Annotated in this window: 122 protein-coding genes, 2 tRNA genes and 1 pseudogene (1 of these 125 cut by a window edge); 60 read left to right on the top strand and 65 right to left on the bottom strand. The window is 72.0% G+C overall.

The window, feature by feature from the left end:
• Positions 1–24, bottom strand: partial view of a hypothetical protein gene (locus V6U79_RS20450; RefSeq protein ID WP_334529791.1) — the 5' end (the start) only. 306 nt of this gene lie to the left of the window's left edge; only the first 24 of its 330 coding nucleotides appear in the window; it begins with the start codon at positions 22–24; its stop codon lies off the left edge, out of view.
• 325 nt (positions 25–349) lie between these two features.
• Positions 350–663, bottom strand: a pseudogene (locus tag V6U79_RS20445) (IS110 family transposase); the annotation flags it as partial.
• Between the two features lie 170 nt (positions 664–833).
• On the opposite strand from V6U79_RS20445, the gene V6U79_RS20440 reads away from it, so the two are divergent.
• Positions 834–906 (top strand) — tRNA-Arg (locus V6U79_RS20440).
• A gap of 186 nt (positions 907–1,092) precedes the next feature.
• Here V6U79_RS20440 and V6U79_RS20435 read toward each other — a convergent pair.
• The 13 genes from V6U79_RS20435 to V6U79_RS20375 all read right to left on the bottom strand — a co-directional run bounded on the left by V6U79_RS20435 (position 1,093) and on the right by V6U79_RS20375 (position 9,469).
• Entirely contained in the window at positions 1,093–2,505 is a 1,413-nt protein-coding gene (locus tag V6U79_RS20435) for a tyrosine-type recombinase/integrase (RefSeq protein WP_334615494.1), read from the bottom strand.
• Positions 2,502–2,690: a helix-turn-helix transcriptional regulator gene (locus tag V6U79_RS20430; protein ID WP_334615493.1), complete on the bottom strand. Its 189-nt coding sequence runs from the start codon at positions 2,688–2,690 to the stop codon at positions 2,502–2,504. The genes V6U79_RS20435 and V6U79_RS20430 overlap by 4 nt, the downstream gene beginning before the upstream one ends.
• Positions 2,691–2,716: 26 nt before the next feature.
• Positions 2,717–4,516, bottom strand: a complete 1,800-nt coding sequence (locus tag V6U79_RS20425; RefSeq protein WP_334615491.1) for a replication initiator — start codon at positions 4,514–4,516, stop codon at positions 2,717–2,719.
• A complete protein-coding gene (locus V6U79_RS20420; RefSeq protein ID WP_334615490.1) occupies positions 4,516–4,782 on the bottom strand; it encodes a hypothetical protein in 267 nt (88 codons plus the stop codon). The genes V6U79_RS20425 and V6U79_RS20420 overlap by 1 nt, the downstream gene beginning before the upstream one ends.
• Positions 4,779–5,513, bottom strand: a complete 735-nt coding sequence (locus tag V6U79_RS20415) for a hypothetical protein (protein WP_334615489.1) — start codon at positions 5,511–5,513, stop codon at positions 4,779–4,781. Before V6U79_RS20415 ends, V6U79_RS20420 begins: the two co-directional genes overlap by 4 nt.
• Positions 5,513–5,833, bottom strand: coding sequence for an RRQRL motif-containing zinc-binding protein (locus tag V6U79_RS20410; protein ID WP_334615488.1), 321 nt, complete (start codon positions 5,831–5,833; stop codon positions 5,513–5,515). The genes V6U79_RS20415 and V6U79_RS20410 overlap by 1 nt, the downstream gene beginning before the upstream one ends.
• Positions 5,830–6,129 carry a hypothetical protein gene (locus V6U79_RS20405; RefSeq protein ID WP_334615487.1) on the bottom strand — a complete coding sequence of 100 codons (300 nt, stop codon included), beginning with the start codon at positions 6,127–6,129 and terminating at the stop codon, positions 5,830–5,832. The genes V6U79_RS20410 and V6U79_RS20405 overlap by 4 nt, the downstream gene beginning before the upstream one ends.
• Positions 6,129–6,572 carry a DUF6197 family protein gene (locus tag V6U79_RS20400; RefSeq protein WP_334615486.1) on the bottom strand — a complete coding sequence of 148 codons (444 nt, stop codon included), beginning with the start codon at positions 6,570–6,572 and terminating at the stop codon, positions 6,129–6,131. The genes V6U79_RS20405 and V6U79_RS20400 overlap by 1 nt, the downstream gene beginning before the upstream one ends.
• An 84-nt stretch (positions 6,573–6,656) precedes the next feature.
• Complete coding sequence (locus V6U79_RS20395) at positions 6,657–6,866, bottom strand: hypothetical protein (protein WP_334615485.1); 210 nt, start codon at positions 6,864–6,866, stop codon at positions 6,657–6,659.
• Positions 6,863–7,732, bottom strand: a complete 870-nt coding sequence (locus V6U79_RS20390) for an FtsK/SpoIIIE domain-containing protein (RefSeq protein ID WP_334615484.1) — start codon at positions 7,730–7,732, stop codon at positions 6,863–6,865. The genes V6U79_RS20395 and V6U79_RS20390 overlap by 4 nt, the downstream gene beginning before the upstream one ends.
• A gap of 84 nt (positions 7,733–7,816) precedes the next feature.
• Positions 7,817–7,966: a hypothetical protein gene (locus V6U79_RS20385; protein ID WP_334615483.1), complete on the bottom strand. Its 150-nt coding sequence runs from the start codon at positions 7,964–7,966 to the stop codon at positions 7,817–7,819.
• Positions 7,967–7,968: 2 nt separating this feature from the next.
• Complete coding sequence (locus tag V6U79_RS20380; RefSeq protein WP_334615482.1) at positions 7,969–8,856, bottom strand: hypothetical protein; 888 nt, start codon at positions 8,854–8,856, stop codon at positions 7,969–7,971.
• Positions 8,857–9,148: 292 nt separating this feature from the next.
• The gene (locus tag V6U79_RS20375; RefSeq protein WP_089021118.1) at positions 9,149–9,469 is read right to left on the bottom strand and encodes a hypothetical protein; all 321 of its coding nucleotides are present in this window, start codon (positions 9,467–9,469) and stop codon (positions 9,149–9,151) included.
• A 135-nt stretch (positions 9,470–9,604) separates the two neighbouring features.
• Here V6U79_RS20375 and V6U79_RS20370 point away from each other — a divergent pair, with 135 nt between their 5' ends.
• Both V6U79_RS20370 and V6U79_RS20365 read left to right on the top strand, forming a co-directional pair.
• Entirely contained in the window at positions 9,605–11,020 is a 1,416-nt protein-coding gene (locus V6U79_RS20370) for a helix-turn-helix domain-containing protein (RefSeq protein ID WP_503629761.1), read from the top strand.
• Between the two features lie 11 nt (positions 11,021–11,031).
• The gene (locus tag V6U79_RS20365) at positions 11,032–11,583 is read left to right on the top strand and encodes an NUDIX domain-containing protein (RefSeq protein WP_334615479.1); all 552 of its coding nucleotides are present in this window, start codon (positions 11,032–11,034) and stop codon (positions 11,581–11,583) included.
• Positions 11,584–12,153: 570 nt separating this feature from the next.
• Here V6U79_RS20365 and V6U79_RS20360 read toward each other — a convergent pair.
• The 5 genes from V6U79_RS20360 to V6U79_RS20340 form a co-directional block, all read right to left on the bottom strand.
• Positions 12,154–12,699 (bottom strand): PIN domain-containing protein, encoded by a 546-nt coding sequence (locus V6U79_RS20360; RefSeq protein WP_334615478.1) that lies wholly within the window; start codon positions 12,697–12,699, stop codon positions 12,154–12,156.
• On the bottom strand, positions 12,696–13,835 hold the full coding sequence (locus V6U79_RS20355; protein WP_334615477.1) for a helix-turn-helix domain-containing protein: 1,140 nt from the start codon (positions 13,833–13,835) through the stop codon (positions 12,696–12,698). The genes V6U79_RS20360 and V6U79_RS20355 overlap by 4 nt, the downstream gene beginning before the upstream one ends.
• A gap of 266 nt (positions 13,836–14,101) precedes the next feature.
• The gene (locus tag V6U79_RS20350) at positions 14,102–15,598 is read right to left on the bottom strand and encodes a class I SAM-dependent DNA methyltransferase (RefSeq protein ID WP_334615476.1); all 1,497 of its coding nucleotides are present in this window, start codon (positions 15,596–15,598) and stop codon (positions 14,102–14,104) included.
• A gap of 10 nt (positions 15,599–15,608) precedes the next feature.
• Positions 15,609–16,868, bottom strand: a complete 1,260-nt coding sequence (locus V6U79_RS20345; protein WP_334615475.1) for a restriction endonuclease subunit S — start codon at positions 16,866–16,868, stop codon at positions 15,609–15,611.
• Complete coding sequence (locus V6U79_RS20340; RefSeq protein WP_334615474.1) at positions 16,865–19,627, bottom strand: type I restriction endonuclease subunit R; 2,763 nt, start codon at positions 19,625–19,627, stop codon at positions 16,865–16,867. Before V6U79_RS20340 ends, V6U79_RS20345 begins: the two co-directional genes overlap by 4 nt.
• A 481-nt stretch (positions 19,628–20,108) precedes the next feature.
• Here V6U79_RS20340 and V6U79_RS20335 point away from each other — a divergent pair, with 481 nt between their 5' ends.
• The 4 genes from V6U79_RS20335 to V6U79_RS20320 all read left to right on the top strand — a co-directional run bounded on the left by V6U79_RS20335 (position 20,109) and on the right by V6U79_RS20320 (position 22,519).
• A complete protein-coding gene (locus V6U79_RS20335; protein WP_334529780.1) occupies positions 20,109–20,621 on the top strand; it encodes a hypothetical protein in 513 nt (170 codons plus the stop codon).
• A gap of 539 nt (positions 20,622–21,160) precedes the next feature.
• The gene (locus V6U79_RS20330; protein ID WP_334615473.1) at positions 21,161–21,490 is read left to right on the top strand and encodes a DUF4265 domain-containing protein; all 330 of its coding nucleotides are present in this window, start codon (positions 21,161–21,163) and stop codon (positions 21,488–21,490) included.
• Positions 21,483–21,671 (top strand): DUF4265 domain-containing protein, encoded by a 189-nt coding sequence (locus tag V6U79_RS20325; RefSeq protein ID WP_334615472.1) that lies wholly within the window; start codon positions 21,483–21,485, stop codon positions 21,669–21,671. The genes V6U79_RS20330 and V6U79_RS20325 overlap by 8 nt, the downstream gene beginning before the upstream one ends.
• 239 nt (positions 21,672–21,910) lie before the next feature.
• Positions 21,911–22,519 carry a class I SAM-dependent methyltransferase gene (locus V6U79_RS20320; protein WP_334615471.1) on the top strand — a complete coding sequence of 203 codons (609 nt, stop codon included), beginning with the start codon at positions 21,911–21,913 and terminating at the stop codon, positions 22,517–22,519.
• A 257-nt stretch (positions 22,520–22,776) separates the two neighbouring features.
• On the opposite strand, the gene V6U79_RS20315 is transcribed toward V6U79_RS20320, so the two are convergent.
• The 3 genes from V6U79_RS20315 to V6U79_RS20305 all read right to left on the bottom strand — a co-directional run bounded on the left by V6U79_RS20315 (position 22,777) and on the right by V6U79_RS20305 (position 25,111).
• Positions 22,777–23,481, bottom strand: a complete 705-nt coding sequence (locus V6U79_RS20315; RefSeq protein ID WP_334615470.1) for a VOC family protein — start codon at positions 23,479–23,481, stop codon at positions 22,777–22,779.
• Positions 23,482–23,778: 297 nt separating this feature from the next.
• Positions 23,779–24,549 carry a hypothetical protein gene (locus V6U79_RS20310; protein WP_334615469.1) on the bottom strand — a complete coding sequence of 257 codons (771 nt, stop codon included), beginning with the start codon at positions 24,547–24,549 and terminating at the stop codon, positions 23,779–23,781.
• 148 nt (positions 24,550–24,697) lie between these two features.
• On the bottom strand, positions 24,698–25,111 hold the full coding sequence (locus V6U79_RS20305; RefSeq protein WP_334615468.1) for a contact-dependent growth inhibition system immunity protein: 414 nt from the start codon (positions 25,109–25,111) through the stop codon (positions 24,698–24,700).
• A 295-nt stretch (positions 25,112–25,406) separates the two neighbouring features.
• Here V6U79_RS20305 and V6U79_RS20300 point away from each other — a divergent pair, with 295 nt between their 5' ends.
• From V6U79_RS20300 to V6U79_RS20265, 8 genes are all read left to right on the top strand, one after another.
• Positions 25,407–25,586, top strand: coding sequence for a hypothetical protein (locus tag V6U79_RS20300; RefSeq protein WP_334615467.1), 180 nt, complete (start codon positions 25,407–25,409; stop codon positions 25,584–25,586).
• A gap of 45 nt (positions 25,587–25,631) precedes the next feature.
• Positions 25,632–25,982, top strand: a complete 351-nt coding sequence (locus tag V6U79_RS20295) for a barstar family protein (RefSeq protein WP_334615466.1) — start codon at positions 25,632–25,634, stop codon at positions 25,980–25,982.
• Positions 25,983–26,198: 216 nt separating this feature from the next.
• Positions 26,199–26,594: a nitroreductase family deazaflavin-dependent oxidoreductase gene (locus V6U79_RS20290; protein WP_334529757.1), complete on the top strand. Its 396-nt coding sequence runs from the start codon at positions 26,199–26,201 to the stop codon at positions 26,592–26,594.
• 49 nt (positions 26,595–26,643) lie between these two features.
• Positions 26,644–26,931 (top strand): DUF1905 domain-containing protein, encoded by a 288-nt coding sequence (locus tag V6U79_RS20285; RefSeq protein WP_334615465.1) that lies wholly within the window; start codon positions 26,644–26,646, stop codon positions 26,929–26,931.
• Between the two features lie 72 nt (positions 26,932–27,003).
• Positions 27,004–27,336: an ArsR/SmtB family transcription factor gene (locus V6U79_RS20280; protein WP_334615464.1), complete on the top strand. Its 333-nt coding sequence runs from the start codon at positions 27,004–27,006 to the stop codon at positions 27,334–27,336.
• Positions 27,337–27,350: 14 nt separating this feature from the next.
• Positions 27,351–27,845: an SRPBCC family protein gene (locus V6U79_RS20275; RefSeq protein ID WP_334529748.1), complete on the top strand. Its 495-nt coding sequence runs from the start codon at positions 27,351–27,353 to the stop codon at positions 27,843–27,845.
• A 49-nt stretch (positions 27,846–27,894) separates the two neighbouring features.
• On the top strand, positions 27,895–28,506 hold the full coding sequence (locus V6U79_RS20270; protein WP_334529745.1) for a dihydrofolate reductase family protein: 612 nt from the start codon (positions 27,895–27,897) through the stop codon (positions 28,504–28,506).
• A gap of 64 nt (positions 28,507–28,570) precedes the next feature.
• A complete protein-coding gene (locus tag V6U79_RS20265) occupies positions 28,571–29,545 on the top strand; it encodes a zinc-binding dehydrogenase (protein ID WP_334615463.1) in 975 nt (324 codons plus the stop codon).
• 291 nt (positions 29,546–29,836) lie between these two features.
• Here V6U79_RS20265 and V6U79_RS20260 read toward each other — a convergent pair whose 3' ends face one another.
• Both V6U79_RS20260 and V6U79_RS20255 read right to left on the bottom strand, forming a co-directional pair.
• Positions 29,837–30,433: an ATP-dependent Clp protease proteolytic subunit gene (locus V6U79_RS20260; protein WP_334615518.1), complete on the bottom strand. Its 597-nt coding sequence runs from the start codon at positions 30,431–30,433 to the stop codon at positions 29,837–29,839.
• Positions 30,434–30,566: 133 nt separating this feature from the next.
• Entirely contained in the window at positions 30,567–31,217 is a 651-nt protein-coding gene (locus V6U79_RS20255; protein ID WP_334615462.1) for a helix-turn-helix domain-containing protein, read from the bottom strand.
• Between the two features lie 146 nt (positions 31,218–31,363).
• Between V6U79_RS20255 and V6U79_RS20250 the strand changes: the two genes are divergently transcribed.
• Entirely contained in the window at positions 31,364–32,377 is a 1,014-nt protein-coding gene (locus V6U79_RS20250; RefSeq protein WP_334615461.1) for a potassium channel family protein, read from the top strand.
• A gap of 45 nt (positions 32,378–32,422) precedes the next feature.
• Here the strand turns inward: V6U79_RS20250 and V6U79_RS20245 are convergent, their stop codons facing one another.
• Positions 32,423–32,914 (bottom strand): MarR family winged helix-turn-helix transcriptional regulator, encoded by a 492-nt coding sequence (locus V6U79_RS20245; RefSeq protein WP_334529737.1) that lies wholly within the window; start codon positions 32,912–32,914, stop codon positions 32,423–32,425.
• An 82-nt stretch (positions 32,915–32,996) separates the two neighbouring features.
• Here V6U79_RS20245 and V6U79_RS20240 point away from each other — a divergent pair, with 82 nt between their 5' ends.
• On the top strand, positions 32,997–33,641 hold the full coding sequence (locus V6U79_RS20240; RefSeq protein WP_334615460.1) for an FMN-dependent NADH-azoreductase: 645 nt from the start codon (positions 32,997–32,999) through the stop codon (positions 33,639–33,641).
• An 87-nt stretch (positions 33,642–33,728) separates the two neighbouring features.
• Here V6U79_RS20240 and V6U79_RS20235 read toward each other — a convergent pair whose 3' ends face one another.
• The 3 genes from V6U79_RS20235 to V6U79_RS20225 form a co-directional block, all read right to left on the bottom strand.
• Positions 33,729–34,763: a 2-oxoacid:ferredoxin oxidoreductase subunit beta gene (locus V6U79_RS20235; protein WP_334529732.1), complete on the bottom strand. Its 1,035-nt coding sequence runs from the start codon at positions 34,761–34,763 to the stop codon at positions 33,729–33,731.
• A complete protein-coding gene (locus V6U79_RS20230; protein ID WP_334615459.1) occupies positions 34,756–36,603 on the bottom strand; it encodes a 2-oxoacid:acceptor oxidoreductase subunit alpha in 1,848 nt (615 codons plus the stop codon). Before V6U79_RS20230 ends, V6U79_RS20235 begins: the two co-directional genes overlap by 8 nt.
• 318 nt (positions 36,604–36,921) lie before the next feature.
• Positions 36,922–38,268, bottom strand: a complete 1,347-nt coding sequence (locus tag V6U79_RS20225; protein WP_334529726.1) for a hypothetical protein — start codon at positions 38,266–38,268, stop codon at positions 36,922–36,924.
• 237 nt (positions 38,269–38,505) lie between these two features.
• Here V6U79_RS20225 and ndhC point away from each other — a divergent pair, with 237 nt between their 5' ends.
• A complete protein-coding gene (gene ndhC / locus V6U79_RS20220; protein ID WP_334529723.1) occupies positions 38,506–38,883 on the top strand; it encodes an NADH-quinone oxidoreductase subunit A in 378 nt (125 codons plus the stop codon).
• A gap of 80 nt (positions 38,884–38,963) precedes the next feature.
• Here ndhC and folP read toward each other — a convergent pair whose 3' ends face one another.
• Positions 38,964–39,833 carry a dihydropteroate synthase gene (gene folP, locus V6U79_RS20215; protein WP_334529720.1) on the bottom strand — a complete coding sequence of 290 codons (870 nt, stop codon included), beginning with the start codon at positions 39,831–39,833 and terminating at the stop codon, positions 38,964–38,966.
• 158 nt (positions 39,834–39,991) lie between these two features.
• On the opposite strand from folP, the gene V6U79_RS20210 reads away from it, so the two are divergent.
• From V6U79_RS20210 to V6U79_RS20195, 4 genes are read left to right on the top strand one after another with little or no spacing between them, the layout of a single operon-like run.
• Entirely contained in the window at positions 39,992–40,573 is a 582-nt protein-coding gene (locus V6U79_RS20210) for a DivIVA domain-containing protein (protein ID WP_334615457.1), read from the top strand.
• Positions 40,570–41,067, top strand: a complete 498-nt coding sequence (locus V6U79_RS20205) for an SRPBCC family protein (RefSeq protein WP_334615456.1) — start codon at positions 40,570–40,572, stop codon at positions 41,065–41,067. Before V6U79_RS20210 ends, V6U79_RS20205 begins: the two co-directional genes overlap by 4 nt.
• 40 nt (positions 41,068–41,107) lie before the next feature.
• A complete protein-coding gene (locus tag V6U79_RS20200; RefSeq protein WP_334615455.1) occupies positions 41,108–41,704 on the top strand; it encodes a DNA-3-methyladenine glycosylase I in 597 nt (198 codons plus the stop codon).
• On the top strand, positions 41,701–42,282 hold the full coding sequence (locus V6U79_RS20195) for a hypothetical protein (RefSeq protein WP_334529708.1): 582 nt from the start codon (positions 41,701–41,703) through the stop codon (positions 42,280–42,282). Before V6U79_RS20200 ends, V6U79_RS20195 begins: the two co-directional genes overlap by 4 nt.
• 99 nt (positions 42,283–42,381) lie before the next feature.
• On the opposite strand, the gene V6U79_RS20190 is transcribed toward V6U79_RS20195, so the two are convergent.
• Positions 42,382–43,173 (bottom strand): enoyl-CoA hydratase/isomerase family protein, encoded by a 792-nt coding sequence (locus tag V6U79_RS20190; protein WP_334529705.1) that lies wholly within the window; start codon positions 43,171–43,173, stop codon positions 42,382–42,384.
• A gap of 4 nt (positions 43,174–43,177) precedes the next feature.
• Complete coding sequence (locus V6U79_RS20185; protein WP_334615454.1) at positions 43,178–43,996, bottom strand: PaaX family transcriptional regulator; 819 nt, start codon at positions 43,994–43,996, stop codon at positions 43,178–43,180.
• Between the two features lie 190 nt (positions 43,997–44,186).
• Between V6U79_RS20185 and V6U79_RS20180 the strand changes: the two genes are divergently transcribed.
• Positions 44,187–44,354 (top strand): DUF3117 domain-containing protein, encoded by a 168-nt coding sequence (locus tag V6U79_RS20180; RefSeq protein ID WP_007455245.1) that lies wholly within the window; start codon positions 44,187–44,189, stop codon positions 44,352–44,354.
• Positions 44,355–44,498: 144 nt separating this feature from the next.
• A complete protein-coding gene (locus V6U79_RS20175; protein WP_334615453.1) occupies positions 44,499–45,974 on the top strand; it encodes a leucyl aminopeptidase family protein in 1,476 nt (491 codons plus the stop codon).
• 58 nt (positions 45,975–46,032) lie between these two features.
• Here V6U79_RS20175 and V6U79_RS20170 read toward each other — a convergent pair whose 3' ends face one another.
• Positions 46,033–46,641: an O-methyltransferase gene (locus tag V6U79_RS20170; protein ID WP_334529696.1), complete on the bottom strand. Its 609-nt coding sequence runs from the start codon at positions 46,639–46,641 to the stop codon at positions 46,033–46,035.
• A gap of 258 nt (positions 46,642–46,899) precedes the next feature.
• Here V6U79_RS20170 and V6U79_RS20165 point away from each other — a divergent pair, with 258 nt between their 5' ends.
• Together V6U79_RS20165 and V6U79_RS20160 are read left to right on the top strand one after the other, a co-directional pair.
• Complete coding sequence (locus tag V6U79_RS20165; protein ID WP_334529693.1) at positions 46,900–48,240, top strand: S1C family serine protease; 1,341 nt, start codon at positions 46,900–46,902, stop codon at positions 48,238–48,240.
• A 74-nt stretch (positions 48,241–48,314) separates the two neighbouring features.
• Positions 48,315–48,737: a twin-arginine translocase TatA/TatE family subunit gene (locus V6U79_RS20160; protein WP_334529690.1), complete on the top strand. Its 423-nt coding sequence runs from the start codon at positions 48,315–48,317 to the stop codon at positions 48,735–48,737.
• Between the two features lie 459 nt (positions 48,738–49,196).
• On the opposite strand, the gene V6U79_RS20155 is transcribed toward V6U79_RS20160, so the two are convergent.
• The 3 genes from V6U79_RS20155 to V6U79_RS20145 all read right to left on the bottom strand — a co-directional run bounded on the left by V6U79_RS20155 (position 49,197) and on the right by V6U79_RS20145 (position 52,331).
• Entirely contained in the window at positions 49,197–50,345 is a 1,149-nt protein-coding gene (locus V6U79_RS20155; RefSeq protein ID WP_334615452.1) for an Mrp/NBP35 family ATP-binding protein, read from the bottom strand.
• Positions 50,346–50,446: 101 nt separating this feature from the next.
• Positions 50,447–51,052 (bottom strand): DUF1003 domain-containing protein, encoded by a 606-nt coding sequence (locus V6U79_RS20150; RefSeq protein WP_334529684.1) that lies wholly within the window; start codon positions 51,050–51,052, stop codon positions 50,447–50,449.
• Positions 51,045–52,331: a magnesium transporter MgtE N-terminal domain-containing protein gene (locus V6U79_RS20145; protein WP_334529681.1), complete on the bottom strand. Its 1,287-nt coding sequence runs from the start codon at positions 52,329–52,331 to the stop codon at positions 51,045–51,047. The genes V6U79_RS20150 and V6U79_RS20145 overlap by 8 nt, the downstream gene beginning before the upstream one ends.
• A 33-nt stretch (positions 52,332–52,364) precedes the next feature.
• Between V6U79_RS20145 and V6U79_RS20140 the strand changes: the two genes are divergently transcribed.
• Entirely contained in the window at positions 52,365–53,234 is an 870-nt protein-coding gene (locus tag V6U79_RS20140) for a PhzF family phenazine biosynthesis protein (protein WP_334529678.1), read from the top strand.
• A gap of 78 nt (positions 53,235–53,312) precedes the next feature.
• Positions 53,313–53,846, top strand: a complete 534-nt coding sequence (locus V6U79_RS20135; protein ID WP_334529676.1) for a hypothetical protein — start codon at positions 53,313–53,315, stop codon at positions 53,844–53,846.
• Positions 53,847–53,893: 47 nt separating this feature from the next.
• On the opposite strand, the gene V6U79_RS20130 is transcribed toward V6U79_RS20135, so the two are convergent.
• Entirely contained in the window at positions 53,894–54,592 is a 699-nt protein-coding gene (locus tag V6U79_RS20130) for an HAD family hydrolase (protein WP_334615451.1), read from the bottom strand.
• A gap of 98 nt (positions 54,593–54,690) precedes the next feature.
• Here V6U79_RS20130 and V6U79_RS20125 point away from each other — a divergent pair, with 98 nt between their 5' ends.
• Together V6U79_RS20125 and V6U79_RS20120 are read left to right on the top strand one after the other, a co-directional pair.
• Positions 54,691–55,656, top strand: a complete 966-nt coding sequence (locus V6U79_RS20125) for a DMT family transporter (RefSeq protein WP_442933804.1) — start codon at positions 54,691–54,693, stop codon at positions 55,654–55,656.
• A gap of 127 nt (positions 55,657–55,783) precedes the next feature.
• Positions 55,784–57,934, top strand: a complete 2,151-nt coding sequence (locus V6U79_RS20120; RefSeq protein ID WP_334615449.1) for an APC family permease — start codon at positions 55,784–55,786, stop codon at positions 57,932–57,934.
• Positions 57,935–58,041: 107 nt separating this feature from the next.
• On the opposite strand, the gene V6U79_RS20115 is transcribed toward V6U79_RS20120, so the two are convergent.
• Positions 58,042–58,866, bottom strand: coding sequence for an SDR family NAD(P)-dependent oxidoreductase (locus V6U79_RS20115; RefSeq protein ID WP_334529666.1), 825 nt, complete (start codon positions 58,864–58,866; stop codon positions 58,042–58,044).
• Between the two features lie 125 nt (positions 58,867–58,991).
• On the opposite strand from V6U79_RS20115, the gene V6U79_RS20110 reads away from it, so the two are divergent.
• Positions 58,992–59,948, top strand: coding sequence for an HpcH/HpaI aldolase/citrate lyase family protein (locus tag V6U79_RS20110; protein ID WP_334529663.1), 957 nt, complete (start codon positions 58,992–58,994; stop codon positions 59,946–59,948).
• Positions 59,949–59,991: 43 nt separating this feature from the next.
• On the opposite strand, the gene V6U79_RS20105 is transcribed toward V6U79_RS20110, so the two are convergent.
• Complete coding sequence (locus tag V6U79_RS20105; protein WP_334615448.1) at positions 59,992–60,492, bottom strand: DUF4190 domain-containing protein; 501 nt, start codon at positions 60,490–60,492, stop codon at positions 59,992–59,994.
• Positions 60,493–60,609: 117 nt separating this feature from the next.
• Between V6U79_RS20105 and V6U79_RS20100 the strand changes: the two genes are divergently transcribed.
• Complete coding sequence (locus V6U79_RS20100; RefSeq protein ID WP_334615447.1) at positions 60,610–61,515, top strand: SDR family NAD(P)-dependent oxidoreductase; 906 nt, start codon at positions 60,610–60,612, stop codon at positions 61,513–61,515.
• Positions 61,516–61,524: 9 nt separating this feature from the next.
• Here V6U79_RS20100 and V6U79_RS20095 read toward each other — a convergent pair whose 3' ends face one another.
• Entirely contained in the window at positions 61,525–62,049 is a 525-nt protein-coding gene (locus V6U79_RS20095) for a DUF4190 domain-containing protein (protein WP_442933803.1), read from the bottom strand.
• Positions 62,050–62,200: 151 nt separating this feature from the next.
• On the opposite strand from V6U79_RS20095, the gene V6U79_RS20090 reads away from it, so the two are divergent.
• Positions 62,201–63,397, top strand: coding sequence for an acyl-CoA dehydrogenase family protein (locus V6U79_RS20090; RefSeq protein ID WP_334615446.1), 1,197 nt, complete (start codon positions 62,201–62,203; stop codon positions 63,395–63,397).
• A 40-nt stretch (positions 63,398–63,437) separates the two neighbouring features.
• Here the strand turns inward: V6U79_RS20090 and V6U79_RS20085 are convergent, their stop codons facing one another.
• The 5 genes from V6U79_RS20085 to V6U79_RS20065 form a co-directional block, all read right to left on the bottom strand.
• Positions 63,438–64,208, bottom strand: a complete 771-nt coding sequence (locus V6U79_RS20085; RefSeq protein WP_334615445.1) for a hypothetical protein — start codon at positions 64,206–64,208, stop codon at positions 63,438–63,440.
• A 40-nt stretch (positions 64,209–64,248) separates the two neighbouring features.
• Positions 64,249–64,911, bottom strand: coding sequence for a hypothetical protein (locus tag V6U79_RS20080; protein ID WP_334615444.1), 663 nt, complete (start codon positions 64,909–64,911; stop codon positions 64,249–64,251).
• Positions 64,912–65,025: 114 nt separating this feature from the next.
• Complete coding sequence (locus V6U79_RS20075; RefSeq protein ID WP_334529645.1) at positions 65,026–65,433, bottom strand: CoA-binding protein; 408 nt, start codon at positions 65,431–65,433, stop codon at positions 65,026–65,028.
• Positions 65,434–65,455: 22 nt separating this feature from the next.
• Positions 65,456–66,169 (bottom strand): hypothetical protein, encoded by a 714-nt coding sequence (locus V6U79_RS20070; RefSeq protein WP_334615443.1) that lies wholly within the window; start codon positions 66,167–66,169, stop codon positions 65,456–65,458.
• A 23-nt stretch (positions 66,170–66,192) separates the two neighbouring features.
• On the bottom strand, positions 66,193–67,242 hold the full coding sequence (locus V6U79_RS20065; protein ID WP_334615442.1) for an Rv2578c family radical SAM protein: 1,050 nt from the start codon (positions 67,240–67,242) through the stop codon (positions 66,193–66,195).
• 91 nt (positions 67,243–67,333) lie between these two features.
• On the opposite strand from V6U79_RS20065, the gene V6U79_RS20060 reads away from it, so the two are divergent.
• Entirely contained in the window at positions 67,334–67,753 is a 420-nt protein-coding gene (locus tag V6U79_RS20060) for a thiol-disulfide oxidoreductase DCC family protein (protein ID WP_334529636.1), read from the top strand.
• Positions 67,754–67,801: 48 nt separating this feature from the next.
• On the opposite strand, the gene V6U79_RS20055 is transcribed toward V6U79_RS20060, so the two are convergent.
• From V6U79_RS20055 to trxA, 3 genes are all read right to left on the bottom strand, one after another.
• Positions 67,802–68,734, bottom strand: a complete 933-nt coding sequence (locus V6U79_RS20055; protein ID WP_334615441.1) for an HTTM domain-containing protein — start codon at positions 68,732–68,734, stop codon at positions 67,802–67,804.
• A complete protein-coding gene (locus tag V6U79_RS20050) occupies positions 68,731–69,171 on the bottom strand; it encodes a hypothetical protein (RefSeq protein ID WP_334529630.1) in 441 nt (146 codons plus the stop codon). Before V6U79_RS20050 ends, V6U79_RS20055 begins: the two co-directional genes overlap by 4 nt.
• 133 nt (positions 69,172–69,304) lie before the next feature.
• Positions 69,305–69,667, bottom strand: coding sequence for a thioredoxin (gene trxA, locus V6U79_RS20045; RefSeq protein ID WP_334529627.1), 363 nt, complete (start codon positions 69,665–69,667; stop codon positions 69,305–69,307).
• A gap of 546 nt (positions 69,668–70,213) precedes the next feature.
• On the opposite strand from trxA, the gene V6U79_RS20040 reads away from it, so the two are divergent.
• The 11 genes from V6U79_RS20040 to V6U79_RS19990 all read left to right on the top strand — a co-directional run bounded on the left by V6U79_RS20040 (position 70,214) and on the right by V6U79_RS19990 (position 78,583).
• The gene (locus tag V6U79_RS20040) at positions 70,214–70,729 is read left to right on the top strand and encodes a MaoC family dehydratase (RefSeq protein WP_334615440.1); all 516 of its coding nucleotides are present in this window, start codon (positions 70,214–70,216) and stop codon (positions 70,727–70,729) included.
• Positions 70,730–70,805: 76 nt separating this feature from the next.
• Entirely contained in the window at positions 70,806–71,324 is a 519-nt protein-coding gene (locus V6U79_RS20035; RefSeq protein ID WP_334529621.1) for a hypothetical protein, read from the top strand.
• A 67-nt stretch (positions 71,325–71,391) separates the two neighbouring features.
• Positions 71,392–72,015 carry a TrmH family RNA methyltransferase gene (locus V6U79_RS20030; protein WP_334529618.1) on the top strand — a complete coding sequence of 208 codons (624 nt, stop codon included), beginning with the start codon at positions 71,392–71,394 and terminating at the stop codon, positions 72,013–72,015.
• A gap of 119 nt (positions 72,016–72,134) precedes the next feature.
• A complete protein-coding gene (locus V6U79_RS20025) occupies positions 72,135–72,833 on the top strand; it encodes a DUF6758 family protein (RefSeq protein ID WP_334529615.1) in 699 nt (232 codons plus the stop codon).
• A gap of 117 nt (positions 72,834–72,950) precedes the next feature.
• Positions 72,951–73,109: a hypothetical protein gene (locus V6U79_RS20020; RefSeq protein ID WP_007455302.1), complete on the top strand. Its 159-nt coding sequence runs from the start codon at positions 72,951–72,953 to the stop codon at positions 73,107–73,109.
• Positions 73,110–73,115: 6 nt separating this feature from the next.
• The gene (locus V6U79_RS20015) at positions 73,116–73,991 is read left to right on the top strand and encodes a PH domain-containing protein (RefSeq protein ID WP_334529612.1); all 876 of its coding nucleotides are present in this window, start codon (positions 73,116–73,118) and stop codon (positions 73,989–73,991) included.
• A gap of 103 nt (positions 73,992–74,094) precedes the next feature.
• Positions 74,095–74,805 (top strand): SigE family RNA polymerase sigma factor, encoded by a 711-nt coding sequence (locus V6U79_RS20010; RefSeq protein WP_334615439.1) that lies wholly within the window; start codon positions 74,095–74,097, stop codon positions 74,803–74,805.
• A 50-nt stretch (positions 74,806–74,855) separates the two neighbouring features.
• Positions 74,856–76,082, top strand: a complete 1,227-nt coding sequence (locus V6U79_RS20005; RefSeq protein WP_334615438.1) for a hypothetical protein — start codon at positions 74,856–74,858, stop codon at positions 76,080–76,082.
• A 10-nt stretch (positions 76,083–76,092) separates the two neighbouring features.
• Positions 76,093–76,959: a PHP domain-containing protein gene (locus tag V6U79_RS20000; protein ID WP_334615437.1), complete on the top strand. Its 867-nt coding sequence runs from the start codon at positions 76,093–76,095 to the stop codon at positions 76,957–76,959.
• Between the two features lie 40 nt (positions 76,960–76,999).
• Positions 77,000–77,614 (top strand): MarC family protein, encoded by a 615-nt coding sequence (locus V6U79_RS19995; RefSeq protein ID WP_334532975.1) that lies wholly within the window; start codon positions 77,000–77,002, stop codon positions 77,612–77,614.
• A gap of 132 nt (positions 77,615–77,746) precedes the next feature.
• Positions 77,747–78,583, top strand: coding sequence for a RecB family exonuclease (locus V6U79_RS19990; protein WP_442933389.1), 837 nt, complete (start codon positions 77,747–77,749; stop codon positions 78,581–78,583).
• A gap of 52 nt (positions 78,584–78,635) precedes the next feature.
• Here the strand turns inward: V6U79_RS19990 and V6U79_RS19985 are convergent, their stop codons facing one another.
• Together V6U79_RS19985 and V6U79_RS19980 are read right to left on the bottom strand one after the other, a co-directional pair.
• Positions 78,636–79,493: an oxygenase MpaB family protein gene (locus V6U79_RS19985; protein WP_334532969.1), complete on the bottom strand. Its 858-nt coding sequence runs from the start codon at positions 79,491–79,493 to the stop codon at positions 78,636–78,638.
• Positions 79,494–79,580: 87 nt separating this feature from the next.
• Positions 79,581–80,009, bottom strand: coding sequence for a Fur family transcriptional regulator (locus V6U79_RS19980; protein ID WP_334532965.1), 429 nt, complete (start codon positions 80,007–80,009; stop codon positions 79,581–79,583).
• Positions 80,010–80,204: 195 nt separating this feature from the next.
• Between V6U79_RS19980 and V6U79_RS19975 the strand changes: the two genes are divergently transcribed.
• Positions 80,205–80,687: a DUF2231 domain-containing protein gene (locus tag V6U79_RS19975; protein WP_334532962.1), complete on the top strand. Its 483-nt coding sequence runs from the start codon at positions 80,205–80,207 to the stop codon at positions 80,685–80,687.
• A 30-nt stretch (positions 80,688–80,717) separates the two neighbouring features.
• On the opposite strand, the gene V6U79_RS19970 is transcribed toward V6U79_RS19975, so the two are convergent.
• Positions 80,718–81,167, bottom strand: coding sequence for a hypothetical protein (locus V6U79_RS19970; protein ID WP_334615436.1), 450 nt, complete (start codon positions 81,165–81,167; stop codon positions 80,718–80,720).
• A gap of 146 nt (positions 81,168–81,313) precedes the next feature.
• Between V6U79_RS19970 and V6U79_RS19965 the strand changes: the two genes are divergently transcribed.
• Positions 81,314–81,502, top strand: a complete 189-nt coding sequence (locus tag V6U79_RS19965) for a hypothetical protein (RefSeq protein ID WP_442933802.1) — start codon at positions 81,314–81,316, stop codon at positions 81,500–81,502.
• Positions 81,503–81,868: 366 nt separating this feature from the next.
• On the opposite strand, the gene V6U79_RS19960 is transcribed toward V6U79_RS19965, so the two are convergent.
• From V6U79_RS19960 to V6U79_RS19950, 3 genes are all read right to left on the bottom strand, one after another.
• Positions 81,869–82,489 (bottom strand): flagellar biosynthesis protein FlgA, encoded by a 621-nt coding sequence (locus tag V6U79_RS19960; RefSeq protein WP_334615434.1) that lies wholly within the window; start codon positions 82,487–82,489, stop codon positions 81,869–81,871.
• 221 nt (positions 82,490–82,710) lie between these two features.
• The gene (locus V6U79_RS19955) at positions 82,711–83,070 is read right to left on the bottom strand and encodes an FmdB family zinc ribbon protein (protein ID WP_334532951.1); all 360 of its coding nucleotides are present in this window, start codon (positions 83,068–83,070) and stop codon (positions 82,711–82,713) included.
• Positions 83,071–83,132: 62 nt separating this feature from the next.
• Positions 83,133–83,798 carry a 5-formyltetrahydrofolate cyclo-ligase gene (locus V6U79_RS19950; protein ID WP_334615433.1) on the bottom strand — a complete coding sequence of 222 codons (666 nt, stop codon included), beginning with the start codon at positions 83,796–83,798 and terminating at the stop codon, positions 83,133–83,135.
• Positions 83,799–83,882: 84 nt separating this feature from the next.
• Here V6U79_RS19950 and V6U79_RS19945 point away from each other — a divergent pair, with 84 nt between their 5' ends.
• The 7 genes from V6U79_RS19945 to V6U79_RS19915 all read left to right on the top strand — a co-directional run bounded on the left by V6U79_RS19945 (position 83,883) and on the right by V6U79_RS19915 (position 90,998).
• A complete protein-coding gene (locus V6U79_RS19945; protein ID WP_334615432.1) occupies positions 83,883–86,078 on the top strand; it encodes a GGDEF domain-containing protein in 2,196 nt (731 codons plus the stop codon).
• Positions 86,079–86,087: 9 nt separating this feature from the next.
• Entirely contained in the window at positions 86,088–87,041 is a 954-nt protein-coding gene (locus tag V6U79_RS19940; RefSeq protein ID WP_334615431.1) for a UTP--glucose-1-phosphate uridylyltransferase, read from the top strand.
• Entirely contained in the window at positions 87,038–88,330 is a 1,293-nt protein-coding gene (locus V6U79_RS19935) for a molybdopterin molybdotransferase MoeA (RefSeq protein ID WP_334615430.1), read from the top strand. The genes V6U79_RS19940 and V6U79_RS19935 overlap by 4 nt, the downstream gene beginning before the upstream one ends.
• Before the next feature lie 43 nt (positions 88,331–88,373).
• The gene (locus tag V6U79_RS19930; RefSeq protein ID WP_334532939.1) at positions 88,374–89,024 is read left to right on the top strand and encodes a GNAT family N-acetyltransferase; all 651 of its coding nucleotides are present in this window, start codon (positions 88,374–88,376) and stop codon (positions 89,022–89,024) included.
• Between the two features lie 177 nt (positions 89,025–89,201).
• The gene (gene sepX, locus V6U79_RS19925) at positions 89,202–89,999 is read left to right on the top strand and encodes a divisome protein SepX/GlpR (RefSeq protein WP_334532936.1); all 798 of its coding nucleotides are present in this window, start codon (positions 89,202–89,204) and stop codon (positions 89,997–89,999) included.
• Positions 90,000–90,206: 207 nt separating this feature from the next.
• Positions 90,207–90,280, top strand: a tRNA-Ala gene (locus V6U79_RS19920).
• Between the two features lie 121 nt (positions 90,281–90,401).
• Positions 90,402–90,998, top strand: a complete 597-nt coding sequence (locus V6U79_RS19915; RefSeq protein WP_334615429.1) for a DUF4304 domain-containing protein — start codon at positions 90,402–90,404, stop codon at positions 90,996–90,998.
• Between the two features lie 5 nt (positions 90,999–91,003).
• Here the strand turns inward: V6U79_RS19915 and V6U79_RS19910 are convergent, their stop codons facing one another.
• Positions 91,004–91,249: a tyrosine-type recombinase/integrase gene (locus V6U79_RS19910; RefSeq protein WP_334615516.1), complete on the bottom strand. Its 246-nt coding sequence runs from the start codon at positions 91,247–91,249 to the stop codon at positions 91,004–91,006.
• Between the two features lie 505 nt (positions 91,250–91,754).
• Here V6U79_RS19910 and V6U79_RS19905 point away from each other — a divergent pair.
• The gene (locus tag V6U79_RS19905) at positions 91,755–92,267 is read left to right on the top strand and encodes a hypothetical protein (protein WP_334615428.1); all 513 of its coding nucleotides are present in this window, start codon (positions 91,755–91,757) and stop codon (positions 92,265–92,267) included.
• Between the two features lie 566 nt (positions 92,268–92,833).
• Here V6U79_RS19905 and V6U79_RS19900 read toward each other — a convergent pair.
• The 3 genes from V6U79_RS19900 to V6U79_RS19890 all read right to left on the bottom strand — a co-directional run bounded on the left by V6U79_RS19900 (position 92,834) and on the right by V6U79_RS19890 (position 96,674).
• Positions 92,834–93,490 (bottom strand): hypothetical protein, encoded by a 657-nt coding sequence (locus tag V6U79_RS19900; RefSeq protein WP_334615427.1) that lies wholly within the window; start codon positions 93,488–93,490, stop codon positions 92,834–92,836.
• Positions 93,491–94,533: 1,043 nt separating this feature from the next.
• Entirely contained in the window at positions 94,534–95,712 is a 1,179-nt protein-coding gene (locus tag V6U79_RS19895; protein WP_334615426.1) for an FUSC family protein, read from the bottom strand.
• A gap of 344 nt (positions 95,713–96,056) precedes the next feature.
• Complete coding sequence (locus V6U79_RS19890) at positions 96,057–96,674, bottom strand: DUF6461 domain-containing protein (protein ID WP_334615425.1); 618 nt, start codon at positions 96,672–96,674, stop codon at positions 96,057–96,059.
• A 192-nt stretch (positions 96,675–96,866) separates the two neighbouring features.
• On the opposite strand from V6U79_RS19890, the gene V6U79_RS19885 reads away from it, so the two are divergent.
• Positions 96,867–97,235 (top strand): cyclic-phosphate processing receiver domain-containing protein, encoded by a 369-nt coding sequence (locus V6U79_RS19885; protein ID WP_334532899.1) that lies wholly within the window; start codon positions 96,867–96,869, stop codon positions 97,233–97,235.
• Positions 97,236–97,470: 235 nt separating this feature from the next.
• Here the strand turns inward: V6U79_RS19885 and V6U79_RS19880 are convergent, their stop codons facing one another.
• Positions 97,471–98,487, bottom strand: a complete 1,017-nt coding sequence (locus V6U79_RS19880; protein ID WP_334615424.1) for an ice-binding family protein — start codon at positions 98,485–98,487, stop codon at positions 97,471–97,473.
• A 382-nt stretch (positions 98,488–98,869) separates the two neighbouring features.
• Between V6U79_RS19880 and V6U79_RS19875 the strand changes: the two genes are divergently transcribed.
• Positions 98,870–99,712 (top strand): class I SAM-dependent methyltransferase, encoded by an 843-nt coding sequence (locus V6U79_RS19875; protein ID WP_334615423.1) that lies wholly within the window; start codon positions 98,870–98,872, stop codon positions 99,710–99,712.
• A 122-nt stretch (positions 99,713–99,834) separates the two neighbouring features.
• Positions 99,835–100,842 (top strand): nitronate monooxygenase, encoded by a 1,008-nt coding sequence (locus V6U79_RS19870; protein WP_334615422.1) that lies wholly within the window; start codon positions 99,835–99,837, stop codon positions 100,840–100,842.
• Positions 100,843–100,916: 74 nt separating this feature from the next.
• On the opposite strand, the gene V6U79_RS19865 is transcribed toward V6U79_RS19870, so the two are convergent.
• Together V6U79_RS19865 and V6U79_RS19860 are read right to left on the bottom strand one after the other, a co-directional pair.
• Positions 100,917–101,900, bottom strand: a complete 984-nt coding sequence (locus V6U79_RS19865) for a DUF4352 domain-containing protein (protein WP_334615420.1) — start codon at positions 101,898–101,900, stop codon at positions 100,917–100,919.
• Positions 101,901–101,961: 61 nt separating this feature from the next.
• Positions 101,962–102,618, bottom strand: a complete 657-nt coding sequence (locus V6U79_RS19860) for a 4'-phosphopantetheinyl transferase family protein (RefSeq protein ID WP_334615419.1) — start codon at positions 102,616–102,618, stop codon at positions 101,962–101,964.
• A gap of 208 nt (positions 102,619–102,826) precedes the next feature.
• Between V6U79_RS19860 and V6U79_RS19855 the strand changes: the two genes are divergently transcribed.
• Entirely contained in the window at positions 102,827–103,087 is a 261-nt protein-coding gene (locus V6U79_RS19855; protein WP_334615417.1) for a hypothetical protein, read from the top strand.
• Positions 103,088–103,133: 46 nt separating this feature from the next.
• Here the strand turns inward: V6U79_RS19855 and V6U79_RS19850 are convergent, their stop codons facing one another.
• The 3 genes from V6U79_RS19850 to V6U79_RS19840 all read right to left on the bottom strand — a co-directional run bounded on the left by V6U79_RS19850 (position 103,134) and on the right by V6U79_RS19840 (position 107,427).
• A complete protein-coding gene (locus V6U79_RS19850) occupies positions 103,134–103,916 on the bottom strand; it encodes a peptidase (RefSeq protein ID WP_334615416.1) in 783 nt (260 codons plus the stop codon).
• Complete coding sequence (locus V6U79_RS19845; protein WP_334615415.1) at positions 103,913–105,193, bottom strand: VWA domain-containing protein; 1,281 nt, start codon at positions 105,191–105,193, stop codon at positions 103,913–103,915. The genes V6U79_RS19850 and V6U79_RS19845 overlap by 4 nt, the downstream gene beginning before the upstream one ends.
• 569 nt (positions 105,194–105,762) lie before the next feature.
• Positions 105,763–107,427 (bottom strand): dolichyl-phosphate-mannose--protein mannosyltransferase, encoded by a 1,665-nt coding sequence (locus V6U79_RS19840; protein WP_334615414.1) that lies wholly within the window; start codon positions 107,425–107,427, stop codon positions 105,763–105,765.
• A 66-nt stretch (positions 107,428–107,493) separates the two neighbouring features.
• On the opposite strand from V6U79_RS19840, the gene rsmI reads away from it, so the two are divergent.
• Positions 107,494–108,360, top strand: a complete 867-nt coding sequence (gene rsmI / locus V6U79_RS19835) for a 16S rRNA (cytidine(1402)-2'-O)-methyltransferase (protein WP_442933801.1) — start codon at positions 107,494–107,496, stop codon at positions 108,358–108,360.
• 41 nt (positions 108,361–108,401) lie between these two features.
• On the opposite strand, the gene V6U79_RS19830 is transcribed toward rsmI, so the two are convergent.
• Positions 108,402–109,267: hypothetical protein (locus V6U79_RS19830; protein WP_334615413.1), on the bottom strand; the 866-nt coding region annotated here is incomplete at its 5' end.

Genomic DNA, 109,267 nt, shown 5'->3' with positions numbered 1-109,267 from the left:
GGCAGGTCCCCAGCGCTTGACCACGTTCCCTCCCCGGTATGCCGCGTTCCACCCTAACGGGCGGCACCGCCTCCGGCCCGCCCCGTGGGCACAGGTCGTGGGACCCCACGTGGAAGAGCTACACCCGAGGGTTCGGCACCGAAGATGGTCAGCCTCATTGCCACTCCCCAGATGTGGAGTAGCGGTAACTCGCCCAGCACCGGCAACCCGGCGGGCGTCCACCCGAAGTGACCCCCTGAGACCGGACACCTCCTGACCCCAACACGCTGATGACCGTCGCCTACACCGACCGCGTCGGCGATCGCCGGACCCGCCTCCCTGCGCCGAGCCGTCGACTACCTGCACGCCCGATGAGATCGTCGACGGCGGCGATGCGTTGCTCGAGGGCGAGGATCTCGGTGGCCATCTGCCCGACCACCACGGCGGCGGCACGCTGCCCGGGCAGGGTGATGGTCTGCTGCCGGGCGGCGGCGACCAATGCCTCGGCGACCGGGACGGCGTTCTTGACATGCCCGCGGCGGAGCAGGGCGGTGATGCGGTCGAAGCCGGCGTGCCGGATCGCGGCCGGGGTCTGCCAGCAGGCGAGGACCATCATCGGTTCAGGTCCACAGCCCGTTCCAGCGCGGGGCTGATGCCGGTGAGTAGTTCCTGCAGCCGGAAGAGGGCGCGACCCCATCGCGCCGGCCACTCCACCTTGCCCACCAAGATCAACCGGAGTCACATTGCCGGGTGTGCTCCTGGGCTGGGCGAACAGGGGTCCGGTTGACGCGGGCGAACGTGGGCCACTCCCTGCCACCCCAGGTGAACCCAAGGTCGCTAGACTGGGCCCTCGCGCCCTCGTAGCTCAGGGGATAGAGCATCGGTTTCCTAAACCGTGTGTCGCAGGTTCGAATCCTGCCGGGGGCACCTCGATACTCAGCTAAAACGCCATCTGAGCTGGCAATACATACGCCGCTCGATTCGAACAGGCGTGCAGCCGTAGGCCACCGAGAGTCGCCGTTTGTCGTAGGTCGCGGAACATTCGCGGAATGACCTTGAGGCGTATGCCCAGGTCAGCGGGCGGGCATGGGGCAAGATCCGGAACGGTGGCCATCATACGGGCCAGGCAACGCCGGTCAGTGCCTCAGCGATCCGGTCGTTGACGGTGGCCTCTGCGCCGTCGATGCACTTGGCGTAGACCTTGAGCAGTACATCTACGGAGTGCCCGGCTCGGTTGGCTACCTCGGTCGCCGGGACGCCAGCGTTGAGCCACAGCGACACGGCAGCATGCCTCAGGTCGTACGGCCGACCGGCGAGCGGAGAGTCAACCTGGCGCGGCGGCAGCGCCAGTCGACGCGCCTCATCCCAAACGCGCGAGTACGTCGAGGCCGCAACGACATTGCCCCGCTCGCTGTGGAACAGGCGACCGTCCTTAGCAACACCGAACCGCTCGATGTGCTCGCGCATGATCCTCACGAGCGCGGGCGGGATCGGTACGCCACGCGGCTCGTCCTCGGCACGGTGCTTCAGCCCTCGGTCGTCATGAACCTCGCCGCTGTCGGTCCACCGCTTGCCCGCCTGCGGCCGACTCTTGGCCAGCGTCAGCCGACCCCATCCCTTCTCGGGAAGGTCGCAGTCCTGCTCTCGCAACGCCAGGGCCTCTGCCGGACGGAGCGCGGCGAAGTACAGGCAGGCAAAGAACGCGACCAGGCGCTCACCACGTTTCGCCCTCCGTCCCCGCTGGCCGACATAGGTGACCGCGATCAGCAGTTCCAGCGCCTGGCGCTGGTTGACGACCACCCGACGATCAACGACCTCGGCAATCTTTCTGCGCTGCGACCGAACGCGAAGCTTGTCGATCGGGTTGAACTCCAACTCTTCCAGCTCGACCGCGTACTGAAGCGCGTTGTAGAACACCGACCGCTTCCGACGCACAGTGGTCGCGGCGGCCGGCTTGCCGTCGAGCTTCACCGCCAGGACGTCAAGCGCACTTCGCAGGGTCCCCGCGTCCCGGAGGTCAGGCAGGGGCAGGGAGGCGTGGCGCAGCCAGCGCACCGCGTCGGCAACCTCCGGCGGCATGTCCAAGCCACGAGCCGGCGGCGGCAGTACGTGGTTGCGCAGCGCTTGGCGAAGCAGTTCGACCGGCGGCCGGCAGTGGGCGTCCTTGACGAGCGCCGCTGTGACGGTGGCGAGCGCTTCCGTCATGCTGTCTCGGGACTTGGCCGCAGCGCCCGCCCACTTCATGTCGACGTACTTCTTGGCGAAGTCCAGCCAGGTCACAGCCACCGGGGTCTCCGTCATCGAGTCCGGTAGCCCGGTGTCGATGTGGAACCCCTCGCCCTGGTTGGCGGCCTGCATCAGGTCGGAACGGAAGCCGTCGGCCAGTGCCCGCGTGACGAACGTGCGGGACTTCTCGCGGCCAGCCACCACCCACCGGACGGTGTACGAACGCTTGGCCTTCTTCGACCGGGCACCCTCGGCGGTGTTGGTCTTGATCGCCCAGATGCGGACGCGACGAGACTTCACGCCGCCACCTCGCGCCGCTGTTCCAGCCAAATCCGGAGATCCTTCTTCGATATCCGGAGCTCTCCGTTCGGAAGCCGAATGCAGGCCGGGGCGATGCCGAGTTCACGCCACCGGTAGAACGTCCGGCGCGAGACGTTGTTGAGCGCGGCGAGCACCTCCGGAACGGTCATCAGTTCGTCGTCCACGGTCAGAGTCCTTCCTCCTGTTCGAATCAAGCGGCGACCGGCGGGGTGCCGGCTGGGGTGGTGCTGAGTTCGTGGGCGAGTTCTTCGCGGCCGGTGGTTCGTCGTTCGCGGGCAAGGGCGGCGGCGGTGTTGGCGAGGAGTGCGTCTCCGGTGGTGTGCCAGCCGACTCCGGCGAAGGTGAGGGTGCCGACGATGAGGGTGGTGTCCTCGCCGCGCTGGTCGAGGGGCTCGCCGCCGGCGGCGGGGTGCTCGTGGTCCTGGTCCTCGTGCCGCCGGAACGCGATGCGGGTGTCGCGCAGGAGTTGGAAGGTCACGGAGTAGCGGCGGCCTTTGGTCAGGAAGTGCCCGCCGTAGCCGAGCATGTGCGCCCACCGACGCAGCCGGGCGTAGGGATTGGTGGCCTGTGGTCTTCTGGCCGGTTGGGTGTCAAGGGCGGCTTGACGTGCGGCGATGCAGACGGGGCAGGCGGCGTATCGGGTGTGGGTGCCGCAGTCGGGGCACTGCCAGCGGTCGACGAAGCCGGCTGCGGGTCGGGGGTCGCGGGGCCGCTCGGACAGGGGGACCGGGTTTCCGGTGGGTCGGCCGATGCGCCAGCAGGCGTCGATGAGGCGGGCGGTGTGGTCGCCGTCGGGGTCGGCGTAGTCGCCGATGGTGTCCGCAGTCAGGCGGGTGGAGGTGTGCCCGGTGGCCTCGGTGCTTTTGGTGGCGTATTTGGCAAGGTAGCCGGCGACCATGCCATCGGTGACCTCACCGCTGCCATCGGTGGTGATCGGCCGCAGGTCGACGCCCTTGTCCGGGTCGCCCCAGGCGATAGGCCAGCCCTCGGGCCGGTCGGGGTGGGCGGGGGTGTTGAAGGCGATCTGCGTGGCGGCGTGCCGCAGGGCGTCGACCAGCTCGGTGACGCCGAAGCCGGCCGGCGGGGGTACGACGGCGTCCGGGTCCAGGCCGTCAACGCCGTCGAGGCGGGCGATGGCGTGGAAATGGACCGCTCCCCGTGCTTGAAGTTCGGCGACCTTTCCCGGTGACAGCCGAACGGGCGGCACCTTCCGCGTCTTGCCGCAGGCGGTGACGACCTCGACGCGGGGCACGCCTCGGCGGCGGGCGAGTTTGGCGAGCCATCGTTCCGCGGCTTGTTTGGTGCGGTGCCACAGCTCGCCGGAGAAGATGTTCCACACGACCTGGTGGTCGTGGTCGTAGCAGTCCAGGCACAACGGCCGGCCGAGCACCGCGTCACCGGTTTCATGACGTGCCCAGCAGACAGCGGGGCGGCCGTGGGGGCAGAGGCCGGCGTCGCGGCGGGCGTGGCACGGTTCGGCTCGGCAGTCGCAGCGGCGGCGGTTGCCGCAGGTGTGTCGCTTGACCACGCGGGCGTGAACGGTGCCGAAGGATGGTGCGGTGAAGGTGGCGAACACCGCCGGATGCTGCGCCACCGTGTCGGGGACGCCCTTGCCGCCGACCAGGCCAGCGCGCAGGAGTTGGAACGCGTCCCGCTGGTAGGTCTGCGCACACGACGGGCAGACGGTGGCCCTCCGGTTGCCGCAGGCGGTGTAGATCGCGGCGTCGGGCATGGCGTCGGTATGCCGCTGGTCCAGCATCCGGCCGGTGGCAGGGTCAACGGTGTAGAGGCTGCCGGCGAGGCGGATGGGTCGGGTGCAGCCGGCGGCGGCGCGAACGTGTTCCAGCCAGCCGAAGTAGTCGGGGCGGGTGGCACGTTCGAAGGCGGAGCCGGCGGCGGTGTAGGCGTAGACGGGGGCGATGGTGTCGGCGTTCGAGCCCACACCCCGGGCCGAGGTGGTCTGGGGTGTGAGGTCCAGCGTCGAGGCCATCAGCCGCCGACCTCGGTGAGGTGGCGGGTGGTGATGGTGCGTTCGGTGACGATGACCCGGCAGGCGCCGCACTGGCGCTTGGCCGGCTCGTGCCGGTGACAGGGAATGAGGGTGGTCTGTTCGCCGCAGCGGACGGTGACCGGTGCCCGGCAGGGGCCGCCGGGGATGACGTCGACGAGGGTGCGGCGGATGTCGCACGGGTGCGGGTCGGCGAAGGCGGGGCAGGTGTGGGTGACCTGCTCGATGTCGACGAGGTAGATGGTCATCGGATACCACCGGCGATGGTGGCGAGGAGCTGCCCGGCGAGGGCCGGGGTGACGTCGAGCCGGTCGGCCAGCTCGGCGGCGGTGATGGGTGCTCCGGTGGCCTGTTCGTGCTGCACGGCCGCGAAGCGGGCCGGGGGCAGCAGGTGAGTCGGGACGGTGACGGGTTCCGGCTCGGCAGCCGGGGCGGGAGTCGGCTCGGTGACCGGGGTCGGAGTCGGTTCGGGGGTCGGGGTGATGGCGGCCGGCGGTGCCGGTTCGGGGGTGACCTGCTCGGCCACCTGGACGCGGATCGGCTCCACCTGCTCGACGGTGGGCGTGGTGTCCGCGATGGTGGGCGCCGGGGCGAGGACGAGCTTCACCAGTGCCATGAATGCCAGTGCCGGAACGGCGGACAGGAGCCACCCGGACGGGCCGGGCTTGGCGACGGCGAGTTGCGCGGCCAGGGACAGGCCGGCGGCGGCGATGAGCAGGAACAGCGGGTAGCCGATCGGAGCGCCGGCCCGACGGCGTCGGCGGATGGTCAACAGGCAGGCGATGGGGACCAGTTCGGACACGACGGCGTTGGCCCAGCCGAACCATTCACCCGTGCCGGCGGGGGAGTTGGCGAGGGTCCAGTCCTTGACGTGGGTGAACGAGGCGGCTCCGGCGAAGCCGGCGACAACAAGAAGGATGAGGACCAGGACGGCACCTTCCACGCGGGTGCCCATGCCGGTCGGAGTCTTGGCAGGCATCAGTGGCCTCCGTGGCAGTCAAGGCAGCAGCCGTAGCGGCGGGGGATGTAGTAGGGCTGGACCAGCCCGCAGACCCGGCAGGTGCGCCGGGCGCGCAGGGCTTTGGCGATGGCCTCCCGCTGGGCGGGCGTGGCAGTCCGCTTGGGGGCGGCGAGGTCGAGGCGGTAGAGGTAGGCGACGCGCTTGCCGCGACGCCAGAGGATCTGCGCGACCGGGTCATGACCTCCGGGACGAAGGCCGGCAGCGCGTAGTTGCCGGCGGGTGGCCAGGCCGTCAGGGGCGAGCCGGTACGGGTAGGTCGGAAAGCCGGTGGTGGTCATGCCTGGCCTCCCCAGCGCTGCTGGGCGGCCTGACGGGAGATGCCCAGGCGGGAGCCGATTTCGGCCCAGGAGTAGCCGAAGGCCCGCAGCCCGATCACGGCTTCACCGATCGCGTCATCGATGACGGCGGACAGTGCGACCAGGTCGCGGAGGGCTTCGACGTCGCCGGTGGCGACGCGGCGGCCGTGGGCGCGGATGATGCGCCGCGCGAAGGCGGCGAACTCGTCGTTCTCCACGACGGTGCGGTGCTTGAGTTGTTGCCCGAACGGCGTCAAGGACTTCTTGACAGTGCTCATCAGTTCTCGCCCCCCTGCTGGTGGAGGCGGTCCCACTCGTCGGCAGCGGCCTCAAGGGCCGTGATGACCTGCTCGGCAGTGCGGGTCGGGTCGTCGTTCCACGAGTAGGGCGAGGTGTGCTCGTCGAGGAGATATCCGTCCTCGTCGACGAAGAAGACCGGCGCGAAGTTGTCGAGGTGGTCGACGAACACGGCCATGGCCGTCAGGTAGTCGGCGAGGGTGTCGCCGTCGAGCTGGGAGAAGTGCTCGACCCGGTGGCCGGCGCAGGCGATGCCGATGGCCCCGGCGGCGCAGGCCGGCGGGGTGGGGAAGTCGGTGGGGAAGAGGTTGTTGTAGTAGGTGCCCTGGTGCCAGCCGTGCCGGCGCAGGTAGAGGGCAGCCATCCGCAGCAGGTCAGCGGGTGTGACCGGCGCGGTGGTGGGTGGGTTTTGGGTAGCCTTCATGGCAGCCACGTCCTTTCGGGGCTGTTGGTGGAGGTCGGCAGGACCAGCTCTGCTGCCAGGCGGGTTACTGGTCCTGTCGGCCGGTTATCGGGTGCGCAGCCGCAGGTAGCGGCGGTGGCGGGTGTCTTCGCCGCCCATCGGGGTCGGCGCGGACAGGTAGACGAGTCGGCCGCTGGCCGAGGCAACCCGGACCATCGCGGCGATCTCCGCCGGTTGGGCGACGATCCACAGCTCGATGAACTGGGCGGCGCGCTGGTTGTTCGTGCGGGCGTAGGTGCGCTCTCGGGTGGTCATGCCGCCATCTCCCAATCGCCGGCGGTGCCGGCCGGGGCGGATAAGCGGGTGGGGCGGCGGGTCCAGGCGGCGTAGTCGGCGATGCCGGCGATCTGGCTGTCGGAGAGGTAGGCGACCTTGATGCGGCGGGGAACGCCGCCTTCGGCGATGAGGTAGGCCGCGCCCTGGTTGGTCGGCTGAATGTCGGTGGCCGAGTAGCCCTGCTCGGCCCAGCCGTGACCGAGCACGATGTTCGAGCTGTTGGGTGTGGTGCACCGGAACGCGGCCCGGTAGCCGAACAGGTCCCGCAGGCTGGTGGGGATGATGTCGAAGGACGGCCGCTGGGTCGCTGCCACGACCGGGATGCCGGCGGCACGCCCGCGGGCGACCAGGTCGCGCAGGAGAGCGACGAATTCTTCCTGCTCCTGCTTGCTGCCGACGGTGGCGGAGTAGAAGGCGATTTCGTCGACCAGGACGGTGATGACCGACAGGCCGTCGGCGGCGGTGAGCTTGCGGCGCCCGTGGGCGCGGAGCCAGGCGTAGCGGTTGTTCATCACGACCTGAAGCCGTCGCAGGACGGTCAGGGCTTCGGTGATGTCGGGGCCGATGAACGCGTCAGCCACGTCTTCCCACTGCCCCAGCTCGACGAGCTTGCCGTCCAGCAGCACAAGGCGGGAGTCGACGGCGAGGGCGGCGTGGGCGGCGATGCAGTTGAGGAGGCCGGATTTGCCGCCGCCGGGTTCGCCGCCGGCGAGGAGGTTGCGGTAGGCGAGGGTGATGTAGACGGGCTGACCGAACTCGTCGATGCCGACGAAGATGGGGTCGAACATCGATAGGCCAGGTCCCACCGGAACCCCCGACGTGGGGGCGGGTGCCGTGGTGGTCATGAGGTGCCCTCCCTGGGCGATGAGTGGGCGCGAGGAGCCACACGAACGAGCCGTAGGGCTCCCCGCGTCCCGGTTGGGTAGGGGTCAGATCAGGCCGTCGTCGTGCAGCTCGTCGTGCCGGTCGGCATCGAGCTCGGCGTCACGGCGGCGATCCCACGAGCGGCCCTCACGGCCGCAGGCGTAGCAGTGGAAGTAGAAGCCGTCGGTGGCCTCGTCGTACTCGATCTGCGTCATGGTCAGATCCAGTCGGAAACGTCGTCCTCAGGAGCCGAGGACGACGCCGCGGGCTTGGTGCCGTTGGCGGTGCTGGCCGGCTTCTTCGCGGCCGGCTTGCCCTGGACGGGCAGGGTGATGACGGGTGCGTCGACGTCGGGCAGGTCCAGCGCCGTCGGGATCACCGGCGTCGGCCGGTCGGCCGTAGGCGTGTCCGGGGTGATGACGTCGACCAGCGGGGAGCCCACCGTGGCGGTGAGTACTTCGCGGCGTTTGATGTCGAACCGCAGGTATGCGGAGTTGCCGTCGGAGGCCCGCTCGACCAGAGCGGTGGCGGCGTGGCAGGCGACCGCGATGCGGTCGAGGCGGCCTTCCAGGTCGGCCATCGAAAGGCCGGGGCGCAGGTAGACCCAGACCCGCTCACCAACAGGCGTGGGACGAGCCCACAGGATCAGGGGTAGGGAGCCGGACTGGTTGGCGATGATGAACTGCGCGAAGCACACGCGCAGCCGGTGCCGCACCACGAAGCACCAGGTCCAAGCGACCACGGCGCGGCGGGTGACCGGCAGGGCAGCCGGGACGCCGACGACCAGGGCGACGACCGCCAGCGTGACGGGCGTGGAGGTGTGGTCGGCCAGCTGAACCCAGCCAGCGCCGAGGAGCGTGATGATCCCGATTTCGGGGGTCCACCACCAGAGCAGCCGCAGTACCGGCCAGATGCGGACCAGCACCCAGGCGAGCCCGCCGGTAGGTGCGCCGATGAGCGCGCCGACGAACAAGGCCAGGATGGGGTGCATGTAGGAAGCGGCCACCACGGCCGACAGAAGGCCGACGATGACCGCCGTCAGGATGAACGCCAACCGGGCGTTGCGGGCCGAGGAACGGTGGACCTTGGCCTCGATGACCGTCACCGTTCCGGTGTTCCGCCCAAAGGGGCGGCGAGGTCTAGACTTGGACACGACGAGTCCTCCCTTGCACGAGGGTGGATGAGTGGAGGGCACGGGGTCGGCAGGTTTGGACGCCAGTACCGACCCCGCGCCAGCTCTTACGGGGTGTGACCACCGGTCGTGGTCACCAGGCCGGGAACGTTGGACGCCAGAGCCGTCCCCGGACTGCCTGTGTTCGGTTGAGCGGTGCAGCGGACCTCAGCCGCTACGGGGTGCCACGGACACCAGTGGCAGACACAGCACGGTGAACGAGGACCTACTTCGCCGCCGAGTTACCAGCCTTCGGCTTCAGCGAGATCGCACGGAACGCGACGCCGTTACGCCCATTGGTCGCCCACGGAATGGCCTCCAACTGCTCGACAGCGACGAGCTGTCCCACCGTCACGCCCGGCTTCTCACCCGCCGTGGTGATGGTGATGATCTCGCCGCCAGTCTCGTCGAGAACGAAGACCTGGGTCGACCACATGAGCCGGCCAGTGTTCTTCTCCGACCGCTGGTTGCCGTTCTGGTCGTTCTTCGGCTCCGGGTCCTTCGTCACCTGGACCTGCTTGCTCTGGGTGTCCACGTACAGCTTCATGTCTGCTCCTTTGGCAGAGGGCTTGGGTGCCCCGGGTGTCTCTCACCCGTGCATCAAGAAAAACGCATGCCGGGCTGCCCGAGCAGGTGACGGGACAGGACGCACATGGCGAGGGATGACCGGTAGTGACGAGGGATGACGCACCCCTTGCAATCGCCGCAACAAATAGGGCATGGTGGATCGGGCGAATTGTGTCTGCGTACCGATCGGGGATGGTTCATGACGCCGCTACGGCAAGCGCGACAGGACAGGGGTTGGTCGAAAGCGCGACTGGCCCACGAACTGGAACGGCTGGCGCAGGGGCGGCATGCACTGGCGACACGGGCCAGCCTGCTACGCATGATCTCAGCGTGGGAGAGCGGTGAACGAGATGCGTCTGACCCGTACCGCTCTCTTTTGTGCCAGGCATACGCGCGTGACGCTGCCGAGCTGGGGCTCAGCGGCGGAACTGACCGAGTCCGCTCTGACATCGGCCTCACCTACAGTGCCTCGTTGAGCCAGGCGGCGTCGACCCTCGGCGATTTGACGCGGTTCGACGAGATGAAACACACCGCCGTGGCTCTCGGTAAATACATGCCGGACGCGCTGAACGCGGCTTGTCTCGACTGGCTCTTTGGAACTTCCGTGACGGACCTTCCGGCGCGCGGGGGATCGGTCTCTCCACAAGATGTGGATGAAGTCCGGGCGATGACTAGCACGTTTGACGGGCTTGACAGAAGATTTGGCGGCGAGCACTGCCGAATGATGGCGGTCCGATACCTTCGGGACCGCGTTATTCCGAAGGTTCATGCGACGAAGCCGGCAGCTATTGAGCGGGAACTGTTCAGCGCGACCGCAGTTCTTTGTGAGCTGATCGGCTGGATGGCCTATGACACGTCACGACACTCCCTGGCGCAGCGGTATTTCATTCAGGCACTGCGTTTCGCGGAGGCCGCCGGCGACCAGGCTTATGCGGCCTACGTACTGACCAGCATGGCTGACCAGGCCCTGTACCTTCGCCGCCCAGACCAGGCACTCCGACTCGCCCAGGTAGCCCGAGACACAAGCACCCGGGCCGGCATGCCGGTCGCAGTCACCGAAGCATGCATCTTCGAAGCACGAGCCTTTGCCGCCCAAGGCGACGAAGCGGGATGCACCGCGGCACTGCTTCGCGCGGAGCAGAGCTTCAACCAGGTTGTCCCAGAGGAAGGCCCCGAGTGGAGCAAGCACTGGGGTGATGTGCTGTTTGCCAGCCATGCCGGCACGTGCTGGGTCGAGCTCGGCAAGGCCAAAGAAGCGCGACCCATGCTGCAACTGGTCTGGGACAACACCAAGGACCAAGCCCGCCGCCGCGTCTACGGTGCCGTCCAGCTGGCTCGTGTGGCACTCCTTGACGGGGACATCGAGCAATCAACAGCCTTCGCCATGACGGCAGTTGAATCGGCCGCCGGACTGACGTCTCATCGATCCCGAGAGCACCTGACACAGCTTCGGCAGCAGCTCGCACCCTACGAGCGGCAAGCCGCCGTCAGGAACTTCCAGCGGCGCGCTGATCTGCTCCTGGCCAGCTGAGGTGCATTGAGGTGACCACGCTCGCAGTTCAGTACGGTAAGGCCGTGACGTTGGCCGAGGATCTCCTCGCTGAGGGCGAGCCGGAACGCGAGTTCAACCCAGGCATCGCCGGACGGCTGCCCCGCAAGCGGGTAGCAGGCGGCGCCCTGATCCGTGATCCCGCTGGCAGGGTGCTCTTCGTCGTGCCTGGGTACAAGCCGTTCCTCGACATCCCGGGCGGCGTGGCCGACGCCGATGAATCACCGCTGGCCGCGTGTCGCCGGGAGATCCGCGAGGAGATCGGACTCGACCTGCCTGTCAACCGGCTGCTGGTCGTCGACTGGATTCCGGCCCACGGCGTCTGGCCCGACGGCATCATGTTCATCTTCGACGGCGGGCAGCTCGACGAGGACCAGGCCGATGCCCTCAAGCCGACCGACGACGAACTCAAGGGTCTACGGTTCTTGGCCTACGACGAGGCGGTGCCGCTTCTCCGGCCGTCCATGGCACGCAGGGTGCGAGCTGCGCTCGACGCACTCGACGGTGACCAGCCGCACTACGCCGAGTTCGGCCGATCGCAGTAGTCAGGCTGCCGGCCGGGCTACCGGCGAAGTGGTTCAAACTTTCTGTACGTCTTCAAGGCGGCCCGCAACGGGCCGCACGCGCCGCCGCCAGGGCGCGCGCCGGCCGCTGCCGCTGTCGCTCTGCGGCCGTCACGCCTAACGCCCGGCAGCTGGCGCGAAGGGCGGGAAGCCCGGAGGGCCGCCGCAGAACGACAGACCGTTGACGAGTGGTGTGGTGGGCCGGCAGCCGGCCGGGCCGCGTGGCCACGAGCCGCGCGGCGTAGAGGAGCGCACGCCGTCCACGTCGGCGAGATGCCGGCGGTCGCGGGGTTGCGGCTACTGCGCCTCCGGCGGGGGCGCTCCGGCTCCAGGATGGCCGGGGCTCCGCCGGCGGGTCACGTTCCGCGGGTGGTTGCGGTAGGCCATCCCGCCTGCCATCGACCCGGGCAAGCCGAGCAGACCACCGCCCGACCCGCCAGCGTCCGAACCTGCGTCAAGGTCCGCTTGACGTGGCGGGCCGGGCGGCGGCCCGCTCCCCCGTAGGGCGGGTCGATGGCATACGGGATGGAAGGTTCGGTACGCGTGTACTGGTCAGCTTGGGCAAACCGCCATATGGCTTGCAGGAACCCGGACCAGGCGGTCATGCGACTGCATATCCTGCATAAGGCGGAATGCGTCGGGACAGCCGATCTCACCTAGGGAGTGGCACTCCTCAAGGATTCGCCGTGTGTCTATGGTGACGATACCGCGTGCCACAGCAAAATCGAGAGCGGAGTAGTCGTCCGTTATGAAAATTCCAGAGGGATCTACGTTCTCGATGTGGTATATGATCTCGGCTTCCCCCAGATGCTCCAAGGGCTTGTCCGATGTGCCGCCAAGGCCGCGGCGGATATTGTCGATCTCAGTTAGGGCAACAGTGGTTCCCTCGATTTCGAGAGGTTCGCCTAACCATGTTGCATCTAAGACTTGTTGTAGGTACGGACTGGACGTCACGCCCCTCTTCACTTCACGACGGACGGTCTCTGTCCATCGAGCCCTGTAGTCGTAGCGCTCTTCCAGCAGGTCGAGGCGGTTAACTGCCGCGAAGTTCGAAAGGGTGCATGTGTCGAAGTAAACGTCCCCAATCCTGGCACTCACAGAGCCGGCTCCAGCGATTCTGTCGCCTTGCGGTCACGCCTTCGATACGGAGCAAGTTCGTCAAGCAACTGATCAGATTCGACCGAGAGTAGTTTCGCGAGCGGCTTTACACTGATCTTGCCCTGAACGTAAGCTTCGACTGCCCGGTAGAGTAGATTCCCGGGAACTCGTCTATCGCCACGCGCTTGGAGGTCACTGGTTCTCCCCGTACGGAGGGCGATCCGAGTGGACGACATGGAGCGAATCCTGTCTCGACCCGCAGCATCGATCACTCCGACGTTGTGCAAACGAAACGCGAGTGCGTCCAGGCTCACGCCGTAACGGCTCAGAAGTTCGGCTACCAAATCTTCAGAGACGTAGCCTCGAGGAACTGAGTCCTTCAGCGCATTTGCTGGCATTAGGAACCCAGCCGCAAAAGCGTTTGCGCGCTCTTCGTCGGGGTTCTTGCGGCCGAAGACATTCTCGTCGATTCGCAGAACCTGAGAGTCGCCTGTAAGAAGGTGGCCAATCTCGTGAGCCAGCGTGAACCGTTGACGGGTCGCAGAAATTCCGCTATTCACCAGAGCAAGTCGGAACCCACCGCTTGACACGCTAAGCCCGTCAAGACCGGCAGGAAGTGGCTCGAAACCGATGTCTATGCCGAGCCGCTTCTCTAGCAGGTCGGAAAAGTCAGACAGCTCATAGGGAAAGACTTCATCCGCGACCCCTAGTTGGGACCTCAACTGAACGCTTAGCGCTTCCCCTTGCTGGTGTGGGCTCCCTGCCACTTCCTCGGGTGCGCCCCCTAGCGCAGCAGCCCAAGCGAACCCAAGGTCAGCTAGAAGGCGGTCCAGCTCGACATACTCCTCGGTCCGCGCCAGAGCGGACGCCAACGCCGGCGTGGTGTCTGGCTGGGCGCGAGCCGCTAGGAGGACGGCTGGCTGCTCCTGCTCGGAAAGGAGGGACTGAACTGAGACGCGGAGTGTCTCAGCGACCAGCGCAACTTCGAGAGACTTGAAGTTGCGCTGGCCTGAGAGGGCTCGAGAGAGAGCCGATGCGTCGATGTCGATGGCGTCCGCGAGCTGTTGCTGAGTCATCCCAGCCTCAGTCATTGCCGCACGGATACGGTCGGCGAGGATCTCACGGCTGACGGGCATGAGTCCATCCTATGCCGATCTTGAGAAAATCGCAACGATACCTTGTTCTTACCTCATGACGCAAGAGGCAAAACGGGCGTTAGGAGCTTAAGCGCGATTTAGTACATGTGTCCTAGCGTGGCTGAGGGGTGGCGCGATCAAGCGGCTGAGTCAACCCTGCATAGCCTGGGCACCTGCCTATGCCGGGGAAGTGGGTTCCCGGATCTGCGATCGGTAGGCATGTGTTGCCCAGGTTCTGCCAGTGGCCATGAGTTCGCGAGATTCGCTCATGGTCTAGGGGTCGACGCCGGGAGGCCCATCGATGACGGAGTGGCAGATGCCTCGAGGGCCGCGGCAACGGCTTCGAACTCAGCCAGCGCAGCCGTTAGGTCCTCGACGATCTCGCGGGCTATGAGCTCCGGCGCTGGGAGGTTGTCCATGTCCTCCAGCGACTCGTCGCGCAACCAGGTGATGTCGAGGTTGACCTTGTCACGAGCGACGAGATCGTCGTAGGCGAAGGGCTTGAATCGCTCCGTCTCGATCCGCTCCGAACGCGGCTCCCCGGGCGCGTAGCAGGACACGAAGTCGTCGAGATGGTGCCGGCGCAGGGGGTTCTGCTTGAGCGTGAAGTGCTGGTTGGTCCGTAGGTCGTAGATCCATAGCCGCTCGGTCCACGGCCGCTCGGCCGCAGGCTTCTTGTCGAAGAACAGCACGTTGGCCTTCACGCCCTGGGCGTAGAAGATGCCGGTGGGCAGCCGCAGCATGGTGTGCAGATCAAAGTCACGCAGCATGCGGCGGCGCAATGCCTCGCCGGCGCCGCCCTCGAACAGCACGTTGTCGGGCAGAACGACAGCGGCCCGCCCGTTGATGTCCAGGATCGTGGCGATGTGCTGCAGGAAGTTCAGCTGCTTGTTGGCCGTGGTGACCACGAAGTCCTGCCGCTCGATTTCCCGCTCGTCGCGGGACTCGCGGCCGTCAGCGCCGACCATGGTGAGAGAGGACTTGCGGCCAAACGGCGGGTTGGACAGCACCACCGAGTAGCGCTGCCCGGGGTCCGCGATGAGCGCGTCCTTGACCTCGATAAGGCTTGCGCCGTTCGCGGTGCCGATGCCGTGCAGCAGCAGGTTCATCGCCGCCAGCCGGGCGGTGCCGTCGACCAACTCGACGCCATGCACGAACGTGTCCCGCAGGTGCTCCCGCTCGCTCGGGGTCAACATCTCAGCGTTCCGGGAGGCATACTCGTGCGCGGCCAGCAGGAAGCCGCTCGTGCCAGCCGCTGGGTCCACGACGGTGTCCTGCACAGTCGGCTGGATGCAGTCGACCATCCCGTGGGTCAATGCCCGGGGGGTGAAGTACTGGCCCGCGCCGGACTTGATGTCCTCCGCGCCCTTGGACAGCAGCTCCTCGTACGCATCGCCCTTGATGTCGGTTCCGGTGGCCGACCAGTTCTCCTTGTCGATTAAGTCGACAATCAGGCGCTTGAGCTTGGCTGGGTCCTGGATCCGGTTCTGCGCCTTACGGAAGATCGTGCCGAGCGTGCCGGGCTGCTTAGCAAGATCTTCCAATATATGCCGATAGGTGATCTCCAACTCATCGCCGTCGGCGTCAAGTAGCCGCTGCCAGGAGCAGTGGGGCGGCACGATCCGCTCCGGCTTAAGCGGACGGGTCTCCCGCTCGTGGGCCATCTTAAGAAACAACAGGTACGTCAGTTGCTCGGTGTACTCGATGGTGCCGACCCCATCGTCGCGTAGCACGTTGCAATACGACCACAGTTTGTCGACCAAGCGGCGAGCATTAGACACCGGCCATCTCCTCTACGATTTGCATGTCCCTCGACCGCCCCGTCAACTGACCAGAGAACGCGGCGACGAGAGTAGCATGGCGCAGCCGCTCCGCTTTTGCTCGAACCGCGCTCATTTCAGCGCCCAATCGGTACCGGCGTTCCCGCACCTCGGTAAGCGCCTCGACCAGTTCCCTTTGTCGGGCAAGTGGAGGAACTGGCATGAAGAGCGACTTCAGTTTCGAAACACTGAGAGTGTGAAGACCGCTACTTGAGCTGGCGAGCTCCGTCAATCTTTGCCGATTCTGTGGCGAATTCCAAACAGCTTCTAAGTAGGCGGAGTCCAGTTCGTTTGTCGGACGCACCCTGATCAAGTGGTTCTGATGGACGCAATCTTCGATCGAGCCGTCCCACAGGGCTGCTCGACCGATCTGCGACGGGCTGCCGTTGCCCTCGACTACGAGAAGGTCGCCTGGTTGGAGGCGCAGCCTCGCAAGTTCCCCGCTGAACAGCTCGATCCTATGAACGTCGTGGAGATCGAGGCCGTACTTGGTTACGTTTGCGACGCGGAGGAACGGATACGCATTATTCTGGGGCGTTCGCTTATGCTGCTTCTGAATCCCGCCTTGGACGAGCGTAACTTCGTACAGCGGCCGTTCATCGCCGTCCCGGCACCGCGACAGTGCAGAGGCTTCGTAAGCCGCCAGACGGCGTTGCGTGGATGACATGAGACCATTGGCGGCGTCCAGCCGGGAAAGATGGTCTTCGAGGATGTCGACAAGCTGCCGCTGTTCATTTGGCGGCGGAAGTGGAACGGGTAGGGCGGATACCCGTTTCTTGGATATTTGAGGAAGGACGGAGCCGTCTGCGATAGAAGCTAGATTAAAAGACTCGAACCACAACCGTAGGTAACGAGGATCCACTTGTTCGCTAGGAACGATTGCCATACAATTAAGGTCAATGACGCCTGGGATCGCCATTCGGCGCTTTTTGTTAGTGGCAATTGCGCCTCCCGCTTTCGGGAAAACGATGGTATCGACGGGAACTGTCGCAAGGCCTAATAGCTGCAGCTCATCAGCGGCTAGGTAGGTGCGTGCCTCCCTTAGGTCGGATGCGTGATCATTCATGTCACCGACCTTGAAAAACGGGATTATGCGATCGGGGCGAGGATTCTCGGCAAGGTACCGATCGAGGCTCCTCGGGGTTCTGCCGGGTCGCACAGTAGCGACAGTCTCTAGCGGTGTCACCCGCCACCCTGAAGGGACGGACGTCATGCCGTCAGCTCCATGTTGAGCTGGTTCATGAGCTCGGCCGCCTTCGGACCAAGATCGCGGACGGCGCCGTCGACCCCGCCGCGTTCAATGAAGGGCGCGTTGTCCAGGTCGTCCGGGCTGACGCCCGCCGACGCGGCGATCACTTCGACCATCCGGTCCAGCCACCATCTCTCGGTCTCGCTGAAGGCTGCTCCGGCCTGTTGTTGTTGGAGCAGCCATGCAGCGTATCGTTCGCGGACCCGCTCGGCGTAGGGCACCAGCTGGTCATCGTCGCCCACGGTGAACCGGATCAGGGACACCAGGTCGGTGAGGGTGTGCCGGTCGCTGTGCTTTACGCGGCCGGCGTCGAGGGCCTCGTAGGCGGACCAGATCAGGTCGGGCGTCCAGTTGCGCGGTGGACGGCCGATGCGCTCGGCGAGCTCTTTGATGTCGGTAAAGGCGATGCGCCGCTCGCGGGCCTCGGTCAGCAGCTGGATCGCGGTGATCTCACTGCGGTGCTCGTCGAGGTATGCCTGCCAGGACTCAACGATCGAGCGGGCGCGGGAGGTGTCAACTACCCCATAAGCATCGACGAGGGTGTCGACGCTGACCTCGTCGATAATCCGGTCGTGTGCCTGACGTAGCTCCAGAATCCGCTGCCGTAGCTCTGGATTGGAGGCCAGTGGCCTTACCGCCGCGTCCAGCAGTTCCTGTAGGGCGGCCGCCCGGTCGGGAGCATGAGCTGTCACCTTGGCATGGGTGTCGGGATCGACGGCGTCGACCAGGTCGCGCACAATTTCCCGCACTGGTCTGTCGGCGACTCGGTCGAGTTCGGCCTGCTCGGCCGGCGTCAGCTGCAGCTGCAGCGAGGCGAGCCGTGAGGCGAGGGTAGCGACCTCCGCCTCGGTCAGAGTGAGCGCAGCAGCCTTGTCGAGCAGCTGCTTGAGCGAAACGCCCTTCTCCCGGTTCAGCGGCGGATCGACGAAGTCGTGCTCGGTGACGCCGATGGCGTCGACGATGACAAAGCGAGTCTTCTCGGTGGCGTCCGGGGTTACGGCCTGGAAGTCGGCCGAGGTTATGGTGCGCGCGCCTCGGCCCTTCATCTGCTCGAAGTACGACGCGGAGCGCACGTCGCGCAGGAAGAAGACGCACTCCAGAGGCTTGACGTCGGTGCCGGTGGCGATCATGTCCACCGTCACCGCGATGCGCAGGCTGGCGGAGGTGCGAAACGCCTGCAGCTGGGCCTTGGGATCCTTGGCGCTGTAGGTGATCTTCGTGGCAAAATCGTTGCCCTTGCCGAACACCTCCCGCACGGTGGTGACGACCTCCTCGGCGTGGGCGTCGTCTTTGCAGAAGATCAACGTCTTGGGCACCGTGGTGCGGCCGGGGAAGATCTCGGTGAACAACTTGCCGCGGAAGGTGTCCAGCACCAGCCGGATCTGGGATTTGGCGGTGACCGCCCGGTCCAGCTGCTTGCTGGTGTATTCCAGGTTCTCGTCGAGCTGCTCCAGACGCTGCACGCGGGTGCGCCGGTCGACCTTGGGCACGACGGTGCCGGCGTCGATCTGGGACCCCTGCTCGCTGATTTCGGTCTTGATCCGGTACAGGTCGAAATCGACGTTGACCCGGTCTGCGACCGATTGCGGATAGGTGTACTCGGAGACCAGGTTCTGCCGGAAGAAGCCGAAGGTTTGCTTGCCGGGGGTGGCGGTCAGGCCGACGATGTGCGCGTCGAAGTAATCCAGCACGCCGCGCCACACTCCGTAGATTGACCGGTGCGCCTCGTCGACGATGACCAGGTCGAAGGTCTCCGGCGGCAGCTCCCGGTTGTAGATTACGGTGACCGGAGCGTCGGGGACGAAGTCGTCCAGCCCGGGGTCGTCCTGGTCGGTGACCGGCTGGCCGGACAGCGCCCGGTACACCCGCTGGATGGTGGAGATCACGACATTAGTGCTGCGCAGCATTCCGGCGCTGGTGAGCTTGTCAACGTTGTACAGCTCGGTGAACCGCCGCCCGTCGTCAGGGGTGCGGTAGTTCTGAAACTCAGCCAGGGTCTGGTCGGCGAGGTTGTTGCGGTCAACTAGGAACAGGATCCGGGCGAAGCCGCCGTGCTTGAGCAGTCGGTAGGACTCGGTGACAGCGGTGTAGGTCTTGCCGGCGCCGGTCGCCATCTGCACCAGCGACCGGTCGAACTGTTGCTGGGCCAGAGAGAGTTCGATGCCCTGAATCGCGGTGGTCTGCGCCGGGCGCAGTGGTGCGGTGTCCAATGCGGGTAGGTGCTGCACCTTGGCCCGCCAGGTCGGATTTTCTGGGTCCGCCTCGGCCTCGCGCAGGATGCGGGCCAGGGTGCCCGGCTGCGGGAAGGCGAAGATCCGCCGCGCCCGGGGCTGCGGGTCGAAGCCGTTGGTGAAGTGGGTCTCCGAGCCGCTGGCCTCGAACACAAACGGCAGCCGCCCGTCGATGGTCAGTGCCTTGAGCCGCACCTTGTCCGGCAAGCCCTCGGCGTACCGGGCGGACTGCCACTCCACCCCCGACAGGGGGGTGCCCACGGGTTTGGCCTCGATCACGCCGACCGCCTGACGGTCAACGTAGAGCAGATAGTCGGCGCGGCCGTGGCCCTGGGCCATCACCACCTCACGGACCGCGACACCCTGAGTGGCAAACAGGTTCATCGCCTTGCGGTCCTGTACCACCCAGCCAGCGTCCGTCAACTGGCGGTCTATGAGCAGGCGCGCACGCTGCTCCGCCGCCAGGCGCTGATTCCCCGCTATCCCGTCCATGTGGAGGGACAGTGTAGGCCGCAGGCCAAGATCCGGAACATATGCGGAATGACCAACATTCCGACCGGGTGTCCTATTGACGTTTCCGCAGCTCTGGTCGCCTTAGATGGTCGACCCGCCATCGGATTCCTAAACCGTGTGTCGCAGGTTCGAATCCTGCCGGGGGCACCAGGTCGCAGCCTTGATCATCGATCACTGTTCGGACTTTCGGGGCTTGCGTGCCGGCTGGTTGCCAGATCGCTTCGCTACCTTCGCCCGGCTCGTGCCAAGGCGGCCCGCAAGCGGGCCGCGCCGGCCGGCCACGCTGGCGGGGGACAACTCGAAGACCTCGGGCGCTCCGCCCCGAACCCCGACCTCCTCAGAGATCCGCTACGAAGCCGTATGGTTCCCCGTATGACCCGCCTTCGTCCGACCTAGGAGCATCGCGATGCGATGGCACGATCAGCACGCGGGGCGGGCACATGGGTGGTGAAGTGGGTTGGTGATCGGGAACTACCGGGAGCTTTTCGCTCTGGTGCGTAAGCGGCCGCTCATGTATCTACTCCGGGCAGACTTCGCCAGCGTCGTTGCGTTCGTCGAGGGCTGCGACCACGGGAACGCTCGCAGCCTGCTCACTGGCTTCAGGGAGTGGCTGGTGACCCGCGTCGGGTGTGGGAGCAACCTGGTCTGGTGGAGCCTGGTTCTGCGACTGACCGAGCCGGAAGGCGAGAAGAGCCCGCGCGACATGGACCACGAGACCGATGCCCGCGCCACTGAAACGCTGTTCCAATGCCTGGACGACTTCCTGGCGCTGCGCGAAGAGCACGATGGGCTGCGCAGGATCTACGCAGCCCATCAGGCGTGGCTCGACGCCCGCGATCTCAACCACTGCCTCGCATCCGGCGCACCAGCTTGTCCGGTCGTCGACTGGCCGAAGCCGCAAGCCGCAGGCCGCCATGGGCTGCCTTCCTACGGGCCAGCAGCCACGACGAGGAACGGGCACGAGCGAGCATGAGACGTACCGGACCCTTGGGTGACATACGCGCTCTTCCAAACGGACACTACGGCAGGGCGAGCGTTCCGCATCTAGTCCGCAAGAGATCGATGGACGACGGGAGCGGTGTGAGATGTCGAGAGCCTTTTCCGCTGCCAGACCCTCTTGTGCCCACGTCGTGAGGGCAGCCAGTCTGATCTCATGATCCTCGGTCGCCGTGCCCGTTGGCGCGGGAGCCGAGGGTCAACGGCGGTCAGCTCCTGGACGTGGCAGCCAGCATGGCGACGCAGGTCGAGCCAGGTCACTGCCGAGCGGCTTCCGGCCGCGTCCACATTTTCTAAACCGCGTGTCGCAGGTTCGAATCCTGGGGCACCTTGAGGCCAAACGCCATTTGAGCAGCGGATGCGTCCCCCCGTCGATTAGCGGCACCGAGCAGTGCCGACAGGACCCGGACGAAGGCCGGACGACGTTGGTCTGGGTGTCGAACTCGCCCGGCTTTTCGGTCTCGGGACAGTAGTAGCCCAGGTGGCTGACAGGTCGGCTGGAGCGCCTGAGCGATCATGTCGGCTATGACCTCAACTGCCCCGGACAGGCAGCGGCCCAACGGAGCCCAGTACGTCAAGATCTGGTTCAGGTTCATGCCGCGTGAGGGGTGGCTTCCCTATGACACCGAGGGTCTGTGGGCCGTGGAGGTCGGTCCTGACGTCGCTCGGGTCAGCAATGTGCCGTTCCTTCAGGACCGAGTGGCTGAGGGTGATGTGGTGCGCTTTAGGACGGACCGTGACGGGGTTCGGTGGGCGACCGAGCGGGTTGGGGCGTCCGGCAACTGCACGGTGCGGGTGCTTCCGATCCCTAGCGGCCCGCTCGGACGAAGCCCAGGCCGTGCATGATCGTCTTGGGCTCTTCGGCCTCGGTGGCGAGTCGTTCAGCGAAGATCTTCCGCTCGTCGCGCTCAACGTGCCGGCCGACGCTGACTTTCCGCGGCTTAAGGCGGTCTTGCTCCAAGGCGAGGCTGAGGGCTGGTGGCAGTTCGAGGAGGCGTGTGTGACTGACGCCTGGAATTCCGCCTGACGGGCCGGGCGATGTCGCGCAGGTCCTGATACCGGTCTGTCGCGCAGTTCCGGGGACCGGACAGCCGGCTGCCGGCAGGTCGGGCTGCACTTGATGCGTGACGCAGTGGTCCCACTTGACGCGTTCGCGCGATGGGCTGCGGCTGTTACATCTCAGCGGACGCAAGGCGTACTCGACGGCCAGCCAGGGGCGTGGCCTTCGGCCTGCTCTGTCAATCCAACAGCCCGTACAGTCGCTTGGTGAACATGGAGCAGGTCCGGCAGGCATATGCGTCCGTCGCGGAGCTCTACATCGAGCTGTTCGGTACAAGCCAGCAGGTACACGCCGACGACCTCGCCTTCATCGGGCGACATCTGGCGGACCGACCTGGCACGGTGCTCGATCTGGGCTGTGGGCCTGGCCATATCACCGACTACCTTCGCTCGCTGGGCGTCAACGCGACGGGAATCGACCTGGTCCCCGAGTTCATCGCCCATGCGCGGGCAGCCCACCCGAGCGGTAGCTACGAACTCGGGTCAATGGAAAATCTCGCCGTTGCCGACCACTCGATCGCCGGCATCCTGGCCTGGGGCTCGTTGATCCATCTGCCTCCGCAAGATCTCGACGGCGTCCTCGCTGAGTTCCGGCGAGTAATGGCCCCGGCCGGAACGTTGGTGCTCGCTCTCTTCGTAGGTGACGAGGTCGCCGCCTTCGACCACAAGGTCGTGACCGCCTATCGCTGGCCGGTGGACGAGTTCTCCCAGCGACTGGCGCGAGCTGGCTTCACGGAAGTTGAACGTCTGCAGCGGCCCAGCGAAGGCCCTCATCGGCCGCACGCCGCCATCGCGGCGATCGCGACGGAAGGGTGAGCTGAGTCGACGAGCCGGGGGAGTGCAGGACGGAAGGGTATTCGTACGGGCCAGGCCAACCGCGCAATCCAGGCGTGGCCTGAGTGCGCCCTTCTTCGGGAAACCGTCCTCGTCCGTGATCACCACCGCATCGGAGCGGTCGAGCTGCTACACCAGCCAGAAACGCACGTCACCGCGTAGGGCGTCGGCGTCCCACACCGCCGTACGGGGAGGGAGGCGGTCCGGCGGCAGGCCGCCCTGACCTGGCCGCGCCGTGGTCAGTTCCCTCTTACGCAGAACTCGTTGCCGTCGGGATCGGCCAGCACGACGGCGCCGTCCTCACCGACCTTGAGCCGAGTGGCTCCGAGGGAGACCAGCCGGTCGACCTCCGCTTGCTGGTCGCCACCGGCCGGGGCGAGGTCGAAGCGCTGCCGGTTCCTCACCTCTTTCGGGGCCACGGGCGGACCTCCCCATGCGACCTTCGTGCCGCCGTGCGGTGACTGGATCGCGGTCTCCTGGTCCTGGTCCCACACCAGCGGCCAGCCCAGCGCCTCGCTCCAGAAGAGGCCGACCTCCCGGGTGCCGTCGCAGGCGAGTTCCCCGAGCAGGCCGCACCCGGCGAGGAAGGTGTTGCCCGGCTCGATCACGCAGAACTGGTTGCCTTCAGGGTCGGCCAGGACGACGTGCCCCTCCTCGGGGCGCTGCCCGACGTCGAGGTGGCCGCCGCCGAGCCCCAGCGCCGCCGCCACCGTGTGCTGCTGGTCGGCGGGGCTGGCGCTGGTCAGGTGAAGGTGCATGCGGTCGGGCCCCACCTTCTCCGCGCGGCCTGGGACGAACCGGAGGCTGAGCTGGGTGTCCTCGCCAGGCAGGAGCGCACCACCGGCGTCCTGGACGACCTCCCGGCCGAGCATTCCGGCCCAGAACTGCGCCAGGCGAGCTGGGTCGTGCGCCTCGAAGGTCACCGTCAGCATCCGCGGAAGCATTGCTGCACCGTAGACACGGGCCAGCAAGACAACAAGGTGGTTCTTGAGAAGTCGGCGCGAGAGGAACAGATGGTCTTCCCGGCCAGCTTGGCGGTGTGCTGGGAGCGGTGACGTCCCCACGGCCAGGAGCAAACGGTCTGCCGCTGCCGAGGAAGCGGGGGAGCCCGGAGGGCTACCGCCGGAACGGCCGGCATCCTGCGGACGAGGTCACGCCGGTCCACGCTGGTCCGGCGGCTGGCGGTGGCGTCTGCTCATCGATGTCGGGCCGGCATGGCAGGAGGTTGGCGGTGGCTCCTGTCAGCGGATGCCATCAGCTGTCGAAGCTGGATCACGCGTGGTGGCGTTGGGCGTTGGGCCGCCCGGCTTCCGCCGCTTCAGCCAGGTCGCGCCGACGAGGTTCAGACCGACACCCCAGATCAGGAGGACGACGAGCCACTGCGCCCAGTTCGCCGCGCTCATCTGGCCCGAGAGCAGGTTCCGGACTGTGGCGTACGGGGTGAAGGCTTGTGCGGGCTGGAGGACGTCGACTCCGCCCAGCACGGCCCACAGGCCCAGCGGCAGCACGATGGTGGCGAGGCATGCGACGACGACGGACCGCAGGAGCAGCCCCAGCCCGGTCCCGACCAGCTGGGCGACCAGCTGTACCAGGACGCCGCCCAGCGCGATGGTTGCGGCGTGCCGCCACGGGTCCGGGGTGGTGCCCGACGGTGCGAGTGCGAGAGCAGCGGCACAGACCAGGACCCCGAAGAGTCCGACCGCGGCGGCCAGGAGCGCCGCCGCCAGCAGAGTGGGGGCGGTTCGGGCTGTGCGGGGTGCCCGGCCCAGGTCGTGAGCCAGCAGGACGCCGAGGAACGGCACCGTCACCGACATCAGGCTCTGCACCATGTCCGAGAGGGTGGCGAAGGTGAGGTCGCCGGAGTGCGCTGCCGCGGTCATCGCCAGGGCGGCCAGCAGGCCCAGCAACAGAGTGATCGCCACCAGCACCCGTCGGGGCCGCGTCCCGACGGAACGCCGGGCCGCAGTGAGAGTCGCGTCGGCAAAGCCGGTCGACTCTCCGGTCGTGTCCACAGTGTGCTCTTTCAAATCCCCGCCTCCTGTTTCCCCGTTCCGTCAGGTTCTCCTGTCCGCAGCAGGCAGTGTTGTCCCGATCACGGAATCGTGCTCGAACCGTGGCCGATCTCGGTGCCGCTTTAACTCTGACGAGAAGGCGTGTGCCTCATCGGCCGAGGAACCGCACGATGGCATCGCGAAGAAGTCGGTCCGGGTCGCGAGGCGTGAGGTCAGGGTCGGAAAACGGGAAACCGGCAACGAGCTCGGCCAGCACAGAGGCCAGCCGCTGGCGTTCCGCTCGTAGGTTCGACCACGCCGAGTCGGGCAGCCGCAGCACGTTGAGGAGCAGGTCGCCGGGGTGGTGGTCGCCCTCAGCCAACGGATCGCGGAGCAGAACCTGCACCGCGCGAGGCAGCAGGGCGGGCACGCCAATTTCTTGCCCGAGCATGATGCGCAGGTCCTCGACCGTGAACTCAGCCAACGGCTTACGTCGTAGCTCGGCACAACGACTGACGAGGAAGGTGGCGTCCGGACCGGGGTCCGGCCAGACCTCCCGCTCAAGCTGCTCGATGGTCGTCACGGCGGTCAGGGTAGTCCGCACGGCGATCCTCGGGGTGTGCGCGGCTCTGGCCTCACGGGCGGTCGTGAAAGTGAGGACGAAGTCGAGGCCGGTCACTGCTGGGCGTGTCGGCCGGCCCGGCGGCGCAGGTCGAGCGAGGGCGCTGGCTCGCTACTCCGGTGGTGTCCACCTTCCTGAGCCGTGTGGCATCGTGACGGACGGGCGGCCGACTGGGGGGCACATGAGCAAGAGGAGCCGATACATCGGTCCCGGCATGAGCAGGCCATACCGAGGGACGCCCCAACAAGCGGACCGCTTGACGCTGGTCACCCGTTGGCGGAACTTCGTGCCCGAGCGCCCCGTCCTGGTCCAGACCGGCGAGACCATCTGGATCGAGGACCACCGACCGGCTGGACACCGAAGGCCGCAACGTCACCTCATGGTGGAGCGGAACAACGGCCGGCTCGACTCGTACCCCGGCGAGCTGTACCGCTGAGTGCTGCGGCCAGCGCGAGTCCGTGACCGGCTCGGGAGCGACCCGGTGATCTCGCAGCTGCCCTGCGACTACGCCTTCTACGAGTTCTCCGACGCGCTCCTCTTTCCCGGCTACTTCGGCTGGAACTGGAACGCGTTCTCCGACTGCCTCCTTGATCTGAACTGGGTGCCCGCCGAGGCATACCTCGTCCTGGTGGAACGTGCGCCGCTGCTGATGTCCGACAGCCCCGACGAGCGGCACGTGCTGTTCGAGGTGCTGGCGCGCGCCGTTCGTGCCTGGGCCGACCCGCTCGGTCGGCCTGCCGGCAGGGGAGCCCCGTTCAAGGTGCTGCTCCTGTGTGACGAGGACGAAGACGCGGTGGAGCTGAAGCGGGAGATCGCTAGCCTCAAGCTCTGAGCCAATTCGCCGCGCGCTCGCGCCGCCCGGTTACCGTCGGAGGGTCACCAAGCCGTCAGTTTCCGGTCCGTTGTGGCCGGCCGACCCGAGCACCGCAGACCTCACCACGGCCCGGGGCCGGCGGCGGTCGCGGCGGGAGGAAGGACCACCATGGGCGCGGAGAGGACTGCCAGGGAGTACCGACGCGGTCGCTGGTTCCGGCCGGAGAACCTCCTGATGAGCGCGATGGTGCGGGCCGGTTTGGTACCCAGCTCCTACCTGCTGACGACCAGGGGCCGCAGGACGGGTCGGTTGCGGTCAAACCCGGTCACCATCGTGGAGTACGACGGCCGACGGTGGCTCGTCGCGCCGTACGGGCCGGTGCCGTGGGTGCACAACGCACGCGCGGCGGGCCGGGTGAGCCTCAGCCGCCGGCGGGACACGCGTGACTACGCGATCCGGGAGGTTTCCGCGGCGGAGGCCGGGCCGGTGCTGCGGCGCTACGTCGCCGTGGCGACGGCGACCCGGAAGTACTTCCAGGCCGACAAGGATGCTCCGGTCGAGCAGTTCGTCGCCGAGGCCGACCGGCATCCCGTCTTCGAGCTTCTTCCGATCGGCCCGGAGGCGGCGTGACGGGGGCCGACGGGCATTCGTCGCTCGGGTCGGCTCGTAGCCTGGTCCGATGGATCTGGAGTTCACCGGTGAGCTGTGGTTCTGGAAGGGCCCCGCGCCGTGGCACTTCATCACGGTGCCGGAGCAGGAGTGCGGCGAGCTGGGCGCCGCCTCGTCGGCGGTGACGTACGGCTGGGGCATGATCCCGGTGACCGCGAGGGTCGGCGCCACCGTGTGGCGGACCTCGCTGTTTCCCAAGGACGGGCGGTACCTCGTGCCGGTGAGGGCGGGGGTGCGGCAGGCCGAGGGGATCGAGGTGGGCGACGCGGTGACGGTCCATCTGAGCGTCGACGTCTGACCAGCGGGACGGAGCGAGCCGAACGGCGCGTCCCCTTGTGTTCGGGGATGGCCGTCACTAACCTACAACCTTGTGGTTGTAGGTGAGAGCGACGAGGCGGCGGCCGACCGCGTCTTCCACGCCCTGGCCGACGCCACTCGGCGCGACATCATCGCCCGCGTGATCCGCGACGCGCAGTCGGTGACCGCGCTCGCCCGGCACTACCCGATGAGCTTCGCCGCCGTGCAGAAGCACGTGGCGGTCCTCGAACGCGCCGCCCTGGTCACCAAGCGGCGGCGGGGCAGGGAGCAGGTCGTGCACCCCGACCTGACGGCGCTCCGCCGGGCGGCCCGGCTGCTCGACGCCTACGAGCAGCTCTGGCGGCACCGGGCCCGAGGTATCGAAGAGTTGTTGGCCGAAGACTGAGGAAGGTGACACGCATGCCGGTGATCGGGTCGCACAAGGACGTCCAGGCACTGACGCTCACGTTCGTCGCCGAGTTCGACGCCCCTGTCGAGCGGGTGTGGCGGCTGTGGCAGGACCCGCGCCAGCTGGAGCGGTGGTGGGGCCCGCCGACCTGGCCCGCCACCTTCGAGCAGCACGACTTCGTGGTCGGCGGCTGGTCCCGCTACCACATGACCGGCCCCGACGGCGAGAAGTCGCGGGGCTGGTGGACGGTGACCGCGATCGAGGCGCCGCACCGGCTGGAGTTCGACGACGGCTTCGCCGACGAGAACGGCGAGCCCGTGGGCGCCATGGCTCCCAGCCACACCGTCGTCACGCTCGAGGCCGTCGGCGCGCGGACCCGGATGACCACGGTCACCACCTTCGCCGACGCCGAGCAGATGGAGCAGATGCTGGCCATGGGCGCGGAAGAAGGCCTCCGGCTGGCCCTGGGTCAGATCGACGGCGCGCTCGCCGACGTCCCGCGCTGACCGCCACCCGCCCACCCGCACCCGACAACCGATCGGAAGGGCACCACCGATGAGAAAGCTGATCGTGAGCACGTTCATGACCCTCGACGGGGTGATGCAGGCGCCGGGCGGCCCGAGGGAGGACGACAGCGGCGGCTTCGCGCACGGCGGCTGGTCGGTGAACTACTGGGACGAGCAGATGGGGCAGGTGATGGGGGAGGCGACGAGCAAGCCCTTCGCACTCGTCCTGGGCCGCCGGACGTACGACATCTTCGCCGCGCACTGGCCGCACGCCCCCGAAGAGGAGGGCGGCCGGACGTTCAACGAGGCCACCAAGTACGTCGCGTCGCGCAGCCGGCCCACCCTGGAGTGGAGCAACTCGGTTTTGATCGAGGGGGACGCGGCCGAGGGCGTCGCGGCGCTCAAGCGCGAGGACGGGCCGGAGCTGCAGGTGCACGGCAGCGGCAACCTGGTCCAGACGCTGCTGCGGCACCAACTCGTCGACGAGTACCGGCTCTGGGTCTTTCCGCTCGTCATCGGGTCGGGCAAGCGCCTCTTCGCCGACGGCACCGTCCCCTCCGGGCTGAAGCTCGTCGACAGCAGGGTCTCCAGCACCGGAGTGGTGATGGGCACGTACGAGCCGGCGGGGGAGATCGTCACCGGGTCGTTCGCGCTGGACTGACCGCGCGATGCCGGGGGCGGGAACGGGTTGACCTCAACCCGGGTGCAGGTTGTCGGATGAGGTCATGCATGCCATCCGACTCCACGAATTCGGCCCCGCCGGCAACCTGGTCCTCGACGAACTGCCGGACCTGTCGCCCGGCCCCGGCCAGGTGCGGATCGTCGTGGCGGCGAGCGGGGTGCACCTGCTCGACACGGCGCTGCGTCGCGGCGAGGCCGGCGGCCCGATCCCGCTGCCGGAGCTGCCCACCGTCCCCGGCCGCGAGGTCGCCGGCGTGGTCGACCAGCTCGGACCGGACGTCGACGGGTCCTGGCTCGGCCGACGGGTCGTCGCCCACCTGGGCATGGCGCCGGGCGGGTACGCCGAACAGGCCGCCACCCCGGTCGACTCGCTGTACCCCGTACCGGAGCGGATGAGCTGGGCCGACGCGGTGGCCGCGGTCGGCACGGGCCGCACCGCCCTCGGCATCTTCGAGCTGGAGCGGCCGACGGCCGACGACGTGGTCCTCGTGCCGTCGGCCGCCGGCGGCGTGGGGTGGCTGCTGGTCCAGGCCGCCGCGAGCACCGGCGCGACGGTGGTCGCCGCGGCGCGTGGCGCGGACCGGACGGCACGGCTGCGCGACCTCGGCGCGGACCTGGTGGTGGACTACGGGCAGCCGGAGTGGGTCGATCAGGTCCGGGACCGGGTCGGCGGACCGACCCTGGTGTACGACGGGGTGGGCGGACCGGTCGGCCGGGCCGCTCTGGAGCTGACCAGACCCGGCGGCCGGTTCATGATGTTCGGCTGGTCCGCCGGTGCGGCGACCCGGATCACCACCGAGGATCTGATCGGCCGCGGTCTGACCGCCGGCTGGCTCGGGCAGCGGATGCGCGCGCTGCCCGGCGGCATCCCCGGGCTCGCCGCGAGATCGCTGGAGCTGGCCGGTCGTGGTTGGTGGCGGCCGCTGGTGTCGACCTATCCGTTGGCCGAGGCGGCCCGCGCCCACGCGGACCTGGAGGGGCGCCGGGCGCTGGGCAAGGTGGTGCTCATCACGCGCTGAGCCGGACCAACGCGTGTAACGGTAATTGGCCGGAAAGCGCTGCGGCCGTTGCGCGAGCGCACAGGTCGCTCCCGGCCATAGGCTCCCGTGTATCGGCGATGCAGGTCGCGGTTCCTCGTGACCCGGGTCCGGACGCGATCGAGGGGGCGCGTCCGGCTCCGCCCGTCGCCCGGCTCCATGGTGGACATCGACAGCGCGCGGGGCGTCCTCGACGACTTCGTCGACCAGCCCCGACCCGACGCGCGAGCGACGGCCGGCGGGTTCTCCCCGCCGGCCCTCGTCCTGTCCGGATCAGACCCCGAGCTGGTCGGCCCGGGTGATGACGTGGTCGATCAGGCCGTAGTCGCGGGCCTGCTCGGCGGTGAACCAGCGGTCCCGGTCCCAGTCGCGCTGGACCTCGTCCAGGGTGCGCCCGCTGTGCTGGGCGATCAGCTCCTGCATGGTGCGCTTCACGTGCAGCATGTTCTCCGCCTGGATGGTGATGTCGGCGGCGGTGCCGCCCATCCCGCCGGAGGGCTGGTGCATCATGATCCGCGAGTGGGGGAGCGCGAAGCGTTTGCCCGCCGCGCCGGCGCAGAGCAGGAACTGGCCCATCGAGCCGGCGAAGCCCAGGGCCAGGGTGGCCACGTCGTTCTTGACGTACCGCATGGTGTCGTAGACGGCCATCCCCGCGCTCACCGAGCCGCCCGGCGAGTTGACGTAGAGGTAGATGTCCCGGTCGCTGTCCTCGGCGGCGAGCAGCAGGATCTGGGCGCAGATCTGGTTGGCCGAGGCGTCGGTGACCTCCGTGCCGAGGAAGATGATCCGTTCCCGCAGCAGCCGTTCGAACACCTGGTCACCGAAGGACACCTGCCCGCCGGCCAGCATCCGCACGTCGTACCCGATCATCGCGACCACCCTCCCGTCGCCGGCGGGCGAGGAGTACGGCCCGGGAACCGGCGCCTCCAGCGTGCGCCGGGGGGTGGTCACGGCCCCAGGGTTTCTGCCGGCGGCAGATCCGCCCAGGGCAGAACCGGCCGGCCTACGCCGCGGTCAGCCGCCGCCGGCCCGCCCGGGCCCGCCGCCGGGCCAGCATCCGGGAGGTACGCGCACCGGGGCGCCCGGCCGGCGCGGAGGCGAACACCCGCACCCGGAGGCCGGCCCCGCCCACGGTCGACCCGACGTGCCGCCCCATCCCCGTCGCCGGCAGGCCGGCCCCGGTCGGGCCCAGCGTCGCCCCGCCGACGTGCAGCAGCCGTCCGGCCGGACCGAACGGCCCACCGCCGGGGTGGGACCCGGCCCCGCTCGTCACCGGCGTCGCCGCGTCGTGACCCGCGTGCGGTCCCGCGTCGTCGGCGTGGAACCCGATCCGCAGGCGCGGGCCGGTGGCGTCGCCCCGGGCGGTCGGCACCCGTTCCAGCCGGGCCAGGGCGGCCCGGGGCGCGGTGGGGATCCGCGGCTCGACCCGGCGCAGGTCGTTGCGCGCCTCCTCCAGCAGGTCCGACAGGTTGATCCCGAGGGCGCGGCAGATCGCGGCGAGCACCTCCGACGAGGCCTCCTTGCGGCCCCGCTCCACCTCGGAGAGGTAGGGCAGCGACACCCCGGCCGCCGCGGCCACCTCGCGCAGGGTGCGGCCCTGCCGGAGGCGTACCCGGCGGAGCACCCCACCGATCACCCGGCGCAGCAGCGACATGCGGGCCTCCTCGCGGTCCGGACTCCTCCCCATCATGCCCGGTGCCGGCCGGCCGTACCGTCCCGCTGGGCCACCCCGGCGTGCGGACGCGCCGGCAGCGGCTATGTTGTGGGCGTGCAGGCGACCCAGGGGGAGCGGGACCGACGGTGATCCATTTCCCGGCGCAGCGGCGTGGCCCGCTCAGCGCGTTGAGCCTCCGCCTGGCCGCCGCCCTGGGCCTGGTGCTCCTGACGGTGGCGGTGGTCTACCTCGACCGGGACGGCTACCGCGACGTCGACGAGAACGGGCTGACCCTGCTCGACTGCGCCTACTACGCCGTGGTGACCCTGTCGACCACCGGATACGGCGACATCACTCCGTACGCGCAGTCGGCCCGGCTGGTCAACGTCCTGTTCATCACCCCCGCCCGGGTGATCTTCCTGATCATCCTGGTCGGCACCACCCTCGAAGTCCTGACCGAGCAGTACCGGACCGGCCGTCGCCTGTCGCGGTGGAGGAGAACCGTGAAGGACCACGTCATCATCTGCGGCTACGGCACCAAGGGCCGCAGCGCGGTCTCCGCCCTGCTGGAGAACGGCCTGGACAAGTCCCGGATCGTGGTGGTCGAGCGCAGCGGCGCCGCGCTGCGGCAGGCCACCTCGGCCGGGCTGGTCGCGATCGAGGGCTCCGCCACCCGCTCGTCGGTGCTGGAGGAGGCGCACGTCCGCAACGCCAAGTCGGTGATCATCGCGACCGACAGCGACGACGCGTCGGTGCTGGTCGCGCTGACCGCCCGGCAGCTCACCGCCGGCCAGGTACGGATCATCGCGGCGGTGCGTGAGGCGGAGAACGCCCCGCTGCTGCGGCAGAGCGGCGCCCACCACGTGATCGTCTCCTCGGCCACCGCCGGCCGGCTGCTGGGGCTCTCCACCTCCGCGCCGCCGCTGATCGACGTGGTGGAGGACCTGCTCACCCCCGGTCAGGGCATGGCGCTGGCGATGCGTTCGGCCGACCGGCACGAGGTCGGCAAGTCCCCCCGTGAGCTGGAGACACTGGTCATCGCGCTGGTCCGGCGCGGCAAGGTGGTCACCCTGGCGGACCGGGCCGGTGCGGTGATCGAGACGGGCGACATGCTGGTCCACGTCCGCGACGACCGCCCCCAGTCGGCCACCAGCGCCTGACCTCCCGGGACCGCACAGGTTCCTTTCGCACGCGCGCCTGGCGACTCAGCAGCGGTCGTCGGAGTCCCCGCTCTCGTCCCGGAGCGCCTCGGCGCAGTTGAGCGCGGACCCGGTGGCCGCCGTGCGGAGCAGTTCGTAGAGCGTCTCGCGCTGGTCGACATCGAGCGCGCCGAGTACCTCCTCCTCGGCGGTGGCGAGGGCGCACTCCGCCTCACCGAGGCGTTTTCTCCCGGTATCGGTGATCTCGACCACATGGCGGCGTCGGTCCGCGGCTGAGCGACGCCGCTCCACCAGGTGCGCCTTCTCGAGGTCGTTGAGCAGCCCGACGACGTTCGTCCCGTCCATCTCCAACTTGCCCGCCAGCGCCTGTTGGCTGATGCCCCCCTCCGCGCGCAGCACGGTGAGCGCGACGAGGTGACGAGGCCGCAGGCCGAGCGGCGCCAGCACCGACTCGGAGCGCAGCCGCATCCGTCGGGCCAGGTGATCGAGCAGGGCCCCGGAACGGTGCTCGGACTGGTCGACCGGCACGGCAGGCATGTGACCGAGTCTACCGGGGTGACCACCGATCGGCCTGCTATAAATGATTGACGCAACACCAACCATCTGCAAGGGATCAATAATGCCCCACCTGTTGCACATCGACTCGAGCATTCAGGGCGAGCGTTCGGTCAGCCGGCAGCTCACCGCCCGGGCCGCCGCCGCCTGGCGCGCCGCCCACCCGGGTGGCACGGTCACCTACCGGGACCTCGGCAGCGAGCCCCTGCCGCACCTGGACGAGGCCGGCGGCCTGGCCCGGATGGTGCCCGCCGACCAGCACACGCCGGCCCAGCAGGCATCCTGGGCGCTGACCGAGCGGCTGGTCGCCGAGGTGCAGCGGGCCGACACGATCCTGCTCGGTCTGCCGCTCTACAACTACTCCGCACCGAGCAGCGTCAAGGCGTGGGTGGACCACCTCATCGCCCCCGGCCTCGGGTACCACCCGGAGACCGGGCAGGGGCTGCTCGGTGGCCGCGAGTTCATCGTGCTGGCCAGCCGGGGCGGTGGCTACGGCGCCGACACCCCCCGGGCGGGCTGGGACCACGCCGAGCCCTGGCTGCCGCACGGTCTGTCGATGACCGGCCTGGAGCCCCGCTTCATCACCGCCGAGCTGACCCTCGCGCCGGTGAACCCGGCCATGGCGACGCTGATCCCCCTGGCCGAGGAGAGCCGTGCGGCGGCCGAGCGCGCCATCGACGCGCTCTGGACGCCGGTGTCCGCCGCCTGACCGGTGCCACGGCACACGGAAGGGGTGGTCACTCCTCGGGAGTGACCACCCCTTCGCGGGCGGGCGTGCCGGGTGTCCGGCGACCGGTCAGATGATCGTCCAGGTGTCGCCGCCGGCGAGCAGGCCGGCGAGCTGCTGCTCAGGGGTGTCGGTCACCGACGCCTTGGCGGTGGCGACCTGCTCCTGCACCACGCTGTCGTACGACGGGCGGTCCACCGAGCGGAACACGCCGATCGGGGTGTTGCGCAGGTCCAGGCCGGGCAGCCGGGACAGGGCGAAGGCGTACGCCGGGTCGTTGACCGTGGCGTCGTGCACCACGATCTCCTCGGGCCGGGTCGCCGCGGTCTCCCGCACCTCCAGCCCGAAACCGCCCGGCGGGTGGACGACGCAGAACTGCCCGTCCTTGCCGAACGTGATCGGCTGCCCGTGCTCCAGCCGGATCAGGTAGTCGTCCCGGGTGCCCGGATCCTTGAGCTGGTCGAAGGCGCCGTCGTTGAAGATGTTGCAGTTCTGGTAGATCTCCACGAACGCCGAGCCCTGGTGTTCGGCGGCGGCCCGCAGCACCGACTGGAGGTGCTTGCGGTCGGAGTCGATGGTCCGGCCGACGAAGGTGGCCTCCGCGCCCAGCGCCAGGGACAGCGGGTTGAACGGCGCGTCGGCCGAGCCGGCCGGGGTCGACTTGGTGACCTTGCCGACCTCGGAGGTCGGGGAGTACTGCCCCTTGGTCAGGCCGTAGATCCGGTTGTTGAAGAGCAGGATCTTGAGGTTGACGTTGCGGCGCAGCGCGTGGATCAGGTGGTTGCCGCCGATGGAGAGCGCGTCACCGTCACCGGTGACCACCCAGACCGACAGGTCCGGCCGGGAGACCGACAGGCCGGTCGCGATCGCCGGAGCGCGGCCGTGGATCGAGTGCAACCCGTAGGTGTTCATGTAGTACGGGAAGCGCGACGAGCAGCCGATCCCGGAGACGAAGACGGTGTTCTCCCGCGGGATGTTCAGCTCCGGCATGAACTGCTGGATCGCGGCGAGGATCGCGTAGTCGCCGCAGCCGGGGCACCAGCGCACCTCCTGGTCGGACTTGAAGTCCTTGGCGGTGAGCTTGAGGGCGACGGGCTCAGACATTCTTCAGCACCTCTTCCAGCATCGTCTCCAGCTCGGCGGCGGTGAACGGCAGGCCGCGGACCTGGTTGTAGCCGATCGCGTCGACCAGGTACCTGGCCCGGATCACGTGGGCCAGCTGGCCGAGGTTCATCTCGGGGATGACGACCCGGTCATAGGCGCGCAGCACCTCGCCGAGGTTGGCCGGCATCGGGGCCAGGTGGCGCAGGTGCGCCTGGGCGACGGAGAGCCCGCGCTGGCGCAGGCCACGGCAGGCCGCGCCGATCGGGCCGTACGTCGAGCCCCAGCCGAGCACCAGCACCCGGGCGTCGCCGTCCGGGTCCTCCACCTCGACGTCCGGCACCGGGATCGTCTCGATCCGGGCCGCCCGGGTGCGGACCATGAAGTCGTGGTTCGCCGGGTCGTAGGAGATGTCACCGGTCTTGTCGGCCTTCTCCAGGCCGCCGATCCGGTGCTCCAGCCCGGGGGTGCCGGGGATGGCCCACGGCCGGGCCAGGGTCTGCGGGTCCCGCAGGTACGGCAGGAAGGTGGTGCCGTCCTCGCCGTTGGGCGCGGTGGCGAACTCGACCCGCAGGTCCGGCAGGGACTCCACGTCGGGCAGCAGCCACGGCTCGGAGCCGTTGGCGACGTAGTTGTCGGACAGCAGGATGACCGGCGTGCGGTAGGTCAACGCGATCCGGGCCGCCTCCAGGGCCGCGTGGAAGCAGTCGGCCGGCGACTTCGGTGCGATCACCGCGACCGGGGCCTCGCCGTGCCGGCCGTGCAGCGCCATGTTGAGGTCGGCCTGCTCGGTCTTGGTCGGCATGCCGGTGGACGGCCCGGCCCGCTGCACGTCGACGATGACCAGCGGCAGCTCCAGCGCCACCGCGAGGGAGATCGTCTCGCTCTTCAGCGCGACGCCGGGGCCGCTGGTGGTGGTGACGCCGAGCGCGCCGCCGTACGAGGCGCCCAGCGCGGCGCCGACCGCGGCGATCTCGTCCTCGGCCTGCATGGTGACCACGCCGAACCGCTTGTGCTTGCTCAGCTCGTGCAGGATGTCCGAGGCCGGCGTGATCGGGTACGCCCCGAGGAAGACCGGCAGTCCGGAGCGGACGCCGGCGGCGACCAGGCCGAGCGAGAGCGCGGCGTTGCCGGTGATGTTCCGGTAGGTGCCCGGCAGCATCTTCGCCGGCTTGACCTCGTACCGGACGGAGAAGTCCTCGGTGGTCTCGCCGAAGTTCCAGCCGGCCCGGAAGGCGGCCACGTTGGCGGCGACCAGCTCGGGGCGGGCGGCGAACTTGCGCTCCAGGAAGCGCAGCGTCGACTCGTAGGGCCGGGAGTACATCCAGGACAGCAGGCCGAGGGCGAACATGTTCTTGGCCCGCTCGGCGTCCTTCTTGGACACCGCGTGCTCGGTCAGCGCGCCGACCGTCATCGAGGTCAACGCCACCGGGTGCACCACGTAGCCGGCGAGCGAGTCGTCGTCCAACGGGCTGGCCTGGTAGCCCACCTTGGCCAGGTTGCGCCGGGTGAACTCGTCGGTGTTGACGATGATGTCCGCGCCGCGCGGCAGGTCGGCCAGGTTCGCCTTGAGCGCCGCCGGGTTCATCGCGACCAGGACGTTCGGCGCGTCGCCCGGGGTGAGGATGTCGTAGTCGGCGAAGTGCACCTGGAAGCTGGACACCCCGGGCAGGGTGCCGGCGGGTGCCCGGATCTCGGCCGGGAAGTTGGGCAACGTGGAGATGTCGTTGCCCAGCTGCGCCGTCTCCGAGGTGAACCGGTCGCCGGTCAACTGCATGCCGTCGCCGGAGTCCCCTGCGAACCGGATGACCACCCGGTCGAGTTGACGGATCTGCTTGGTCACGCCTGCACCTCGCTTCGCTCAGCCCCGTCGCGCGGGCGGCTGAACCTGTTGGTGACCTCGCCGTGCCCCGCCACGTGACCTCCTTGACGCGCCGCTGCGCCCGGTCCACCTGTGGTTGGTCCGGCCCGCTGTCGATTCTCACCTCAGAGCCTACGTCGAGTCCTTAGGGCATCCTTGGTGGAGGTCCGACGAGTGGGAACGGATTCGGCGGCCTTCTGTCCGGCTTTGAGCCGTTTCGTGTTGGCCGCCGTAATCCAGATCACCGGGCGAGGGCCCGGGTCGGCGCCGCCCGGTCCAGCCGGGTCGGCGCCGCCGGGTTCAGTCGGATGCCGGATTGCCGGCCGGGTCCGTCACCGGTCCGCTCATCCGCCGCCGCAGCGAGGCGGTGGCCAGCGCCAGCGCCAGCACCACCAGCACGCCGGAGACCGCTATCAGGGCCACCGCGATCTGCTGCACCGAACTCATCCCGTCGTCGCCGGAGGCCTGGCCGGCCACGGCGAGCACCCCCTGCGAGCCGGTCGGCGTGGGGGTGGACGCGGCCGGGGTGGCCAGCGCGGCCGCGGCGTTGATCCGGAAGCTCATCTGCATCTGCCGCGTCCTGCCACTGTGCGGGTCCAGCTTGCCGAGCAGCGCTCCGGCCAGCGGCGCCTGCCGCTGCGCCTCCGGGGAGGCCGCGACCGGCAGCCGCAGCGCGGCGGTCCGGCCCGCCGCGACGGTCCCGACGTCGCAGCGGGTCCGGGTCGGCCCGGCGGCCTCGCAGCCGGCCGGCGGGTTCGGCACGCTGACCCCGGCGGGCAGGATCACCTCGATCCGGCCGGCGGCGTCCACCTTGCCGGTGTTGCCCAGCCGGACGGCCAGCTCGGTCGGGGTGCCGCTGATGTCGAAGGCGACCTCGTCGGCGGCGAGCTTGATCCCCGGCACCGGCGGGCCGGGCGGGAAGAGCACGGCGAAGCCCTCGTCGTCCGCGGTGACGGCGCCCGTGTCCGCCCCCGTCGCGGTCACCCGCACCGAGCCGCTCAACGGCATCTGCCGCCAGGCGGTGCCGCCGACCCGTACCTTGATCGCGCTGCTGAACCGGGCGCCGGCGGCGGCGGTCCATTCGCCGCAGCGCCATGCTCCGCCGCCCGCGGCGGAGCAGCCCGGGGTACCGGCGTCGGTGATGCCGGCGGGCAGGGTGTAGCCGAGGCGGATCCGGGCCGACGTGGCACCGGTGTTGGTGACGGTGACCCGCAGCGTGGTGACGGTGCTCCGGGCGTTCCAGTAGCCGGGGCCGAGCGAGATGTCGCCGGTGGTGACCCGGACGCCGGTCCGGCCCCCGCCCGGCTCGCCGGGTGGCGGCGCGGGCGGCGGCACCGGGCCGCCACCCGGCGGGGGCGGGGCCGGGGCGGTGGTGGGCGGCCGGGTGGTGGTGGTCGGGGCCGGTGCGGGGGCGCTGGTCGTCGGCGCGACGGTGGTGGGCGTGGCATCGGAGGGGGTCGGGTCCGGGTCCGGGGGCAGCGTCGGCGGTCCCGTGGCCGGGTCGGACGCCGGCGCGGTCGGCTCCACCGGGGGCGTGGTCTCCTCCGTGGGCTCACCGGCCGGGGTGGTTTCGCCGGTCTCCGGGGTGGCGACCCGGGTCACCGTCGGTGCCGCCGTCGCCAGGCCGGGCGCGACCGTCAGCGCCACTGTCAAACCTGTCGCCAGTGCCGCCCCGACCAGGGAAGAGGTGCGCTGGTCAAGGGTCCGCCTAGCGAAGCGCAGGTCCACGCGGGCCATCTGTCCTCCGTGACACTGGGTGAGGGTTCATTATTCGGCAACAGTTGCCTCGGGGCACCAGTCCCGTCGGGAAACGAATTCGTAACGTGTTCGGTACTGCGCCCGCTCCGGGCGGGACGGGGTCGGGGCCCGGTAGGCTGACCCACCGTGACCGGTTACCTGGGCTCGTACGCGACGCTCGGGCTGCTGCTGCTCGCCAGCGCCCTCTTTTTTGTCACAGCGTTCTCGGCCAACCGGGTGTTACGTCCCAGCCGTCCGGCTGATCCTCCGGGCAAGCGGGCCAGCTACGAGTGCGGTCTCGACCCGGTCGGCGGCGACTGGGCCCAGATGCAGATCCGCTACTACGTGTACGCCTACCTGTACGTGCTGTTCGCCGTCGAGGCGGTCTTCCTCTTCCCCTGGGCGGTCGTCTTCGACCGGCCCGGCTTCGGCCTGATCACCGTCGCCGAGATGGGCATCTTCGTGGCGATCGTCGCGCTCGGCATCCTCTACGCCTGGCGCAAGAACATCCTCCGCTGGACCTGACCCACCCCACCCCGTCCGCGATTTCGCACTGCCGGCCCTGTTCGGGGCGCTCCGCTCAGGCGGAGACCGGCGTCGCCGGGTCAGGCCAGGCCGCGGCGGGTCAGGGTGGGCGGGCGGTCGCCGCGGATGGAGGCGACCATGTCCAGGACGCGGCGGGTGGGGAGCACCTGGTGGGCGCGGAACACCTGGGCGCCGAGCCAGGCCGAGACGGCGGTGGCGGCGAGGGTGCCCTCCAGCCGCTCCGGCACCGGCAGGTCCAGCGTCTCGCCGATGAAGTCCTTGTTCGAGAGCGCGACCAGCAGCGGCCAGCCGGTGCCGGAGAGCTCGTCGAGCCGGCGGGTGATCTCCAGCGAGTGACGGGTGTTCTTGCCGAAGTCGTGCGCCGGGTCGATCAGGACGCCGTCGGGGCGTACCCCCAGGGCGACCGCGCGCTCGGCGAGCCCGGTCACCGTCGCGACCACGTCGGCGACCACGTCGTCGAAGGCGGCGCGGTGCGGCCGGGTCCGCGGCGCGAGGCCCCCGGCGTGCGAGCAGACCAGCCCCGCCCCGGTCTGCGCGGCGACCCGGGCCAGCGCCGGGTCGGCGCCGGACCAGGTGTCGTTGAGCAGGTCGGCGCCCGCGGCCACCGCCTCCACCGCCACCTCGGCCCGCCAGGTGTCGATCGAGATGACCACCTCGGGGAAGGCGGCCCGGACGGCGGCGATGGTGTCCACCGTCCGGCGGATCTCCTCGGCCACGTCGACCTCGTCGCCCGGGCCGGCCTTGACCCCGCCGATGTCGATGATCTCCGCGCCCTCGGTCACCGCGCGCTCCACGGCGCGCAGCGCGCTGTCCTGGGCGAAGGTCGCGCCCCGGTCGAAGAACGAGTCCGGCGTGCGGTTGACGATCGCCATCACCACCAGCTCGCCCGGGGCGAACGTCCGCCCACCGAGCCGCAGCGCCCCGGCCATGCCCGCCTCCCCGCCCGTCGCCGGCCGGGGTCGCCCGGCCGCTGACGACGCTATCCGGTCCGCCGCCACGCCGTCGGGCCGGGACGCGCACCAGGCGATCGTCGGCGAGCCCGGTGTTGGGGTCGCTCGGGGGCCGGTCCCCGTGCCACGATCTGTCCATGGGTCAGGTGCTGCTCGTACTGGTCATCGCGTTGACGGTCGCCGCGGTGGTGTTCGGGGTGACCGTGCTGATCTCCGGGCGGGATCCCGGCCTGGCGCCGGCCGAGCCGGACGGCCGGGCCGTCCCGCTGCCCGGCAGCCGTCCGCTGCGCGAGGCCGACCTCGGTGCGGTCCGGTTCGACACCACGCTGCGCGGCTACCGGATGGCGCAGGTCGACCAGGCGATGCGCCGGGCCGCCTACGACATCGGCTACAAGTCCGAGCTGATCGGGGTGCTGGAGGCCGAGGTCGCGGCGCTGCGCGAGGGCCGGACCGCCGACGCCGACGCGCTGCGCCGGGCCCGCGAGGAGGCGGCCGGGCGGGCCGAGCCGGGCCCGACCGCCACCGACGCCCCGCCGCACGTGGGTCCGGCCGGCGCCGCGGCGTCCCCCGGTGAGCCCGTTCCGGACACCACCGACCGGCCCGACGACGACGACCCGGCGTGGACCGGCGACGCCGAGCCCGGCGCCGACACCCCGACCGGCGCGGCCGACCCGGCCGAGGGTCGGCCCGCGGCCAGGGTCCGCTCGGAGTCGCTGTGACCGGCCGGGAGGGCGTGGACGGGCTGGGCGAGGTGGCGCAGCCCGGCGCGGGCGAGTTCACCGCCACCGTGATCGTCGACGCCCCCGCCGACCGGGTCTTCGCCGCGCTCACCGACTGGGAGCGGCAGTCCGACTGGATCCCGTTCACCACGGTCCGGGTCGTCGAGGGCGACGGCGGGGAGGGCACCCTGGTCGAGGCGGTCACCGCGCTCGGGCCGGTGGCGCTGCGCGACGAGATGCGGGTGGTCCGGGTCGACGCGCCGTACGAGGTCGGGGTGGTGCACTGCGGCAAGCTGCTGCGCGGCCCCGGGGTGCTGCGCTGCACCCCGATCACCGGGGACCGCACGCAGGTGGTCTGGCACGAGTGGTTCCACCTGCCCGGCGGGGCCGCCGGGCGGCTGGCGTGGCCTCTGCTCTGGCCCGGCTCGAAGGCCAGCCTGACCCTGGCGCTGAAGCGGTTCGCCCGGCTGGTCGAGCAGGGCCGGCTGCCCTGACCCGGCCGGCCCGTCAGGCCCCTGCCTTAGCCTGTACGCCGTGAGTGACCTGGTGAGAGGCCCGGACGGGCTGCCCCGCTGCGCCTGGGGTGCGAGCACCCCGGACTACGCCGTCTACCACGACGAGGAGTGGGGCCGGCCGCTGCGCGGCGACGACGCGCTCTACGAACGGCTCACCCTGGAGGCGTTCCAGTCCGGCCTGTCCTGGCTGACCATCCTGCGCAAGCGCCCGGCGTTCCGGCTCGCCTTCGACGAGTTCCGGATCGAGCGGGTCGCCAGCTACGACGAGTCGGACGTGGCCCGCCTCCTCGCCGACGCCGGGATCGTCCGCAACCGCGCCAAGATCGAGGCGGCGGTCGCCAACGCCCGCGCCGCACTGGAGCTGCCCGACGGCCTCTCCGCCCTGCTCTGGTCGTACGCGCCGCCGCCGCGGGCCGCCCGGCCGGAGTCGTTCGCCCAGGTGCCGGCCCTGACCCCGGAGTCCACCGGGCTGGCCAAGGCGCTCAAGAAGCGCGGCTTCCGCTTCGTCGGCCCCACCACCGCGTACGCGCTGATGCAGGCCACCGGGATGGTGGACGACCATCTCGCGGGCTGCCACGTCGCCGCCCCGACGGCCCGTGATGGGATGGGTGCATGACCGCGACCGACCACCGCAGCACCGGCAGCGCCGATGTCGACGGGCGGGACGACGGCGCCTGGGCGGTGCTGCTCCCGGCCGGGCGTCTCGACGCCGAACGCCTCGTCCACCACGACACCCTGGAGCTTCCCGCCCCGGCCGGGGAACCGGGACCGCGCCCCGGCGCCCCGGTGGCCGTGCTGGCCGACGGGCCGCTGCGCCTGGTGGCGCTGGGCCGGGTGGCCCGCCGCGAGGACGGGACGCTGGCCGTGGCGTACACCCGTCGGGCCTTCGACGAGCCGGTGCCGGCGGAGCCGGTGCGGGTCGCCGGGCCGGTCACCGCGCTCGACGCCGACGTCTACCGGGACCTGGTCGACCGGCTCGGCCCGCCCCCGCTGCGTCGCACCTGGCTGGTCAGCCTGGATCTACCCATCGAGGCGGACTCGCGCGCCGAGGCGGTCCGGCTCTTCTGGTCCTACGTGCAGGAGCTGGGCCCGGCGGAGCTGCCCGCGTTCGTCTCGCCCTCCGGGGACGAACTGGCCATGCAGGCGTTCGTGCTCGGCGCCGAGGCCAACCAGGACCCGGAGGAGGAGGACTAGCCGCCGGCCGCCGTCCGGGGGCGTCCACTGTGGCGGTGACCCGGTGAGGGCGCCCGCTGCCGCCGGACGGCCGGCGGCCGGGCGGCGCGCGGAGGTCGCTCAGTGTCCCTCGAAGACCGGCTTCTGCTTGTTGACGAAGGCCATCGTGGCGGCGCGGTGGTCGGCGGTGGCCCCGCAGATCGACTGGGCCTGCGCCTCGGCCGCCAGGGCGTCGGCGAGGGTGCCCGCGTCGGCGATGGAGAGCTGCCGCTTGATCGCCCCGTAAGCGATGGTCGGACCGGCGGCGAGCCGGGCGGCCAGCTCCTGCGCGGTCGGCAGCACCTGCTCGTCGTCGTCGACCAGCTTGTTGAGCAGCCCCAGCCGGCAGGCCTCCTCGGCGCCCACCGGCTCGGCGAGCATGAGCAGCTCGACGGCCTTGGCGTGGCCGACCAGCCGGGGCAGCGTCCAGGACGCCCCGGTGTCGGCGGCCAGGCCCACCCCGGCGAACGCCATCAGGAACTTCGTCTTCGGCCCGCCGACCCGGAAGTCGGCGAGGAACGCCAGCGAGGCGCCCGCCCCGGCGGCCATCCCGCGCACCGCGGCGATCACCGGCTTGGGCAGGTTGGCCAGCCGGGCGGCGATCGGGTTGTAGTGCGCCCGCACGGTGTCCAGCGGGTTCGCGGCGGCGGACTGGAGGGTCTGCACGTGCTCGCGCAGGTCCTGGCCGGCGCTGAACTGCCCGCCCGCCCCGGCCAGCACCACCGCGCGGCAGGACCGGTCGGTCTCCAGCTGTGCCAGGGTGTCCCGGAGCGCCTCCTTGAGCGCCACGTCGAGCGAGTTCATCGCCGTGGGTCGGTTCAGCGTCAGGGTGACCACGGCGTCGGTCCGGTCAACGAGCAGCGGCTCGGTCACGTTGTCAACGACCCTTCTGTCGGGCGAGGCGGTTGCCGGAGTCGAGGCACTGCTCGACGTACCGGTCGGCGGCCGGCCGCAGCCGGGCCGCGTGCCGGTCGAAGAAGCTGGCCGCGGCGGTGCCGGGCCAGCGCTCCGGGAGCAGCGCCGGCGGCAGCTGCGGGTCCCGGAAGAGGAAGGTACGCCACGCGTGCACCAGGCGGAACCGGGCCGCGTAGGCCTCCTCGTCGCCGCTGCGCACGGTGACCCCGGCCAGCTGTGGGCGCTGCTCGGCGACGAACCGCTCGTACGCGTGCCCGATCTCGGTGAGGTCCCAGGCGCGGCGGACGATGCCCATCGCGCCGGGGGTGCCGGCGGCGTGCGCGGCGGTGAACCGCTCGTAGCGCACCCCGGCCTCCTCCAGCAGCACGTCCACGTCCTCGCTGGCCCGGGTCGCCACCCAGGTGTGCTCGTCGAGGGTGCCGTAGCCGAGGAAGCTCAGGTTGGCGGCGAGCCGCTGCCGCTCCCGCCGACCGTTCGGCGTCTCCAGCACCAGCAGGTCGAACCGGCCGTCCCAGCTGATCCGGCCGGTGCGGTAGATCCGGGCGGCCGCCTCGTCGAGTCGGCGGGCGGCCTTTGGTGTGATCGAATATCCGGGCCCGGAGGTGAGGCGGAGCGGATCGAGCCAGCCCTGGCGGACCATGCGGGAGACCGCGGTCCGCACCGCCGGTGGTGCGATGCCCAACGGCGCCAGCAGCTTGACCAGGGCGGCGACGGGTGCGCGCCCACCCCTCGGCCGGAGGTAGTCGCCGTACAGGTCGAAGAGTGCCGACCGTGCCTGCATGACCGCACATTGTGACAGGCCTTCTCAAGATAAGCTAGATGCTGTTACATCAATGCTGCTCCGGTTTGGGTCCGGCGGTGTTCATCAGGGAAAATCATTGGTCGACACCCCCGCGTACCTTGCGGGTGGTCATGACGAAATGGCTGTGGGGCAACCCACCGACCCTGGTGTAGGTCTGAGGGGAGACAACATGGCGGCGATGAAGCCGCGGACGGGCGACGGTCCGCTGGAAGTCACCAAGGAGGGCCGGGGCATCGTCATGCGGGTCCCGCTGGAGGGCGGTGGCCGGCTCGTCGTCGAGATGACTCCCGACGAGGCCAACGCGCTCGGTGACGCACTGAAGGCGGCCGCCGGCTGAGCGACCGGCGGTCCGCGCGAACCCGCGCGGACGGTTCGTCGCGTCCCTGAGCCACCGGCCGTGCCGGTGGCTCAGGGACTTCGCATGTCACTCGCGGGGCGCCCGGGTCCCGTCCCACGAACGTCATCGGAGGTACGGTCCAGCGTGCTCGCCATCCGTCTGACAGCCGGCGCCGACCGGCTGGACACTCTCGTCCTGCCCGTCCGGTCCGGCGACGCGACCGCCGGGTCCGAGGCCCCGGCGGAGCTGCTGGCCACCGGCGCCGGACTGCCCGCCGAGGCGCTGGAGGAGGCGGCCGAGCTGCTGCCCGCCACCCGGCTCACCGGCCGGTCCGGCGAGACCCGGGCCCACCTGCGCCCCGGTCGTACCCCCGCCCGGCTGCTCCTGCTCGGAGTGGGCGACGGCGGCGAGAAGGACTGGCGCACCGCCGGGGCGGGACTCGCCCGCGCCGCTGCCGATGAGACACAGATCACTTTCGCGCTGCCGGCCGACGTCCCGGCGGGGGCGGTCGGTGCCCTCGTCGAGGGGCTGCTGCTCGCCTCCTACCGGTTCCGGATGACCGACGCCGGGAAGGCCCCCGCGCTCGCCGAGGTGGACCTCCTCCTCGCCGACCCGGAGGCGTACCGGGACGCCGTCGAGACGGCCGAGACCGTTGCCCGGACCACCCGGCTGGCCCGGGACCTGACCAACACCCCCTCCTCGGTGAAGAACCCGCAGTGGTTCGCCGACCAGGTGGCGGCCGCCGCGGCCGACCTGCCCGACCTGCACCTGCGGGTGCGCGGGCCGGAGGAGCTGGCGGCCGAGGGCTTCGGCGGCATCCTCGCCGTCGGCGCCGGCTCGGCCAGCGGTCCCCGCCTGGTCGAGCTGGAGTGGCGGCCCGCCGACGCCCGCACCCATGTGGTGCTGGTCGGCAAGGGGATCACCTTCGACACCGGCGGCATCTCGATCAAGCCGGTGCCGGCGATGAAGCTGATGCGCAAGGACATGGCCGGCGCGGCCGCGGTGGTCGCGGCGACCCTGGGCGCGGCGGCGCTGCGGCTCCCGGTGCGGATCACCACCCTCGCCCCACTGGCCGAGAACATGGTCAGCGGGTCGGCCTTCCGTCCCGGCGACGTCGTCCGCCACTACGGCGGGCTGACCAGCGAGACCACCAACTCCGACGCCGAGGGCCGGCTGGTGCTCGCCGACGCCCTGGCCTACGCCGAGCGGGAGCTGCGGCCGGACCTGCTGATCGACCTGGCCACCCTCACCGGGGCCAACGCGGTGGCGCTCGGCAAGCGGATGGGCGCCCTCTACAGCGAGAACGAGCAGCTCGCCGCCGACCTGCTGGCCGCCATCGACGGGGCCGGGGAGGCGGCCTGGCGGATGCCGTTGCCCGCCGACTACGTCGAGCACCTCGGCAGCGACCTGGCCGACCTGCACAGCTCACCCGCCGTGGGCGGCGGCTCGGTGACCGCCGCGCTCTACCTGCGGGAGTTCACCGGCGACCTGCGTGACCGCTGGCTGCACATCGACATGTCCGCGCCGTCCTGGTCGGACGGGGACGACGCCGAGCTGGCCCGGGGCGCGACCGGTTGGGGCGTACGCGGGCTGCTGCGCTGGCTGGCGACGCTGGACTGAGCCGCCGGTGCCGGCCGGCACCGGCGGGGGCGCCGGACCGGTGGGGGTCAGCGGCGGGTCAGCACTTCACCGCGGCGAGCAGGCCGTCGCCGACCGGCAGCAGTGCCGCCGTCCAGTGCTCGGACTCCCGGATCGCCTTGATCGTCTCGCGGATGGTGACGGTCTCGGCGTCCCGGGCCGTCGGGTCGCCGATCCGACCGCCGGCGAAGGCGCCGTTGAGGGCGAGCACCCCGCCGGGCCGCAGCAGCCGCAGCGCGGCGTCGGAGTAGGCGGCGAAGCCGGTCGGCTCGGCGTCGACGAAGACCAGGTCGTACGCGCCGTCGGCGAGGCGCGGCAGCACGTCCAGCGCCCGGCCGGTGATGATCCGGGTACGACCCGGCGGGAAGCCCGCCTCGACGAAGATCCGCCGGGCGATCCGTTGGTGCTCGACCTCCAGGTCGATGGTGGTGAGCACCCCGTCGACGCGCATGCCGCGCAGCAGCCAGACCCCGCTCACGCCGGTGCCGGTGCCGATCTCGACCACCGCGCGGGCGTTGCCCGCGGCGGCGAGCAGGCGCAGCGCCGCGCCGGCCCCCGGAGTCACCGCGTCCAGGCCCACCTCCCGGGCGAGGCTGCGGGCCGTCCGCAGCACGAGGTCCTCGCCGACGTACGACTCGGCGAACTGCAACGCCTGCGCCGTCGGACTGCCGGAACTGGCGACCGTGGCGATGGGACACCTCCGGGCGGCGGGAGTGGTGCGAGGGGCGGGTTGGCGGTATGAGCCTAGAGGCGAGCCCTCCGGCGCGCAGCCGCGCCGTCCGCCGATGACGATCACGCCCGGGCAAGAGCTGACTCCACCCGACGCATCCGTGCAATCCTGGAGGCGGTACCCCTCTCGCCGCGCCGGTCACCCCCGCAGGCCGTGGCACGGGGAACCGGGGACGGAGTGGGAGGCACCGACGTGACCGACGGCTGGGACTGGCGCCGGCCCGGTGGGGCCCCGGCACCGGCGGGACCGCCGGCCGGGCCGCCGCCGGCTGTGCCGCCGACGGCGCCGCCCGGCGCCGGGCAGGGCGGGACATCACCGTGGTGGTCCGACGCGCTCGCCGACCCCTGGCGGGACCCGTACGCGCCCGCCGCGGTGGTCGTCCCGATCGGGCCCGCCCCCGGCGCCGGCCCCGAGCCGGTGACCGACCCGGACGCGCCGGGCCGACCCGCGCTGCGGCAGCTGCTGCTCGTCCCGCTGGTCGTCGCGCTGCTCGCCGGCGCCCTCGGTGGCGCCCTCGGCTACGCCTTCGCGGTGCGCGGCGGGGCCGCCGGCGGCGTGGCGCTGGGCGCCCGCCCCGCCGAGGCGCCGGCGCTCGCCCAGCGCCGCCCCGAGTCGCTCGCCGGGGTCGCCGGGAAGATCCTGCCCAGCGTGGTGACCGTACGGGTGGCCAGCCTGGGCGGCACGAGCGAGGGCTCCGGCTTCATCGTCAGCGCCGACGGGCACGTGATCACCAACGACCACGTGGTCGCCGGTGGCACCGGCCGGGCCTCGGTGGTCTTCAACGACGGCAGCACCGCGCCGGCCCGGCTCGTCGGGCAGGACCCGGAGTCGGACATCGCGGTCATCAAGGTGGATCGCGCCGGCCTGCGCCCGGTCGAGTTCGGCGACTCCGACGCGCTCGCCGTCGGCGACCCGGTGCTCGCCGTCGGCTCCCCGCTCTCGCTGGCCAACACGGTCACCGCCGGCATCGTCAGCGCGCTGGACCGCACCATGCAGGCGGGCGAGCCCGGTGGTCCGGTGCGGTACTACGCGGCGATCCAGACCGACGCGGCGGTCAACCACGGCAACTCCGGTGGCCCGCTGGTGGACTCCGCAGGCCGGGTGATCGGGGTCAACTCGACGATCAAGTCGCTGGTCGGCGAGGGGCAGGAGGCGGGCAACATCGGGCTCGCCTTCGCCATCCCGATCAACCAGGCCAAACGGATCACCCAGGACATCATCGGCACCGGCAAGGCCCGTCGTACGGTGATCGGCGCCCAGGTGGGCGGGGCCGGGACCGCCACCACCGCCGGGGCCGGCGTACGCCTGGCGGCGGTGGAGCCGGCCGGCCCGGCGGCCGGCGCCGGCCTCAAGGCCGGGGACGTGATCGTCAAGCTCAACGGCCGGCCGATGACCGAGCCGACCGACCTGATCGCGCTGGTCCGCAAGTACGCGCCGGGCTCGGTGGTGACGGTGGAGTACCGGCGGGGCTCGGCCCGGCAGAACGCCTCCGTGACGCTCGCCGCAGACGCCAAGTGAGCACCGGTCACCCCCTCCCGGTAGGCGGTGCGACGTGCGTAGTCTTGGCGTGACGCCGACGAGGAGGCCCAGCAGTGTTCGAGAACCTGAACTGGTGGGAGATCGGTGCGCTGCTGCTCCTGGCGCTGCTGATCTTCGGTGACCGGCTGCCCGCCGTGATCAACGACGGCCTGCGGTTGGTGCGCAACCTGCGCAACATGGCCCGCAACGCCACCGGCGACCTGAGCCGCGAGCTGGGCACCGACATCCAGCTGGAGGACCTCCACCCGAAGGCGTTCATCCGCAAGCACCTCCTCAGCGAGGAGGACGAGGCGGCCATCCGCAAGCCGTTGCAGGGCGTCTACGACAACATCCGTTCCGACGTGACCGGCGTGCACGACGAGTTGAAGGACGTGGCCTCCGCCGCGGACCTGCGCTCCTCCGGTGCCCGCCGGGCCACCGCGACCGGCGGCTCGCCCGCGCCGGCCCCGCGCCCCAGCTACGACGACGCCACCTGACGCCTCCTTTCGCCCCGCGCCAGGAAACCTCTGCACGACCACTCCGCGCCGCAGTGCGGCTAGCACCCCGCCCCTGCTCCGGCCCCGGCCCCTGCTCCGGCCCCGGCCCCTGCTCGTTTCCTGCCCCGGCCTTTGCCCCGGTCCCGCCCCGCCGGCCGGGGTGACGTCGACCCGTCAAGATCGTGCTATTTCCTGGAAGTAGTGGCTTCTCGCTGCACCGATGCCACTACTTCCAGGAAGCAGCACGATCTTGGGTGGTGGCCGGTGATCAACCAACGACGCGTGATTCGTTGGCGTCATCAGCTCCAAAGGGCGGTGAGGAACTCCTTCGCCTGACCCACGGGGAGGTGCGAGGGCTGTGTGGGTACGGAAAGAGGGGCCTCCCTGACGCGGGTGGCCCCTCTTTCGGGGTCTTGCGGCGGCCCGGCGGCCCCGGCCCGGCGGCCGGAACGGGAAAGGTCAGCGACCGGCGGGCTTGAGGCCCAGCGGCTTGCCGAGCAGGGACTCGCGCCGGATGGCGAGCCGGTCGGCGACCTTGCCCAGCGCCTTGGCGGCCGGGGACTCCGGCGCGGCCAGCACGATCGGCTGGCCGGCGTCGCCGCCCTCGCGGACCCGGGTGTCCATCGGGATCTGACCGAGCAGCGGCACCTGCGCGCCGATCGTCCGGCTCAGCGACTCGGCGACCGCCTCGCCGCCACCGGCACCGAAGACCTCCATCCGCGAGCCGTCCGGCAGCTCCAGCCAGGACATGTTCTCGATGACGCCGACCACCCGCTGATGGGTCTGCAGGGCGATCGCGCCGGCCCGCTCGGCGACCTCGGCCGCCGCCGCCTGCGGGGTGGTCACCACCAGGATCTCGGCGTTGGGGAGCAGCTGCGCCACCGAGATGGCGATGTCGCCGGTGCCCGGGGGGAGGTCCAGCAGGAGGACGTCCAGCTCGCCCCAGTAGACGTCACCGAGGAACTGCTGGAGCGCCCGGTGCAGCATCGGGCCGCGCCACACCACGGCCGCGTTGCCCGGGGTGAACATGCCGATCGAGATGACCTTCACGCCGTGCGACTGCGGCGGCATGATCATGTCCTCGACCCGGGTGGGCTTGCCCTCCGCGCCGAGCATCCGGGGCACCGAGTGGCCGTAGATGTCGGCGTCGACCACGCCGACGGAGAGGCCCCGGGCGGCCAGCGCGGCGGCCAGGTTGACCGTGACGCTGGACTTGCCGACGCCGCCCTTGCCGCTGGCCACCGCGTAGACGCGGGTGCGAGAGCCGGGCTGCGCGAACGGGATCACCGGCTCCTGCGAGGCGCTGCCGCCCCGCAGCTTCGACTGGAGGTCCTGGCGCTGCTCGGTGCTCATCACCCCGAAGTCGATCTCGACACCCGTCACACCGGGCACCGCGCCCACGGCGGCGGTGATGTCGGTGCGCAGCTTGTCCTTCAGCGGACAGCCGGCCACGGTGAGCAGCAGCTCGACCCGGACCACGCCGTCGTCGCCGAGCACGGCGGAGCCGACCATGCCGAGGTCGGTGATGGGCCGGCGGATCTCCGGGTCGTTGACGGTGGCCAGGGCGGCCTGGATCGCGTCGTTGACGGTGCTGACGGGTGCTGACATGGGGGCAATGTTACGTCGGCGTGATCGGCGGCCACGTCGAGCCGGGCCGGGGTGTGAGCGAATCGATGACCCGGTGCGGGGTGCCCGGCCGGGACGCGCCCTCAGCTCTCCGGGACGCCGTCCCGGGCGGCGCGGCCGCCGTCCAGGTCGTCGCGGGGCTCGTCGAGCCCCTCACCGCCGCGCTGGACGGCCCTGCCCTGCTGCCGACGCTCCAGCCGCAGCCGGCGCTGGGCCGCCTCGTCCAGCTCCTCCGCCAGCCGGGCCAGCTCGGAGCGGAGGAAGTCCCGGGTGGCCACCTCGCCCATCGCGATCCGCAGCGTGGCGATCTCCCGGGCCAGGTACTCGGTGTCCGCCTTCTGGGCGGTCGCCCGCCGCCGGTCCTCCTCCAGCGACACCCGGTCCCGGTCGGCCTGCCGGTTCTGCGCGAGCAGGATCAGCGGTGCGGCGTACGACGCCTGCAACGACAGCATCAGGGTCAGGAAGGTGAAGGTGTACGGGTCGAACCGCAGGTGCGCCGGGGCCAGGGTGTTCCAGCCGAACCAGAGCGCGATCACCACCGTCATGTAGACGATGAAGTTGGCCGTGCCCATGCCCCGGGCGATGCCCTCGGACCACCGGCCGAACGCCTCCGGATCGAACCGGGGCAGCTTGACGCCCCGGGGCTCGCGCGGCTGGTCCAGCCGCTCGGCCCGCCGCTGCTCAGCCATCGGCGCGGTCCACCGTTTCGTCGCCGGTGCTCGGGGCCGGTGCGGCGTCCCGTTCCCGCCAGTCCGGGGGCAGCGAGTGGTCGAGCACGTCGTCCACGGTCACCGCGCCGACCAGCCGGTTGTTGCGGTCCACCACCGGCATCGCCACCAGGTCGTAGGTGGCCATCCGGCGGGTGATCTCCGGCAGCGGGGTGGTCGGGCGCAGCGGGTCGATGTCGTTGACCACCACCCCACCCAGCAGGTCCGCCGGGGGCTCCCGGAGCAGCCGCTGGAAGTGCACCATGCCCAGGTAGCGGCCGGTAGGGGTGGTCATCGGGGCGCGGGTGACGAAGACCTGTGCCGCCACGGCCGGGGAGAGCTGCTCCTCCCGGATCCGGGCCAGCGCCTCCGCCACGGTCGCGTCCGGCGGCAGGATCACCGGCTCGGAGGTCATCACGCTGCCGGCCGTGCCGGAGGCGTAGCGCAGCAGCTGGCGGACCGGGTCGGCCTCGCCCGGCTCCATCAGGTCCAGCAGCACGTCCTGCTCCGGCGGGGGCAGCTCGTTGAGCAGGTCGGCGGCGTCGTCCGGGTCCATCTCCTCCAGCACGTCGGCGGCCCGTTCCCGGTCCAGCGCGGCGAGGATCTCCACCTGGTCGTGCTCGGGCAGCTCGCTGAGCACGTCGGCGAGGCGTTCGTCGTCCAGCGCCGCCGCGACCTCGTTGCGCCGGGTGTCGGGGAGGTCCTGGAGGGCGTTGGCCAGGTCGGCCGGGCGCATGTCCTCCAGCACGGCGAGGAGGTTGGCCGTACCCCGGTTGTCGGTGGCGATGCCGCTGAGCCCCCGCACCCGGTCCCACTCGACCTGGTGCAGGTGGCCGCGGCGGGTGAGCCGGCTGACCTGCTCCCGGACCGCGACCCGGGACAGCGACCACTCGCCGCCGCGGCTGCACTCCATCGCCACGTCGACGACCGCGCCGGGCTGGCCCGTGTCGAGCTGCACCCGCCGGTCCAGCAGCTCCTGGAGGACCAGCAGCTCGTTCGGGCGCTTCTCGAAGCGACGCAGGTTGAGGGTGCCGCTGCCGAGGACCACCGCGTCGGCGTCGATGCTGGTGATCCGGTTGATGGACAGGAAGATCCGCCGGCGCATCGGCATCTCGGCGACCAGACCCACCACTTCGGGTGGGCGCTGGGTCGGCCGGAGCCGGGCAACCGCGTCGCGGACCCGCCCCACCTGGTCACCGTTCGGATCGAAGACGGCGACTCCGGCGAGTCGGGCGATGTAGACCCGGTTCGGCGTGCTCACGGGCACCAGCCTAAGCGCCTAGTGTTTATCAACATGTCGACCTTGGCCTACGAGATCGTGGACGTCTTCACCGACCGCCCGTTCGCCGGCAACCCGCTGGCCGTGCTCTTCGGCGCCGAAGGGCTGGCCACCGAACAGATGCAGGCGCTCGCACGGGAGTTCAACCTGTCGGAGACGGTGTTCGTCCTGCCTGCCACCCAGGTCGGCGCCACCTACCGGGCCCGGATCTTCACCCCGGTCGCGGAGCTGCCCTTCGCCGGGCACCCCAGCGTGGGCGCGGCGGTGACCGCCGCCCGGCGCGGCATGTTCGGTGTGGGGCAGGTCACCCAGGAGTGCGGGGCGGGTGTGCTTCCGATCGAGGTCACCGCCACCGGCGCCACCCTGACCGGCGGCACCCCCACCCTCGGGCCGGAGCTCGACCCGGAGCCACTGCTGGAGATGGTCGGCCTCACCGCGGCCGACCACGCCGGGCCGGCGCCCCGGGTGGCCGGCTGCGGGCTGGAGTTCCCCTACCTCCCGGTACGCCCGGACGCGGTGGCCCGCGCCCGGGTCAACGCGGCGGCGGCGGAGCGGTACGGGGTGGAGCATGTCAGCGTCTTCTCCTGGGACGCCGACGCGCAAACCGCGCACGCCCGGGTCTTCGTCCCCGGACTGGGTGTGCCGGAGGACCCGGCGACCGGCTCGGCCGCCCTCGGCCTGGGCGTCTGGCTGGTGGCCAGCGGGCTGCTCCCCGCGCGGGGACGCTCCGGGTACACCGTCCACCAGGGCCTCGAGATCCACCGCCCGTCCGTGCTGACCTGCACGGTGACCGCCGAGGGCGGTGCGGCGCTCGGCGCCACCGTCACCGGCCACGTGGTGCCGATCGCCCGCGGTGAGATCGCCGTACCACCCTTCGTCGGCTGACCCCGCACGGCCGGGCCCCTGGTCCGCGCGCGTGGAGCAGGGGGCCCGGTCGGCGGCGATGGCGCGGGACCGGCCGGAATGCGGGAGGATGCCGGGGTGACTGACGAGGTGGATGGGCACGTCACCACGCCGCTGGTCGACGAGGCGATGAAGAAGGCCGCCGTGGCCTGGGTGAGCGTCGCCGACGGCCCGGCGTTGGCGTTGTGGTGCGTACCCCTGGAGGGGGCGCTCTTCGTGGTCAGCGGGCCCGGTGAGCAGTCCGCGCCGGGGCTGGCGGACGCGACCGGGGCGCGGGTGAGCCTGCGCGGCGACCACGGGGGGCGGATCGTGACCTGGCCGGCCCGGGTGACCCGGGTGACGCCCGGCACGGAGGCGTGGGAGAACGCGGCGCCGATGGTCGCGGCGAAGCGGCTCAACGCCCCGGGGCCCACCGCCGACCTGGTCGCCCGGTGGGAGGCCGACGGCTGCGCGCTGAACCGGCTCGCCCCGGCCGGCGCGCCGGAGGCCGGCGGGGAGCTGCCTGACAATTCACAGGCCGAGACACCGCGCGGCGCCCCGGTGGTACGCGCGACCCGCAAGCCGTTCCGCCTGCACCGGGTCCGCCGCCGCTGAGCCGACGGCCGAGCCCGGCGACCGGAGCACGGCGGGCGGCGCGCAGGTCAGCAGGTCGCCGGCAGCGCGTCGACCAGCTCGACCACCTCGCTGAGCGACTCGACGACCGGGCCGTCCCAGCCCTCCTCCGCGTCGAAGACCAGGTGGCCGGCCAGGTCGGGCGCGGTCAGCCGGACCGCCGTCATGCCGGCCCGCTGCGCGCCGGTCAGCTCCCGGCTGCCGCCGTCACCGACGTAGAGGCAGTCCTCGGGACGCACGTCGAGGCGCTGCGCGGCGGTGAGGTAGAGCGCCGCGTCCGGTTTGCACCGGCCGAGTTGGACCGAGAAGATCCGGACGTCGAGCAGGGGAGCGACCGCCAGTTGCGGCAGGAACGCCGGCAGCTCGTGGGTGCAGTCGCTGATGACGCCGGTACGGAGCCCGAGCCGGCGCAGGCCGGCCAGGGCGGACACCGCGTCCCGGCGCAGTCGGGTGTCGGCGCGTACCGCCCGGTGCCGGGCGGCCACCGCGGCCCGTACGGCGGTGTCGGAGGGATGCACGCCGGCCTGCACGCAGACCCAGCGCAGGGTCGCCTCGGCGTTGCCGTGCTCGCCGCTGGCCCGTTGGTAGAAGGTCCGGTCGAGCACCGCGGCGAGCGTGTCCGCGGGGCAGCCGAGCAGGTCGGCGGTGGTCTGGTGGGCGGCGCTGCGCTGCACGCCGCGGGTGAGGGTGCCGAAGAAGTCGAACAGCACCGCCTGATAGGTGGGCATGGGGGAGCGCCTCCGGGCGTCGAGGGGGGTCGCCGGCGCGGACGCGCATGATCGTAACGAAGCGCTGACGGTCCGTGTCGCCGGGTGCTGTGTGAGGATTGCTCTCCGTGTCCTCCAGCCCGTACCGCCCACCCGTGGACCCGCTGACCGCCGGCGTCCTCGCCCTCGCCGTCGCCGCGGTCTCGTCGTCCGCACCGCTGATCGCCTTCGCGGCGGCACCGGCGCTGGCCGTCGCCTTCTGGCGCAACCTGCTCTCGGTCGGCGTCATCGGCCCGTTCTCGCTGGCCCGCCGCCGGTCGGAGTTCCGGGCGTTGACCGTCGGCGCGGGCCGGCGGGAGGGCCTCTACTGCGTGCTCTCCGGGGTGGCGCTGGCCGCCCACTTCGCCACCTGGATGCCGAGCGCGCAGCTCACCTCGGTCGCCGCGGCCACCGCGCTGGGCGCCACCCAGCCGGTGTGGCAGGGGCTGATCGCCCGCTGGCAGGGCCGTCACCTGCCGTACGCCGTCTGGGCCGGCATCGCCGTGGCCGTGGCCGGCGCGGTGCTGGCCACCGGCGCCGACTTCGCCGCCTCCGGCCGGGCCTTCGCCGGTGACCTGCTGGCGGTGACCGGTGGCATGTTCGCGGCGGTCTACACCGCGTTCGGCGAGCGGGCCCGCGCCACCATCAGCACCGCCACCTACACCACCATCTGCTACGGCGTCTGCGCGCTGCTGCTGCTGGTGGTCTGCCTGGTCGGCGGGGTGCCGCTGACCGGCTACGCCACGAGCACCTGGCTGGCCATTCTCGGGCTGGTGGCCGGCGCCCAACTGCTCGGCCACTCGATGTTCAACTACGCCCTGCGGCGGGTCTCGGCGACCACGATCAGCGTGCTGGTCCTGTTGGAGGCGCCGGGCGCGGCGCTGATCGGCTGGGTGTGGCTGGGTCAGCTTCCCCGCCCGCTGGCCCTGCCGGGGCTGGCGCTGCTGCTGGCCGGGGTGGCCGTGGTGGTGCTCGGCGGAGCCCGCGCCGGCCGCCGTCCCGCGCCGGCCCCGGTCCCGGCCGACGCCGCCCCACCCGCTCCCTGACCCCCGCCGCGCGGAGGGCCGCCGGCGCGGCGCGCGTGCCGTCGGCCGCCGCGGGGCGAGTACGCCCGTTCCGCCCTCGTTACCGCCTCCGCCGCGTGAGAGTGCCAGCAGGAGGTGTCGGCGGCGGATGGCGCGAGGGCAGCGGGACGAGGACGGAGACGACAGCGGCACGGTCGTCACCCCGTCGGCCGAGTTCCCCCCGCTGGCCCCGGCGGAGCTGGACACGCTGCGCCGCATCGGTCACCGCTGGCGCCCGGGCGATGCCGGTGAGCTGCCCGTCGATCCGACCCTCGGCCGGCGGCCGGGACGCCCCCAGCCGGGCCGGTTCGGCCGGCTGGCGCCGATCGCGCTGTTCCGCCCGGTGGAGCCGGACGAGCTGGTGGCGACCGAGCGGGCCAACCTGCCCGGCTCCCGCCCCGGCCGGGCGCTGACCCGGGTCCGGCGCGCGGTCCTCGGCCCGCCGCTGAGCAGCGCCGCCGTGCTGTACGAGCGGATGCGCAAGCTGGTGGCCCTGCCGGTGCTCTCCTCCGACCTGCTCAGCTCGGTGGCGTACGGGCCGGAGGCGATGCTGGGCGTCCTGCTGCTCGCCGGCAGCGGCGCGTTGGCGCTGTCGTTGCCGCTGGCCGCCGTGCTGGTGGTGCTGATGGTCGCGGTGGGCGTGTCGTACCGGCAGACCATCGTGGCCTATCCGCACGGGGCCGGCTCCTACGTGGTGGCGGGGGAGAACCTCGGCGCCGGGGCGGGCCTGGCGGCGGCCGCCGGACTGATGATCGACTATGTGCTGACCGTGGCCGTGTCGGTGGCCGCCGGGATGCACGCGGTCACCTCGGCGCTGCCCGGGCTCGTCCCGCTGACCGTGCCGCTGGGCGTACTGGTGATCGCCGGCCTGCTCGCCGGCAACCTGCGGGGTGTCCGCACCGCCGGTCGGCTCTTCGTGCTCCCCACGTACGCCTTCGTGGTCGCGCTGGGTGCGGTGCTGGTGGTGGGCTGGCTGCAGGCGGCGGGTCGGGGGTTCCGGCCGCTGCCCCCGCCGCCGGTGCCGGCGGTCGAGGGGCTCGGCCTGCTGCTGGTGCTGCGCGCGTTCGCCTCCGGGGCGGTGTCGATGGCGGGCATCGAGGCGGTGTCGAACGCGGTGCCGGCGTTCCGCCCACCGGAGTGGCGCAACGCCCGCAGCACGCTCGGCTGGATGGTGGCCATGCTGGTGGTGCTCTTCGTCGGGCTGACCGCGCTGATCCACCTGACCGGTCTGGTGCCCGCCCCCGGCGAGACCCTGGTGTCCCGGCTGGCCCGGGTCACCTTCCCCACCGGCCCCTGGTACGCCCTGGTCCAGGCCGCGACGGCGCTGATCCTGCTGTTCGCGGCGAACACGGCGTTCAACGGCTTCCCCCGGCTGCTCTTCTTCATGGCCCGCGCCGGTCACGCGCCCCGCCGGTTCCTGCACATGGGGGACCGGTTGGCGTTCAGCAACGGCCTGACCGCGCTCGCGGTCGCCGCCGCGGTGGTCTTCGTGCTGTTCCGGGGTCGCACCGAGTCGCTGATCCCGCTCTACGCGGTGGGCGTCTTCCTGGCGTTCACCCTCTCCCAGACCGGGATGGTGGTGCACTGGCGCCGCCGGCGCGGCCCGGGCTGGCGGCGACGGCTGGCGGTCAACGGGGTCGGCGCCGTCCTCTCCGGGCTGGTGCTGGTCACCGCCGCGGTCAGCAAGTTCACCGAGGGCGCCTGGCTGGTGGTGCTCGCCGTACCGCTGATCGTGCTGCTCCTGCAGCGGGTGCACCGGCACTACCGGACGCTGCACGGGGCCCTGGCCCCGCGTCCGCCCGCCGGTCCGGGCCAGCCCGCGGGGCCGGGCGAGGGGGAGGAGCTGCCCCAGCAGGTGCGGCACCTGGTGGTGGTGCCGGTGGCCCGGCTCAACCGGGCGTCGCTGCGCGCCCTGGCGTACGCGGTGTCGCTGGGCCGGCCGACGCTGGCCGTGCACCTGGCGCCGGAGGAGGCGGAGGCGGACCGGTTCCGGGAGCAGTGGCGCGCCTGGGGCGACCACGTCCGGCTGGAGACCATCGTGTCGCCGTACCGGGCGGTGATCGGGCCGTTGGCGCACTACCTGGAGGCGCTGCACGATGCGGCGCCGGAGCTGATGTTGACGGTGATCGTGCCGGAGGTGGTGCTGCGTCGCCGCTGGCACCGCCCGCTGCACAGCCGGGCGGAGCAGCGGCTGCGGCAGGCGTTACGACCGCTGCCGGGGGTGGTGGTGACCAGCGTGCCGGTGCACCTCAGCGAGTGAGCGGGCCCGCGAAGTGCCCCGCCATCAGGGTGTCTCGCCGGCCTGCCGTGCTGACGTCAGGCCGGGGTATGGCAGCGGCGCGGCGGCGGTCGACACCGGGAAAGCCGTCAGTCGTCGATGCCGACGGCCTTGGCGCTGGCCTCCCAGAGCCGCGCAGCGAGCTGCGGGTCGGCCGCCTTGCGCAGCGGCCGGCGCAGCCGCCGGTCGGCGTGGTAGGCGCCGTTCACCAGCCGCGACGGGTCCTGGTTGGCCAGCCAGACCAGCGTCTCGGCGCCCTTCTCCGGGCTGCGGAACGGCAGGAGCCGCATGCCCAGTGCGACGAGCCGGCTGTCGTTGCCGAACCGGGTCCGCACCACGCCGGGATGGAAGGAGTACGCCGGGACGTCCGGCCAGCGGCGGGCCGCTTCGGCGGCGAAGAGGATGTTGGCCTGCTTGCTGGTGCCGTACGCCTGGATCGGGCGGTAACGGCGCAGGGCGGCGTTGAGGTCGTCCGGGTCCAGCACCCCGCTGCGGTGCGCGCCGGAGGCGGTCACCACCATCCGACCGATCCGATCCCGCAGCAGGTTGCTGAGCAGGAACGGGGCGAGGTGGTTGGCCTGGATCGACAGCTCGAATCCGTCCACCGTGGTGAGCGGTTGCAGCACGATCGCCCCGGCGTTGTTGGCGAGCACGTCGATCCGGTCGTACGCGGACCGGAGCCGCTCGGCGAGCCCGCGCACGTCGTCGAGCACGGCGAAGTCGGCACGGAACAGTTCGGGGCGTTCGCCGGCGGCCTCGCGTACCCGGTCCCCGGCGGCCTGGAGGCGGGCCGGGTCCCGCCCGACCAGCACCACCTGGTCGCCGCGTCGGGCCAACTCCACGGCGGCGGCGAGGCCGATGCCGGAGCTGGCCCCGGTCACCACCACGATCCGGCGCCCAGTGAGATCTTCCACAGGTCCATTCACCCCGGTCACGGCACGAGGTTACCGTGGCGTCACAACGCCCTTTGGGATCGTTAAGTTCCGGTCTATTTCAGGTGGCGTCGGCGGGACCGCCGGACGCTGGAAGGAGCGCATCCATGGCCGCTGTCGGTCGCCCCCGCCGGTCCTGCCTCGCGGTACCCGGTTCCAGCGTCAAGATGCTCGGCAAGGCCCAGGGCCTGCCGGCCGACCAGGTCTTCCTCGACCTGGAGGACGCGGTCGCCCCGCTGGCCAAGCCGGACGCGCGCAAGAACATCGTCGCCGCGCTCAACGAGGGCGACTGGGCCGGCAAGACCCGGGTGGTCCGGGTCAACGACCTCACCACCCCGTGGACCTACCGGGACGTCATCGAGGTGGTCGAGGGCGCCGGCGCCAACCTCGACTGCATCATGCTGCCGAAGGTGCAGAACGCGGCCCAGGTGCAGTGGTTGGACCTGACCCTGACCCAGATCGAGAAGACCCTCGGCCTGGAGGTCGGCCGGATCGGCATCGAGGCGCAGATCGAGAACGCCGCCGGCCTGGTCAACGTCGACGCCATCGCGGCCGCCTCGCCCCGGGTGGAGACCATCATCTTCGGCCCGGCCGACTTCATGGCCTCGATCAACATGAAGTCGCTGGTGGTCGGCGCGCTGATCCCCGACTATCCGGGCGACCCGTACCACTACATCCTGATGCGCATCCTGATGGCCGCGCGGATGCACGACAAGCAGGCCATCGACGGGCCGTTCCTCCAGATCCGCGACGTGGAGGCGTTCCGCGAGGTGGCGAAGCGCTCGGCGGCGCTCGGTTTCGACGGGAAGTGGGTGCTGCACCCGGGCCAGATCGACGCCGCCAACGAGGTCTACCAGCCGGCCCAGTCCGACTACGACCACGCCGAGCTGATCCTCGACGCGTACGAGCACTACACCTCGGAGGCCGGCGGCAAGCTCGGCGCGGTGATGCTCGGCGACGAGATGATCGACGAGGCGTCCCGGAAGATGGCCCTGGTGATCGCGGCCAAGGGACGCGCGGCCGGGATGAGCCGCACCTCCACCTTCACCCCGCCCTCGGAGTGAGCCGGCGGGCCGCCCCGGGCGACCGGGGCGGCCCGCCGGTCGCTCAGAAGTCGCTGCCCCCGCTGCTGGTGTCGGCGATCGCCAGCACGATGACCACGATGTAGAAGGCGATGAGCAGCAGCAGCAGGCCGGTGAGGATCCAGCCGACGATGATGGCGGCCTTCGCCATGCCCTCGCCGCCCTCACCGGTCTCCCGGATCTGCTTGCGGGCCACGTGGCCGAGGATCGCGCCGATCGGCGCCGTGATGCAGGAGGCGAAGCCGACCAGGGAGAGCACCAGGGCGGCGATCGCCATGCTGTTGGTCTTGGGCGCCGTCGGGTAGCCGTACCCGGGGTAGGCCGGCCCGGTCGGGTAGGCAGCGGCGGCGGCGTACGGGTCGGCCGGCGCGGCCTGGGGCGGGTACGGCGGCGTGCCCTGGTACGGGGCGGCCGGGGCGTACGGGTCCTGGCCGGTCGGCTGGGCGGGGATCGGCTGGCCGCTGACCGGGAGGGTCGGGTCGGCCGGGGGTTCGTTCCAGCCGCCGGCGGGCGGGGGATAGGTCATGAAGTCTCTCCGTCGCGTGTGGGTGCGCCGTCAGGGTAGCCACGGTGGGGCAAATCCGAGGTCCCCGGCACCGGGTGCCGCGTTGCCCGGGCCGTCCCGACCGGGCAGGATCGCGGCATGGCTATCGACGCGCCCGGCGCGGACCGTTCCGGCACCCGACCGAGGCGGGACGTGAGCCGTCCCGGGCTGGCCCGCCGGACCCGCCCCGTCGCCACCACCGCGCCGGCCGACCAGGACGAGCCGGCGCCGGTGGCCGAGCCGGTGACCATGCGCCTCGACGGGCGGGTCGCCCTGGTCACCGGGGCGGGCAGCCCGGACGGCATCGGGTACGCCACGGCCCGCCGGCTCTCCGACCTCGGCGCCCGGGTCGCGATCGTCTCCACCACCCGGCGCATCCACGAGCGGGCCGGTGAGCTGGGCGTGACCGGCTTCGTCGCCGACCTCACCGACGAGTCGGAGGTCGGCGCGCTCGCCGACGCGGTGGCCGAGCAGCTCGGCGACGTCGAGGTACTGGTCAACAACGCCGGCCTGGCCAGCCGGGCCAGCCCCGAGGTGCTGCGCCCGGTGGTGCAGCTCAGCTACGACGAGTGGCGGGGCGAGATCGACCGGAACCTGACCACCGCCTTCCTGTGCAGCCGCGCCTTCATCGGCGGGATGGCCGAGCGGGGCTGGGGACGGATCGTCAACCTGGCCGCCACCGCCGGGCCGGTCAACGCGCTGCCCACCGAGGCGGCGTACGCGGCGGCGAAGGCCGGGGTGGTCGGGCTGACCCGGGCGCTGGCGATGGAGATGATCGCCGACGGGGTGACCGTGAACTCGGTGGCCCCGGGGACCATCCACACCGCCGCCTCCACGGTGGCGGAGCTCCGGCAGGGGCTCGGTACCCCGGTCGGCCGCCCCGGCACCCCGGACGAGGTGGCCGCGGCGATCGCCTTCCTCTGCTCGCCGGCCGCGTCGTACATCACCGGACAGATGCTGGTGGTCGACGGCGGCAACAGCGTGCGCGAGTCGCAGTACCGCTGACGGTGCGGGTCAGTTGTAGGTGTTGCCGCCCTCCGGGTTGGCCCAGATGGCCAGGGCGATCCAGCCGCAGCAGATCAGCAGCCCGATCGCGGTGAAGACGTAGCTGAGGATCAACCCCCAGGTGGCGAGCTGGTCGCCCGGCTCGCCGCTGCGCCGGATCTGCCGCTTGGCCAGGTGGCCGAGGACGATCCCGGCCGGGGCGAAGACGAACGCGAAGACCAGCGACAGGATGGCCAGGGCATTGGGGCCGCCGCCACCGCCCGGAGGCGGCCCGTACTGCCCGTACGGACCCTGCGGCGGATAGGGCGGCTGCTGGCCCCACTGCGGGTGTTCGGGACGACCCCACTGCGGCTGGTCACCGCTCTGCCCCCACTGGGGTTGTTCGCCGGAGCGGCCCCACTGGTCGGAGTCGGACGGGCGGTCCCAGCCGGACCGGTCGCCGGGGCGACCCGGCTGCTCGTACGGCGAGGGGGGCTGGTCCGGCTCGCCCGGTGGTGGATAGCTCACCCCGTCCGCCTCTCCGCCGCAGGTCACTGGGGTTCTCTCTTGCGGACGCTACCCGTAGCGGTGAACCTTTTCACAGCGGTTGTGTGGACTGGTCACCTTGGCGCGGCAGGCCCGGAAGCCGATACTGACCGAGCGTTCAGTTACCCACGAGTAATGCGCCGATCCCCCGGAGGCTGAGATGGCCCGACTCGCCCAGACGCCCGGCCTGACCGACGTGCAGCGGTCGATTCTGGAAACCGTCCGGGAGTTCGCGGACAAGGAGATCATCCCGCACGCCCAGCGCCTGGAGCACGCCGACGAGTACCCGACCGACATCCTCGACGGGATGCGCGAGATGGGCCTGTTCGGTCTCACCATCGACGAGGAGTACGGCGGCCTGGGCGAGTCTCTGCTGACCTACGCGCTGGTGGTCGAGCAGCTGTCGCGGGGCTGGATGTCGATCTCCGGCATCGTCAACACCCACTTCATCGTGGCGTACCTGATCTCCCAGCACGGCTCCGCCGAGCAGAAGGCCCGGCTGCTGCCGAGGATGGCCACCGGCGAGGTGCGCGGCGCCTTCTCGATGTCCGAGCCCGAGACCGGCTCCGACGTGTCGGCGATCAAGTCGAAGGCGGTCCGCGACGGCGACAAGTACGTCCTCAACGGCCAGAAGATGTGGCTGACCAACGGGGCGTACTCCTCGGTGGTGGCCACCCTGGTCAAGACCGACACCGGCGCGGAGTCGGTCTACGGCAACATGAGCACCTTCCTGCTGGAGAAGGAGCCCGGCTTCGGCGAGACCGCGCCCGGCCTGATCATCCCCGGCAAGATCGACAAGATGGGCTACAAGGGCGTCGAGACCACCGAGATGGTGCTCGACGGGGTCACCGTCCCCGAGTCCGCCGTCCTCGGCGGCGCCGACCAGGTCGGCCGCGGCTTCTACCAGATGATGGACGGCATCGAGGTCGGCCGGGTCAACGTCGCCGCCCGCGCCTGCGGCATCTCCATCCGCGCCTTCGAACTGGCCGTCGCCTACGCCCAGCAGCGCCGCACCTTCGGCCAGCCGCTCGCCAAGCACCAGGCCATCGCCTTCAAGCTCGCCGAGATGGGCACCAAGATCGAGGCCGCGCACGCCCTCATGGTCAACGCCGCCCGGCTCAAGGACGCCGGCCAGCGCAACGACGTCGAGGCCGGGATGGCCAAGCTGCTCGCCTCCGAGTACTGCGCCGAGGTCGTCCAGGAGGCGTTCCGCATCCACGGCGGCTACGGCTACTCCAAGGAGTACGAGATCGAGCGGCTGATGCGGGAGGCCCCGTTCCTGCTCATCGGCGAGGGAACGTCGGAGATCCAGAAGACGATCATCTCTCGCGGCCTGCTCAAGGAGTACAAGCTCTGACGTGTGCGGAGGGGCCGCTGTCGACGCCAGGGCCCCTCCATCACCTCTCGCTGGGAGCGGGAGGTGCCGCTTCCGGGTCCGCGATCGGCTCCGGCGCGGTGACCGGCCCGCCCGCGAGCACGTGCGCGCGCTGCCGGTACGCCTCGATCGCGGCCACGATCCGCTCCTCCGGGACCGCCGTGTCCCGACCGCCGACCACCGGATCCGGCTCCAGCGGGCGTCGGATCACCTGCCGCAGCCGTACGCCGTCGAACCGGCCGTCCCTCCTGCGCGGGACGGCACGGTCGATGTTGGTCCAGTCGTACCGTCGAGAGCCGTACCGGATCCCGCTGGCGGTGAGCGCCAACCGCCCGGTGAACCGCACCTCCCGGTAGGCGGCCCACCCCAGTCCCGCCGCGAGGCCGAGGATGAGCAGCACCCGCAGGGCCCGGCCCCACTGCTGGTCGGAGGGGGGTAGGGAGATCGCGGTCAGCGCACCCCCGCCGATCCAGGCCAGACCCGTCGCCAGGTCCGCCCAGCCCGCCAGCGACCGGCGAGCCACCAGCCCGGGCTCGACCGCGTCCCGACCGGCCACCCGCGCCGTCCAGACCAGTCGGGCGTCCCGCCGCGGCCACCAGCGTTTCGCCAGTTGGTCCGCGCCGACCATCAGCCAGAACAGACAGATGGCGCCGCCGAACTCGAATCGGGGCGCCCGCAGCAGCGGCGTGGCCACCGCCGTCGCCACCGCCGTGGCGACCGCGAGCGAGAGCAACCGCCGGGACCAGAGCCCGTCACCGAGCGACGGTGCGCGGCCGGGCCGCAGGGAGGACATGGCCCGCAGGGTAGGGCCGGCGTGCCAGGCTTGCGGCTCCTCAGCTCCCCGAGCCGGAGAGGTGGCGGGCCAGGTGCCGCCGGGCGCAGCTCACCAGCCCGGTCGGGTCGTCGGCGTACAGGCGGAGTTCGGTCACCGGCTCACTCGGGCCCTTGGCCAGTGGGATGGCGAGCGGCGCGCGCAGGGCGACGTCCACGCTGGTCTGGCTGCCCGTACCGACGTTCAGCACCAGCCCGCCGTCGCCGTCCTCCTCGAACTGGAGGGTGCGGCTGGAGGGCAGCGAGCGGTAGCGGGCGTCGAGGGTGGCGATCGCCGACCAGGGGAGGGTGAAGTCGACCGTGGTGCCGTTGCGGATCCGCAGGCCGCTGTCGCCGACGACGTGCGGGTGCAGTCGCAGGCTGGCGAAGAGGCCGATCATCCAGAGCAGGCCCCAGGCGCCGAGGACCAGCGCCAGCGTCCGTACCCACTCCCAGGGCACGGTGCGGCTGATGATCAGGTCGAAGATCGGGATCTCGATCGCCGAGAGCCCGATGAAGACGCCGAGGATCGGCCGGACCACGCCGAGGTAGCTGAACGCCTCGGCCCCCGGTTCCAGGGCGGGCGGTCGGCGCAGGATCCACCGGTAGAGGCTGCGCCACATCCCCACCTCGTACGCGACCGCCCGCCGCAGCAGGGGCGGTACGGCGAGCCGGCTCTCGCGCACCGGTCACCCCCTCCTTGGGAAATTTTTACATTGCAGTCGCAATGTTAACGGCTCCCGGGAGAGTGTCAATGCAGTTGCACTGTGAAAGCCGCGTGGTGTCGGCTGACGACCGGCTCAGCCGAGCCGGGTGAGCCCGGCGGCGGCCCGCTCGACGATCAGGCAGCGGTCCTCGACGTACTCCATCCCGGCCTCCTCGGCGATCCGCCGCGCCTCGGCCGAGACGATGCCCAGCTGCAACCAGACCGCCGGCGCGCCGATCGCCGCCGCGTCCCGGACCACCTGCACGGCGTCCGCCGCCGGCCGGAACACATCCACCAGGTCGACCGGGTGCGGGATCTCCGCCAACGTCGGGTACGCCTTCTCACCGAAGAGCTCGTCGACCGTCGGGTTGACCGGGATGATCCGCCAGCCGTACCGCTGCATCTGCAACGGCACGCTGTGCGCGGCCTTGCGCGGGTCGCGGGACGCGCCCACGACGGCGATCACGGCCGAGTCGGCGAGGATCTGCTGAGCGGTACGCATCAGCCGACTCTAACCCCGCCGCTCAGGCGTCGCCGTCGAGCGCGCGGCGCAGCCGCGCGTACCCCTGCGGCGTGCCGATCTCCGCGCGCTCATCGGGGTGGGTCAGGTAATGCCGGATCGCGGCGGCGATCCGTTCGGGCGCCGCGTCCAGGTCGCGCACCGCCACCGACCCGCGGCCCCGGGCGTCGCGGCTCGACCCGGGGCGGCCGAGCGGCAGCGAGACCACCCCCGACCCGCGCGGTGACCCCACCCGTCCCGCCGGGTCCAGGTCCGCCCACGGTACGAACCACTGCCGCTCGTGACGGCGGTGGGTGATGCCCTCCGGGGTCAGCTGCACCCCGGGCACCCGCCGCCAGAACAGCACGGCGAACACGACCGTGAGGAGCGCGAACGAGACCGTCAGCGCCAGCCGGAAGGAGCCGTCCCCGGCCCGGGGCCAGCTGTTCGCCGTCTGGTACGCCCCGAGGCCGACCAGCAGCGGGACCAGGGTGACACCGGCGCGGGGCGGGGCGTACAGGGCCCGCTCCCGCTCGTCCACCCGCAGGTCGTCGCCGCTCGGCGGCAGCCGGAACTGCCTCACCAGGAGGCCGACGCAGACGACGAGTGGCAGCAGAGCCAGCAGACCCGCCGTGCCACGTCCCGCCCCGGTGCCGACGCTCGTGAGCAACCCGACGACGACCGCCAGCACGACCGCGATCCGCTGCCGGCGCAGCGCCCCATCGATGGTCTCCCGCATGCCGGCAGGGTAGACCCCGCTGGCTACAGCAGCGTGAGTTGCTCGGTGGCGGGCGGGGCGGGCGGCGTCGACGATCGATGGTCGTCGCCGGGCTCGGCCCGGTGCAGCCCGTGCCGGCGGGCGGCGATCCGCACCCGCGCGGTCAGCTCCCGCTGGTACGTCTGCGGCGCGTAGGCCGCCCCGGAGCCGTACAGCTCGCGGTAGCGGGGGACCAGGTGCGGGAACTCGCCGGCCAGCCACTGCGCGTACCACTCCCGGGCGCCGGGGCGCAGGTGCAGCGCCATCGGGGTCACGCTGGTCGCCCCGGCCGCGGCGACCGCGGCGACGGTGGCCTCGATCGACTCGTCGGTGTCGCTGAGCCCGGGCAGGATCGGCGCCATCAGCACCCCGACCTCGAAGCCGGCGTCGGTCAGTTGCCGCACCGCGTCGAGCCGGCGGCGGGGGCTCGGGGTGCCCGGCTCGACCGCCCGCCACAGCGCCTCGTCCACGAAACCCACCGAGTAGGAGACGCCGACCCGGGTCACCTCGGCGGCCTGCCGCAGCAGCGGCAGGTCGCGCAGGATCAGCGTGCCCTTGGTGAGGATGGAGAACGGGTTGGCGAAGTCGCGCAGCGCCTCGATGATCGGCGGCATCAGCCGGTAGCGACCCTCGGCCCGCTGGTAGCAGTCCACGTTGGTGCCCATCGCCACGTGCGCGCCCCGCCAGCGCGGGGCGGCCAGCTCGCGGCGGACCAGCTCACCGGCGTTGACCTTGACGATCACCTTCCGGTCGAAGTCCTCACCGGCGTCCAGGTCGAGGTAGGTGTGGGTGTTCCTCGCGAAGCAGTAGACGCAGGCATGGCTGCATCCCCGGTACGGGTTGATCGTCCACTGGAACGGGACCCGGGAGGTGCCGGGCACCCGGTTGATAATCGACCTGGCCCGCACCTCGTAGAAGGTCATGCCGGCGAAGCCGGGGGTGTCGAAGGTGCGGACGACCGCGCCGGGCAGCGCCAGCGGCAGGGGTGGAGTCGCTGGCGCCGGCCCGTCGGGATGCCCCTCGTCCGGGGGAGCGGAGAGGTTCTCCCAGCGCATGGCCACCATTCGAACATGCGTACGAGAAGACCGCAAGTGACCCGCCGGACACCGGCACCCGCCCGGCACCCGGCCGGGGGAGGATGGGGGCATGGAGAGGTCGACCTTCGTCTACGACGGGGACTGCGCGTTCTGCACCCGCTGCGCCGAGTTCATCGAGCGCCGGATCCCCACCGGCGCGCGCGTGCTGCCGTGGCAGTTCGCCGACCTCGACGCGCTCGGGCTGACCGAGGCCGAGTGCGAGGAGGCGGTGCAGTGGGTCGGCGCCGACGGCTCCCGCGCCGCCGGGCCGGACGCGATCGCCCGGCTGCTCGGCGACAGTGGTCCGCTCTGGCGGGTCGCCGGGGCCGGCCTGCGGTTCCCGCCGGCTCGGGCGGCCGCCTGGCCGGCGTACCGCTGGGTGGCCCGCAACCGGCACCGGCTCCCCGGTGGCACGGCCGCGTGTGCCCTGCCGCAGGAGGCCCGGGAGCGGCTCTACGGCCCGACCGGCCGCCCGACCACCGACGCCTGACGCGGCGGTCCCGCCGGGGAGGGGCGGTCCCGGCTCGGCCCCGGCCGGTCAGGACGTGGCGGGTCCCACCGCCGGCGCCGGGCCGGCCAGCGGAGGCGTCGGTGGTTGCTCGCCGTCGTCCTCGCCGCCCGCCGCGCTCGTCTGCTCGGCCGCCCGCCGCCGGGCCACCAGCCGCCGGGCCCACACCACCGGGCGTACCCGCTCCAGCGACAGGAAGCTGGTCATCGCCACCAGGTGCGGGATGAACGAGATGGTGATCGTGGCGATGGTGACCAGGTGGAACGAGTAGAAGAAGGCGATCGTCGCCTGCCGCCAGCGTTCCGGGAGCAGGAACACCACCGGGGTGAGCAGTTCGAAGGCGAGGATGCCGAACTGGGCCACGAGCAACAGGTACGGCACCTGGGCGATCAGGTCGGCCAGTTCGGTGCCGCGCCGGATGATCGCCCGCGCGAGCACCGACCCGGTCGCCCAGTCCAGGCCGCCGAAGCGCAGCTTCGCCCAGGCGGCGAGGAAGTACGTGCAGACCACCGCGATCTGGGTGACCCGCAGCGCCCAGCCGCCGGCCTCGCTGCGGGTCGGGTCGCCGTGCCGGGCCCGACCGGCGGTGGGGAGCACAGCCAGCGCGACGAGGAGCCCGAACCGGTCGTGGTCGACCTTGCCGTAGCTCATCGCGACGATCATCCACTGGAAGTAGAGCGCGAAGACGGACCAGCCGAGCAGCCGGTGCGCGCGGCCGGTGGCCGCGAGCAGGGCCAGCACCAGCAGCGCCCAGAAGAGAACCGCGACCAGCGCGGGCGTCGGAGTGGGCAGCGGCAGCAGCCGGCCGACGAGCAGCGGCTGGTAGAGCTCGCCGGGGACGCTCACCCGGGTGCGCACCCAGGGGGTGAAGACCACCAGGTCCGCCGCGACGAAGAGATAGACCAGGGTACGGAAGGCGGCCACCCGGCCCCGGGGGACGGCCTCGGTCAGCCAGCGGGTCATCGGGACGCCTGCCAGCGGACGGTCGTCTCGTCGGACCACCGGCCGGTGGGCCGCCCCTGGCGGATGCCGTACCAGCGGATCACGATGCGGACCTCGACCAGTTCGGGCGCCCCGGGGTGCCGTTCGGCGTACGCGTCGGCGACCTGCCGCAGCAGCGTCGGGTCGGCGGCGTACCGGTCCTGCTGGCCCTCGATCTCGGCGCGGCGGATGCCGGTGGCGTCCTGACCGAGGGGGACCACCGCACCGGTGCGGTCGACCCCTTCGACCCGGGTGTCCGGTGCGGGGGCGTTCGGCGGTTCCGAGGTGGAGTACATCCGGAACGGCCCGAACGGGAAGTGGTCGTCGACGCCCCAGAGGGTGCCGGCGAGCAGCACGGCGAGGCCGAGCGCGGTGGCGCCCAGCCGGACCGTGCGGCCGCGGGGAGTCAACGTCTCCATCGGGTCGTGACGATACGGGATCCGGGCCACCCGGCGGCGTCCCCGCGTGGTGCGGCCCGGCTCCGCGTGTCGTCGTTCGGACCCCGGGTACGGCGACGGCCGGGCCTTCCGGCCCGGCCGTCGAAGTGCCAGCTCAGTGCTTGTGCTCGGCCAGCTGCTTGCGCACGTCGTCCATGTCCAGCGCCTGGACCTGTTCGATCAGGTTCTCCAGGGCCGACTCGGGCAGCGCGCCCGGCTGGGCGAAGACGATCACACCGTCCCGGATCGCCATGATGGTCGGGATCGACCGGATGTCGAACTTGGCGCCCAGCTCCTGCTGCGCCTCGGTGTCGACCTTGCCGAAGACGATGTCCGGGTGCTTCTCCGAGGAGCGCTCGTAGACGGGGGCGAACCGCTTGCACGGACCGCACCAATCTGCCCAGAAGTCGACCAGCACGATGCCGTCGCGCTCGGTCACCTCGTCGAAGTTGGCCGTGGTCAGCTCAACCGATGCCATTGCTCTCTCCGATCCGCGCGGTGTGTTCTCGACCCGTAGAACCAGGGCGGCTGGTGTCGAATTCCCGGGCCGGGTGTGACGAAACCGGCGTCGACCAGCCATTCGGTGATCATGTCCATCGAATCCCGTCGGTCGGTCCCGTCCTGCGGATCGCAAGTGCACGACGCATTTGCGTGACGAGATGTGATGGGAGCGTTCCCATCCGGAACGCCGGCCTGACCTGCTACATCGCGGTAACTTGGCCCTTGACGAGCGGCGATCCCACCTGCGGAGATCGCACAGGATTCCACCACTCATCACGCAGCGTGACGTTACAAAAAGATAAATGTGACGCCGGTCTCTGTCCCCCGGTCGCCGGTGTCGGGCAGAATCTTGGGCATCAGAGCGTGGGCGGCGGGTGCCGGGGAGGGCCCCGCCGCTCATTGCGTCTCCCCTCGGATGTGGCCGGTGTGACATTTCCTCACCCCCAGCGCCCCCGTCATTGCCTTAACAAGCGGTAAGGCATGCTGTGCCGAACTCCATCGCCGCCCGTCGAAGGGGACAAGGATGCAGTTCGGCCGCTACTACGAGGAGTTCGAGGTCGGCGCGGTCTACCGGCACTGGCCCGGCAAGACGGTCACCGAGTACGACGACCACCTCTTCTGCCTGCTCACCATGAACCACCACCCGCTGCACATGGATGCGCACTACGCCGAGTCGGCGACCCACTTCAAGCGCAACGTGGTGGTCGGCAACTACATCTACTCGCTCCTGTTGGGCATGTCCGTGCCGGACGTCAGCGGCAAGGCGATCGCCAACCTGGAGGTCGAGTCGCTGCGGCACGTCGCCCCCACCTTCCACGGCGACACCATCTACGGCGAGACCACGGTGCTGGACAAGCGGGAGTCCAACTCGAAGCCGGACCGCGGCGTGGTCGCGGTGGAGACCCGCGGCTACAACCAGGACGGCACCCTGGTCTGCGTCTTCCGCCGCAAGGTCATGGTGCCAAAGCGGGAGTACGCCGCCGCGGCCGTGCCCGAGGGCGTGGACCCGGAGCGGCCGAGCTTCCCCGAACCCCGCTGACCTCGCACGTCTCCCGACCGGGCCCGTACCTGCCGTGATCCGGCGGGGACGGGCCCGGTCCGGGTCCGGCGGGCATATGCTGGCGCCGGAGGTCCCCATGAGCCACTCCCTCGCCGGAGAGCCGCCCTCTGCCGGACGTCGTGCCGCACCGCTGACCACCGCCGTCTACTCCGCCGCGGAGTGGGACCTGCTCACCACCCTGCCCGGCCGGGTGCTCGTCGCCGCCGCCTCGCCCGCTCCCGGACGCCCACCCCGGGGAGTCGCCGAGGGACTCGCCGGGCTCGACGCCGTCGCGGCCGGTCGGGCCTCGGACAGCGACCTGGTCCGGGCCGTCGTCGCGGCGATCTACGCCCGGCACGACGGGGCCCCGATGCCCGACGAACGGCTGGCCGATCTGGTGGACCTGCTCGCCGCCGCCCGGGCGGCGGTGCGGGTCCTGCGCCGCCGGGCCGACCCGGCCGACTCCGCCGCCTACCGCCAGTGGGTGGAGTCGGTGGCCGCCCGGGTCTGCCACGCCGCCCCGTCGCCGGCCGGCGTCAGCCCCGCCGACCGGCGACTGCTGGACCGGCTCGCCGGGTCGCTGGAGCTGCGGTGAGCGCGGCGCGCACCCCGGCGGGGGCGCGGACGGCGCCGGCCCGGCCGGGCCGTACCCTCTTGTGACCGTGACCGAGGACCAGCTCGACGTGGGCGTCGGACCGTGGCCCGGCGACCCGCCGGACGACCCGCGGTACGACCCGGAGCTGCTCGCCGCCGGCGACCGGCGCAACGTGGTCGACCGCTACCGCTACTGGCGGCACGAGGCCGTCGTGGCCGACCTCGACCTGCGCCGGCACGACTTCCACGTGGCGATCGAGAACTGGCAGCACGACTTCAACATCGGCACCGTGGTCCGCAACGCCAACGCCTTCCTCGCCGCCGAGGTGCACGTCGTCGGCCGGCGCCGGTGGAACCGGCGGGGCGCCATGGTGACCGACCGCTACCAGCACGTCCGGCACCACCCGACGATCGAGGAGTTCGTCGGCTGGGCCGCGGACCGGGAGCTGCCCGTGCTCGGCATCGACAACCTTCCCGGTTCCCTGCCGTTGGAGACCGTCCGCCTGCCGCGGCGCTGCGTCCTCCTCTTCGGTCAGGAGGGACCGGGGCTCTCCGAACCGGCCCGGGCCGCCTGCGACCAGCTCCTCTCCATCGCCCAGTACGGCTCGACCCGGTCCATCAACGCCGGGGTGGCCAGCGGCATCGCCATGCACGCCTGGATCCGGACCCACGCCGGTCCGCCACCCGGCTGAACGCCGCACCCCGCGCCGCCGGCCACGTCGCCGCCACCCGGAACGCCGCCTCTTTCTCGCCCGGGCGGGGGGAATCGGCGGCTCCGCTTGACGGGCCGCCGGCACCGGGTGACGGTGGGGTGGTGAGTGTCGTGGTGAGTTGTCCGAGGTGTGCCGGTCAGGTCCGTCCGCCGGACCTGATGCATCCGGAGTCGCGGTGCGCCCGGTGCGGGCCCGTCGCGCCGCTGAACGTGCCCGAGCACATCGGGGCCGAGATCATGGCGAGCGTGGTGGAGCGGGTCGCCGCCGACGCCGCGCCGGACCGACCGGGGGTGCCCCTCTGGTGCCCGTGGCCGCTGCCGACCGGCTGGACCGTCACCGGCGTCGGCTGGGCCGGTGACGACGCGGCCGGCGTGCGGGCCACGGCGGTGGCCTGCGCCGGTCCCGCCCCGCTCGAGGGCGGGCCGGCCGATCTGGTCCTGGTCGCCGAGGAACCGGGAGTCGGGCTGGGCGCCCGCTTCGCCGGGATGTCCGGACCGGACCCGGGGCCCGAACTGACCGAGGCGTTGACCGGCCCCGGGGCGGGGCACCCGGAGCACGTCGAGCCGGCCCGGATCCGGGTCGGTGGGCATCCGACTCCACTGTGGCTGGTGAATTCCGCGGCCGATCGCAGCGCGTACGCCGGCGAGGCTCGGGGAATGTGGCTACATGCGATAGCCTGGCCGGCGAGCGCGGGTCACCTCCTCGCCGAAGATGTCGTCCTGCACGACCTCTCCGAGTGGACTCCGCCCGAGCTCGTGTACGGTGCACCATCCCCGTACCTGCACGGCAGGGTGTGACCCACCCTCCGGGCTTGTCGGGGAACGGACGCAGATATTCACTGTACGACACCATGCTGATACTCTGGGTGCCGCTGCGGTAAACGGACCCGGCGCCGCGCGAGAGGATGGCCCGCTATGGTCAAGAAGGTCCTCACCTGGGCCGGTATCGCATTCTTGATCTTCTTCGTCGCCTACCGGCCAAACTCTGCAGCGGATGTCTTCAAGTCGCTCGGCGGCGGCATCATGGACATCGCCCAGGGCTTCGGCGACTTCTTCACCAGCCTCGTCGCCTAGCCGCCGATGGGCAGCCCCTCCGGTCCCCCCTTCGACCCCGACGACCCCGACCGGGAGCGCCGGGAACGGGACACCGAGCCGATCCCGAGATACCGGCCCGACGACGGGCCGGGCTACGGCACCGGCCCGGGCCTCTCCGACGGACCCTCCCTTTCGGACGACATCGGGTACGGCGAAGGGCCCGGCTACGCCGGCGAGGGGCGTTCCGGGCGGGCCTGGGTGCGTGACCCGGACGCCAGCCACCAGCAGCCGACCATCTCCGAGGACGAGCTGGCCGGGCTGCGGGCCGACGCCCAGGGCATGGCGCCCCGTCGGGTGCTGCCCTTCGAGGACGAGCCGAGCTCGCTGGTCGCCCGCTACCTCTTCCCCACCGAGCGCTACCGGGGCGAGTGGAAGCGGCACTGGATCCACCTCTCCACCCCGATCATCGTCGGCATCGCCGCGACCTTCGTGCTCGGCTACCTCTCCGGCTTTCTCGCCGGGCAGGACGTCGGCGCGCTCACCACGATCGCGGTGCTCCTCTGGTTCGCGGTGATGGGCTGGGTGGCCTGGAAGGTCGCCGACTGGTGGTACGACCGGTTCATCCTGACCAACAAGCGGGTCATGGTGGTCAACGGCATCATCACCCGCCGGGTCGCCATGATGCCGCTGGTCCGGGTCACCGACATGAAGTACGAGCAGACCCCGACCGGCCGGGCGCTCAACTACGGCACCTTCGTGCTGGAGTCGGCCGGCCAGGAGCAGGCGCTCCGGGAGATCAAGAACCTGCCCAACCCGAACGAGCTCTACCTGCGCGTCGTGGAGGAGATGTACGAGCCGCAGGCGGTCGAGGCGCGGCTGGGCAAGGAGGCCGACGAGGCCAAGGCCGACGACGGCGCCTGAAGGTTTTCGTCCTTTCATCGGATCAACTGCGCACCATTCGCCGTCGACCTGAGGGGCCCGAGCGTGGCAGCCTGCCATGCAGAATGGGGTGCGGAGGTGCGCGGTGGCCGACAGGGACCAACTGGAGGAGGAGTTCCGCGACTTCGTCGCGGCCCGCTCCGGTGCCCTGCTGCGGACCGCGTACCTGCTCGCCGGGGACTGGGCGACCGCCGAGGACCTGCTCCAGACCGCGCTGACCAAGACCTACCTCGCCTGGAAGCGGCTCGGCGGGATCGAGGCGATCGAGCCGTACGCCCGACGGGTCATGGTCAACACCTCGACGAGCTGGTGGCGGCGGCGCTGGCACGGTGAGCGTCCGACCGAGGTGCTGCCGGAACGCGCCGGGGTGGACGAGATCGCCCAGCAGCTCGACCGGGACCTGCTCTGGCGGCACCTGACGGCGCTGCCCGCGCGGCAGCGGGCGGTGCTGGTGCTCCGCTACTACGAGGACATGTCCGAGGCGCAGACCGCCGCGCTGCTGGAGATCTCCCCGGGCACCGTGAAGAGCCAGACGTCCCGGGCCCTGGCCACGCTGCGCCGTCGCCTCGGCGAGCAGGCGGCGCTGGACCTGCCGGCCGAGCGCGCGGCGACGCCGCCCCGCCCCGCCCCGCGTACCCCGGCGACCCGGCGACCGGCGACCGCCGTGCCCGCCGACCGCCTGCCACGCGACCCGGCCGGGGCCGGCGACGCGGCCCGACCGGCGCGGACCGGGGTCACCCGGCCCCGCCCGGCCGCACCCGTGCCGACCCGGAGCGTGCCGGCGGAGAGCCGATGAACTCTCACCCGAGCTCGACCGACAACCAGACCGGCGGTCCCGGGCGTCCAATGGCTGTGACGCAGGACGACCTGGAGCGGGCGCTGCGGGAGACCCTCTCCCGCCGGGTCGCCACGCCCCGGCCGCTCGCCGCCGACCCGGCGGGAGTGGCCATCCGGCGGGCCCGCCGGGCCCAGCGGCGCCGGACGCTGACCGGGCTGGCCCTGGCCGGCGTCACCACCGTCCTGGTCACCGCCGGCATGGCGCAGCTGGGCGGGCAACCCGGCCGGCCCACCACCCCCACCGTGGTGCTGGGCGACCCGCAGGGCGTCGCCACCACCTCCGCTTGGCCCGTCGTGCCGCCCCCGGCGGCCCGGCCGGTCGAGGGCGCGGTCGACCTGATCGTGGGCAGCGCCCTCGTCACCGCCGACGCGAAGCGGTACGACCTCGGCGTCGGCCCGGCCGACCGGGCGCAGCGCCTGCCCGATGGTGGCGGATGGCTGGTGGTGGGCCGGCCGACGGCGGCCAAGCGCAGCCTCTGGGCCGTGCCGGCCGGCGGCCCACCCCAGGTGCTGCTCGCCGGCGCGGAGGAGGTCGTCCTCTCACCCGACGGCCGCCAGGTGGCGTGGCGCGACGGCGACCAGATCTTCGCCGGTGGGATCATCGCCAACCAGATCATCGCCACGGTCGGCGTCACCGCCCCGGCGGGAGCCGTGCCGGCCCGGTTCGTCGGCGACCGGGTCCTGGTGCGCGGCGAGCCCCGCACCGGCGGGTACCTGCTGTGGCGGCCCTCGGCTGGGGCGCTGCCCACCGGCGGCGACCGGGACGTGCGCGACGTCTACGGCGTGCTGCCCGACGGCCGGCTCGCCGGGCGGGTCACCGTCGGGGGCCGCTCCTGCCTGGCCCTGCTCGATTCGGACCTCACCCCGGTCCGCACCGGCTGCGGCCCGACACCCGCCGCCGACGGCCTCGGGGCCGTCTCCGCCGACGGCCGCTGGCTGCTGGTCAACGGCCGCGCCGGCGCGAGGGACGGCGCGCTCCTGGTCGACCTGACCACCCTCGACGCGGCGGTGCCGGACCGCCCGGTCGGCCCCACGATCACCGGCGAGGTGGCCTGGACCGGTTCGGCCGGCGCCGCGTACGCCGACCGGGGTGGCGCCCTGGCGCAGCTGCGCCCCGACCGGGTGCTCGCCGGCGGAAGCGCCGCCTCCACACTGGTGAGCGGCCTCGCCGCCGGCGACCGTCCCGTCGTGGTGACCGGCCCTCCTGACCGCGCCGGTCGCCCGTCGACCCGGTAGCGTCGGGCGGGTGAGCTCGCGCCCGGCGATCGACCTGCACACCCACTCCACCGCCAGCGACGGCACCCTCGGCCCGGCCGAGCTGGTCCGGGCCGCCGCCGACGCCGGGCTGGACGTCGTCGCGATCACCGACCACGACACCACCGGTGGCTGGGAGGCCGCCGTGCGGGCGCTACCGTCCGGGCTGACCCTGGTCCGGGGCGCGGAGATCTCCTGCCGGTGGCACGGCGTCGAGCCGGCGGTGCCGCTGCACCTGCTCGCGTACCTCTTCGACCCGGAGGAGCCGGAGCTGGCCGCCGAGCTGACCCGGGTGCGGGCGGCGCGGGAGGTACGCGGGGAACGGATCGTGGAGCTGCTGCGCGCCGACGGGGTGGACATCAGCTGGCCCGAGATCATGGCCGCCGCCGGCGGTGGCACCGTCGGCCGTCCGCACATCGCCGCGGCGCTCATCCGGGCCGGCCTGGTCGCCACCACCACCGAGGCGTTCGGCGCGGACTGGCTGGGGCAGCGGTACCGGCTGCCCAAGGAGGACATCGACGTGTTCCGGGCGGTGTCGCTGGTCCGCGCGGCCGGGGGCGTGCCGGTCTTCGCCCACCCCCGGGCGACCCGGCGCGGCCGGATCGTCCCGGACGAGCTGATCGCCGAGCTGGCCGCGGCCGGGTTGGCCGGCCTGGAGGCCGACCACGAGGACCACTCGCCGGCCGAGGCGGCGCAAGTCCGTGGCCTCGCCGCCGAGCTGGGCCTGCTGGTCACCGGCTCCTCGGACTTCCACGGCACCCACAAAACCGTCCGGCTGGGCGCGCACACCACCGACCCGGAGGCGTACGAGCGGATCGTCGCGGCGTCCTCCGGGGTGATCGAGGTCGCTTCCGGCTGATCCGCGATTCCGTCCACAGCGGCGCGACTACGGTTATCCGGTGGATCTCAAGCTCTTCGGTGAGGTCTTCGTGACCCTGCTGGTAATCGTCGACCCGCCGGGCATGATGCCCATCTTCCTCGCCCTGACCGGCCCGCTGCCCGCCCGCGACCGCAACCGGGCCGCGTGGCAGGCGGTCGCGCTGGCGCTCGTCGTGATCGTGATCTTCGCGGTGGCCGGGCAGACCCTCCTCGACTACCTGCACGTGGACCTGCCGGCCCTGCAGGCCGCCGGTGGCCTGCTGCTGATTCTGGTCGCGCTGGAGCTGCTCACCGGCAAGGCCGACGACCCCAGCCAGCAGGTCACCTCCAACATCGCCCTGGTGCCGCTGGGCACCCCGCTGCTGGCCGGGCCGGGCGCGATCGTGGCCACCATGCTCTTCGTCCAGCAGGGCGACGGGCTCGACGACTTCTCCGCGATTGCCGCCGCGATCGTCGCGGTGATGGTCGCGGTCTGGATCGTGCTGCGCTTCTCCGGCGGGATCGTCAAGATCCTGCGCCCCGGGGGCATCGAGGTGCTGACCCGGATCGCCGGTCTGCTGCTGGCCGCCATCGCCGTGCAGCTGATCGCCGACGCCGTGGCCGCCTTCGTCACCCAGTACGTCAACATGACCTGAGCGGTGTCCCGCGCCGCACTGTCGTAGCCGGGTGGCAGGATCGTCGGCGTGCGACGAACCTCTTCCGCCGGCCGATCGTCCGGCGCACCCCGACCCCGCGCCGGGCAGGCCGAGCAGTTGGGCTTCGAGGGCATGCCGGAACGGCTCTTCGTCTGCACCCCGAGCAAACTCGGCGCGTACGAGGACTGCCCCCGGCGCTACCGCTACTCCTACGTCGACCGGCCGGCCCCGCCGAAGGGCCCACCGTGGGCGCACAACTCGCTGGGCGCGAGCGTGCACACCGCCCTGAAGAACTGGTACGCGCTGCCGACCGAGCGGCGCCGGCCGGAGGCCCTGGCCGGGCTGCTCAAGGGCACCTGGGTCCGCGAGGGCTACCGCGACGACGAGCAGGAACGGGCGGCGTACCGTCGGGCGCTGGGCTGGCTCGAGGCGTACGTCGGGACGCTGGAGCCGGGCGACGACCCGCTCGGCGTGGAGCGGGTGGTGGCGGTCCGCACGGCGGTGCTCGCCTTCAACGGGCGCACCGACCGGATCGACTCCCGCCCCGGCCCGGACGGGCCCGAGCTGGTCATCGTCGACTACAAGACCGGCCGCACCGGGCTGGACGCCGACGACGCCCGCGGCTCGCAGGCGCTGGCCCTCTACGCGTACGCCGCCGAGCGGACCTTCCGCCGGCCGTGCCGCCGGGTCGAGCTGCACCACCTGCCCACCGGGACCATCGCCGCCCACGAGCACACCACCGAGTCGCTGGCCCGGCAACTCTCCCGTGCCGAGGACACCGCGCGGGACATCATGGCCGCCGAACGGGCGGTCGCCGACGGCACCGACCCGGACGACGCCTTCCCGGCGGTCGCCGGTCCCCGCTGCGGCTGGTGCGACTACCGGCGTAGCTGCCCCGTCGGCGCGCAGACGCCGGGGCGTGAACCGTGGGCGGCGGTGGATCGACCCGCCCCGCCCGCCGAGGACTGACACGCCCGAGTCGCGCCACCTCGGCCTCTGCCCGATCAGCAGCCGGGTGGGGTCAGGCGGCGGTGGCGGTCAGGCGCGCGGCCCGCTCCTTGGCCGCCTGCTGCATCGGCCCCTCCCGCCACTGCCGGGGCAGCGCGGCCAGGGCCAGGCGGAGTGCGCGGACGCTCAGGTTGGCCGAGAGGGCGGTGGTGGGCAGCCCCAGGCCGCCGTACAACCGCAACGCCCAGGGCGGCAGCAGACCGAGCGCCGTGCCGGCGATGCCCAGGTACGCCCACCGGGGCGGCCCCAGGTTCAGGCCCAGCCGGACCGGCAGGCTCAGCTTCCACGGGATGGGTGGCGCGGTGAGGAACAGGGCGGTCTCCGCCGCCTCCTTCGTCATCCGCAGCTCGGGGCGGACCGACCGGTAGTACTCGTCGACCTCCGCGGCGCTGCCGGGCACGTCGGCCGGGTCGAGACCGACCAGTGCGGCGGCGCGCCGCTGCTCGGTGTAGTACCCGTCCACCTCCGCGTCGGTCAGCCGCAGGCCGGCCCGACGGGCGGTGCTGACGAACGACTCGACCTCGGTGACGTGCACCCAACGCAGCAGGTCCGGCTCGTCGATCCGGAACTCCTCGCCGGTGAACGGGTCGGTGGCCCGCAGCCGGGAGTGCACGGCCCGCAGCCGTCGCCCGGCCGCCTCCGCCTCGGCGGTGGTGCCGTGGATGACGGTGCCGACGTAGGTGGCGGTGCGGTCCAGCCGGCCCCAGGCGTCGGACTTGTAGCCGCTGTTCTGCGCCACCCCGGCCATCGCTCGGGGATGCAGCGCCTGGAGGTAGAGCGAGCGCAGACCGGCGACGATCAGGACCGGCTCGTCGTGCACCTTCCAGGTGACCGATCCCGGACCGAAGAGGCCGGTGTCGTCGGAGTCCACCGGTCAAGAGTGCCACGGCCGGGGGCCGACCGGCCCGCTCGTCGCGGACCTCGCCCGGAGCGCCGGTGCACCCCGGCGCGGCGGCGGTCAGACGTCGGCGGTGCGGCGGGCCTGGCAGGTGGGGCAGAGGCCCCAGAAGGTCACTTCCGCCTCGTCCACCTCGAAGCCGTGGGCGATGTTCGGGTCCAGGCAGGGGGCGTCGCCGACGGCGCAGTCGATGTCGGCGATCTCGCCGCAGCCCCGGCACACCACGTGGTGGTGGTTGTCGCCCGCGCGGGCCTCGTACCGGGCGGGGCTGCCGGCCGGCTCGATCCGGCGGGACAGGCCGGCGCGGGAGAGCGCGCCCAGGACGTCGTACACGGCCTGGGTGGAGACGGAGTCGAGGCGTTCGCGCACCCGACGGGTGATCTCGTCGACCTCCAGGTGACCACCGGCGGCCAGCACGTCCAGCACGGCGAGGCGCGGACGGGTGACCCGCAGGCCCCTCGACCGGAGAAGTTCCTCACCACTGGACATGAGGCAATGACAGCACGGGGCCGCCGGACCGACAAGCGAACCCGGCGGCGGGTGGCCCCGGCCACAGCCCCGTCCCGGGTGGGAGCGCATGAACCGTCCCGGCGGGGGCCGCGGGTAGCCGATCGAGGGGCGTGCACGCGCTGTGGATCGACGTACGCTTCTGCCGCGGAACCACATCCGTCTTCGGAGGTGTCGGTGTTCAAGGAGTTCAACGGCCTGCCGGGTCACGTCCTGGTGGTGCACGCCGTCGTGGTGTTCGTTCCGCTGCTGGCGCTGCTGGCCGCCGCGTACGGGCTGGTGCCCCGCTGGCGGCCCCGACTCGACTGGGCGGTGGCCGCCCTGGCGGTGGTGACCCCCGTCTTCGCCTGGGTGGCGACGGAGTCCGGCGAGGCGTTCCAGGAGGCGCTGGAGGCCAAGGGCTACCCGCCCGCGCTGCTAGCCAAGATCCAGGAGCACGCCGACTACGGCGAGGTCCTGCTCTGGGTCACCGTGGGGCTCGCCGTGGCGGCCCTCGCGCTGCTGGCGCTCACCAGCGGCCGATTCCGTACGCCCCGGCTGCCCTCCTGGGTCACCTGGGCGCTCACCGGGGTGATCGTCGTGCTGGCGGTGTTCGCGCTGCTCTACGCCTTCCTCACCGGTGACACGGGCGCCGCGTCGGTCTGGGGCAACACCTTCTGACCGGCCCCGCTCTGCTCTGCACCCGGGGGGTCAGAAGATCGCGCGGGAGCAGAGCAGGCAGAGCAGCAGGAGCAGCACCACCCCGGCCGCCGCGCCGATCACGTACGTGAGCCGTTGGGCGCGCTGCTCCGCCGCGTCCATGGCCTCCATGTCCTGCGGGGCGAGTGCGCGCGGCGGGGCGGCCTGCAGGTGCACCGGCGGTCGCCAGCCGGCCGGCGGTGGGGTGGTCGGGGGCGGACCGGCGTACCCGCCGGCCGTTGCCCCGGGCGGCGGCATGGTGGTCCGGTCGACGTCGGGTGCCGGGAGCCCGGGCCCGGTGTGCTGCGGAGCCGCCCAGGGTGACGGCGAGGTGGGCGCCGGCGCGGACGGGGTGATCGGCTCGGCCGGTACGGGAGCGACCGGCCCGGCGGGGGGCGACCCCTGATCCTCGGGCGGCCGTCGCCAGTAATCGTCCTCGGGGGCACCGCTGGGCGTGGTCACGGCGTTCGACGCTACCAACGCCGCGACCCACCGGCCGCCCGACGCGACGGCGGGCACCCGGCCCACCGGGTGGGGCGGCGCGGCCGGGAGGACTCGTCCGGGGCCGCGGAGCGGTGCCGGCCGGCGGGGCTGCCGCTGGGATAGTCTTGCCGCTCGTGAGTACCGACCCGGACGTACGCGCCGTGCGCGGCGACGACGACCGCGCCGTCGACCTCAGCGAAGACTTCGTGGTGCTGCCGGAGCAGACCGTGGACGACACCGACCACGGCTGGGGCGAACGCGGCGGCGGCAACGACGACTGGCTGCTCGCCGAACGCCCCCCGCACTGGGACTGACCCCCACCGCTACCGATCCACCCCCGGCCGCGCCTTCCGGGCCGGACTCGCGCCCGCTCCGGGTCGCCACCGGCCAAGATCGTGCTCGATCCTGGAAGTAGGGGCCTCGCACCCGCCAGGAAGCCACTACTTCCTGGATCCAGCGCGATCATGGGAGGCGGCGTCCGGAACTCCTGACCGCTGCTGGGTCGCGAACCTCATCCGGACGCTTTGGAGCTGATGACGTATCCGAATCAGCGGTCTGTCGGGTGCGTGGCGCTGTGCGGCCTGTGGCTCCGGGCAGCCCCGGTCGCGGTTCGGCTCGCGCGGTCCGGCGCGGTCGTGGGAGGCGGCGCGGGGACCCGCGTCTGCGCGCCGAACCGCGGCTCAGCCGCGGACCACGACGGCGAAGCGGCTCCCCTCCGGCTGGCCCACGGCCCGGTGCGCCTGATCAGGACGGAGCGCCAGGTAGAGCGCCGATGATCCGTCGGTGGCGTCCCCACCGCCCACCACGTCGAGCACCAGCGCTCCGGGTGCCAGCAGCCCGGTCCTGCCCTCGGCGACGACCAGCAGGTCCACCCGGGCTCCGGGGCGGAGCACGGTGAGCGCCGCCGGTTCGGCGAGCCGGACCGGCACCCCCACCAGCCCGCCCGGCAGCGGCAGCGCCGCACCCTGCCGCGCTCCCGACGCCGGGTCACCCGGCGCGGCCCCGGCAGGCCCCGATCCGGCAGCCGCCCCGGCGGGCCCCGATCCGCGGTCCGCCCCGGCGGGCCCCGATCCGCGATCCGCCCCGGCGGGCGAGGGCGGCGAGCCGGACCCGGCCCCGGCGGATGGGCCGGACGGCGGGGCGGTCGGGGTCGGGCAGCCGGCCGGGGTGTCCAGCACGATCACCGCGAGCCCGAGCAGGGCGGCGACCAGCCCGATCCGCAGCAGGGTGCCACCGCGCGGACGGCCGAGCCGGCGCGCCGGCCGCAGCGAGTCCGCCCCCTGCGTGCCACCGACCGTCACGACGGCTCACCTCCACCTCCGACCCGCGGGCGGCCGGGGTGGCCGCCGGTCAGCAGGCTAGGTGGGAGAGGGGCGGGCCCGGTGGCCCCGGCGCGGGACCTGTGGACAACCGGTGGACCTGTGGACAACCCCCGTACGGGTGTCGGATCTGGTAGCGAGCCGGGCGGGAACGCCGAACGCCCCCGCGGCCGGTGGGCGGCGGGGGCGGTGGCGCAGCGGGATCAGGAGGCGGCGGAGCTGCCGGACGTGCTCGCGGCCGGGGCCTTGGTCGACCCGCCGTTGGACGAGCCCGACGAGCCGGACGAGCTGCTCGACGTGCTCGACGTCGAGTCGCCGCTGGAGGACGAGCTCTCCGACTTGGCCGGCTTGGCGCTGGTGCCGCCGCTCTTGCTCTCCGAGCCGGCGGCGCGGGAGTCGGTCCGGTAGAAGCCGGAGCCCTTGAACACGACGCCGACGGAGTTGAAGACCTTGCGCAGCCGCCCCTCGCACGCGGGGCACTCGGTCAGCGGCTCGTCGGAAAAGGACTGCACCGCCTCGAGCTGGTTGCCGCACGCGGTGCAGGCGTACTGGTACGTGGGCACGTCGTCCTCCGGATCTGGGCACGGCCGGTTGGCACTCGTCGTATTCGAGTGCCAATGGTGCGTCATCGGACCCGGGTTCGTCCAGCGGACGTGGGGGGATCGACACCGGGCGGGGCGGGGAACGGACGCAGCCCACCCGACGGGGTGACAACGGCGCGTACCGGACGGTCGTGCGGTTGGGCGGGCAGGGTCTCCACCAGCTCGCCGTCGTGCAGCAGCGCCACGGTCAGCGCCGAGCCGGCGACCCGGGTCAGGGCCCGGTCGTACGAGCCGCCGCCGCGGCCCAGCCGCAGCCCACGCCGGTCCACGGCCAGCGCCGGTACGACCACCAGCTCCGCACCGGAGATCGCCGAGCGGCCCAGCCGGGGCCCGTCCGGCTCCCGCATCCCCCGGCCGGCGGGCACCAGCGACCCCGGTCCGGCGTACCCGGCCCAGTCCAGGTCGAGGTCGTCGCGGAGCACCGGGAGCAGCAGTTCGCCCTCCGGCGGCAGCGCCGCCCGGAGCACCTCGGGCAGCTCCGGGCCGCCCGGCTCGGAGCCCACCGGGACGTACCCGGTGATCCGGCGTGGGCGCAGCCGGCGTACCAGATCGACCAGCTCGGCCTGGACGCGCGCCGCGGCGGCGGCCCGCTGCGGCGCGGTCAGCGCCCGGCGGCGGGCGAGCAACGCGACGCGGGTCTCGCGTTTCGCCTCGTGCGCCACGTGCGCTCCATCAGAAAATTCCGGCACGCAACACTCCTGACGCAAGGCTTGCCTCCCGGTCGCTCTGTGTCAGCATCGCAGGAACGGGCGCGAAACCTCCGGGGGGCAGCGTTGACGCTACGCGGGCGGTTGACGGCGGCCTTCCTCGCGGTGGTGCTCGGCCCGGTGCTGCTCGGCGCGGTCTTTGTCGGCACCACCCTGGCGGCGGTCGACCGCAGCCGCGCCACCGAACGCCTCGGCGTGGCCGCCGCCACCGTCCGCACCTCCGTCGACGCCCTCTGCCAGCAACTGCGGGCCGCCGCGGACGCCGTCGCGCTGCGCACCGACGCCGCCGCCCGCGCCGTTGCCGCCGGGCAGGTGGTCAGCCGGGGCCTGGCCGCCGCCGTGCTGGTCACCGATGTGACCGGCGTGACCACGTACACCACCCCGGGCGCCCCGCCCACCCCCTGGCAGGACTGCGCGGGGGGCCGACCCGTCGACGGGCGGGTGCGGGTGCTCAGCGCCCGGGTGGACCTGCGCGACCCGGCGGGGAGCGCCCTCGGCACGGTCGCCGCGGCCCACCCGGTCGACCCGGCGTTCGTGACCCGGCTGGCCGCCGCGACCGGCGTCGCGGTCACCCTGCTCGACGGCGGCGCCACCCGGTTCGCCCACACGACCGAGACCTCCCGGGTACGCGAGGCGGTGCTCGCCGCCGCCGGCACGGTCGACGGGGACAAGGTCACCGAGACCGCCGACGGCCGGTACGTCCGGCGGCTCGACCCGGCAGCCGGCCAACCGCTGCCGCTGGTCCTCTCCGTACCGGGGGAGCGGCCGACCGGGCTGCCCGCCGTGCTGGTCGGCGCGGTGCTGCTGGCCGCCCTGCTGGCGGTGCTGGCCGCCGGGCGGCTGGCCCGGGTCACCACCCGGCCGCTGGTCGAGCTGGCCGGGGCGGTGGACCGGGTGGCCCGGGGTGACCTGACCGCGCGGGTGCCGGTGCGCAGCCGGGACGAGATCGGCCGGCTGGCCGGCGCGTTCAACCGGATGACCCGGGAGACGGCCAGCTACGTGGCGGCCCTGACCAGCAGCCGTGACCAGCTCCGCGGGCACCTCGCGGTGCTCGGCGACACCCTGGCCAGCACCCACGACCTGCAACGCATCCTGCGGGTGATCCTGCACAGCGCGATCGGCGCGACCGGGGCCCGGGCCGGGGCGGTGCTGCTGCTGGACCCGGACGGCGTGCTGGTCGGCAAGTGCGGCGAGGGGCTCCAGGACCGCCTGCCGGACCCGGAGACGCTGCGGGTGCCGGTCGGCGCCGGGGTGGCCGGCGCGGTGGCGGCCACCGGGGAGCCGCGGCGCGGGCGGGCCGGGGACGGCGTGCCGGCGCCCGGCGAGCCGCGCTGCGAGACGTACGTCGCGGTGCCCTTCACCGTGCCCGGTGGCCCGGCCGGCGGGGCGGAGCCCGGGCGTGAGCCGGCCGTCGGCGTGCTGGCCCTCTACGACCGGTTGGGCGCCGAGGAGTTCGACGACGCCGACCTGGACACCCTGCGCACCTTCGCCGGGCACGCGGCGGTGGCGGTGGAGAACGTCCGGGTGCACGAGGAGGCGCAGCGGCTGTCGCTGACCGACCCGCTGACCGGGCTCTGGAACTACCGCTACCTGCGCGAGTCGCTGCGCCGGGAGGTGGAGCGGGCCAGCCGGTTCGGGCGGATGCTCAGCATCCTCGTGCTCGACCTGGACCGGTTCAAGGACGTCAACGACACGCACGGCCACGCGGCCGGGGACGCGGTGCTCGCCGAGTTCGCCCGCCGGATCCGCGGCGAGATCCGCGAGGTCGACCTGGCGTTCCGGCAGGGCGGCGAGGAGTTCGTGGTGCTGCTGCCGGAGACCGACGCCCGGGGCGCGGCGATCGTCGCCGAGCGGCTCGGCGCGGCCGTGCGGGGCACCCCGATCGCCGCGGCCGGGCACGCCGGCCGGCGGGTGGCGATCCCGGTGACGGTCTCCATCGGCATCGCCGTCTACCCCGACCACGCCAGCACCGGCCAGCAGGTGCTGGACGCGGCGGACGAGGCGCTCTACGCCGCGAAGGCCGCCGGCCGGGACGGGCACCGGGTCGCCGGGGAGCGGGCCGCCCCGCTGACCGAGGAGATCACGGTGCCGGCCGGGGCGGTGAGCCCGGACGACGGGCTGCCGCGCGCCGGCCCGGTGACCGACCGGCCCGCCGGCCGGCACGGCGCCGGCGCTCCCCGCCCCGCCGCGGGTGTGACGCAGCCGGCTACGGGCGGCGCGTCTTCCGGTCCTCACCCGCCGCGGCAGAGCCGTGGCCGATAGTCTCGCGACATGTCGGAGCACTCAGCGAACCACCCAGCGGCCGCCGCGACCGGCCGCCCCCGTGCGGTCAAGGCCGTCATCCCGGCCGCCGGCCTGGCCACCCGGTTCCTGCCGGCCACCAAGGCGGTCCCGAAGGAGCTGCTGCCGGTGGTCGACCGGCCGGTGCTCCAGTACATCGTCGAGGAGGCCGCCCAGGCCGGCATCGACGACGTGCTGCTGATCACCGGGCGCGGCAAGACGGCCATGGTGGACCACTTCGACCGCCGGCCCGACCTGGAGGAGCGGCTGGCCAAGAAGCCCGAGCTGCTGGCCGCCGTGCAGCGCACCACCGAGCTGGCCGCCATCCACACCCGCCGGCAGCCCGAGCAGCTCGGCCTGGGCCACGCCGTCGGGTACGCCGAGTCGCACGTCGGGGACGCGCCCTTCGCGGTGCTGCTGGGTGACGAGTTCGTCAAGCCGTCCGAGCCGCTGCTGCCGGCCATGTTGGAGCTCCAGGCCCGCACCGGCGGGGTGGTGCTCGCCTTCTTCGAGGTCGACCCGGCCGAGACCAGCCGGTACGGCATCGCCTCGGTGGAGTCGGCCGAGGCGGAGCTGACCGACGTCGGCGAGGTCGTCAAGGTCACCGGCATGGTGGAGAAGCCCCAGCCGGAGGACGCGCCGAGCAACCTCGCCGTCCTCGGCCGGTACGTGCTGCCGGGCCGGATCTTCGACGCGATCCGCCGGACGGAGCCGGGCAGCGGCGGCGAGATCCAGCTGACCGACGCGATGGAGCTGCTGCGCAACGAGGGCGTGCCGGTGCACGCGATCGTCTACCGGGGCACCCGCTACGACACCGGCATGCCGCTGGGCTACCTCCAGACCGTGGTGCAGATCGCCGTCGAGCGGGAGGACCTCGGCGGTGAGTTCCGCAAGTGGCTGGCCGAGTTCGTCAACTCCGACGCGGCGGGCGGCTCCGGTACATGACCGCGACGGCCGACGCCGAGGCGGCCGCGAACGAGCTGACGCCACTCGCCGACTACCTGGGCAGCGTGCTGCGCAGGTTACGCGCGCTGCCTCCGCTCGACCTCGACCTCACCCAGGCGCACGGCAACGTCCTCGCCGAGGACGTCGTCGCGCCGCACTCGTTCCCCGCCTTCGACCAGGCGGCGGTGGACGGGTACGCGGCGCGCTGGGAGGACCTCGTCGGGTACGGCCCGGTCCCCTCCGGGGGGCCGGGCCGTACCGTGCGGCTGAACGTGGTCGGTGACCTCGGCGCGGCGAGCTGGCGCCCGGTCCGGCTCACCCCGGGCTCGTGCTTCTCGGTGGCCGCCGGGGCGCCCCTGCCCGTCGCCGCGGACGTCGTCGTCCCGGTGGAGTGGACGGACCAGGGCATGGCCGCGGTGGAGATCTTCCGCACCCCCAAGCGGGGGTACGGGGTCCGCCGCGCCGGCGAGGAGCTGCCCGCCGGCACGCTGCTCGCCCGCGCCGGCACGTACGTCTCGCCGGCGCTGGTCGCCGTCTTCGCCGCCACCGGCATCGGGCACGTGGTGGTCCGCCCCAGCCCGCGCGTGGTCATCGTGGCCACCGGCGACGAGCTGGTCGACGTGGGCCGGGGCAGCCAGCCCGGCCAGGTGGTGGACGCGAACTCGCACGCGCTGACCGCCGCCGCGGCCGAGGCGGGGGCGCTGGCGTACCGGGTGGGCATCTGCGACGACGACCCGGAGGCGCTGCGCGGCCTGCTGGAGGACCAGACCCTGCGGGCCGACCTGATCCTCACCAGCGGCGGCACCGGCACCGGTCCGGGGGACATGGTCCGCCGGATCCTGTCCCGCCGGGAGGGCGGCCGCGCCGGACCGGTCACCTTCACCGACGTGGCGCTCTATCCCGGCACCGCGCTGGGATTCGGTACGGTCGGTGCCGAGGAGGTGCCGGTGGTGTGTCTGCCCGGTGAGCCCGGCGCGGCGCTGATCGGCTTCGAGGTGCTGGCCCGGCCGGCGATCCAGCTGCTGGCCGGCGCGGAGCCGGTGTTCCGGCCCAGCGTCCGGGCGCACCTGCTGGAGACCGTGTCGTCGCCGGCCGGGCTGCGCGAGTTCCGCCCCGCGCACGTCGCCGAGCGGCGCGGCGGGGGCTACACGGTCCAGCCGCTCAGCGGTGGACCGTTCACCCTCTCCGGGCTGGCCGAGGCGAACGGGTTGCTGGTGCTCGGCGAGCGGGTCACCAACGCCGCCGCCGGGTCCACGGTGGACGTCCTGCTGCTGGACCGGCGCCGGTGAGCCCGTCCCGTCGGCCCGTTCCCACGGGCGGGAGGCCGGCGCGGTGAGCCTGTTCGGGCTCGGCCGGGTGCCGGGGTGGCCGGTGGTGCTGGTGGACGGTCCGGTGGTGCTGCGGCCGTACCGGCGCTCCGACGCGGCCGCCTGGTCGCGGGTGCGGCGCGCCAACCAGGCCTGGCTGTCCCCATGGGAGTCCCACCTGCCGGGCAGTTGGGACGAGACGAACTCGCCGGCCGCGTTCCGCTACGTGTACCGGGACCAGCGGCGGTCGGCGCGGACCGGCGAGGGCATGCCGTTCGCGGTCTGCCTGCGCGAGGACGGTCGGGAACGACTGGTCGGGCACCTCAACGTGGGCAGCATCGTCCGGCGGGCCTACTGCTCCGGCTACGTGGGGTACTGGGTGGACGCCCGGGTGGCCGGTCGAGGGGTGATCCCCACCGCGATGGCGCTCGCCGTCGACCACGCGTTCGGCGCGGGTGGGCTGCACCGGGTGGAGGTCAACATCCGGCCGGAGAACCGGCCGTCCCGGCGGGTGGTGGAGAAGCTGGGCTTCCGCGAGGAGGCGTACCACGTCCGCTACATGCACATCGACGGCGCCTGGCGTGACCACATCGGATACGCGATGACCAGCGAGGAGGTCGCCGCCGAGGGCGGCCTGCTGGCCCGCTGGCACCGGATCCGTTCCGCCCGCGGGTGAGCCGTCCCACGGACGGGATCGGCGCGGCGCGTCATCATCCGGGTCGGCGGCCCGTAACCTCAAGTAACTGCAAGCTGTGGCAAGCGCTGCCCGCCCGTACGATCTGCGCCGTGGACGACCATCCGGGGAAGATCCTGCGGTGGTCCGACGGTTGCCCCGAATTCGGTGACGGGAGGGGTGAGGGTGCCGACCTCGGTGCTCCTCGCCGTCCTCGCCGCCGCCGGCCTGCTCGCCCTGGCCCCGGCGCTGGTCCGTCGGTACGACGCCACCGAGCGGCTGGTGGCGGAGCGGGCGCAGTCGACGGCGCGGGTGCTCCAGCGCCGCCGGCGGCGTCGTACTGTCCCCGGCCGGCGACCCGTCAACCCGTCCCGCGCCCTTGTCGTCACCCTCAGCGAAGACTCCGATACGGGCGGTCTGAGTGCTCCGGTGTCGGCGCCCCCGGCCGCCGGGCGCCGGAAGGGTCGGCTCCGCGCCGTACCGCCGGCACCGCGCCGGGCGCGTCGTCGGCCGCCCCCGCACCGGCACCACACTCCGGCCGTCTACCGGCGGCGTCGGGTGCTCGCCGCGCTGCTGCTGCTGAACTTCGTCGAGCTGATCGGCGTGATCGTGGTCAGCCCCGGGTTCTGGATCGGCTTCTCGGTCACCGCCGCCCTGCTGCTGCTGTACGTCGTACACCTGCGGCGCCGGGCCCTGGCGGAGCGCCGGCGGCGGCGCCTCCGGGCCCGGGAAGCGGCCTGGCTGGCCGCCCGGCAGGCCGAGGTGCGGCGGGAGCAGGCCCGCCGGGCGGCGGCCCGCCGGGAGGCGCAGCGCCGTCTGGCCGCCCAGCGCGAGGCGGTACGCCGTACCGCGATGGGTCTCGACCGGTCGGGTGACCTGCCGGCGGCGGCCGGCGGCGGCGCCTCCGTCTCCTACCGCCGCACCGGCGGCCTCCGCGGCCGCCCCTACTCCTCCGGCCGCGGCTCCCACTCCGCCTGACCCTCCCTCCCTCCCTCGCGGCGATCATGCAGTTGTGGTGTGCGCTCTGTCCGCTCTTGCCCTTTTTGTGGGCACGACAACTGCATGATCGGCGGAAGTGGTGGGTGGCGGGCGGGGTGATTCGCGTGCGGGGCGGCGGACCTGTTAACCTTGGCGCCGGCCCGCCCGGTGAAAGCCGGGTGGGACCGAAGCCGGTTCGCCGGCGGAGGGGCTGTGGCGCAGACCGGTAGCGCACCTCGTTCGCATCGAGGGGGTCAGGGGTTCAAATCCCCTCAGCTCCACCCAAGGTAAAGGCCGTTTCCGCTAGTCGGAGACGGCCTTTTTCGATCTTGTACAGCAGCGGAGTACAGCAGTCCCTCACAGCTCGGCTTTGTTGTCGTACCCGCCAATACGATCTTGTGCATGGAGCGTCCGGTACGGCAGGCATACCTGAACATGATCGCCAAGCAGGTCGGGCCGGTGCTGCGAGGGCACGGTTTCAAACGGTCGCATGGGACCTTCCGCCGGATCTCCGATGCCGGCCATGCCGCGATCATCGAGTTCCAGGGGTCCACGGGCAGCTGGGGCGATACCTCGCTCTTCTACGTCAACCTCGGTGTCGCCACCGTCTCTTGGCTTGACTGGTTCCAGGAGCGCCTGGGCGGAAACTGCCGCGACCGGCCCACGGCGTCGGTCGCTCAATGGTGGACGCGGCTCACCGCTGCTCCCAGGCACTCCGACGGTTTCGATCGGTGGGCGATCCGGTCGGTCGAGGAAGCCGAGGCGTGCGGGGCTGTAGTCGGCCAGGAACTATCGGAGCGCGTAGTCCCGACCTTCGATGCCTTGCTCGCGCACTACACGCAACTTGACGAGGCCCTCGCCGATGGGCGAGTGGATGAGCTACCTGCGGCCTTCGACGCCCGCCCGCCCGATCCGCTCAACGGCATTGACCACTTCCGTCGGCTTGACCACCCCTACGTGGCGTGGATGCTGTCGAGGCGGCCCGCAGCGATCGAATAGCTGGTTCAAATGAACTGCTCGCCGAGGCGCTTGAGCGCCTTCTCGGTCGCCTCGGCGGTGACCTCGCTGTAGATGTTCATGGTCACGGCGATCTGGCTGTGCCTCAGGATCTGCATGGTGACCCGGGGGTGGACGTCGAGCGCCACCAGCAGGGAAGCGCAGGTACGTCGGGTGGTGTGCACGGAGATCTCCCGCACGCCGGCCTTGCGGCAGCGAGTCTTGAAGTCGCGGTGGAACTTCCTCGGCTCGATCGGCGTCCCGAGGCGGGTGGGGAAGACCAGGCCGTTGTCCTGCCATGCCCGGTCGGCGTGTTCCTGGTGCCGCTTCTGATCTTCTCGACGGGAGCGTAGGGCCGTGGCGCAGATGGCCGGCAGGGGCAGGTCGCCTCAGACGCCTCGGTCTTGGTCTCCCGGTGCAGGAGCTGCCGGCGGATGCGCTGGAGTTGGTAGGCCACCGACAGCTCGTTGGCGGCCAGGTCGACGTCCTCCCACCGCAGGCCCAGCACTTCACCCCGGCGCAGCCCGAGGACGAGGATCAGGAGGTACGCGGCGTAGAGCGGGTCGTCGTCGGCTCGGGCCGCCCGGCCCGCCAGCGTCCGTCCGTGCGCCAAGGTCCGCTTGACATGGCGGACCGGGCGGCGGCCTGCTCCCCGGAGGGCGGGTCGGCGGCAGACAGGATGGCAACAGCGCGCGGTCTGTGGGCGTGCCCGACGCAATAGGGGCCGCGTCATCACCGCCGGTCAGCCAGCATGACGGGGTGCCTGAGCTTGTGTGGGACGACGTCAAGAACTTCTTCGACCCGAACCTGATGGGTGCGTTGCCAGACGTGCGTGTCGAGGACGCTTCGGTGGAGGACTGGCAGGCGGTGTTCGACCTGGTCCAGGCGCAGGGCTGGAAGTGGGAGTACTCAGTGGGTGATGCCGTCGTGCCGCTTCCTCCAGCAACCGATGTGCTAGCGCGACCTGCTGACGCTGAACTGCCGATCTTGCGGGTGTGGCCGGTCCCTGGCGTCCTGGTCAACTTCTGGCCATACTCTGCGGTCGAGATCGACTTCGACATCGACCTGCGGGAGTTGCAAGGCCAGGAGCGGCTGGACATGCTGTGTGGGTTCTTTGCGGCCATCGGGCGCAGGCTGGGCAAGCCGGTCTTAATGGCTCCCGAGGGCGACTACCAGCATCCGGTCCTCGGCTTCGACGTCGAGGCTGACCGGGTCGTTCTCCTGGCCGACCCACGGCTACCCGAGCAAAACCAAGGCGGTCCTGGCGAGTGACTAGCTGGGTGACGACCGGCGCGGCTGCCTGGGGGTCAAGGAGTGTCCGGGGCGCACACGGGGCACAAGACAGCGGGAAACGTCGGCAACCAGCCATCAACGACGTGAGCCCAGCAGCGAGCGTGGCCAGCCCATCGACCAGGCCGCCGCAGGTCACGCGACCGCCCGTCCATGTTCCGCTTCAACGTCTGACACCCGGGCTGGGAGCTCACCCCTGCTGCCGACGCAGCTTATCGACGGCTGGCGGTTCCTTCGGGACGAACAACCTTCGGAGGGTGCCGGGTCCGGTGGGGTCTACTCAGGGCACCGGGCGCGTGCCACGCGTGCGGTCGCCCCACACCGGCGATTCCCAAGCTGACAGTGCCCGGGCAGACTGTCGGTGGACCGGTGGCAGAGCGGGGTTATTGCAGCGCTGAGATGCCGGATGCCGTGCGCACGCGGCCGTGCGTCACAGCCATCGACCGCGCGGGCGGAGTGCTGAGTCATTACGCTGGCATTGGCGTGCCCGAGCCGACGATCGGCCACCAGGACGCCGTGCGAGTCCGCGCCCAGCCGGCGCGCTGCCCTTAGCGGCGGGTGCCAAGGGACCACCAGGAGCGTACGGTCAGCGCCGCGATGGCGAACGGAGCGAGCACGGCTGCCAGTGCCAGACCACTGCGCGGATCGCGCGGAAGCCAGAGCACGTTGTCGCCGATCCCTACCGCGTGCGCAATTCGCGCGAGGCCGAAGAACAGCGCGATCGCCAACCCGACCACCCCGACGCGGTACCACCCTGGCCACCGGCACAGCGATGTCGCGAAGGAGCCAGGGATGGACATCGAGAACGCGGCACGGGTGGCTGGGCGGACCGGTGCGACTGCCAGGCCGATGAGGCGCCCATGTACCCGCAACAGGCCGCGAACCGCCCACGCTGCCGGCGGGAATAGGAGCAGCATCACCCCGATCCCGTGCACTGCCCAGGCGCCAGCCAGCGTTGGGCCACCCCAGGAGCCGTGATAGGTACTGGCCCAGACGTCCCCACCATCGTTGCCGTGCAACCCGAGGTACGGGCGGAAGGGGTAAACCAGCACGTTGATCAGGACGAGATACGCAAGGGCGGCAGTGAGCCCGACAGCCGCCGCCGCGACCGGCAGAGCGAGCAGCCCGTAGCCGAACCGGCGGGACGCCATTGTCCGTAAGGCCACCGGCACCGCGAGCACCGTCGCACCCAGTCGACGCCACATGATCGGTCCATACGTCTGCCGTGTGTACCAGCGTGCAGCCGGTCCTATTCGGAGGGTCATGCCAAGCAGTCTCCAGGCGTACCGGCGATCGAGACCATAAGGGTCACCCCGGAGGTCACCCGGAGAACCCGTGCCACCTTGACAGTTCTCGATCTAGGACGCGCACCGCCCACCAGACAGTGCCTAGGCGCTCGGTGGTCGGTAACGCCTGCCTGGTCGAGGAAACGATCTTTGCAATGCGGTGTCCGGCCAACGCGGGCCAGTCCGTGAAGCCGGACGCCTCCCCGATCCAGCAACGCTCCAGGTACTCCCAGCCGCGAAGCTGCTCAAGGTGCTCCGCCGCTACGAAGTGGGCGAGGCGAAGCCGGCCGAAGGCGTCATGCGAGATCCCCGACGGCTTCACCCTGACGCCCCTTGAATCCATCGAGACCCGCGACAGTACAGCAGCCCACAGGAACCGCTCGCCGAGCCGGCTCTAAGGACGGAGCCTGTCGGGATCGTCGAGAACGGCTTCTGCCAGCCGCCCCGGGAACATGCGCTTCACGCTCGCGGCGTATCCACTCCCGTCGGCCGGCCGCGTTACTCGGTCGCCGTCAACCCGCACGGGCATGGAGACAGCAGAAGGGACCTCCAGCGCCGGCGAACCCTCGCACTGAGCCCAGGCGAACGACGAGGAGCCTTCCTGCCCGAGCAGTCGGACCTTGCACGTGCCCGGTCCGCTGACCAGTTCGGCGGAAAGGAGTGCGGCGAGACGCTGCTCCTCAGCCTGGACGGCCGCAGTGCCCCGATCAGGTAGCGCGTACTGCTGCTCGGAACAGCCAGCGACCAGCCCCACCGCCAACCCGAGCCAGACGAAGTGTCGACCATTCACCTTCCGAGCATCCCACCTCAACGGGCGGGACAAGGCCCCAGAAGCAGCCAAGCCAGCGGGCGCTGGGCGAACGAAGATGTACGTGGATGCCCTCGCCGATGTTCAGCTCGCGTCGCTCTGCTGAGGTAGGGGAGGTATCGCGCGGCCAAGGCTTGTGGTCAAGGCACGCGGGTCAGCCTGCGGCCTGACGAACCATGCGGTTGGCGTCGGTGCGTTCGATCGCCGTTGCTCGGAGGAGTTCCCCGGCGACGGTGCGGACGAGCGCGACGACCGCTGTGCCGGACAGCCCGAGACCCGTCCGATGTGCCTCGCTGGCCTGACAGACGGCAGCCAGTGAGCGCTGCCGCGTCCGGTGTGGTTCTCGTCCGGCGATGAAGTCCTGGTTCAGATCGCGGACCGCCAGCCCGAGGGTGGCCACCGCGTCGGACAGGAGGGGCGGAATCTGCTCGTCGTTGGCGATGAGGGCGACCGACTTGCGGGTGAGACCGCGGCTGGCCAGCACAGCTTTGTTGAGATGCTCCGCGCCTTCGCTGTACTGCTGAAGCGAGTTGCGCCAGTGACGCCGTTGCGGTGAGAGCTGCACGACCTCGCGGGCGCCCTGCAGCGCGTCGGACAGCCGCGCCAGGTCACCACCCATCTCCCTCAGCTCGCGAAGCGCTGCATGGACACTCGGGGCGTCACGGTCGGCCAACCCTCGCCCCGCTGCGATCAGTTGCGTGGCCATCCGGGTGATGGCGGGAGAGGCGGCCTTGCGCACGAGCCGCAGCGGATTGAGCGGAAGGAGAACGGTCGCGACCGCCAGCCCGATCGCGCCACCGGTCACCGCATTGACCAGCTGGGTCAGTTCCACCGCTCGCGCGGTCGGCTCGACCGCGGAAACCAGCACCGCCGTTCCGCCGGCCTGCGTGATGACACCCCCACGTCCGGTCAAAGCGATCGCCAGCAGAATCGTGGCAGTGACGATGAGGCCAATTTGCGCCGCCCCGTGCCCGATCAGCACGAGAAACGCGTTCGCGATCGCGATGCCCAGTCCCACACCGGCGATGAGCTCGATGACTCGACGCAGCCGCTGACCCACTGCCGCCGCCACGGTGCCCACGGCGGCGATCGGCGCGAAGACCGGGTTGTGAGTGCTGATCCCGATCTCGCGTGCCGCGATCCAGGCGAGGCCAGCCGCGAGGCCGGCTTGAACGGCCACCCCCGCATAGATGGCCAGCTGTCGCCTTCGGTCCCGTTTGGCGGTTCCTGTCCGCTGCCGCCAGGCGTCGAGCACCTCCTCGGCCCGCGCGGTGTGTGCGTCGCGCGGGACGCTCGCCGCAGGCTCCGGTCGCGACCGCCGCAGCTCGTCCATGGCGGGGGCATCCCCTCCATCGCGGCCGGCAAATCCGTCCGATCCGCTGGATTCCGCCCGACCCCTCAGCGCTCCACCCAGGTCGAGGGCCTTCCGCTCGTCGCGACGGCTTTTTCCCGGTCTCGTACTGCAGCTACCGCCTTGCCGTCGGTGCCCAGGTAGGTAGGGTCCGGCAAGATCATCTCGCAGTACGCGTACTTCGCGCTGACCTCGGCTCGGCTCTCGGCCGCCGAGATCACCGCGAGGCTCGCTCGGGTGTTGGAGTTTCTTCGACTGACGCGAGCCGAGCTCGACGTGGACGAGTACGCCTACGGATGAGGCCGGCTCCGGTGAGCAGGCCGCGGTCAACACCGGCCGGGTATCGGGACGGTGCCGCACGCGTAGGTCGCTGCCTCAAGGAGCTCTGGGGTGAGTCGGATCCCGGTGAGGTGTTCGGCGAGGGCGAACGTCGCCTCGGTGTGGAGTTCGTAGCTCGCGTCGTCGTCCTCGCTGAGATCGAAGCCGACCTGTCGCATCACCTCCAGGAGGCCGTCGGGGTCGCTGCCGTCCCGACCGCTGGGGAACAGCGGCTCGAAGTGCAGTCGAAGGTCCCCGTCCTCCAGCCAGAAGAAGTGATCCACCGCGTTGACGTTGCGAAAGTGGGACACGAGCCGGGTGCCCTTCGAGAGCGGGACGATCACCTCGTCGAGGGTGCCGAGATAGCCGTTGGGTTCGACGGCGAGTGCCCAGTCACCGACCGCGGTGACGCCGACGAACAACGGGTCACCGTGGTGTTCCTTCCATGGCTGGTACGCGGGCTCGAGCAGCTCCTCGGCGCCGGTCACGCGGCACTCCTCCCGCGCGCCCAGTCGGTTCAACAGCTCCGCAGGCGTCAGTCCCTTGACCAGCGTCATGCAGTAGGCCCCCATCAGGCCGGGAAAGCGGTCAGGAAACCAGGTGTAGTCCGAGGCGGTCGCGGTCATGTCCGGATCCTCGCAGGCGTCACCGACACCGCCGGTACGGCCGATGACCCGGGGGCAGAGGCGTCGTGCCGCCGCAGGCTTCCCCACCCGTGGCGATGATCGAGAGCCAGCGGTAGGTGGATCGCGTCAGCGGCACGACGGCCGGCCTCGATTGCGGTGGCGGTGCCGGCTACCCGGGCCAAGGATGGGCCCATGCTCTCCGAGAAGTCGCCGCGAATCGTGCTGGTTGACGACCTCCGCGCGTTCGTCGATGGCCGGGTGGCACAGGTGGCGCGCACCAGCGCGGCGGGCGTTCAGGCGCTGGAGCGACACCGCGGAGAGCGGTTGGACGAGCTGTGGCTGGATCACGACCTCGGTGGGGACGACACGATCTGGCCCGTCGTCGAGGTGTTGGAGCAGGCCGCGTTCGAGGAGCGGCCGTTCGACATCGGAGTTGTGTACATCCACTCGGCGAATCCGGTGGGCGCGATGAAGGTCATGCAGGCGTTGCGGCGCTGGGGTTACCACGTCCGCTCGGCGGCTGGATCGCCGCAGGTCGGCTACCTGGCCGAGGCCGATTAGCGGGCGGGTCGGGCGATCGCGGTGGCCGGCGATGTCGGCCGGCCGTCGAATGGGCGGGCGTCCGGCGTCCGTTGGCGGCTGCACTCGGGCCGTGCGACACGCGACGGGAGTAGTCACGGCAGGGCCGTGACCTGCGGGGCCGTCGCAGGTCGGTGACCCCTTCCGAGCCGTCCAACATGGGCGGGTCGGAGCCGTGACCCCGGCGGCCGGTGACCGGCCGCCGGGGTCTGCCCGGTCAGGACTCGGAGGCCCTGCGGCGGTAGGCGATGAGCAAGGCGGCGCCGGAGGCGACGGCGACGCTGCCGATGCCCGCCAGGACGGGTATCAGCGCACTACCGCCGCTACCGCCGGTCACCGGTAGCTGGGTACGGGTTGGGGTCGGAAACCCGGTCGGAGTTCCCGTCGGCTGGCCGGTCGGGGTGCCCGTCGGGGTGCCGGTGGGCGTGCCGGTCGGGGTGCCCGTCGGGGTGCCCGTGGGCGTGCCCGTCGGGGTGCCGGTGGGCGTTCCCGTGGGGGTGCCGGTGGGCGTTCCCGTGGGCGTTCCCGTGGGGGTGCCGGTGGGCTGGCCGGTCGGGGTGCCCGTCGGAGTGGTTGTCGGCGTTCCTGTGGGTTGGAGGCAGAGGGGGGCGTTGATGGTGTTGTTGTCGAGCGTGACGGCGCCGGTGCGGGCCAGGGCGCGGCCCTGGAGGGTTGCGCCGGTGTTCATGGTGATCGAGGCCTGGGCCAGGATGTTGCCCACGAACTGGGTGCCGGTGCCGATCGTGGCCGAGCTGCCCACCTGCCAGTAGACGTTGCAGGGTGAGGCCCCGTTGATGAACAGGACCCTGCTGTTGGAGGCGGTCGTCAGGGTGGAGTCGATCTGGAAGATGAACACGGCCGCCGGGTCGCCCTGGCCGTTGAGGGTCAGTGTGCCGGTCAGTTGTGCGGCACCGATCCGGTACACCCCCGGGATAAGCGTCGAGCCGCCGAGTTCCGCGGGGAGGTTGGTGAACGGGGTGCGGCCGGCGGCGTCGTTGTAGGCGGTGGTCAGGTCGTTCTTGGCTTGCAGGGCGACGGCGTCGGCGAGGTGGATCTCACCGGCGACGGTGCCCGGTGGGAAGCCGGTGGCGGTGTTGCCGGGGTGGACGCCGAGATCCTGTGCCAGGAAGCTCGGGCCGGTGTTGGTGACGGTGGAACCGGCCAGCACGGAGAAGTTCGCCGCTGTCCCCAGGCCGACCGGCGCCGGCTGGGCGCTGGCACCGGTTCCACTCAAAATCAGCAGGGCGGCGGCTGCGAATGCAGCGGTGACGGCTGCGAGTGCCGGCAGCGCGGCGCGATGACGGTGGCGGATCGAAGTGATTGTCACGTTTGGCCTCTCATGGTGTGTCTCCGGCAGGCGCTGTTACGACAGCGGGCCGTTGTCACGCCGAAGTGCAGCTATAGGTAATCGGACTTTTGCACATCTAAGCCATAATTGAGTAGAAAATGGCCAAGTCTCTGGTTGGTCATTGACGAGGCTCCAGACGGAGGGCCCGGCGAGAGCCCTTCTCCTGCACGGGGGTTGCCGCGTATCGGACGGCACGGAAGGGGAAGCGAGCTGCGGCGGCGGTCTGTAGGGTCGGTTGCCTGCCCGGCCGCGCCGAGAGGAGCCGGAAGTGCCGGAAGGCTGGGAGTGGGACGGGTCCCTGTTCGAGGGCAGTGCGCCCTACTACGAGCGGGGTCGCCTGCCCTATGCCGCGGGTCTGCCCGAGGCGCTCAGGCATGCGCTCCTGCTCGACGGTTCCGGACGCCTGCTCGACGTCGGGTGCGGGCCCGGCACGGTGATCCTGCCGCTCGCGCCGATGTTCTCCGAAGCGGTGGGAATCGACCCGGACGAGGGGATGCTGGCCGAGGCTCGCCGACGGGGCGAGGGTGCCGGCGTCGGCAACGTCCGATGGGTCCGGGCGCGCGCCGAGGAGTTGCCGGCCGGGCTCGGCGCCTTCCGGGTGGCGGTCTTCGCGCAGTCCTTCCACTGGATGGACCAGGAGCGGGTCGCGGACACGGTCCATCGGATGCTGACTCCGGGCGGCGTGTTTGTGCACATCAGCGACGTCAAGGAGCCGCTCCCCTCCGCCGGGCTGCCGTACCCCGTTCCTCCCACCAGCGGAATACGGGGACTGGTGCGGCGCTACCTGGGGCCGGTGCGACGGGCCGGTCAGGGCGTGCTGGTACGCGGCACCCCCGGCGGGGAAGCCGTTGTGCTGGCGCGGGCGGGCTTCGCCGGTCCTGAGCGGCTGAGGGTGCCGGCCGACACGGTGCTGGAGCGGACTGTGGACGATGTCGTCGCCCGGGTCTACTCCCGGTCGGACTCGGCACCCCACCTGTTCGGGCCGAGGCTGGCCGAGTTCGACAGCGATCTCCGAAGACTTCTGCAGGAGGCGTCGGCCGGCGGCCGGTTCTCGGAGCGGGTACCGGACACCGAGGTGTTCGTCTGGCGCAGGTCCGCGACCGCCGACTGACAGCCCGGGCCCGAAGTCCCCTCTCCCTGGGCACCCGGCGACGCGGAGCGCCGGGAGGGGTGGACAGGGCCGAGGCACCCGAGTCGCCGCTCGGCGCCGGCGCGGTGCTTCACAATGAGGCCATGGTGTTGGGGGTTCCGCGTCCGATCGTGGTCGCGCCGATGGCCGGCGGGCCGTCGACGACAGAGCTGGCGATGGCGGCGGGGACCGCCGGCGCGGTCGGGTTCCTGGCCGCCGGTTACAAGGCACCGGACGCGGTGGCGCGGGAGGTCGCGGAGCTGCGGACGAGCCGGCTGCCGTACGGGTTGAACATCTTCGTGCCGTCGTCACCCCCGGCCGACCTGGCGCCGCTGCGGGAGTACCGCCGAGCACTGGAGCCGGAGGCGCAGCGGTACGGGGTCGACCTGCCGCAGCTGCGGCTCGACGACGACGACAACTTCACGGCCAAGGTCGAGATCGCCGCCGCCGCGGCCGTGCCGCTGGTCAGCTTCACCTTCGGGATGCCCGAGGCATCGGCCGTCCAGGCGTTGCGCAGCGCGGGGTGCGCGGTACTGGTGACGGTGACCGACGTCGAGGAGGCGCGGCGGGCGGCCGCCGCCGGCGCGGACGCGCTGATCGCGCAGGCCGGCTCGGCCGGCGGCCACTCGGCCACCACCTCACCCGCCGGATACGACGGATCCTCCACCACCCCGGAGCTGGTGCGCGACGTCGTCGCCGCCGTGGGCCTGCCGGTCGTCGCGGCGGGCGGCACCGGCACCGCGGCGGACGTACGACGGGCACTGGCCGCGGGCGCGGTCGCCGTGCAGGCGGGTACGGCGTTCCTGCTCGCCGACGAGGCCGGGACGCGGCCGGCGCAACGGCAGGCGATGCTCTCCGGGCGGTTCACCGAGACGGTGGTGACCCGGGCCTTCACCGGCCAGCCGGCGCGGGCGCTGCGGAACCGCTTCACGGACGCCTGGTCGGCGAGCGCGCCGGTCGGGTATCCCGCGGTGCACCACCTGACCGCGCCGATCCGCGCTGCGGCTGCCGAACGCGGCGACCCGGACGCGCTCAACCTGTGGGCGGGTACCGCGCATCGGGACGTTCGCCCGGGGCCGGTGGCCGAGATCCTGTCCCGATTGGACGGCTGAGCATCCGCCTGACCGCGGCACGACAGCGCAACGGGCCGGCCCCAGCAGGGAGCCGGCCCGTCAGCGACGTGGCGTCACGGCTTCCAGGAGCCGGCGGCCTCGAAGTTGTGCTCGTACTCCACGACGCCGCTCTTGTCCTTGACGTCGAAGACCACCGCGCCGGACCGCTTGCTGCCGGTCCGCAGCTTGCTGCCGGCGTCGAGCATGTCCCCGCCGCAGCCGGAGAGCGCGCCGGCCAGCCCGTTGGCGGTGGTGCCGTCCTCGGCCACCCACTTGAAGTAGAACGGGTTGATCGAGCCGGTGCCCTTGGTGACCGTGGCGGTCACGTCGGCGACCAGGTAGAGGCCCTTCTGCGGCTCCGGGGCGAACGAGCGGCACGCCTTGGTGGAGGTGCTGAACTTGCGGAGGGTGATCTCGATGGTGCCCTCGTCGTCCTCGATCACCAGGGTGTCGCCGGGCTTCATGTTGAACGTCTCGCCGTCGGTCGGGGCCGACTTCGTGGGCTTGCCACCGGGGACCGCCGGCGCGGCGGTGGTCGTCGGTAGCGAGCGCTCCAGCTCCTGGGCCTTGTCGGCGGCCTTCTTGCCGCCCGCCACCACGGCCGCCACGGCACCGCCGCAGCAGAGCAGCAGGAGCACCGCCACCACGATGCCGACGATGACCCAGATCTTCTTCTTCGACTTCGCCGGCGCCTGCGGGGCGCCCAGCGGGTAGCCCGGGGGCACCGGCCCGCCCGACACGGGCGGGTAGCCGCCCCCGGAGACCGGCGGGTACGGCGCGCCGGAGACCGGCGGCTGCGCCGCGTTCGGGTCGTACGCCGGGTAGGGCGAGCCCGAGACGGGCGGCTGCGGGGCGTACGGGTTCTGCGGGGCACCCGACACGGGCGGCTGCGGGGTGGTCGGGTCCACCGGCGCGTAGGGGTTCTGGGGCGGACCGGAGACCGGCGGCAGCGGCGCGGTCGGGTCGGCGGGGTACTGCGGCACCGGCGCCGTGGGGAACGGGTCCACCGGCGGCTGGTTGGGGTCCTGCGGCCCGTGAGGGGGCTGGGGCTGGCTCACCGTACTCCTCGGCACTTCGACAGATCGAACTCCTGGACGCTAGTAGGTGCGCGCAAGCCGCTCAGCGAAGGGGCAGCACCGCCGCCGTCCGGACCAGGTCGTCCTCGACGACGAACCGGCCGGTGACCACGGTGGGCGGATCGGCGACGGTCGCCTCGGCGACCCGGGCCGGCGCGATCCGCGCGGTGAACACCCCCGCGTCCGGGTCCAGCTCCACCGTGGCGTCCTGGAAGTCCAACCAGGACCCCACGACCGGGTGCCAGACCTTGTAGACGGTCTCCTTGGCGCTGAACAGCACCAGCGGCCAGTGGACGCCGGCCGGCAGCCGGGCGCACCACCGCTCCTCCTCCGGCCGGCAGATCAGCCGACGTACCCCCGGGTTGAGCTCGCGGAGCCGCTCGGCGTCCATGCCGACGGACCGGACGTCGGTGGCCCGGGCGACCGCCGCCGCGCAGTACCCCCGGGTGTGGGTGATGGTGCCGACCAGGCCCGCCGGCCAGACCGGGGAGCGGTCGGCCGCGGCGGGCACCGGCGCGGCCGGCAGCCCGAGCGCGGCCATCGCCCGCCGGGCGCAGGACCGTCCGGCGGTGAAGTCCTGCCGTCGGCTCAGCACCGCGCGTTCGCCCAGCCCGGCCGCTTCGGCGGCGAGCAGCTCGCCCGCCCAGTCCGTCGGCCCGGCCACCGCCACCGCGACGATAGGCGGCAGCAGGTCACGCATCACCCACCCCTTTCAGGTACGACCGCATTCTGGCCCGTTCGGCGTCGAGCCGGTCGGCCGGAGGGTGAACGTACCGCAACGGTGTAACGGCGGAGAGTCCCGTGACGCTGTTGGGGCGACACGGGGTAGTCGTCCGGTGTCCGCCCGTGCCGGCGGGTCGGACCGGCGACGGTCAAGACCGCAACGATCAACGTGAGAGGAAGTGCCCATGACAGGTGCCACCGCGTCGTCGGACTCCCCACCCGACGAGCACGTCCCGCTGACTCCCGGCTGGATCTGCGGCTCCTGCGGTGACGAGTGGCCCTGCGCGACGAAGCGGGACCGGTTGCTCTCGGAGTACCAGGTCGACCGCGCCTCGCTCAGCGTCTACCTGGGTTCCTGCCTGGCCTCGGCGAGTGCCGACCTGTCCGGGTCGCCGGTCGACCGGTTGCGGGACCGGTTCTTCGGATGGGTGCCGAGGGGTCGGTGACACCCGGACGCCGGTGGTGGCCGCCGACGGCGGCCACCACCGGCGGTCAGGCCCGGCGCGGGCGGCGGGTCAGGCCGAAGCCGACGACACCGGCGACCGCGGCGAGCACCCCGCCGACCGTGGTCCAGATCCAGCGCGAGCCGAGGTCGGGCAGCCAGTCGGCGAACCTGTCGTCCTCGGCGTCGACGGGGGCGGCCGTCGGCTCACCGGTCAGCACCGTGCCGGCCTCGGTGACCGGGGTCAGCGGGGCGTTCAGCTTCCCGTCGTCGCGGGAGCCGTCGTCGTCGGCGCTGACCAGCAGCTCCACGTCGACCGGGAGCCCCAGGTCGGGCTCGGGCAGGTCGACCACCGAGAGCCGCAGGTAGTAGGTGCCGGGCAGCGGGTCGGCCGACCACGGCTCCGCCCAGGAGCGGACCTGACGCAGCGTGCAACCGAGCGTGACGGTGCCGGCCGAGGCGTCCACGGTCGGCGTCTGCGCCCCGTCCGTGCAGGCCTGCCGGCGGCGCAGCCCGTCGAAGACCTCCACCGTCCAGGTCGAGGTGCCGCTGCGGGTCTTCGGGAACGACACGCTGGCGGTGATCCGGTGGCGCTGGCCGGCGGTGGCCGGGAACGACCAGTACAGGAAGTCGCCGATGGAGGCGTCGACCCGTACCGGCTGGCCGGCGGCGATGCCGGTCGCGGTGAGGAAGGACGTGCCGGCCCGGGTGACCGGGGTGGCGCCTGGGGAGGGGGTGGGCGTGGTGGCCGCGGCCGGGGTCGGGGCGGCCAGCAGGGCCAGTCCGGCGGCGGCCAGCGCCGCACCGGTCCGGACGATCGGGGTTCGGGTCATCGGTTCTCCCTCCAGGTCGTCGTCCACCAGCGGGTGAGCAGGCCGGTGACCAGCCCGGCGAGCAGGCCGGCCAGGGTCAGCAGGGCGAGCAGCACCCAGCCTCGGCCGAGGTCGGGTGCGGCCGGGGCGGGGGAGGCGGCGACCACGTCCACGGTCAGCTCGACCGGCATGCCGGGCGTGGCCCGGGTGCCGGCTCGGGGTGCGAAGGCGTTGCTGACCACCAGGCAGACCGTGGTGGTGGGCGCGGTGCCCGCCGTGGCCTCCGGTGTCGGGGTGGCCCCGTCCTCCGTTGCCGACCAGCGCAGCCCCGCCGACACCACGTCGGTACGCCCGCTGCCGGCGTCCACCCCGCGGACGAGTTCCCGACCGTCGGCGGTGGTGGCCCGTAGCAGGACCGCGTGGTCGGGGTTCACCGGCCGGTCCAGCGCCAGGCTCACCGAGGCCCGCAGCTCCTGGCCGGGCCGGACCGGGACCCGGTACCAGCGGTGTTCGGAGAAGGTCTCCCGGTCGCTGTAGACGCCGGGGGCGAGCAGCGGCGCGTTGCCGCAGCCGGCCGCGCCGCCGACCACCGTGGGGGTGGCGGTGTAGGTCTGGTTCGCCCGGTCCACCAGTTGTTTGATCCGGCCGGCGAGCTCCTCGGCGCTCTGCGCCGCCGTGTAGGTGCCGCCGGTCGCCCCGGCGATGCAGAGCAGCTGCCGGCGCACCTTTTCGTCGGGGGCGAGACCGAGGGTGTCGACGACCAGCTTGGTGCCCTGGGCGGCCAGCTCCCGGGCCACCTCGCACGGATCGGGTGGCGCGCAGGTGTCCTCGCCGTCGGTGATCAGCACGATCCGACGGGTGGTGGCGCCGGTGCCGAGGTCCTGGGCGGCGGAGCGCAGCGCCAGGCCGACCGGGGTGAAGCCGGTGGGTCGCAGGGTCGCCACCGCGGCCTTGGCCTGGGTGCGGTCGACCCGGCCGACCGGCACGATCTGCTGGGTGTCGAGGCAGCCCTGCTTCTTGTCCTTGCCGCGGTAGGTGGCCCCGAGCACCCGGATGCCGAGCTCGGTCTCCTCGGGCAGCGCGTCGACCACCTCGTTGAACGCCTGCTGGGCGACGGAGATCCGGCTGCGCCCGTCGATGTCCCGGGCCCGCATCGAGCCGCTGACGTCGAGCACCAGCTCGACCCTCGGTGGCTCGGCCGGTCTCTCCTCGTCCGCGGCGGCCGGCGCGGGGCCGGTCAGGATGATGGCGGCCGCCAATCCGATCAGGACGGCCGTCGATCGTCTCTTGTTGATCACCGCGCGAAGTGTAGTGAGATCCACTCTGGATGATCGTCGGGGGCGGGGTGTTGCCCCGGCCGGGTCGGGGGCGGCCACCCCGGCCGCCATCGCCGGGCCGGGTGCTGCCTCCGTCGTTCGGGTGGCGTCCGGTGTCGCGCGCCGGGCCTCCAGCGCCGTTCCGCCGCGTGGGGCACTGGGCGGGGGTGCGGCCCCCGCGCCGCTGATCACCGCGATCCGGCAGGAAAGGTACGCCCCTTCGGTTCGAACCGACGGACGGTCGGCGCGAGGTGACCAACCGTGAGATGTCAGATGTAAACCAATTGCTCCCCTGCGCATCCGTCGGGAATCTGACTCGAGTCCTCCCGTTGTGCCGGTGCCACAACGTGGTTAAGCTTTTCCTGCGCGCCCCAATCGCCCGCTTCCCCCGTGGCAGGCGATCGGGGCGCGCGCTATTGTGCCCGCGGTTCTCAGCGGTCCCGTGCCCACGCCGGTCGACCCCGCCCCGGGCCCCTCCCCACTCTTCCGAGTCGCACCCGTCCGAGCCGAGCCGGGCGGTCGTCGCCACGGCCCGGCGGTCCGGCGCGCGGTCAGATCCAGCGGCCGTCCAGCCACATCCGGGCCGACCAGTCCTCGTAGGGCAGCAGGGTGCCGACGAAGATCGGATGGAAGTACGCGAAGCAGAGCGCCACCAGCAGCACGTACCCACCCACCACGAGGCCGCCCACCAGCCGGCGGTCGTACCCCTGCTCCGGGTCCGCGTCGGCGGGCGCGGCGCCCGCCGGCCCGGTCGGCGTGACGATCGCGCCGAGCACGTAGACGACGGCCAGCACCAGGAACGGCAGCGCCGGGGCGGCGTAGAAGGAGAACATCGTCCGCCCGTCCAGGGCGAACCAGAACCAGGGCAGCAGGCCGGCGGCGACGGCGACCAGGATCGCCCCGGCCCGCCAGTCCCGCCGCGCCACGCCCAGCCAGACCAGCGCCACCAGGGCGGGCAGGAACGACCACCAGAGCAGCGGCGTGCCGAGCAGCAGGATCTCCGCGGCACAGCTCGGCGCCCCGCAGGCGCCCTCTCCGGACCAGTAGAACGCCACCGGCCGGCCGAGCAGCAGCCACTGCCACGGCCAGGACTGGTACTTGTGCGCGGACTCCAGGCCGGTGTGGAACTCGAACGCGGCCTTGTGATACTGGTACAGGTTGTTCAGCGCCCCCAGTACCGGCGTGTCGCTGAGCATCGGATAGCTCGGCGACGCCGTCCGGTAGTAGCCGACGTCGCCCAGCAGCCAGCCCGACCAGGTGAGCAGGTACGTCCCGACGATCAGCAGGCCGGCGAGCACCATCCAGGGCAGCTCGTCGAGGAGCGCGTCCAGCCAGGGGCGGCGCACCCCGGCGGAGCGCCGGACGCCGACCTCCCAGAGGAACACCAGCACCGCGAAGGCCGGGACGAACCAGAGCGCGCTCCACTTCACCCCGACCGCGCAGCCGAGCAGCACCCCGGCGGCGAGCCGCCACCACGGCCAGGTCCGCCAGCCACCGGCCGGCCGCCCGGCCCGCCCCCGCAGGCTCGGGTCCAGCCCGCCCTCCAGCGCCCGGGTCCAGCGGCGCCGTCGGGCGTCCCGGTCCAGCACCAGCGCGCCGAACGCCGCCAGCACGAAGAGCAGCAGGAAGATGTCGAGCAGCGCGGTGCGGGAGAGCACCAGGTGGAAGCCGTCCAGCGCGAGCAGCAGGCCCGCGGCGCAGCCCAGGACGGTGGAGCGGAAGAGCCGGCGCGCGATGCGGACCAGCAGCAGCACCGAGACGATGCCGGCGACCGCCGCGGAGAACCGCCAACCGAACTCCGGGGCGGTGGTCACCAGGTGCCCCGGCACTGAGATCCCGTGCTCCTGGTCCTGGTAGCCGAAGGCCCACTCGCCGAGCCCGATCAGCCACTTGCCCAGCGGCGGGTGGACGACGTACGACGGGCCGTTGTCCTTGTAGTTCCACTCGACGCCCTTGTCGATCAGACCGTAGCCGTCCCGGGCGTAGTAGATCTCGTCGAAGATCTTGCCCTTGGGCGAGCTGAGCCCGAGCAGGCGCAGGACGGCCGCGATCGCCACCACCACGGCGGTGGCGACCCAGGAGTTGACGTCCAGCCGGGCCTCGACGGTGGCGAGCCGGCGGCGGACGACCGCCGGGATCCCCCCGGCATCGGTCGGGGGGGCCGCCGGTCCGGACCGGTCCGCGCTCGCGCTCTGCGCTGTCGACGCACTCGTCACCCGGCGATCGTAGGCTGCGAAGGTGCCCGGTGGCGCCCATCGCCACTGACATTGGCACAGCTGTCGATGAAGGAGCACACCTCCGTGGCTGAAATGTCCGAGCTCGGGCGCCTGATCCTGCTCGGCGCGCCGCTGGGCAACCCGGCCGACGCCTCGGCCCGGTTCCGTGAGGTGCTCGCCACCGCCGACGTCGTCGCCGCCGAGGACACCCGCCGGCTCGCCCGGCTCGCCCGCGACCTCGACGTCAGCGTGCCCGGCCGGATCGTCTCCTACTTCGAGGGCAACGAGGAGCGGCGCACGCCCGAGTTGGCCGAGGTGCTCACCGCCGGATACACCGTCGCCCTGGTCACCGACGGCGGAATGCCCAGCGTCTCCGACCCCGGCTACCGGCTGGTCCGGGCCGCCCTCGACGTCGGCGTGCCGGTCACCGCCGCCCCCGGGCCCAGCGCGGTGACCACCGCCCTGGCCCTGTCCGGGCTGCCCAGCGACCGGTTCTGCTTCGAGGGATTCCTGCCCCGCTCACCCGGCGGGCGACGGTCCCGGCTGCGCGCCCTCGCCGCCGAGGAACGCACCCTGGTCTTCTTCGAGGCCCCGCACCGGATCGCCGGCGCGCTGGCCGACCTGTCCGCCATCTTCGGCGCGGACCGGCCCGCCGCCCTCTGCCGGGAGCTGACCAAGACGTACGAGGAGATCGTCCGTCGGCCGCTCGGGGAGCTGGCCGAGTGGGCCGCCGACGGTGATCCGCGGGGCGAGATCACCGTGGTGGTGGGGGGTGCGCCGCACACCGCGCCGGAGCGGCCGGACGACGACACGCTGCGCGCCGCGGTCGCCGCGCGCGAGGCCGCCGGAATGTCCCGGCGGGACGCCATCAGCGAGGTCGCCACCGACCACGGCCTGCGCCGCCGCGACGTCTACACCGTTGTGCACAGCTGAGCGTCCCGGCCAGGAGGGGGCCGGCGACCACCCCGGGGCGGTCACCAGGCGGCGACGAGGAAGCCCAGGGTGATCAGCAGCGGCCCGGCCGACGCCCCGGCCACCGCCCAGCGGCGGTGCCGGCGGTCGGCCAGCCGGAGCGCCCCGGTCCACCGGACGATTCCGGCGCCGCAGCCGACCACCACCAGCAGGCCCAGCAGCCAGCGCAGGTGCCGGGCCACCCCGTTGTCGACGTACGCCGTGTCGGCGTCCGGCCCGGTCATCCGGGCCGGCAGGGTGGTGCCGGTGGCCCGGCGCTCGCCCGGCACCCCGCTGACCCGGACCCCGTGCGCGAGGAAGCGGCCGTCGGTGGCGGCGAAGATCCCCCGGCAGCGCTGCGTCAGCCCGCCGCCGGTGCAGTCCGAGATCGCCACCGTTCCGGTGGTGGCGTGACCGACCGCCAGCCAGAACGGGCCGGCGCTCACCCAGGCGAAGAACGCCGCGAGCAGGCTGAACGCGAGCAGCGCCGCGAGTCCGCGTACCGGGTCGGGCGAGTGGGTGGCGCGGGGCGCCGGGCGGCGGGCGGGTGGGTCGGCCGGGGCGCGCTCGCCGCGTTTCGGCTGCTCGCGCAGGGGTGTGCCGTCCCAGTGCACCTTCTCGATCGGCGCCCAGGAGTGCCCGCCGTCCGGGGTGCCCGTCTCGGGGGCCCGGGACGGCTGGCGGACCGGGACGCGGCGCGGCACGGCGTCGACCGGCGCCCCCGTGGTCGGCTCGACCTCCACCGGTGAGTCGTCGGGGCCGGGCACCAGCCGGGGCTGCGGGGCGACCGCGGCGCCCCGCGTCGTGCCGTCCGCGCGGGTCGTACCCTCCGGGCCACCGGCCGGGCCGGCAGCGCCCGCGCCCGCCGGGCGGGCCGGGCGGCCGCGGG

Source organism: Micromonospora psammae (assembly GCF_036902725.1).
Taxonomy (GTDB): domain Bacteria; phylum Actinomycetota; class Actinomycetes; order Mycobacteriales; family Micromonosporaceae; genus Micromonospora.
The sequence above is the reverse complement of the archived record's forward strand: the minus strand, read 5'-3'. Positions and strand labels throughout refer to the sequence as shown.

Coding starts and splice junctions, on each gene's coding strand:
- V6U79_RS20005 (WP_334615438.1), top strand. CDS start 74,856: ATGGCTGTGACGCAGGACGACCTGGAGCGGGCGCTGCGGGAGACCCTC.
- V6U79_RS20425 (WP_334615491.1), bottom strand. CDS start 4,516: ATGGCCTCGACGCTGGACCTCACACCCCAGACCACCTCGGCCCGGGGT.
- V6U79_RS20090 (WP_334615446.1), top strand. CDS start 62,201: ATGGCCCGACTCGCCCAGACGCCCGGCCTGACCGACGTGCAGCGGTCG.
- V6U79_RS19890 (WP_334615425.1), bottom strand. CDS start 96,674: ATGACCGCGACCGCCTCGGACTACACCTGGTTTCCTGACCGCTTTCCC.
- V6U79_RS20235 (WP_334529732.1), bottom strand. CDS start 34,763: ATGTCTGAGCCCGTCGCCCTCAAGCTCACCGCCAAGGACTTCAAGTCC.
- V6U79_RS20060 (WP_334529636.1), top strand. CDS start 67,334: ATGGAGAGGTCGACCTTCGTCTACGACGGGGACTGCGCGTTCTGCACC.
- V6U79_RS19855 (WP_334615417.1), top strand. CDS start 102,827: ATGACAGGTGCCACCGCGTCGTCGGACTCCCCACCCGACGAGCACGTC.
- V6U79_RS19885 (WP_334532899.1), top strand. CDS start 96,867: ATGCTCTCCGAGAAGTCGCCGCGAATCGTGCTGGTTGACGACCTCCGC.
- V6U79_RS20085 (WP_334615445.1), bottom strand. CDS start 64,208: ATGTCCTCCCTGCGGCCCGGCCGCGCACCGTCGCTCGGTGACGGGCTC.
- V6U79_RS20240 (WP_334615460.1), top strand. CDS start 32,997: ATGCCCCACCTGTTGCACATCGACTCGAGCATTCAGGGCGAGCGTTCG.
- V6U79_RS19850 (WP_334615416.1), bottom strand. CDS start 103,916: ATGACCCGAACCCCGATCGTCCGGACCGGTGCGGCGCTGGCCGCCGCC.
- V6U79_RS19940 (WP_334615431.1), top strand. CDS start 86,088: ATGTCGGAGCACTCAGCGAACCACCCAGCGGCCGCCGCGACCGGCCGC.
- V6U79_RS20020 (WP_007455302.1), top strand. CDS start 72,951: ATGGTCAAGAAGGTCCTCACCTGGGCCGGTATCGCATTCTTGATCTTC.
- V6U79_RS20330 (WP_334615473.1), top strand. CDS start 21,161: ATGTCGGCTATGACCTCAACTGCCCCGGACAGGCAGCGGCCCAACGGA.
- V6U79_RS20385 (WP_334615483.1), bottom strand. CDS start 7,966: ATGACGCAGATCGAGTACGACGAGGCCACCGACGGCTTCTACTTCCAC.
- V6U79_RS20180 (WP_007455245.1), top strand. CDS start 44,187: ATGGCGGCGATGAAGCCGCGGACGGGCGACGGTCCGCTGGAAGTCACC.
- V6U79_RS20370 (WP_503629761.1), top strand. CDS start 9,605: ATGACGCACCCCTTGCAATCGCCGCAACAAATAGGGCATGGTGGATCG.
- V6U79_RS20400 (WP_334615486.1), bottom strand. CDS start 6,572: ATGAAGGCTACCCAAAACCCACCCACCACCGCGCCGGTCACACCCGCT.
- V6U79_RS20255 (WP_334615462.1), bottom strand. CDS start 31,217: ATGTCGCTGCTGCGCCGGGTGATCGGTGGGGTGCTCCGCCGGGTACGC.
- V6U79_RS20065 (WP_334615442.1), bottom strand. CDS start 67,242: ATGCGCTGGGAGAACCTCTCCGCTCCCCCGGACGAGGGGCATCCCGAC.
- V6U79_RS20015 (WP_334529612.1), top strand. CDS start 73,116: ATGGGCAGCCCCTCCGGTCCCCCCTTCGACCCCGACGACCCCGACCGG.
- V6U79_RS19860 (WP_334615419.1), bottom strand. CDS start 102,618: ATGCGTGACCTGCTGCCGCCTATCGTCGCGGTGGCGGTGGCCGGGCCG.
- trxA (WP_334529627.1), bottom strand. CDS start 69,667: ATGGCATCGGTTGAGCTGACCACGGCCAACTTCGACGAGGTGACCGAG.
- V6U79_RS20355 (WP_334615477.1), bottom strand. CDS start 13,835: ATGCCCGTCAGCCGTGAGATCCTCGCCGACCGTATCCGTGCGGCAATG.
- V6U79_RS20260 (WP_334615518.1), bottom strand. CDS start 30,433: ATGATCGGGTACGACGTGCGGATGCTGGCCGGCGGGCAGGTGTCCTTC.
- V6U79_RS20155 (WP_334615452.1), bottom strand. CDS start 50,345: ATGTCAGCACCCGTCAGCACCGTCAACGACGCGATCCAGGCCGCCCTG.
- V6U79_RS20195 (WP_334529708.1), top strand. CDS start 41,701: ATGACCGCGACCGACCACCGCAGCACCGGCAGCGCCGATGTCGACGGG.
- V6U79_RS20420 (WP_334615490.1), bottom strand. CDS start 4,782: ATGACCATCTACCTCGTCGACATCGAGCAGGTCACCCACACCTGCCCC.
- V6U79_RS20245 (WP_334529737.1), bottom strand. CDS start 32,914: ATGCCTGCCGTGCCGGTCGACCAGTCCGAGCACCGTTCCGGGGCCCTG.
- V6U79_RS20390 (WP_334615484.1), bottom strand. CDS start 7,732: ATGACCACCACGGCACCCGCCCCCACGTCGGGGGTTCCGGTGGGACCT.
- V6U79_RS20285 (WP_334615465.1), top strand. CDS start 26,644: ATGGATCTGGAGTTCACCGGTGAGCTGTGGTTCTGGAAGGGCCCCGCG.
- V6U79_RS19895 (WP_334615426.1), bottom strand. CDS start 95,712: ATGGACGAGCTGCGGCGGTCGCGACCGGAGCCTGCGGCGAGCGTCCCG.
- V6U79_RS20270 (WP_334529745.1), top strand. CDS start 27,895: ATGAGAAAGCTGATCGTGAGCACGTTCATGACCCTCGACGGGGTGATG.
- V6U79_RS20410 (WP_334615488.1), bottom strand. CDS start 5,833: ATGACCACCACCGGCTTTCCGACCTACCCGTACCGGCTCGCCCCTGAC.
- V6U79_RS20405 (WP_334615487.1), bottom strand. CDS start 6,129: ATGAGCACTGTCAAGAAGTCCTTGACGCCGTTCGGGCAACAACTCAAG.
- V6U79_RS20315 (WP_334615470.1), bottom strand. CDS start 23,481: ATGCTTCCGCGGATGCTGACGGTGACCTTCGAGGCGCACGACCCAGCT.
- V6U79_RS20055 (WP_334615441.1), bottom strand. CDS start 68,734: ATGACCCGCTGGCTGACCGAGGCCGTCCCCCGGGGCCGGGTGGCCGCC.
- V6U79_RS19980 (WP_334532965.1), bottom strand. CDS start 80,009: ATGTCCAGTGGTGAGGAACTTCTCCGGTCGAGGGGCCTGCGGGTCACC.
- V6U79_RS20130 (WP_334615451.1), bottom strand. CDS start 54,592: ATGCCCACCTATCAGGCGGTGCTGTTCGACTTCTTCGGCACCCTCACC.
- V6U79_RS19935 (WP_334615430.1), top strand. CDS start 87,038: ATGACCGCGACGGCCGACGCCGAGGCGGCCGCGAACGAGCTGACGCCA.
- V6U79_RS20070 (WP_334615443.1), bottom strand. CDS start 66,169: ATGCGGGAGACCATCGATGGGGCGCTGCGCCGGCAGCGGATCGCGGTC.
- V6U79_RS20375 (WP_089021118.1), bottom strand. CDS start 9,469: ATGAAGCTGTACGTGGACACCCAGAGCAAGCAGGTCCAGGTGACGAAG.
- folP (WP_334529720.1), bottom strand. CDS start 39,833: ATGGCCGGGGCGCTGCGGCTCGGTGGGCGGACGTTCGCCCCGGGCGAG.
- V6U79_RS20345 (WP_334615475.1), bottom strand. CDS start 16,868: ATGACGTCCGTCCCTTCAGGGTGGCGGGTGACACCGCTAGAGACTGTC.
- V6U79_RS20105 (WP_334615448.1), bottom strand. CDS start 60,492: ATGACCTATCCCCCGCCCGCCGGCGGCTGGAACGAACCCCCGGCCGAC.
- V6U79_RS20185 (WP_334615454.1), bottom strand. CDS start 43,996: ATGCAGGCACGGTCGGCACTCTTCGACCTGTACGGCGACTACCTCCGG.
- V6U79_RS20265 (WP_334615463.1), top strand. CDS start 28,571: ATGCATGCCATCCGACTCCACGAATTCGGCCCCGCCGGCAACCTGGTC.
- V6U79_RS20135 (WP_334529676.1), top strand. CDS start 53,313: ATGCGGGAGGATGCCGGGGTGACTGACGAGGTGGATGGGCACGTCACC.
- V6U79_RS20275 (WP_334529748.1), top strand. CDS start 27,351: ATGCCGGTGATCGGGTCGCACAAGGACGTCCAGGCACTGACGCTCACG.
- V6U79_RS19915 (WP_334615429.1), top strand. CDS start 90,402: ATGGAGCGTCCGGTACGGCAGGCATACCTGAACATGATCGCCAAGCAG.
- V6U79_RS20340 (WP_334615474.1), bottom strand. CDS start 19,627: ATGGACGGGATAGCGGGGAATCAGCGCCTGGCGGCGGAGCAGCGTGCG.
- V6U79_RS20415 (WP_334615489.1), bottom strand. CDS start 5,513: ATGCCTGCCAAGACTCCGACCGGCATGGGCACCCGCGTGGAAGGTGCC.
- V6U79_RS20075 (WP_334529645.1), bottom strand. CDS start 65,433: ATGCGTACCGCTCAGCAGATCCTCGCCGACTCGGCCGTGATCGCCGTC.
- V6U79_RS20110 (WP_334529663.1), top strand. CDS start 58,992: ATGGCCGCTGTCGGTCGCCCCCGCCGGTCCTGCCTCGCGGTACCCGGT.
- V6U79_RS20395 (WP_334615485.1), bottom strand. CDS start 6,866: ATGACCACCCGAGAGCGCACCTACGCCCGCACGAACAACCAGCGCGCC.
- V6U79_RS20290 (WP_334529757.1), top strand. CDS start 26,199: ATGAGCGCGATGGTGCGGGCCGGTTTGGTACCCAGCTCCTACCTGCTG.
- V6U79_RS20040 (WP_334615440.1), top strand. CDS start 70,214: ATGCAGTTCGGCCGCTACTACGAGGAGTTCGAGGTCGGCGCGGTCTAC.
- V6U79_RS20035 (WP_334529621.1), top strand. CDS start 70,806: ATGCTGGCGCCGGAGGTCCCCATGAGCCACTCCCTCGCCGGAGAGCCG.
- V6U79_RS20050 (WP_334529630.1), bottom strand. CDS start 69,171: ATGGAGACGTTGACTCCCCGCGGCCGCACGGTCCGGCTGGGCGCCACC.
- V6U79_RS19990 (WP_442933389.1), top strand. CDS start 77,747: ATGCCGGAACGGCTCTTCGTCTGCACCCCGAGCAAACTCGGCGCGTAC.
- V6U79_RS20140 (WP_334529678.1), top strand. CDS start 52,365: ATGTCGACCTTGGCCTACGAGATCGTGGACGTCTTCACCGACCGCCCG.
- V6U79_RS20210 (WP_334615457.1), top strand. CDS start 39,992: ATGGGTCAGGTGCTGCTCGTACTGGTCATCGCGTTGACGGTCGCCGCG.
- V6U79_RS20100 (WP_334615447.1), top strand. CDS start 60,610: ATGGCTATCGACGCGCCCGGCGCGGACCGTTCCGGCACCCGACCGAGG.
- V6U79_RS19900 (WP_334615427.1), bottom strand. CDS start 93,490: ATGTGGCGTCGACTGGGTGCGACGGTGCTCGCGGTGCCGGTGGCCTTA.
- V6U79_RS20150 (WP_334529684.1), bottom strand. CDS start 51,052: ATGGCTGAGCAGCGGCGGGCCGAGCGGCTGGACCAGCCGCGCGAGCCC.
- V6U79_RS19870 (WP_334615422.1), top strand. CDS start 99,835: ATGGTGTTGGGGGTTCCGCGTCCGATCGTGGTCGCGCCGATGGCCGGC.
- rsmI (WP_442933801.1), top strand. CDS start 107,494: ATGAAGGAGCACACCTCCGTGGCTGAAATGTCCGAGCTCGGGCGCCTG.
- V6U79_RS20120 (WP_334615449.1), top strand. CDS start 55,784: ATGGCGCGAGGGCAGCGGGACGAGGACGGAGACGACAGCGGCACGGTC.